This is a genomic window from Streptomyces albiflavescens, from assembly GCF_014645835.1.
Classification (GTDB): Bacteria; Actinomycetota; Actinomycetes; order Streptomycetales; family Streptomycetaceae; genus Streptomyces; species Streptomyces albiflavescens.
In genome coordinates this window covers 303,733-415,091 of the sequence record NZ_BMMM01000005.1, presented here as the reverse complement: position 1 = coordinate 415,091, position 111,359 = coordinate 303,733, and the positions used below count along the sequence as shown (strand labels likewise).

The window sequence follows — 111,359 nt, the reverse complement described above, 5'->3', positions numbered from 1 at the left end:
CGATCTCCGCCTTCGCCCCCGTCTCCCCCCAGGCGACAGGGCGCCACGGCAGGAACGCGATCCCTGCCGCTTCGCAGGCCGCGAGCACGGGCTCGTGCTCGCGGTCGAGCAGGTTGTATCGGTTCTGCACGCTCGCGACGTCGACAATCTCCCGTGCCTGATTGAGTTCGTCGACGGTGACCTCGGACAGCCCGATCCGGCCGATCTTGCCCTCGGTCCGCAGGTCCCGCAGCGTGCCCACCTGGTCGGCGAGCGGCGTCTCGCGGTCGATGCGGTGCAGCTGAAGCAGCTCGATCCGCTCGACGCGCAGTCGGCGCAGGGCCTGCTCGACCTGAGCGCGCAGGACAGGCGGCCGTCCATCGAGCTTCCACTCGCCGGAGGCGCCCGATCGGGCAACGCCAACCTTGGTAGTGATCAGCAGTCCATCCGGGTAGGGGTGCAAGGCCTCGGCCAGGAGTTCCTCGTTGGCTCCCCAGCCATACATATAGGCGGTGTCGATCAGCGTGACGCCCAGCTCGACGGCCCGCCGGGCGACCGCGAGAGAGGCCTCGTGGGCCGGCCCCGGTTCCGTCGGCAAGCGCATGGCCCCGAACCCCAGCCGCCGTACTTCCAGATCTCCGCCGATACAATACGCAGCCGATGTCACGTGTCTGTCTTCTCCCCCTCGCTCAAGGGCCAACGCTAACAGTGCAGTTGGCCAGACAACCGTCCACCGGCAAGAATCGGGCACCAACCAGGACAACAGCTATCTGATCGAAGAGACAAGTCCTAAGGCCAGTCCGAGGGAACCTGATGGGACCTGGTCCGGTGACGGCTACGGAAGTCGGCCAGCAACTCGTCGGTCGCCTCGGCCCCGGCGCTCACGGCGGCGTGGACGTCGCGGAAGTAGTTTTCGTAGCCGGCGGGGGTGTAGAGGCACAGGGCGCGTGCGGGGAGCGGGCCCGCATTGCGGAATCCGTGCGGGGTGCCGCGAGTGGCGGCGAGCAGATGTCCGGGGCCCGCCGTCACCTCGCCGTCTCCCGTGTGGAGGGTCAACTCGCCCTCAAGAACGTAGAAGTACTCGTCGTGTCCGTCGTGCACGTGTGGTCTGGCACCCATGGTGCCAGGGGCGAGGCTGAACTCCTCGAAGGCGAAGTGCCCGCCTGTGTGCTCGCTGGTGAGCCGGAAAAAGTGCGCGACACCGGCGACGTCTATGAGTTCACCGTCCTGGGGGCGGCGTAGCAACGGTCGGGCGGGAGTGCGGGCCTGCTGATCGGTCATGGAGGCATTGTGGCCCAGAGATGGCCCGGGGGCCTGAGCGGAGCCAGAGGCGTACGGCAGCAACGGTCACGGTGGCGTGGAAGACATGCGCTCGCTTGTCGAAGGGGGTGGCCACAGCCCGAAAGCCCTTGAGGGCGTTGATCGTTCGCTCTACTTCACTACGGTGCTTGTACATCGTGCGGTCGAAGCCTGCGGGCCGGTCACCCGCGCTGCCTCGGCGCTGGCGGTTGGCACGCTGGTCGCTGCGTTCGGGAATGGTGTGTTCGATCTGCTTGCGTCGCAGGTAGCGCCGATTGCGGCCTGGACCGTACGCCTAGAGCCTGTCCGGCCGATCATGTGACATGGGGTCGCAGCGCTCGTTGCTCCTGGTATGGAGCGGGGTGATCTGACAGATGCCGAGTGGGAACGGGTGCGCCCGTTCTTGCCGGTCAGCAATGGACGGTGTGGTCGGTGGCGCGATCACCGGCAGGTGATCGACGGTGTTCTTCACCGGATCCGAACCTGGGTGCACTGGCGCGATCTGCCCGAGCGGTACGGCCCGTGGAAGACGGTCTATGAACGACACCGGCTATGGTCGGCAGACGGCACGTGGGAGTATCTGCTTCAGCAGATCCAGGCCGTCGCCGATGCGGCTGGCCAGATCGACTGGGAGATCTCCGTCGACTCCACGGCCGTGCGTGCACACCAGCACGCTGCCGGTGCTCGCACCATGCCCCCGTCGCCGGTTCTCAAGGGGGACGCATGCAGCGAACTGGCGGGCGAAGCAGCCCGGCTGAGCTTGTGCGACCGTTTGGTGGAGGTGGCGCGCCAGGCGAGGGACTCGGCCGCTCACGGGGCGGGTTCACCACCAAGATCCACCTGAGTGCAGACGGACGCTGCAGACCACTCTCGCTCCTGATCACCCCCGGCCAGCGCGCCGACTGCACGCAACTGCAGGCGGTGCTGGAGAAGATCCGGGTACCGCGCTCCATCGGTCGGCCCCGGCACAAGCCCGACACGGTGGCCGCCGACAAGGCGTACAGCAACAGCCTCATTCGCCGCTACCTGCGGCGGCGACACATCCGCCACGCCATCCCGGAAAAGTCCGACTTTCGCGCCGCCCGCCTGCGCAAAGGAGCACGCGGCGGGCGGCCACCGAGGTTCGACGTCGAACGCTACAAGAAGCGCAACACCGTCGAACGCTGCATCAATCGGCTCAAGCAATTCCGGGCGGTGGCCACCCGGTATGACAGGCGCGGCTACGTCTACCTGGGCACCGCCACCCTGGCAGCCGTCGCCGTCTGGCTGCGCACATGAGGTCTGCGGCGCCTCAGCGCTTGCGCGCGGCCAGGATGGCGAAGGAGAGCAACTCGCCGCCGTCGATGGTGAGCACCTCGATCCGGGCCAGGTACTCGGCCAGGTTCTGCGGCCGGTGTTCCGCCAGGGCCCGCTCCCAGGCCAGCCAGTCACGCCAGCCGTGCTCCTGCAGGCGTGCGCAGGTCACGTCCACCAGTTTCGTGATCTCCCACTGGAAACGCCACCACTGCGGGGTGTGCCACGCCATCGCCTCCCACCCGAACAGCCTCTCGATGTGCGCCGGGATCGCGCCGAGCTCGCGCACCTCCCGGGTCATCCCCGGCGTGGCCACCCCCACCTGTCCGCCGGGGCGCAGGAACCGCAGCAGGTAGGGCAGGTAGGAGTCCGCGGTGCCGAAGTACTCGAACGCGTCAATGCTCACGATCGCGTCGAAGTACTCCTTCGCGAACGGCAGGGCATGCGCCTCGGCGTGTACGGCGGCGACCCGGTCGGCGACACCGGCCTCGGCGAACACCGCCGCGGCGTCCTCTGCCGCGATCCACCAGTCGGCGGCCACCACCTGCACCCCGAACTCCCTGGCCAGGAACACCGAGGTCGCGCCCTTGCCGCACCCGAGGTCCAGCACCCGCATCCCCGGCCTGAGCTCCAGTTCCCGGGCCAGGTCCTCCAGCATCCACAGCGGGTTCGGCCCCATCTCCAGATCGAGCAGCCACACCGGGTCGTACTTGGACGAGAGCGGATACCGCTCCGGGCGCACCAGATCCTCAATCGCCGTCACAACAGACAGACCCAAGCGGACCGCGGGCCTTCCCGCAACCGAATTACGAGGCACACCCACGGACCAGCACCCGGCCCAGCTGACGCCAAGATCGACCGGACAGGCTCTAGTAGTACTTCGTTACTTTGGGTGATCTCGGTTGATCGTGGGCAGCTTCCCGGAGTGAGGTTGGGGGAAGTGGAACGGCTCCGGGGCGAGTTGGCGGAGTTCGTTGCCGATGTATTCGGGTCGTTTCCGCGGCGGGATCAGCGGCGGTGGGGCGAGTGTTATCTGCGGGGGCTGATGCTCGACGGCCGGCGCAAGTCGATCCAGCCGATGGCCGAGCGTCTGCCGGACGGAAACATGCAGGCCCTGCAGCAGTTCGTGAACCAGTCGCCGTGGGATCCGCTTCCGGTCAGGCAGCGGATCGCCGAGCGGCTGTCCGCAGTTGTCAGGCCCGAGGTGTGGGTGATCGATGACGTGTCGTTCCCCAAGTGCGGGAAGGCGTCGGTCGGGGTGGCCCGCCAGTACTGCGGGGCGGTCGGCAAACGGGCGAACTGCCAGGTCGCGGTCAGTGTCCATGGCGCCACCGACACCGCCTCGTGCCCGCTGGAGTGGCAGTTGTATCTGCCGCGTGAGTGGACGGACGAGCCGGACCGATGCCGCAGGGCAGGAGTGCCCGACGACGTCGTCCACCGGGAGAAGTGGCGTCTCGCGCTCGGCCTCCTGGACACACTCGCCCAGTGGCAGTTGAAGGCGCCGGTCGTGGTCGCTGACGCCGGCTACGGCGTCAGCACCCCGTTCCGGCTCGGTCTCGAGGAACGGGGACTGTCCTATGTCCTGGCCCTGAACGGGAAGGAAGTCGCCCACCCCGAGGATGCCCAGCCGCACCAGCCTGCTTACGGCGGGCTCGGACCGCCTACCCTTCCCCGCTACCGCACGCCACCGCGAGCCGTCTGCGTCCTCGCAGCCCAGGCGGGTGCGGAGCGGTTCACCGAGGTGACCTGGAGGCAGGGCAGCAAAGGCGCGATGACCTCGCGGTTCGCGGTGCTGACAGTGCGGCCCGCGGGCAAGCAGTCCCTGGCCGCAGCTCAGGAGGCGGGCGGCGGCCGCAACCGGTGGGACGGCGTCCTGCCCCTCCAGACACTCCTCGTCGAATGGCCGGAGGGCCAGGACACTCCGACGGACTACTGGATATCGAACCTGCCCGCCACCACACCGGCCGCTGACCTGGTGCGGTGGGCCAAGATGCGCTGGCGGATCGAGCACGATTACCGCGAGCTCAAGCATGGCCTCGGACTGGACCACTTCGAGGGCCGCACCTGGCGCGGCTGGCACCACCACGTCACCCTCGTCACCGCCGCCCATGCATTCCTCGCCCTCAGGCGGCTCGACCCAAAAGTCCGCACACCGGCCTGACCCTCTACCAGGTCCTCGACGCCCTTCAGGACCTGCTGAGGTGCTGGACCGGTACCTGCACCACCTGCGGACGCCCCGGCCCAGCCCCCGAAGCAGCCACAGACAGCCCAGAACCTAACGAAGCACTACTAGTCGCCGCCCGGATGATCGGGCCGCGTGACGGGGTGGCCGCCTCGCCCGATCGAGCCCTTGGCCGAACAGGGCGTGGCTGTGGTGGGGTGTGTCTTTGGTGAAAGGGCTGGGGATTCTCAGGAATACGGCGTTACGGTCGCGGTCGGTGGAGGCCGCGCGAACGAGGGGACGGCAGGGAATGCTGGCTGAGGCGTTGACGGCACTGGCTGCGGCAGGGGGTACCGCTGTGGTGCAAGCAGCGGGAACCAGTACATGGCAGGGGCTCCAGCAGGCGGTGGCCCGGTGGTTCGGCCGTGACGACGCGAATGAGATGCGCATGGTGCTGAACCGGCTGGACCGCAGCGCGGATGCGCTTGCGGCTGCCGGCGACGGCGAGATCGATCTCGTCCGGCTCCGCGAACAGGCGGTATGGCAGGAGCGCTTCGGGGCGGTACTGGAGGGCCTGCGTGATCACGATCGGGAGCGCGCCGCCGAGGCGCTTCGTGCCCTGCTCGATGCCCACCCCGTCACCGGCACAGTGGCGACGCGAGATGGTGGACAGGCCATCGGCGGGAACGTGGAGATCCGAGCCGACCGTGGTTCTGTTGCTGCCTGGCAGGTAGGGGATGTGACGCTGGGAACCCCTCCGCCGCCGGGTTCGCAGCAGGGCTGAGCGAACCCGGCGCCGCGCAAGCCCTGCCCACCACCGCCCATACGGTCATTGCCGCTTTCGACGGAGGGTTGGCGGTAGGCCACGCCGACCAGGTCACCTATTACGCCGCGCCGACGGCCGCCGCTCCTGATGATCGTGCCTTCGCCCCCGACGCCCGGCTGGGTTCCTATCTGCAAGCTGCTGTGCGCGCCGCCGATCACCATCCCTACCCCGGCCTCACCGATGCCGCTTCCTCGCCACCACTGACCGAGCTCTACGTACACCAACAGGCCCAGGCCTGTCCCCAACGCGCCATCGCCACCGCCGATTTGGAGTCCGATGCCCACTCGTCGGCCCAGTACGGCTGGTCAACGCAACCGGTGCCCGCTGAGAGCATCTTCGCGGGCGACAGCCGGGTCCGGGTACTACTGGCCGGCGCAGGCGGCGGCAAATCGACCCTACTGCGGCGCCATCTGGCCGACTCGGCCAACCAATGGCTGCGCGACGAGGGAAGCGACCGAGGAAGCAACACAGGAAGCGGCCAAGGAAGCGAGGAGCAACGCGACCAACGCCGCCCGGCAGTTCCTGTTCTGATCCGCGCCACCTCCCTTGTCGGCACCGCCCTCCTGGCCCAGGCCCTGGCAACTGCCGTGACGGAAGAACTCGGCCCCTTCGGGCTCCGCGAAGCGCTGCCGGAGGACTTCTTCCGCCGCTGCCCCTCTCCACTGGCGCCCTGGCTGGTGATGGTCGACGGCCTCGACGAGGTCCCCAACCTCGCCACCCGTGTCGCCCTGCTGGAACGACTGGCCCGAGAGGCCGAAACCGAGCCCCTGCTGTATCGGTTCATCGTGGCGACCCGACCACTGCCGGGCAGGGAACTCGACCGGCTGGGTCCCTCCGTCTCCCGTCTTGAGCTGCGTCCCTTCAGCCCTCCCGAACTGCACGAGTACGCCACGAAATGCTTCCGCGATCTGCCCGGCGCGGACCAGCACACCTCGGCATTCACGAGCGAACTCAAACGCTCCTGCCTCGATGACTTGGCCCGCACCCCTCTGATCGCCTCCATGCTGTGCCAGCTCTACGCGGCCGACCCCTCCAAACCCCTCCCCGAGGGTCGCACCGGTGCCTACCGGTCGTTCGTGGAGCTGCTCTACGAGCAGAACACCCACAAGAGCATCGCGAAGACTCATACGGAGGTGATCCTTGCCCTGAAGGACCGTCACCAGATCCCCCGGGACAGCCAGGCCGCCGAGCACGCCGCTCAACTGGTCCGCAATCAGCTGGCTGAGCTGATCGACCACCTGGCCCACGAGAGGATCAACGGGAACACGGCCCCGACCGTCGAGATCCTGGCCAGCCACCTGTCCGTCCGGCGCCCGGACAAGATCAAGGGACCGCTGTGGAACGCCTTCCTGAGCGATCTCCTGCGTCCCACCGGGCTGTTGGCCGAACGCGCGGGTGACTTCGACTTCTTCCACCAGACCCTCCTCGAGTACCACGCCGCCCGCCATGCCACCCGCGACGAAGACGCGCGCACCCAGCTGCTCCATCGCCTGTTCCCCCGTCTTCACGCGCCCGAGAGCGGTTACTGGGTGCCACCGGGCCTGGACCCGTCCTACCTCGGCTTCCTGCTCGACGGACTCCTCACGCCCGACGACCACGTGAGGGCCGACACGATCCGAGCCCTGGAGCACCTCTCACGTCGCGGACGGGAACCCGCCTACTCGTTCCTCCTGAAGCAGATACAGCTGAGGACCGTGCTTCCTCCGGAGGACACCGCACGTCAGCTCGCGCGATTCGCCGACGGTGACACCCTGCTCGACCCCAACGCCCGCGCGGGGGCCGCTCGGACTCTGGCCGGGATGTACGGCCACCGGGAGCAGGGGGTGGAGCTCCTTGCCCGTCTCGCGGGCGACACCACTCTGCGGGACGCGCTGATGGACCATCCCCAGCGCCTGCACGGCTACCAGCACCGCTGGGACGTGGGCATCGCCCGTGTGAGGGCGGCCTTCGCTCTGGCCAAGCTTGGCGACGAACGTGCGGCAGGACTACTCGCCGACCTCGCCCACGACGGCACTGTGCGCGATGCCCGCCTGCAAGCCGCTCTCGCCCTCGCCACGATGAACGGTCATCGGAAGGAAGGCACTGACCTGCTGGCCCGCTTCGTCACTGACACCTCTTGGGAGAGCAAGCAGCGAGTCACGGCGGCAAGGGCCCTGGCCGCTCTCGGTGACGGACGCGCGGTCAGACTGCTTGCCCTCCTCGCAGTCAGCACCACCGTGAATCCCTTCCAGCGCGCGACGGCCGCCCTGCGCCTGGCCGGAATGGACGGTCACCAGGAGGAGGGGACCGCACTCCTCGCCCGCCTCGCCTCCGCCGGGCGTGGCATCGAGCGCGTGAGTGCCGCCTGGGCTCGGGCGAAGCTGGGTGACGAGCGTGCGGCCGGGCTGCTGGCGGATCTTGCTGCGAACGCCTCTCTCGGCGGAGTACGCCGGGACGCAGCCCTGGCCCTGGCCCTTCTCGGAGACGAACGTGCCGCCGGGCTGCTGGCCCACTTCCACGACGCGGAGACGGCCAGGGCCTTGGCGCGGATGGACGGTCACCGGGAGGAGGGGGTCGCACTCCTCGCCCGCCTCGCCTCCACCGGAGGGAGCTTCGACCGCCTGACTGCCGCCATTTACCTGGCCAACCTCGATCACGGACGCGCCGCCGAAGTGCTCACTCGCTTCACCGCCAACACCCGTATGGAACCCTTCCATCGCGTGAAAGCCGCTTGGATCCTGTACCGACTGGCCGGGCACGCCGAAGAGGGAGCCGCCCTGCTCGCTGCCCTCGCCGCCGACCCCACAATGGGCGGTATTCGCGAGCACGCCACCGAGGCCCTGACCCACATCGGGGGGATTAGCGACGCCTTCCCGGACCGGCGAACTCAGTAGCTCTTTTGATCCCTGGCAGTGATGTGGGTACCGGCTGGTCACCGTCGCCGCGGTGACGAGCAGGCCGTACTTCGTGTGAAACAGGTGGCCCCGGGGAGAGCCCGCGCCTGCCGAGTGGCGCGCCGAGAGTCGTACCTGAGGGCTGCTGTCGCACGGAACCCGGCCGTGCACCGCAGCGTCCGACATACGCACCACAAGAGATCCGACTCTCAGTACGCGCCGAGCCCGTGGACGGCCCCTGCTGGACAACTGCACTGGTGGGCCCGGTGCCGCCGTTCCTAGACTTGGAGCGGAAGCCCGGCCTCTGGCGGTGTGCCCGGTGCGGGAAGGCGGTGGCACTCCATGCCGTACGTCGTTGTGAGTGCGCTCAGCCATCCCGGGCTGCGCCGCGAACGGAACGAGGACAGTCTCGTCATCGGGCCGTGGATTCTGTGCGCCGCCGTGACTGCGAATCCGCAGACCCTGGTCTTCCCGCTCGGGACGCCTCTCGTCGTCGCCGTCGCCGACGGTCTCGGCGGGCAGCCCGGCGGGGACGTGGCCAGCGCCCTGGTCGTGCGCCGGATCGCGTCGATCGGTCCCGCCCTGAGTAGCGAGGAGGCCGTCCGTGACGCCTTGAGTGCCTGCAACCGTGCCGTGTACGAGGCTGCCGGCGGCGACGAGGGAAACGGGCCCGTCACCATGGGGACGACGGTCGCCGGCGTCGTCGTACAGCCCGGCTCGCTGCTGGTGTTCAACGTGGGCGACAGCCGGGTCTTCGCGGCCCCCCGCGACGGGCTGCGTCAGGTGAGCGTCGACGACAGCCCTCGGCTCGAACCCGGGCAGCGCACCACGTTCCTCGTGACCCAGTGCCTGGGCGGTACCTCCGGCTACCGTGCCATCCACCCCCATGTGAGCGCAGCGTCCCTCTCGTCGGGCGACCGCTACCTCATCTGCACCGATGGTCTGACCGACCCGGTGACAACGGATGTGCTCGATGAGGTGATGCGCGAGCACGACGACGGCATGGCGGTCTTCGAGCTGGGGAAGGCCGCCATCGCGGCGGGCGGCCCCGACAACATCACGCTGGCGGTCGTACGCGTCGCGGACGAGTAGGATGGGCCCCTGCCGCTTCTTTCGTCCTGGATGCCGGCGTGCCGGTCGACGGGATGGGGGAGTCATGTGTCGGCATCCTTGCTTGGCCGGCCGTCCCGGGCCCGGGTTGCTGGCGCATCCGGAGTACACAGGGGTGCGGGCGGTGCTCATGCGAGGCGACGTGAGCGGGGAGGACCGGCCGAAGACCCTACGTCCTCGTGCACCTGCCGATCATGGGTACGGACCCCGACGGCGGCCACTCAGTCACGCCGGCCCAGACCCTCGCCCTGGTCGACGGCCTTCCCCCGTCGCGAGCTGCCCCGCGATTCGTCGCCGACCCGGCGCCATGCCTCAGGTGTTGTCTGTTCTGTCCCCAGGGCACGGAGACCTTCCGTAGTCATCGGCACTTCCGCACGAGCGGCGTGCTGAGCAACGGGCCGACGCGGACCGGCTGACAACTGCTGACGGAATCGGATGGTTTGTCTTCAGCGGCCACGACCGGGGCCCCGTACATGGGTCAATGATCGGTCACGAGTAGCCGGTAACCAACGTCGATGGTTTCCAGCGCAAGCAACTCGGCGTGACGGGTATGCCAGCGGTTGGTCCGCAGGTCGTCCGCGAGTTGAGTCAGGCCGGGTGTGATGGTGTCCTCGCTGGTCTGGGCCAGCATGGAAATCCCCGCGCGTACCTGCGGGTCGAGGTAGGCGTGGGGGCGACGCCAGTATGCGGCGCCGAATCCGTCCGTGCAGTCGTGGGGGACCCAGACCGGTTCCTGGCGCCCCCCGCCGAGCAGGTCAAGCAGGTGGTCGGTCGGGATGGCGCGGGCGTCGTCGAACGCGGCTGCCTCCGGAAGGTAGTCGCGTACGAGCCAGAACCGTTCGCGGAAGATGTGCTGGTCCCAGGTCAGGATGACGATGCGGGAGCGGGCAACCCTGCGCAGTTCGCTGATTCCGGCTGTCAGGTCGGTCCAGTGGTGGACGGTCAGCAGTGCCATGACGGCGTCGGCGGCGTTGTCCCGCAGTGGGAGGTTTTCTGCGACCGCCTGCACGGCGGGCGCGGATCTCTGGGGACGCTGGGCGATCATGACCTGGCTGGGCTCGATCGCGAGGACCGTCCGCGGTGGTTCGTACGAACCGGTGCCCGCTCCGACGTTGATCACGTCCGTGACGTTCCCGAGTGCAGCATGGATTTGCGCGGCGATCCGCGAATCAGGCTGTCGTGTCCGGGCATACGTTGTGCCGAGCGCGTCATAGGTGGCCATGCCAGTCAGTATGCAAAGAGGGCATGATCCCGGGCTCGCCTTTGCGCGAAGCCGCGCGGCCGCTGTGGAAGTTCGGAGTCGGCCGTGCAAGGAGTGCGCCGGTTGCCGTGAGGCCGACTCTCATTGACGCGGCTCAAGCATCGTGTTGGTGCTTATGACCAGCGCCTGGAGCCGAGTGCCTGCTCCCTGGTCCGGGCGGAGTGCTGGGGCCGCGGTGGCGGGTGCGTTTGTGCCCGAAGCTGCGTTGGCGGTGGTGAGGGCGGCGATGGTGTGCGGGAAGACGGGCCGAGGACGCGGCGGGGCGGTCCCGCCGCGTCACCAGGTCAGCGGCGCAGCGCCGCCACGCCCGCGGCGGCGAACTTCTCGTCCAGTTCGCCGGAGGGCGCGCCTGCGACGCCGATTCCGGCGACCGGGGCGCCCTTGTCGGTGACGGGCGCACCGCCCGCGAGGAACAGCGTGCCGGGGATGTCCTTCAGGTTCGGCGTCTGCTCCAGGCGCTTGGCGAGCTCGGAGGTGGGTGCGTTCCAAGAGACGGCCGTGTACGCCTTGCGCTGCGCGGACTCGTACGACTGCGGGCCCGCGCCGTCGCCGCGGAGGGTGACGATGGTGTTGCCGTTGCGGTCGACGACCGCGACGGTGACCTTCTGGTGCTCCTTCTCGGCGGCGTCCAGCGCCGCCTGGGCGGCGTCGACGGCGGCGTCGACCGTCAGGTGGGTGGACGTGGTGGTGCTGCTGCTCGTCACGTTCGCCACGGCAGCGGCCGCGGTGGGAGCGGACGACGAGGCGTTGGCGGACACCGTGCCGAACGTGGCCGCGGTGACGGCGGCGATCACGGCACCGCCGGTGGCGATGCGGGCGCGGCGGGACAGCTTCTTCATGAGGTCGACTCCTGGTAGGGGAGGGCGGTCGCTTCTTCCGCTCTCAAGCCTGAGCCCGCATGCGGCCCGGTCCGGTCGGCGTTCCGGCTTGTGACTGACTGCCGACCGGCCGACCATCGGGTCATCCGATCGGTTGACCCAGGGGCGCTCGTGACTGGCGACAATGGGAGTGTTTGGCCAGACCGGAGCGGTGGAGGAGGTGCACGACATGCACGCGGGCGCGGAACGGGCGTACGACAGGGGTGCGGGCACGGACCGGGCGTACGACGCGGACAGCCGTTGGCTCGGCGCCGTGATGCATGTGGCGTTCTTCCTTCTGCTCGGCGGCGCCCTCGCCCGCTTCCTGCTGCGCCACCCCGGAGAGGCCCGCACGCCGTGGATCATCGCGCTCTCCGTCGTCCTGGCGCTGCTCTACGTCATCCCGTCCTCGGGCGCCGCTGGTGCGATGGGGCGCTGGGCGGCGCCGTTTGACCGGGAAGCCACGCCGGACGGCCCTACGGGGGGACCCACCGCGCTGGGACTCGGCAGGCTGGCCCTCGTCGTCGTGGTGTGGATGGTCCTCGTGGTGCTCGCGCCCAGCTTCGCCTGGTGCGCGGTACCGCTCTTCTACACGGGTCTGCGCATGCTGCCGACCCGTGCCGCCCTCGTGCTGGTGATGGTCCTGACGCTCTTCGTGGTCGCCGCGCAGCTCCGCCTCGCAGGCCGCTTCGACCCGAATCTGCTGCTCGCCCCGCCGGCTGTCACCGCGATCGCCACCGCCGTCTTCCTTCAGATGGAACGGCAGACCGCACGTCAGCGCGCCCTCATCGACGACCTGATCCGCACCCGCCGTGAGCTGGCCGCCTCAGAACGCCGCGAGGGGACGCTCGCCGAGCGACAGCGCCTGTCGATGGAGATCCACGACACGCTTGCCCAGGGACTGTCGAGCCAGCAGATGCTGCTCCAGGCCGCCGACCGGATGTGGGACTCCGACCCGGCCAAGGCACGTGCGCATGTGCGCACGGCCGAGTCCGTCACCGAGCACAACCTCACCGAGGCACGCCGTTTTGTCCATGACCTGGCGCCGGCCGACCTCGCCCGCGGCAGTACTCTCGACGATGCGCTGCGCGCCCTGGCCGCCCGTGAGTCCGGTGACCGGCTCACCGTCCGCGTCCACGTCGACGGCCGCGCGCCCCGGCTGCCGGAGCGGGTCCGGTCCGCCCTGCTGCGCATCGCCCAGGGCGCCCTGGCCAACGTACGGGAGCATTCCGGTGCGCGTACGGCCACGCTCACCCTCACGCTCCTCGAGGACCAGGTCGTCCTGGACATCGCCGACGACGGCTGCGGCTTCACCCCGGCGGACCTGCCCACGTCCGCGTTCGGTGTCCGCGGCCACGGGGTGCCCGCGATGCGCGCCCGGGCGAGCCAGCTCGGCGGCACCCTGACCATCGAGTCCGTCCCCGGCGAGGGGGCCGTCCTGTCCGCCGCGATCCCCCTGGAGCCGCCCCGATGACCGGCGCGACCGACGAGTCCCGTCCCGTCCGCATCCTGCTGTGCGACGACCACGCCGTCGTACGTGCGGGACTCCTTGCCCTGCTCGACAGCGCCCCGGGTATCGAGGTTGTCGGCGAGGCGGGCACCGGGGAGGAGGCCCTCGCCCTGACCTCGAAGCTCGACCCGGACGTGGTGCTGATGGACCTCCAGCTCGGTGACGGCATCGACGGCGTGGAGACCACCCGCCGTCTCACCTCTGTCACCGGCGACGCTCCGCACGTTCTCGTCCTCACGACGTACGACACCGACGCCGATATCACGCGCGCCATCGAGGCGGGCGCGACCGGTTACCTGCTGAAGGCCGAGCGACCGGAGGAACTGTTCGCCGCGATCCATGCCGCCGCACAGGGCCGCACGACGCTCTCGGCCCCGGTCGCCAGCCGCGTGATGGCCAACCTGCGCAGCCCACGTCCCACTCTCACCGACCGCGAGCGCGACATCCTCGCGCAGCTCGCGCAGGGCCTCGGCAACCGCGAGATCGCGAAAGCCCTGTTCATCAGTGAGGCGACGGTGAAGACCCATCTCGGACGGATCTACGACAAGCTCGGCGTCGACACGCGGGCGGGCGCGGTGGCGGTGGCGAAGGAAAAGCGCCTGCTGCCGTGAGACGGCCCGGCCCCACCGGCCGATAGCGCTGCCGCCCGCGCTTTCGGTGTCGGCTCGGGGTGGGGCCGCGGATGGGCTCGCGTACTGCTCAGCTGCGGTGACCCGGCGATGGTCACCGCCCATGGCACAGAGCAGATCGGGTACATCGTTGAGCCCGGGGGCGAGCGTGCGCCGGCCTTGCCGCTCGGTCCAACCCCGCCCGAGCGGGGTTCCGGCTGCTGTCACGGATGACCAAGGCCCCTTCGAGGGCAGGGGAGTTGCCATGGACGCTCTGAGGCCTTGCTTCAGGGAGCCGAGCGGGTGTCGAGAAGACCGTCACTGCGCTCAAGCGCAGCTCCTCTCAAGTGGCGTACGCCGCCGATCCCTTCGCCGCGGCTCCGGTGGTGTGGACGGTTCCACCGCCTATGCGTCTGTTGCATACAAGGCGCGCGCGACCGCTTTGAGCCGGGGGACCAGGAACGCCCCGCTGGATACGGTGAACAAGAGCCCTACCGGCGGGCTGCGCGTCGAGGCTCACCTTTGTGATCGCCCTGGCAGCCTTGCCCGTTGTCGGCATCCTCGTGCTGACGAACGGGGCTTGGCGGCGCAACGCGCTGTCCATCCCGGCCAGCGCGTTGCGGGGCTCCGCCGTCAGTGACCGCCCGTGGAGGCCAGGTCAGCCGTGATAGGTGATGTAGCCGTTGCCGTCAGGGTCGTTGCCCGATTTGGTGTACGAGTGGACGTCGGCGCGGGCACCGGAGGACTTGTAGAGGTAGATGGTGTCCTTGTCGTTGTTCCAGATGAAGTTGCAGTTCTGGCGGTAGACGACGTTGTGGGCGTCGGAGTCGGTGCCGCGGCCGCCGCGGAGCTTGATGTAGTCGCCGGGCTGGAGGTAGTGGTTCGCGGGGAAGGTGAACTTGTTCCCGGCGGCGTCCTTGACGACGTAGCCCTTCAAGTTGACGGTTGTGCCGGCCGAGTAGTTCTTGATCGTCAGGTACTCGTCCTTGGTGTTGCCGGTGGAGCAGTTGTTGGAGTCCCGGCCGGGCGCGTCGTACTGGACGCCCTTGATCTTCAGCGCGGAAGAGTACTCGGTGGCCTGCGCCGGGGCAGCGGCAATGACAGCGAGCGTCCCGGCAGCGGCTGCGGTAGCCAGGGCAGTGCGTATACGCATGAGGATCCCCCCTCAGTGGTGCGAATGAAGCTCCAGGAGCATACCGGTCGCGTGTCTGTCAGGTGACAGAAATGTGTGGGAACAGTGAACATGGGGGTGGAGTCGGGCCGCTGCCTCAGAGTGTGCCCGCGCGGCAAAGCTGCCGATCAACCCGGCGAGGTCGTAGGCGACTGGCGATGCCGGCCGCTCGACCGGCTCCCCAACAAGGCTGTTCATCCCGAACGTTCAGTGCCTCACAGCCTGGCCTCCGGAGCACGACGGCGTTGGAGGAGCCAGTGCGGGAAGTAACTGCCCTGCCGCAGCTTGGGGATGGCCGGCTCGACCGTCCAGGCCCGCGTGTCCCACTCGCGCGAGCGGTAGCCGTTGTGGTGGTTGGCTCTCTTCGCTGACCTGCCCGTATTCGGCGCCGCTGAGGGCGTCGGCCTCAGCGGACATGAGTGCGTCGGCGAACGTCTTGACCCTGGCGCGCAGCAGATCGGGACTCGCCGAAGCGAGGTTCTCCTCCGTGAGGGCACGGGGCAGACAAGGGTGCTGATCCGCGACCGCCGGTGCTCCCAGAACACCCCCCCGATGATCGAAGCGGCTTGACAAACGCCATGGGAAAGCCCGCCACGCCCAGAACGCTGCAGGTGAGCGGAGAGTGGGAAACGGCAATTGGCCATTTCGAGCAGTGTCAGTTGGCCAACGTGGCCGCGTTGCCTCGTTCGGCCGACAGCGGTGGCTGGCGGTCATCAGTCGAGGTGTCATGACATCGCGACCCGCTCTCGAGAGCGGATACGCGGCGGGCTGCGCACTCCAGGCAGGCGAGCCCGAGTCAACCTCGAAAGGTGGAGACAGCAATGCAGTACAACCAGGGAGATCGCGTGCAGTACCAGGGGCAGGACAACAAGAAGCACACGGGCCAGATCCAGGGCATCCGGGGTCAGGAACCCAAGGTGAAGTACACCGTCCGCGACGAGCAGACGCAGGTGGAAGAGCAGATCGAGGAGAAGCAGATCGACCGGACGCTGTAACAGCATGGTGATGAGTCGTCCGCCTGCGAGGTGGGCGACTCATCGGTGTGGGGGCTGGCTGATCACCTGAGCTGGGCCCATCTATCGCTGCGTCACACACGTGCGGCGCGCCCGAACGGCATGCTTGAACACCGTCCCAAAATTCTGGGCTGTGGTGGATACCCAAAGAGACACGGGTCAGGCTGAGGTACGCGAGGGACGGGAGGTGGTGGCGCTGGACTCACTCATCTCCATGTGGCCTCCGGCTACTCGGCCCGCTACGGCGCTTCCCTGCCCGACGCCCTTGTCCAGCGCCCGGTGGAGCGCGGGATGAAGATGCTGACGTTGACGTCGCCGGGACACGTCGTCAGCGCATGAGTGCGCCGCGCAGCGTAAGGCCGTAGTTGCCTTGTCGGGGTGAGCGACGAGCGCGGTGCTGGATGCGGCAGCCATGGCTCTGTTCCTCTGGGACCGATATCTCTCCGCCCGCTTGTCGTACGGGCAGGCCCGTGCGCTGTTGGACGAGCACACGGCCGTGCGTGGGCCCGGGACGGGCTGGGACCTGCACGAGTACCGCCATCCCTCCCTGACCCACCTCGGAGAGCAGGGCGCGTCCCTGTTGATGCTGATGGCGAAGTCCGGGCACAAAAAGCCGGAGAACGTCCGCCGCTACTTCAAGCCGTCCCCAGAGGCGATCGCAGAGGTCACCAGCCTGCTCGCCCCCGGCGACAGCAGGCGTTGGCCGACAACCTCAGCTGGTGCCTGACTCCGGGCAACACATTCGAGTCAGGCGCGCACATGCAGTCCGAAACCCGTGCGGCCCGCGGGCTCCAGTCCCTCCTTCAGGTGCAGCGAGGGGATCTCGTAGTCGCCGAAGTTCTGCCGCCGGAACGCGATCGGCTCGGTCGACTCCAGGGTGAGCAGGCGCTGCTCCCAGGCCTTGGCGACGTCCGGGTAGTCCCCGCCGGTCATCCGGTCGGTGCCATACAGCACGAACGGCGGCAGCACCTCGATGCCCGGGTAGTAGAGGATGCCGTGGTGGATCGGGAACAGCAGATCGTCGATGGGGCCGTTGATCCCGCGAGCGGCGTAATGCGACTCGGGGCCGCCGGCGGTCACCGACAGCAGAGCCTTCCTGCCCGCGAGGGTGCCTTCGCCGAAGCGCTCGCCGTACCTGGTGTCGCTGTGCTCACCGACGCCGTACGCGAAGTGGTAGGTGAACACCCGGTCCACCCAGCCTTTGAGGATCGCGGGCATCGTGTACCACCACAGCGGGAACTGGAAGATGATCGTGTCGGCCCACATCAGCTTCTCCTGCTCGGCGAGGACGTCCGGGGTGAGCGTCCCGGCGTCGAAGGCCCGGCCCGAGTCCAGGGCGACCTTCAACGGACTTGAGGCGTCGGGGCCGTAGTCCGCGGCGTCCACGACCGCCTTCCAGTTCATCGCGTACAGATCGCTCACCCGTACCTCGTGCCCGGCGGTCTCCAATGTGGACACTGCGAGGTCCTTCAGCGAGCTGTTGAGCGACTTCGGCTCCGGGTGGGCGTAGACGATCAGCGTCTTCATGGGGACTCCTTCGGATCGGAGGCCTTCGATTCTGGGCGCCGCGGCGCCCGGCGTTCAGGGGCGCCTCTTCCATCGGACGGGACTTCCTGGTAACGGCAGGACCACCTTCACGGGCACCACCGCGGCCATACTGGGGGCATGGACGATCTTGCGGGCTTCCTACGGACCCGGCGTTCCCGGGTCGACCCGGCGGCCGTCGGCATCCCCACCGACAGCCGCCGCCGGGTCGAAGGGCTGCGCCGTGAAGAGGTCGCGCACCTGTCCGGAGTCAGCGTCGACTACTACGTACGGCTGGAGCAGGGCCGCGCGACCCAGCCCTCCGAGCAGGTCCTCGACGCGCTCGCCCGCGTCCTCGGCCTCGACGCGACCGAACGCGGGCACCTCTACAGGCTCGCGCGGCAGCGCCGCCGCCGCGCGAAGGCGCCGGGCGGGCGGGTCCGGCCGGAGCTGCTGCGCGTCCTCGACCTGGTCGCCGAAGCACCCGCGCTGATCATGGACCACCGCCTGGACGTGCTCGCCGGGAATCGCCTCGCCGGGCTCCTCTACGGCCGGCCGATGCCGGGCCTGAACACCGCCCGGCACATCTTCCTTGAGGAGGCCGAGCGCGGCTTTTACGCGGACTGGGAGAAATGCACCCTCGACGTGGTCGGGCATCTGCGCCTGGCCGTCGGCAAATACCCCGAGGACCCCCGCCTAGCCTCGCTCATCGGCGAGTTGGCGATGGGCAGCGAGCGCTTCCGCCGCCTCTGGGCCCGCGCGGACGTGCGCGCCCGCACACATGGACGCAAGGCGTACCAGCACCCGCTGGTCGGACTGCTGGAACTGCACCAGGAGAACTTCGCACTACCGGATGAATCAGGCATGGAGCTGCTGGTGCTGTCCGCGGCCACCGGCAGCCCCTCCGAGGACGGGCTGCGCCTGCTCGCGGGCCTGGGCGCGGACAGCGGTGACGCGCATCCCACAGTGAACGCTCAGGTCCGCGGGTAACTCAACGACGCCCAACCACCGCCGGGAACGCCTGCTGTGCCGGACTGCTGCGCAGATGCGCAGGCGTCCTTGTCGTGTGCAGGGGCCCAGTCGGCAACACTGCCCGATCTGGCGTCTGTTCGTCTCTGGTGACAGGCGGAGTCGCCGTGTAGCGTTATTGGCAGATGTCGTGGTTCGCAGTACCTGCCCGCGCTCCAGCGCGGGCGTTTTGCTGTGCAGTGCCAGAGGACCAGGACGATCACCTCCGGGTCCACGCCGTGTGGGCCTGATAGCGACTGAGAGGCACAGGCATGGCCAGCGGAACCGTCAAGTGGTTCAACGCGGAAAAGGGCTTCGGCTTTATCGCGCAGGACGGAGGCGGCCCCGACGTCTTCGCGCACTACTCCAACATCAACGCCAGCGGCTTCCGTGAGCTCCAGGAAGGCCAGGCGGTCACCTTCGACATCACCCAGGGCCAGAAGGGCCCGCAGGCGGAGAACATCACTCCCGCCTGACGGGCGGCAAGGCCGACACCGTGCCTCCGCAGCGCTCGCTGCGGAGGCACGGCGCATCGGGGCCATTAGCTCTCAACCTGACGGCGCCGGGGATCTCAAGAGTTCGGCCACCGCGACCCGTTCGGCCTGTGGCAGGCCGCCGGAGGTGGTCGGCCGCCGGGGCGCCACTGCCGCGCGTCTTTGCGGGTTGGGCATGAGGTGAATGCGCCGCTCCAGGACGCGTCGTCTCGATCGCTTCCGGGGCAGCACGACCGGGATATCCGAGTGCTCATTGCCGATCACGGCGGCCTGCACCAGCCTCGTATTCCTCGCCATCGCGGTGGCCTCCTTGCGTCCCGCTGCCTGGCTTCTCTGCGGCCGGATTGGTCATCGGGCGGTCTTGTTCCCCGGCGGCTCCATCGCCGGAGCCCTGCAGCACCGCCACCAGTGCATCCAGATGTTCGAGGGCTACGCCGGCACCAGCGACTCCGGCTTCCGCGACGAAGTCGAAGCCGAACAAGCCCTCACCCGCGGCCAGGTCCTCGCCGACATGGCCGCCGACCCCGACCGGCCACGGCTCACCGGCACGGCCGGCGCCGAAGCCTGGCTCGCCGAACTCGCCCGCCATGCCGTCCTCAGCGGCCAAGTCGACACCGACGAATCCCGCCTGCGCCGCATCCTCGCCCGGCACGACCCCCACCTATATCCGGGCACCTTCCTCGTCTACAACCTTGACCGCGCCCTGTGCCGTGCCCCGACCAGCCCAGGCGATCAGCCGGTCATGGCCGACTGCCGGCCCCTGGCCTGTCGCAACACAGCCCTCACTTGCGGCACTCGTCTCGCCCTGCGAGACCACCTCAACCAGCTGGAGGCCGCCCTGAGCGACAGCGATCGTCTCGCTCCTTACATCCCTCACCGTCTTGAGGAAAAGCACCGAGACACTGCCGCGTTCCTTGCTCGCCACGCTCCGGAGTCCGCCTCATGAAACGCGACCTGCCCACCGCCGACGCCGTCAAAGCCGCTATCGACACCGTGATCGAAGAGGCCGCCGGCCGCGGGCGACGGCTCACCACCACCGCGGTCGCGCGCCGCCTCGGCATCCCGCACGCCACCTTCCACCGCCACTACCCCGACCTCATCGACGGCTACTTCCGGCCCCGGATGCCCGCACCCCGCCAACTCCCCGTCCCCGCACCGCCCACCGGGCAGGAGCCGGACAAGGAGACCAACCTCAGCAGGCTGCGCCGGGAGAACGCCTACCTACGTCGCACCCTTGGCCTGTATGAAGAGGCCATCCACCAACTCACCCTCGAAAACGACTCCCTGCGCAAGAGCGCCGTCATCGTCGCGCTTCCCACCCGCTCGGTCGCGACCTGCACCTGCCATCCGCAGCAACCCGCGTTCTGGTTGAGCGGTCCTTGGCGACCGCGTTCTGGTTGAGCGGTTTCGTCTGTGGGGGCCTCAGCCTGTTCCGAGCCCGGCTCGCAGGAAAGCGGTGGCCTGGCCGATGGCGGCTCGCGTGGCTCGGGTCTCGCTGAGCGCATTGAGCAGCATGAAGTCGTGGATGGTGCCGTTGTAGCGCACGGTTGTCACGGGGACGCCCGCGGAACGGAGCTTGGCGGCGTAGGCTTCTCCCTCATCGCGCAGCACATCGGCCTCGTCAACGCACACATACGTGGGCGGCAGCCCAGTGACCTGCTCGGTGCTGGCCTGATTCGGCGATGCCGTGATCTCGGCGCGCTGTGCCGGATCGGTCGTATAGGCGTCCCAGAACCACTCCATCGCCTTGCGGGTGAGGTAGTAGCCGGTGGCGAACTGCTCGTATGACGCGGTGTTCATCGCCGCGTCGGTGACCGGGTAATACATCGACTGCTGCAGGAAGGTGACGTCGCCGCGTTCCTTGGCCATCAGCGCAAGCGCGGCCGTCATATTGCCGCCCACCGATTCGCCGGCCACCGCCATGCGGCTGGCGTCCAGGCCCTTGGACGCCCCGTCTCGGGTGATCCACTGGGCGGTGGCGTATCCCTGCTCGATCGCGGTCGGGTAGCGGGCTTCCGGCGAGTTCGGGTACTCCACGAACGCGAGCGCCGCGCCGGCGCCGACGGCGAGCTCGCGCACGAGCCGGTCGTGGGTTCCGGCGTTGCCGAGGATCCAGCCTCCACCGTGCATGTACACAATGACCGGCAGCATGCCAGTAGTGCCCTGCGCCTTGATGATGCGTACCCGGACGTCCCCCACTTGGGCGGGAACCGTGATCCACTCTTCGTAGACCGGGAGCTTGCTGACCGGGGCGGACTGCGCGTCTTCGAGGATCTTCCGGGCTTCGGCCGGCGCCATCTCGTACAAGAACGGCGGTTTCGAGAACCCCTCAGCAACATCGTGTGCCGCAGGCTCAAGGACGACCGGGTTGGCAGCAGTCATGACAGCGCTCCTCGCGCGAAGGTTCAGACATGGACTTAGCCAAGAGCACGCGACGCCTCGTCGGCACCAGCTCGTCACGTACCGGATCTTCCCGTTACCCAGGCAATCGCGGCCTGGTGGCTGCCCGCCGTTGCGGCACGTCTCCACGTTCGTGACGCTTTCTATCTAACACCCGCAAAAGGCGCAGTTCCAGTCCGGGTCGATCGCCGCCGGCTGCGTGGCCGGCGTCTCCGCGCGCGGGGTCTCCTTGCCGAGCCCGCCCTTACGGCGGAGGTTGGCCGGGCGCTGGCCCACCGGTACGAGCTCCTCGCCCTCGCCCCAGGCGCGTCCTGCCGCGGGGCGAGGTGTCCGGTGGCCCACCGGTAGGACCGCAGCGCAGCGAGCTTGTTCTCCCACCCTTCGGCCGCGCGCTCGCTGTCCCGCTGCACGGCAAGAGCCGGTCCTCGCTGCCCAGTTCGGCGTGCACACGCCGGTCGGTGCGGGCCGGCTCGTACCACCACCAGGCCACACGCGTGCCCTCCGGTGTGGAGCAAGGCCCTGTCACGCCGTCTGCTTCGGCTTCCTCGCCCAGCGGACGGAGTCGGGCCTATTGACGGTGGACAGTGGCCAGTTCGAGAATGACACGTCATTCCGCGTTCCGCTGACGTGAGGGGAACTCCGTGCCCGGAGGTGTGGTCGACAAGCGGGACGCGATCCTGCGCGCCGCGGGAAAGGTATTCGCCGAACGTGGCTACCACGCGACCGGCATCTCCGACATCGCGCGGGAGCTCGGCGCCGGACACGGCACGTTCTACCGATACTTCAAGAACAAGGAGGACATCGCGCGGAGCGTGGTGTCGCGGGCGCTCGGCCGGATAACGGACGCGCTGTCCGACGAAGACCCCGGCTCCTCGGAGACCCTGTCGCAGTACCGGGAGCAGGTAAGGCGGATCGGCCAAAAGTTGTTCGAGCTCGTCGTTGCGGAACCGGAGTTGGGCCGCATTCTGTTCTACGACGCGATAGCCATCGACCGCGCCGAGCCCGACCTCGCGGGCCAGGCCATGGAGGCGGCAGCCGCGTACACCGCCGCGTTCATCCGCAACGGCCAGGACCGTGGTTTTCTGCGTCGCGATCTGGACGCCCATGTGGTCGGGCTCGCGGTGAACGGGATGATCATGACCGGAGCCGTACGCCTGCTGCACGTGCAGGACCCCGCCGGCATGCGTCAGCCGTGGATCCACACGGTGGAAACCCTCATGTTCGACGGCCTCGGCTCCTCCTGAGCCGCAGGCCCGCAAGGACCGTTCATTTCTTCTGCCTTCGAAGCGGAATGACGTGTCATTCCGGAAAGGAGAGCACGATGGTCCAGGTCGACGTCTTCTGGTCGTACGGCATCGGCGCAAGCTTCGCGACCGCCGCCGCGTACCAACTCGCCGACAGGCCCGGTTCGCCCCGCCGCCGCGTCCTTCGGTGGTCGGACCCGTACCTGATGGCCACCGTCCTGTACTGCTCGGTGCTGTTCGCGCCCAGCGGCGTATGGCTGCTCTGGGGCTTCCCGGACTGGGAGACGATGCAGGTGGCGCCTGGGCACGAAGCGCTGCCCGCCTGGCTGGTCGCCCTGTTCGCCGCAACCAACGTGAGCCAGGGCCTGCTCGGATACTGGGTCGCTGCGCGGCTGATCGCGGCCGGCCGCGCGTACGCCGCGTTCCTCCAGGCCGGAGTGGGCTACCTCGGGATGTTCTTCATCCTGGTCCACGGCTGGGACGGGCGCGGGTACCAGCGGTTCTTCTCGGCCGACCGGAAGACCTTCGCGGCCTGGCCGGAGCACCCGGGCTTCGGGCAGGTCCTGTCGCGCGTCGGCGACTGGCTGACTTCGCCGGTCGCGCTGACGCTGTACGGGATGGGAGCCGTCCTCGTACCCGTGATGCTGGCAGCGTTGGTCTCCTGGCTGGGGTCGGGCGAGCGTGAGCCGGGCAGCGGTGCGGCACCCGGGCACGTCCGCATCGTGCTCGCGGTGCTGGGTGCTGTCTTCGGAGTGGCGCTCGGCAGCGCCGTAGCCTCAAGTGTTCTGATCCATCTGCTGGACTGGTGGCTCGGCGTGCCCGCCGCGGCGGCCCTCATCGCCGTAGCCGTCGTCCGGCGTGGGACGGGTGCGGCCCACCGCGCCTTCGGGCTGCTGGCCCTGCCCGACGTGCACCGCGGCCGCCCGCGGCACGTGCCGTCGGCCGGCTGACGGCGTTGGGAGGGCTTGCTGTTCCGCCTGCGACCGAGAGCCGACCGACCCGTCGTGATGCCGGTCGAGGTGCCGGGCCGGCGCCGGTTGAAATGGCGCCGACATTGATCATGGTCGGTAGCAGGACCCGGCCCGAGTCGGGCTCGACCATGCCGTTGATCATGCGCAGCAACGTGGTCTTGCCGCATTCGGAGGAGCCCACCAGGACCGTGATCTCTACTGACCCGGCCTCGAAGCTGAGGTCGTTTCAGAGTCAGGGCCCCGTCGCGGTAGCCCTTGCTCACCGATTCGAAGCGAATCATCGCTCTTCCTCGCGCGGGTTGCAGGCCCGCAGCCTGTGGTCATATCGCCGCGTACACGCCCTCCCGTGGGAGTCGATCGCGCATTACCGATGACCGAGGTCGTCGTGGTGCGCGAACAGCGCCAGCTGGTCTCGGATCCAGAGGTTCAACGCCTGCAGCTGGCCCTGTATCCAGGGGTCGGGGCGGTGCTTGGCGACCTGGCCGCCGTCCAGGCTGATGGTCGTCGTGTCCGCGGTCACGACGACCCGGGCAGGAGTGAGCCCGCCATCGGGAAAAGTGGCCGCCGCCGCGGAGCCGCCGGTGGCGAGGAGCGTGCCTGCGACGAATACCGCGGAAACGCTCGCGGTCGAGATACGCCGCATGAGCTTGTTCATGGTCTTTCCTCCTTGCAGTGTCCGCCGTTCCATGGCTGCGAGGGCGGATCTGCCTTTCGTTACGCACTGCCGAAGCTACGCATCGGCATGTAGTTGAACAATGAATTAGTGTGGTGAAGGAAATCACCTGAATGTTGAGGAATGGGTGGGCGATGTCCTGAAGGGCCCCTGAGTGCGGAATCGTTCGGTTGGCGCGCCTGCGGAAGGGGCGGGGGTGGGCCGTAAATGCCCAGGACTCCCGGATTGCCGGAGCCTTGGGCCCCGCCCGGTCTGTGTGACTTGCCATCGGGTCCCACTCGTCGACCGAAGAAGGCTGCCGGCCACCGGGATGGGGGGATCGCTCCTCACCTGCAGACGGCCGAGTCAACCGGCGGAGGCCAGGACCGCCCCGTATGCCGGCGGGAGCATGCTCAGCCGCGGTAGGTCTCCAGCAGCCGCAGCCAGACTTCGCCGAGGGTGGGGAAGGCGGGGACGGCGTGCCAGAGCCGGTCGAGGGGGACTTCGCCGGCGATGGCGATGGTGGCCGAGTGGACGAGTTCCCCGACGCCGGGGCCGGCGAAGGTGACGCCCACCACGGTGTTGCGGTCGGTGTCGATGAGCATGCGGGCCCGGCCGCGGTAGTCCTCGCCGTACTGGTGGGCGCCGGCGACGTGGGCGAGGTCGTAGTCGACGACCTCGATGCGGCGCCCGCTGTGCTCGGCGTCGCGGCTGGTCAGGCCGACGGAGGCGACCTCGGGGGTGGTGAAGACGACCTGGGGGACGGCCTTGTGGTCGGCGGTGGCGACATGCGCGGGGGGTGTCCTTGTTTCTTGACGTCGGTGGATTACGCCCAATGCGTCACCGGTTCAACAGGTAGTGGTCGCAGCCGGGGCGCCTCGTCGCTCCCCGGCTGCTGCGGCGGACGGCGGTGACGGCCGGGGGGGTGCCTCTATGTCTTTCGTCAAGCGGGGCGTGGGGTTCTGGGTTCGTAGAAGGTGCCGTCGCGGAGCATGGCGAACAGCACGTTGATCCGTTGGCGGGCCAGGCGGAGGAGTGCCTGGGTATGGGTTTTCCCGCGGGCCCGGCATCGGTCGTAGTAGGTGCGGGAGGCGGGATCGTGCAGGGCAGCGAACGCGGACAGGAACATCGCCCGTTTGAGCTGCCGGTTGCCGCCTCTGGGCGCGTGTTCGCCGTGGATGGAGGTGCCCGACGATCTGGTCGTCGGGGCGAGGCCGGCGTAGGAGGCCAGGTGGGCGGCGGTGGGGAAGCTGGTGCCGTCGCCGACGGTGACCAGCAAGGTGGCGGCGGTCCTGACCGCGACCCCCGGAATCGAGGTCAGGACCGGGGAAAGAGGGTGAGCCTCCAGCAGCTGTCCGATCTGCGCTTCCAGAGCTCGTCGCTGTTCGTGGACGGCCGCGAGCGAACGGGCCAGGGACGGGATCACGATGTCGAGGGTGCCGGTGCCCGGGACCACGACGGTCTGCTCGTCGAGCGCGTCGAAGACGTCGTCGATCAGCCGCTGGGCCATGCGCGGGGCCTTGGGCCGGATCACCTCAACCAGCCTGCGGCGTCCGGCTTTCCGCAGAGCCTGCGGGGATCCGTAGCGTTCCAGCAGCCAGGTCACGGCGCTGTGGTCCAGGCGCGGGCCAAGGACGCGCTCCAGGCTGGGGTGGAACTGGGTGAGCAGGCCGCGTATCCGGTTGGAGGTGCGGGTGGCCTCGGCCGCGAGGTCCTGGTCGAAGCCGACGAGCACGGTCAGTTCGGCGGTGATCTCGTCGGTCAGTTCCAAAGAGCGCAGGGTGTGCGGCATCGTCCGTGCGGCGTCCGCGATCACCGCGGCGTCCTTGGCGTCCGTCGTCCTCCTCGTCCAGCTCGGGCGCGTCCGCATCACGCAAGGGCCGCAGCCCCTCGCCCGGCCCTTCGTCGAATTCGCCGAAGAACACGGGGAACTGGGAACGGGTACAAGAGGGGCCTGACCTGGCTCAACGCCGTCAATGACCAGGTGGCCGGGATCGGAGCAATGGTCGTGCGTGGCACCCCGCGCGACAGCCTGTTCACCCTGGACACGCTGCTGAACCTCGACGGCGGAGTCCGCGATGGTTCATGTCCCGCGGAAGCGTGTCCTCGTGGATGTCCTGGCGTCGCTGCCTCGTGATCAACGGGAACATCTGGAACGGAGCGAAACCGGGTTGATCAAGTACCTGGACGACAGTTCCGAGAAGGCGGCACTTCGCCCGATCGCTGACAGTCCAGCCGGTCTCAGTCGACGCCGGCTTCGCCGTCGATCGCGGTGAGGCTGCGGTTCTTGAGCCGGTAGCTGGGGTCGTTGATCGGGACGACCTCACAGTGGTGGAGGAGCCGGTCGAGGATGGCGGTGGCTAGGACCTCGTCGCCGAAGCCCTGCCCGAATTCGCTGAAGCTCTTGTTTGAGGTCAGGATGATGAGCCCTTCTCATACCGCTTCGAGATCAGCTGGAAGACGAGGTTCTGCAGCCACCGATCCGCCTCAAGCACCATCACGGGCCGCCCTCCACCTCGGTCACCCGTCACGCAGCAGCGTCCTCGAAACGGTACGCAGACACACCACGTTCCTCTGCACGTTCACCACTACGTGGCTCTGCACTTCAAGTCGTTGCGCCGACACGCGTTACGCCGACAAGCGCTTCCGCGACCTCGCGGACCAGCGGTTCTGGCGCGCGGCCAGGAGCCGGCCGGAGACTACGGGTCGCTGGCAGCCATCGCCCGCAACCGCGTGAACCTGAAGCGGATCACCACGCACTGGCCGGACACGCTGCGCGTGGCCGGGTCGCTGATCACCAACCAGGTCCGCGCCTACGACCTGCTGCGAATGTTCGGCCACGAGGGACACCCACCCCGCTCGGTGCCGCGTTCGCCGAGTACGGGCGCATCGACGAGACCATGCATCTGGCCGCCCTGGTCGACCCGATGGATGACACCTGCCGCCGCCTGATGAAACGGCAGCTCACGGTCCAGGAATCCCGCCACCGCCTTGCTCACGCCATCTGCCACGGCGGCCGGGGCCAGATCCGGCCGCCCTACCGCGACGGGCAGGAAGATCAGTTGGCCAGCCTGGGACTCGTCCTCAGTGCTGTGGTGCTCTGGAACACCCGCTATCTCGACGCTGCCGTCACCCAGCTCCGCGCCGAGGGCCACGGCCTCAAGGGCGAGGACGTGGCCCGCCTGTCCAAGGTCACCGGCATCGAGCCGCGCGCTCCCCGGGTGCGGACCGCGACCGCTGGGGAGCGGCTGACGAAGGCGGAGGCGCGCTAGCCGATCACGCCCTGGTCGGCTCCTGACGGTCAGTCCTGCCCTCCGTCGTCCTCCTCGTCCAGTTCGGGCGCGTCCGGATCACGCAGGGGCCGCAGCCCCTCGCCCAGCCCACTAGCCGCGAAATTGAACTGGTAGCGGACCATGAAGTTGATGTGCCTGTCCTTCAGCGGAGCCTTGGCGAATTCGGCGTCGATCCGCTCTTGCCGAGCGCGCGGCCGAGTTCACCGGTCCGCGTGCGCGACGATTTCAGCTACGGGCGCGAGGGCGGCGTTCCCCCTCGGCATGGCTGCTCGCCGTGCTGGTCAGGATCGCGCTTGCGACAACGTCGAAGAGGCGATCGGCGCGTGGCGCGAGCGAGTGTTGATCGCCGAGCCAAGCGAGCGCCCCTACCAGCGCGAACAGATCGTCGCCATCAATGTCGGTCCGCGCCATACCCGCGGCCTGGGCACGGGCGAGGAGCCGCGCACCGGCCGCGCGCAGAGTGACGCACGAAGCGTGGAGTGCGGACTCGGGGTCCTCGATGGCGGCTGCCATCAGCACGACCGCGCCCCGATACTCAGTCGTCCACGCGACGCAGTCGCGTAGCCACGAAACGAGAGCATCGTCGGGCGAGCCGGACGTTTCGAGGGCGCCTGCCTGAACGGTCAACTCGTCGAAGCTCGTGTGAAGCAGGGCATCGAGCAGCGCCTCGCGTGTCGGGAAGTGACGCAGCAGCGTCGCGAGTCCGACATCGGCCCTGCGCGCGATATCGCGCAGTGACACCTCGACGCCTTGCTCGGCGATGGCGGTGCCCGCTACTGCGAGCAGGTGGTCGCGGTTCTTCCTGGCGTCGGCCCGCATCTGTCCCCCCTTGACTATCCGGATCAGTGGTCCATATATTCGGATCAGTGGTCCGGTTATGTGGACCGCTGATCCGAATAAGCCTATCCCGCACCGCGGACAGGAGAAAACGATGCCGACACACACGATGAGGGCGGTCCGGCTCCATGAGCACGGCGGCCCCGAAGTTCTGCGTTACGACGAGGTGCCGATTCCCGAGCCGGGGCCGGGTGAGGTGCTCGTTCGCGTGCACGCGGTCGGCATCAACCCCCCCGACTGGTACCTGCGCGACGGGATGTCCAACCTGCCGCCGAAGACGAGGCCGAAGTTCAGCTTGCCCGTGATTCCGGGGACGGACCTGTCGGGCGTCGTCGAGGCCGTCGCCGCGGATGTGGACGGCCTCTCCGTCGGTGATGAAGTCTTCGGTCTCCTTCGCTTCCCCAGCTTCGATGGCAGCACCTATGCCGAGTACGTGGCCGCGCCTGCGTCGGACCTCGCACTCAAGCCGGCCGGCATCGATCACGTGCACGCCGCCGGGGCGCCCATGGCCGGGCTCACCGCGTGGCAGTTCCTGATCGAGCTCGGACACGATCACCCGTCGCCCTTCCAGTCGGCGCAGCATCGTCCGGTGCCACTCGACGCCAACGTGACGGTGCTCATCAACGGCGCCGCTGGCGGCGTGGGGCACTTCGCGCTACAGCTGGCGAAATGGAAGGGTGCACGTGTCATCGCGGTGGCGTCGGGCGCGCATGAATTGTTCCTGAGCGAGCTCGGCGCCGACGAGTTCATCGACTACACCAAGAGCCGTCCCGAGGAACTCGTGCATGACGTCGACCTTGTTCTCGACGCCGTCGGTGGCCCCGACAGCAAGCGCTTCCTGCGCACGCTCAAGCGCGGCGGCTCCCAGTTCCCCGTGTTCTTCGGCGAATTCGACGAAGAAGAGACCGTGAAGCTGGGCGTCACAGTCACGGGCACCCAGGTTCGCTCGAACGGCGCGCAGCTTGCCGAACTGGGACGCCTGCTCGACGCGGGCACGGTCCGCGTCGCGATCGACAGCACGTTTGCGCTCGCGGATGCCCGAGCCGCGCACGAACGCGCCGCCCGAGGGCACATCCAGGGCAAGATCGTGCTCACGGTCGCTTAGCAACGAGCCGTTTCACCGACGCGTCCGGCGCTCGCCCGCGGGGCGCCGGTGGCCATCGAGACGCCGATGAGGAGAGCTTGGCGCGCGTCTGGCGACTGGGCCGGACCGCGGCGGACGAGTCACCCCTCCGGCCGTCACCGCCGTCCGCCGCTGCAGCCGGGGGGAGCGAGGCGCCCCGGCTGCGACCACTACCTGTTGAACCGGTGACGCATTGGGCGTAATCCACCGACGTCAAGAAACAAGCGGCTGTTCATGCAGGCCGTGCCGCCCCTCCCGCTCCCGCAGTAGCCGCAGCACCGGGATGCGACGGTGCAGAGTGACTCAGGTGCACCGGTGCGCATGAAATCCCGGTTGTGCGCGTCACGGAAGTGCCTTCTCGCGATGCAGCAGCCCTGGGTGTTCGAGTTGCATTGGATGACCCCGTCCGCTTCCCGCGGCCGCGCGACGACCTCACCGTGCAGCAGGTCCCGCCCTTCGGCACCTGACCGCGCCCCGGGTGGCGGTCAGGCGGAGGCCGGGGCGCCGAGCTCGGCGAGTAGGCCGCGCACCCGCTGCTCGACGGCGTCACGAATCGGCCGGACGGCCTCGACGCCCTGCCCGGCCGGATCGTCGAGCTGCCAGTCGAGGTACCGCTTGCCGGGGAAGACGGGACAGGCGTCCCCGCAGCCCATGGTGATCACGACGTCCGAGGACTGCACCGCTTGTGTGGTGAGGACCTTCGGGGCCTCGGCGGAGATGTCGATGCCGACCTCCTTCATCGCCTCCACGACCGCCGGGTTGACGGAGTCGGCGGGCGCCGAGCCCGCCGAGCGGACCTCGACGCGGTCACCGGCGAGGTGGGTGAGGAAGGCGGCGCCCACCTGGGAGCGGCCGGCGTTGGGCGCGAAGCGGAGGTGCTCATGACGGATATCCCTCTCGAACGGCGGAACGTGGGGTCAGGAGGAGGCGAGTTCGGGCTCGCCCTGTGCCACGAGCGCCCGCCCGGCCGGGGCCGGGCTGGGGCCGTAGACCGCGGCCACGACGCCGAGTCCGAGCACGGTGCCGAGGAGTTGGGCGGCGATGAACGGGGCGACGGAGGCGGGTGCGATCCCGGCGAAGGTGTTGGTGAAGGCCCGGCCGATGGTCACCGCGGGGTTCGCGAAGGACGTGGAGGAGGTGAACCAGTAGGCGGCCCCGATGTAGGAGGCCACCGCGGCCGGAGCGAGCGCGGCGCGGCCGACCCGCGTGAGGCCGAAGATCAGCAGGATCAACCCCGCCGTGGCGACGACTTCGCTCAGCCAGAGGTGGCCGGCGGAGCGGTCGTGAGTGGAGAACTTGACCAGCGGCTTGGCGAACATCGCGTCGGCCAGGACCACGCCGCCGATCGCGCCGGTGATCTGGGCGGGCACGTACGCGGCGACGTCCCGCAGGGCGAGGCCGCCCGGAGCACGACGGCTGGTGAACCAGGCGGCGAGCGTGACGGCAGGGTTGAAGTGCGCGCCGGAGATGGGCCCGAGCAGGGCGATCAGGACGCCCAGGCCGAAGACAGTGGCGAGGGAGTTGGCGAGCAGCTGCACGCCGATGTCGCGGGTCAGCTCGGTGGCCTGGATGCCGGAGCCGACCACCATCACCACGAGCAGCGCGGTCCCGATCGCCTCGGCGGCGACGCGGCGGCCGAGCGGCGCGCTCACGCGTCGGCCCCGGTGGGCAGCGGGGTGGTCAGGAACGCGGCGAGCTTGTCCAGGACGCCGGGCAACACCCAGTAGTAGACCCAAGTCCCGCGCCGCTCGCAGTCGATGAGCCCGGCCTGCCTCAGCAGCTTGAGGTGGTGCGAGATGGTCGGCTGGGACAGGTCGAAGGCCGGGGTCAGCTCGCACACGCAGACCTCGCCGCCCTCACCGCGCGAGGCGATCATCGACATCAGGCGCAGCCGCACCGGGTCACCCAGGGCCTTGAAGACCTTCGCCAAGTCGGCGGCCTGGTCCTCGTCCAGGGGCGCGGCGGACAGGCCCGGGCAGCAGGCGGCGTCCTGGCCTATCACCTCAAGCTCTTGTTTCGACATGTCTCTATGTTGACGTTTTTCGATTCAAGGCGCAAGGTTGAATCAATGAACGTCAATACAGGCAGTTCCGGGGCCTTGCCGTGCCCCGTCACCTGGGAGTGAGTCATGAGCGAGCAGTCCACCGACCTGCGTGAAACCGTCCGCCGGCGGTACGCGGCGGCGGCCGTGAAGGTCACCGAGGGCGGCACCGCCTGTTGCGGTCCCGAGCCGGTCGAGGTCGACGAGAACTTCGGCTCCACCCTGTACGCCGCCAATGAGCGCGACGCCATGCCCGCGGAGGCCGTCGCCGCCTCCCTCGGCTGCGGCAACCCCACCGCCGTCGCCGAACTGCGCGAGGGCGAACGCGTGCTGGACCTCGGTTCCGGGGGCGGGATCGACGTCCTGCTGTCCGCCCGCCGCGTCGGACCGACCGGCAAGGCGTACGGGCTGGACATGACCGATGAGATGCTCGCCCTCGCCCTGGCCAACGCGGCGAAGGCAGGCGCGACGAACGTGGAGTTCCTCAAGGGCACCATCGAAGCCGTCCCACTGCCCGCAAACACGATCGACGTCGTCATCTCCAACTGCGTGATCAACCTGTCCACCGACAAGCTCGCCGTGTTCGCCGAGACCTTCCGCGTCCTCAAGCCCGGCGGCCGGATCGTCGTCGCCGACGTCGTCGCCGACGACACCCTCACCGCCGACCAGCGCGCCGAGCGCGGCGACTACGTCGGCTGTATCGCCGGCGCCCTGTCCTTCGCCGAGTACCGCCAGGGCCTGGAGGCCGCCGGGTTCACCGACATCGACATCACCCCAACCCACCAGGTCGCCGACGGCATGCACTCCGCAATCGTGCGCGCAACCAAGCCGCCGACCACCGAAAGCGTCCGCCAGGCTGGGGAGTTGACGGACACCCGCTGTGGCGTCGACGCGTGCTGCACGGCGGCAGAGACCTCGGTCGACCCCACCGTCACCGTGGCTGAGGCGAAGACCGAGTCGGTGTGTGGCTGCCAGAACTGACGTCGGCGCCTGGTCTGGGGTCCTCCACGTTGGGGGCCCCAGAATCGTACGCGCCATGGACAACGGACAAGACGAAAGCCCTGTCCATAACTTCTGCTCGAACCGCAGCGGGCCGGGCAGCGCTCCGTCGGGCCCTAGGGCGCGTATCGAGTCGTGATCATCGGGTGGTCCTGGTGAGGTCTTTGATCCAGATCATCGAGGCGTGCAGGTGGAGACTGGCGAGGTAGCTGTTGGGAGTCTTGTCGTATCGGGTGTCTCACCGTCCCAGTTCCGGCCTCCTGGTACGTCACGCTCTGGGGCGGGTGAGGCACGTGGAGCCGACGTGAGCCGACCGGTGCACTGATGTCCGGGCGGGGACTCATGGGACATGGCCCGGCACCCGGCTCAGGTTCCGGGGAGGATACGGCGCGTTTCGTAGGCCCACATCGCGATCTCGACCCGGTTGCGGGCGCCGAGTTTGGCCATCAGGCTGGCCAGATGCGTCTTCACCGTGCTGAGGCTGATGTGCAGTGCATCGGCGATCTCGGTGTTGGTCAGCCCGCGAGCGACGGCGAGGAGCACCTGCTCCTCGCGGGCGGTGACGGGGGAGACCGGCTGGGCCACGGGCCGGCCGGCGGGCAGGTCCGCGAATGCCTGGAGCAGACGGACGGTGACGCTGGGCGCAATGAGCGCCTCACCGCCGGACGCCGACCGTACGGCCTGCGCCAGAAGGTCCGGTCCCGTGTCCTTGAGGAGGAATCCGCGGGCGCCGGCACGCAGCGCGCCGTAGACGTACTCGTCGAGGTCGAACGTGGTGATGACGACCACGGCCAGCGGGTCGGCGACGCCCGGGCCGGCGACCAGCCGGGTGGCCTCGAGCCCGTCGAGTACGGGCATGCGGATGTCGAACAGGCAGACGTCGGGGCGTAGTTCGCGGGCCAGACGTACCGCTTCCCGCCCGTCGGCGGCCTCGCCGACCACCTCGATGCCGAGCTGGGCGTTCAGCATGATCCGCAACCCGGTGCGGATGATCGTCTGGTCGTCAGCGACGAGGACGCGAATGGACACCGCTCTCGCTCCTCGCTCTCGGCAGTTCGGCTTCGACATGCCAGCCCCGGTCGATACCCGGGCCGGCTCGTAGTGTGCCGCCGAGCAGAGTCGCGCGCTCGCGCAGTCCGGTAAGTCCGTATCCGTCGCCGACCCCGACGGCGGCGCAACATGGTCGGGCTCGGAGTGGGCATCGACTACGCGCTGTTCGTGCTCGCCAGGCACCGGGAGTACCTCGCGCGCGGGCTCGATCCCCGCGAGGCGGCGGGGCGAGCGGTGGCCACGGCGGGGAGGCCCGTGGTCTTCGCCGGCGGCACCGTCGTCGTATCGATCCTCGGCCTGGCGGTCGCGAACGTACCGTTCATGACGGTGGGCGGGCTCGCCGTCTCGATCGTCGTTCTGACCATGGTGGTCGCGTCGGTGACGCTGCTGCCGGCCTTCCTCGGCGCCGCCGGCCCACGCCTGGCCCGGGCCGGCCGGATCGGCCGGGCTCTGCAGACCAGGAAGCTGGGCCGACTCGCACGGCGGCGGGACCCGGCGGCAGGCGCCGCCCACGCCGCCGGGTGGCGTCGCTGGATCGGGCACGTCAGCCAGCACCCGGTGCCGTACGCGGTCGGCGCGGCGGGGCTGCTGCTGACCGCGACGCTGCCCGTGCTCGGCCTGCGCGTCGGCCTGCCCGACGACGGCTCACTGCCCCACAGTCGTACCGAGCGCCGGGCCTACGACCTCGTCGCCGAGGGGTTCGGCCCGGGCACCAACGGTCCCCTCGTCATCGCCGCGGACCCCACCGGTGATCCGGGAGTGCTGGACCGACTCGTCGCAACGGTCGCGGCGGATCCGGGCATCGCATCCGTCGCGCCGACGCACATCGATCGGGCCACCGGCATCGCGACCCTCGTGGTGTTCCCGACCACCAGCCCTCAGGACAAGGCCACGGCCGACACCATCGCCCGGCTGCGCACCGACGTGCTGCCCACGGCGATCGGGCACGGCCCGGCCAGGGCCCACGTCGGCGGCGCCGCCGCGAGCCTGTCCGATGTGGGCCAACGCACCAGCCAACGCCTGCCGGTGTTCGTCGCCGCCGTGCTGGCGATGTCGTTCCTGCTGCTGATGCTGGTCTTCCGCTCGATACTCGTACCGCTCAAGGCGGTACTGCTGAATCTGCTGAGCATCGGCGCGGCCTACGGCATCATGGTCGCGGTCTTCCAGTGGGGCTGGGGAGGCGCACTCATCGGGCTGGAAGCGACGGTTCCGATCGTGTCGTTCATCCCGATGTTCCTCTTCGCCATCCTGTTCGGCCTGTCGATGGACTACGAGGTGTTCCTCCTCTCCCGCGTACGCGAGGAGTACCTGCGCACCGGCGACAACGGCACGGCGATCGTTGAGGGCGTCTCGCGCACCGCCCGGATCATCACCTCGGCCGCCCTCATCATGGTGGCGGTCTTCCTGTCCTTCGCCGTCGCCGAGGACCCCTCCACCAAAATGTTCGGGCTCGGCCTGGCCACCGCGATCTTCATCGACGCCACGGTCGCACGCATGGTGCTGGTACCGGCGACCATGACACTCCTCGGCCGGACCAACTGGTGGCTGCCGAAGTGGCTGGACTGGATGCTTCCCCGCGGCCCGGTCGGCACCGACGACACCGACGCTGAATCCACGGGTGAGGCCCCGCGTCCACGGCTGGTTGACCGTTGACTCAACTCCTGCCCGCCCTTGGCGTCCGGCACCTCAGCGCGTCACCTAGGGGCATATCGAGTCGTGATCACTGTCGTATCGGGTGGCGATGCCTCGCCATGCTTTGAGCTTGTTGATCAGGCGTTCGACGGTGTTCCGCTCCTTGTAGAGATCGGCGTCGTGGCTGACGGGTCGGCCACCTCTGGAGCCCTTCTTCTTCCGGTTGGCGGCCTGGTCCTTCTTCTCCGGGATGACCGCCTTGATGCGGCGTTTGCGTAGGTGGGCGCGGTTTCCGCGGGACGAGTACGCCTTGTCCCCGGCGACCGCGTCCGGCCGGATGCGGGGTCGGCCGACGGGCCCGCGTACCCGTACCTTCTGCAGGACGGGGATGAACTGCGGGCTGTCCGCTGCCTGGCCTGTGGTCAGGATGAACGCCAGCGGGCGGCACTTGCGGTCGGCGGCGAGGTGGACCTTGCTGGTCTGCCCGCCTCTGGAACGTCCGAGGAGGGCGGCCTTCAGCCGGAGTTTCCGGCGACGCCGGATGCGTCGTCGTTCTTCCAGCGCGGGATCACTTTCGGTCTCTTGCCCGTTTTGCTCTTCGAGGCCGCCCCCTTTGACCTGGCCTTCTCCTCCTCGGCCGCGGCTTTCTCCAGGGCGGTGACGACGTCCTCGTCGAGGTGCATCCCGGCCGCGTCGTGGTGGGCTCGGGCGGTGGTGGAGTCGATGCTGACCAGGGACAGGTCCACCTCACCCCGCTTCGCGGCTTCCGTGATCAGGCCCTCCAGCAGGGCCTCGAAGACGCCGGCGTCACGCCACTGCCGGAAGCGGTTGTGGACGGTCGACCAGGCGCCGAACTCCGTCGGCATCTCCTGCCACTGCCCGCCCGTCTTGAACCGCCAGATCACGCCCTCGAACTGCTGCCGCAGTCGCTCGGGGTACGGGCCGTACTCGCCGATCGGCAGGTACGGCTCGATGAACTCCCAATCCTGCTCGGTCAGTTGCACTCGCGTCACGTAAGATCGTCTATCGGACCGGACCGTGCCACGAAGGCACATCCCGCAAATTGATCACGACTCGATACGCGCCCTAGTTCCCGCCGGGCTTCGGATGTCCGGTCGGCCAGCCATTCTGGCTGCAGCGGCACAACGGTACGCGTGAGCGTCGGCAGCCCCCAGACTTCTTCCCACGCTGCGCGGATGGGTCGGCCGTGATCGTCGACCTCCACGCCGGCGATCGGATCGCGCCGCGCGATGCCGAGACGTTCGAGCTGAGGGTCGGGCCCCTTCACACATGCCCGCGTGAAGCTCGTTGAGCGCTCACGGAAGTGAGTTGAGTTGCGGCATACTGCAAATCGCCTTGTGAAATCGATCAGTTCTTGCCGCATCGCAACGCATCACGGTGCGGCTTTCGCACGGTCGGAGCGGGGCGTCAAAGGGCGTGAACCGGATCCGGAGCCAGGGGCCTGACAGGCAGGGGGAGCAGCGTGGAACCGGTCATCATCGTCCTGACCATTCTGATGGTGTTGGTCTTCATCACCCTGATCAAGACCCTCCAGGTCGTCCCACAGGCCAGCGCCGCCGTCGTCGAGCGCTTCGGCCGCTACACGCGGACCCTGAACCCGGGCCTGAACATCGTGGTCCCGTTCATCGACTCCATCCGCAACCGCATCGACCTGCGCGAACAAGTCCTGCTGTTCCCGCCCCAGCAGGTGACCACCCGGGACAACCTGGTCGTGAACATCGACATGGTCATCTACTACCAGGTGACGGACGCTCGGGCCGCCACCTACGAGGTCACCAGCTACATCGAGGCAATAGAGCAGCTCACGGTCACCAAGCTCCGCAACATCATCGGCGGTATGGACCTCGAACGCAGCCTCACCTCGCGCGACGAGATCAGCGCGGCCCTGTGCGGCGTCCTCGACGCGGCGACCGGCAAGTGGGGCATCCGCGTCAACCGCGTCGAGCTCAAGGGTATGGAGCCGCCCACCTCCATCCGCGAGTCGGTGGAGCAGCGGATGCGCGCCTATCGCGACAAGCGCGCCCCGGTTCCCGAGGCCGAACGCGTCCGGGAGCCCGAAGCCCTGCCTGCCGAGGCCGAGAAGCGGGCCGCCTTGATCCGAGCAGAGACAGAACGCGAAGTGGCCGCGATCATGTCCGGCGGGAAGGAGGCCGCACGGACCGCGCCGCTGTCGCACCCGCATACGGATTTCCCGCTCGCGCGTCAGCCGTTACGGGAGGGGGACCCTCGCCGTATCGATCGCTACCGGCTGACGGCGAGGCTGGGCCAAGGCGGAATGGGGACGGTCTATCTCGGTCACTCTCCGGGCGAGCGTTTGGTCGCGGTCAAGGTCATCCAGCGGGAGCTGGCCGCCGATCCCACATTCCGTCGGCGTTTCGCCCGTGAGATCAGTGCCGCGCGCAAGGTCGGCGGATTCCACACCGCGTCCGTGGTCGATGCTGATGCGGACGGTAACCCGCCCTGGCTGGTCACCGAGTACATTCCCGGCCCGTCACTGCACGACGTCCTGAGCCGGCACGGTGCCCTGCCCGTCAGGACCATCCAGACGCTGGCCATCGGCATCGCCGAAGCCCTCGAGGGTATCCATCAGTGCGGCATCGTCCACCGTGACCTCAAGCCCGGCAACATCATCCTTTCCGGCACCGGCCCGCGCGTCATTGACTTCGGCATCGCCCGAGCCCTCGACGGCACCGCCATCACCCGTACCGATCATGTCGTTGGTACTCGAGGCTTCCTCGCCCCCGAGCAGCTCACCGGCGCGCCGGTCACCTTCGCCACAGACCTCTACGCCTTCGGCATGGTGCTCTGCCACGCTGCCGGGGCAGTGCCCGCGGACGGCGAGTCCCTCGACTCCGCCCTCGGCCTGTTGCCGTCCCACCTGTACGGCATCGTCACCCGCTGCCTCGACCATGATCCCGCGAGCCGCCCGACGCCCGCTGAGGTCATCGAGCAGCTCGCCGACCGCCGCTCATCGGACGAAGACTGGCTGCCACCTCTCGTGCGCACACTGGTAGATCTGCACGAACAACCCGCGGAATCGGCAGGTTGACAACAAGCCAGGCCCAACCTGACCCGGTCTTCAACAACGTCCCTCGCCGGAAGGGCACGCGGACAGGCCCCGACTGGGTTCGATGTCAACGAGGGGTTGGTCAGTTCGCCTGACGCGGCCTGCGGATTCTGCCGGTGAGTAATGCCGGCCGCAGGCTGCCGCCGCCTCCCTGGCGGCCGCGAAGGGCACGGCCGCCGACGGGCGGTGGACTGCAACGTGGAAGACAGCCCGGCCGGTGTGTAGTCTGTCCGGTCCGCGCAGTGGGCGTATCGACGTCACGCCCCACGTAACCTCTTCCTGTGCCAGTCTCCCGCCAGCATCGCGTCGCCGTCCTTGTGCTCGAGGGTGCGAAGCCGCTCGATGTCGGAATCCCCGCGCAGGTATTCACGACCCGCGCGAGCATGCCGTACGAGGTGCGGGTGTGCGGGGCGACACCCGGTCTCGTGACCGGCGGCGATGGCCTCGCGTACTACGTCGACCACGGCCTCGACGCCCTTGCGTGGGCCGACATTGTCTTCGTCCCCGGCTACCGGTTCCCGGACCGCGACGACCCGCCGCAGGCCGTCGTTGACGCACTGATCGCCGCCCACGACCGGGGCGCGCGGCTCGCCGCCATCTCGACGGGCGCCTTCGCGCTCGCCGCCACGGGCCTGTTGGACGGCAGGCGCGCCACGACGCACTGGCACTACACGCGGGCACTCGTGGCCAGGCACCCGCTCGTCCAGGTCGACGAGAACGTGCTGTTTGTCGATGAGGGCAGCGTGCTCACCTCGGCCGGCGCCGCCTCCGGCATCGACCTGTGCCTGCACATCCTGCGCGGCGACCTCGGAGTGGCCGCGTCCAACCACGCGGCCCGGCGTCTGGTTGCGGCCCCCTACCGCAGCGGCGGCCAGGCCCAGTACGTGCCGCGCAGCGTCCCCGAGCCGCTCGGCGAGCGGTTCGCCACCACCCGCGAGTGGGCGCTGCACCGGCTCGGCGAGCACCTCACCCTCGACATCCTGGCGCGGCAGGCGGGGGTCTCGCCGCGCACGTTCTCCCGGCGCTTCGTCGAGGAGACCGGCTACACGCCGATGCAGTGGGTGATGCGCGCCCGCATCGACCTGGCCCGCGAACTGCTCGAGCGCTCGGAGCGCAGCGTCGAACAGATCGCCGCCGACGTCGGGCTCGGCACCGGCGCGAACCTGCGGCTGCACTTCCAGCGCATCCTCGGCACCACACCGAGCGAGTACCGGCGCACCTTCACCCGGGGTGAGTAACCCGCCCGGCACCGCGTGGCGGGATCCTTTCGAACCGTGGCGATGTCGCCACTGTCAGCGGCGCTGGCCGCAGACGAGCCTGGTGGCGAACGGAAGGGACATCACTCATGACTCGCATCGCCATCAACGGATTCGGCCGCATCGGACGCAATGTGCTGCGCGCACTGCTCGAACGCGACAGCGCCCTCGAGATCGTCGCCGTCAACGATCTGACGGAGCCCGCCACTCTCGCCCGGCTGCTCGCCTACGACAGCACGGCCGGGCGGCTCGGGCGGCCGGTGACCGTCGACGGGGACGCCCTCGTCGTTGACGGCCGTCGGATCACGGTGATGGCCGAGCGCGAACCGGCGCAGCTGCCGTGGGCCGAACTCGGCGTCGACATCATCCTGGAAGCCACCGGCCGCTTCACTTCGGCGAAGGCAGCCCGCGCCCACCTCGACGCGGGCGCGAAGAAGGTACTCGTCAGCGCGCCGTCGGACGGCGCCGACGTCACGCTCGCGTTCGGGGTCAACACCGACGCCTACGACCCGGCCGTGCACACGATCGTCTCGAACGCCTCCTGCACCACCAACGCGCTCGCGCCGCTGGCCGCGGTCCTCGACGAACTCGCCGGTATCGAGCACGGGTTCATGACGACGGTGCACGCCTACACGCAGGAGCAGAACCTGCAGGACGGTCCGCACCGCGACGCCCGTCGTGCCCGGGCCGCCGGCGTCAACATCGTGCCGACCACGACCGGCGCCGCCAAGGCGATCGGCCTGGTGCTGCCGACCCTCGACGGCAAGCTGTCGGGCGACTCGATCCGCGTACCGGTGCCGGTGGGCTCGATCGTCGAACTCAACACGACCGTCGTCCGCGACGTGACGCGCGACGACGTGCTGGCGGCGTACCGCGCCGCAGCGGAGGGGCCGCTCGCCGGCATCCTCGAGTACTCGGAGGACCCGCTCGTGTCGTCCGACATCACGGGCAATCCCGCATCGTCGATCTTTGACTCGGCCCTCACCCGCGTCGACGGCCGCCACGTCAAGGTGGTCGCGTGGTACGACAACGAGTGGGGCTTCTCGAACCGCGTGATCGACACGCTCGAGTTCCTCGCCACCCGCTGACCTGACGCCGGGGTGGTACCCCGCCTCCGGCGACCGCGCCGGCCGGCACTTCCTTTGGGCGCTCTGGTTGACCAGTCGGGCAACCAGAGCGCCCAGTCACAGAAGCGGGTCCGCCCGGCCTCCGGAGGGTGCGGGTGCGCCACGGCCGGTCAAGGGTTCTTCGAGCGTCCCCCTGGTCAAAGCCCACAACCAAGTGGGGACGAAGAGCGGGGCTGGGGATTTTCAAGGCTCTGTCCGCAGTTCCGTGAATCCCCAGGTCAGCGAAGTGAGCGAGGGATCGTTTCGGCAGAGTATGTCCCGGCATGGCGAGCAAGACGGTCGAGGCCGTGCTGTTTCCCGGGATCGATGTGCGAGTGGAGTGCGTCAGCGACTCCTCCGGCGTCTTGGTGGTGGAGCACGCACAGTATGTATCAACGCCGCCTGGATGAAAGGCCGTTGGGACTTCGCCGGGTCATAGTCAGGCTGCGGGTCCGCCGGTACTTCTGTGATCGGAAGAGCTGTTCCCACAAGACGTTTGCGTTCGCCTTCCGCAAGGGCTGCACCTACGGCACGGTGCTCGTCGACGTCGAGGCCGGCCGCGTCGTGGACGTACTGCCCGACCGCACCTCCGAGACGTTCGCGGCCTGGCTGGCCGAGCATCTCGGCGCCGAGATCATCTGCCGGGACCGGGCGAGCGCCTACACCAAGGCGGTCAAGGAGGCTGCCCCGGACGCTTTGGAAGTCGCGGACAGGTGGCATTTGCTTCAGAACCTGTCGGCCGCGGTGGAGAAGACCTGCCACCAGCACCGCGACTGCCTGCGCAAACGTGCCGAGGAGGAGACCGTGACCGAGGTACCCGACGTGGCCCCGATGCTGTTACCGTCCGCGGAACTGCCCCGCACCCAGATCATCGAACGCACCCGCCACCGCTACGAGGACATCCACCACCTGCTGGAGAAACGCTGGACGATCAGCGCCATCGCCCGCCGCCTGAACCTCGACCGCAAGACCGTCCGCCGCTTCCGCGACACCGACCTCGACGAGCTGCTGGCCTCCGCCCGCGACCGCCGCCCCAGCGGCGTCCTGGGGCCGTTCAAGGCATACCTCAACGCCCGCTTCACCGAAGCCCAAGGCCAGGTCAGCGGCACCCGGCTGTCCCTGGAGATCCAGGCTCGCGGCTACCGGGGCAGCCGCCAAGTCGTCCGCAAACACCTCGCCGCCCTGCGGGCGGGCACCGCCGAACCGGTCCGGGCCGACATCCCCAGCCCTCGCAAGATCACCTCCTGGATCGTGCGGCCCCGCGAGACGCTCACCAAGAGGCAGGACGAGCGGCTGCTTCAGGTCAGGCTCGCCTGCCCGGACATCACCTGGGCCTGCGACCTCGCCCGCGCGTTCGCCGATCTGGTCCGCCACCAGCGTGGGCACCTGCTGCTGGAGTGGATCCGCCAGGCCGAGCAGGACGCACCGAAGCCGATGAAGGGCTTCGCCGGCTTCCTCCGCCAGGACCTCGACGCCGTCACCGCCGGCCTCACCCTCCCCTGGAGTTCCGGCGTCGTCGAGGGGCACGTCAACCGGGTGAAAACGCTCAAGAGGGCGATGTACGGCCGAGCCTCGTTCGAACTCCTGCGGACCCGCATTCTCACCCAGCCATGAGCATCACGGAACTGCGTGTCTGCTGTTGCAGCAGTTGGTACGCGCCAGCGGACTGTCTCCCAGCCAGGCACTGAGCGAGATGGACCAGTCGGTCCCGGACAAGTCGTCATTCACCTGCCTGGGTGGCGTCGGGCAGGACGGGCCACCGCAGCGGCACCAGCAGCAGGCCAGAGACGGCGGCCACCGCGGCCAGCGCCTTGCGGGGCCGTCAGGGCCGCCAGCCGACCGGCCAGGCGTCGCTCCGCTCCGGGCCGGGGTCTCCACGCGATAAGGCGGCGTACTTTCAGTGCGCCGCCCCACCGGCCAGGAATTCCAGTATCGCGAGTCCCAGCATGTTGCTACCTGGAATTGGCGTAGATCAGCTCACTACACCACATCCTGATATTTTGTCAGCGGCGTCGACCACCTGAATGTTGCAAACCCGCAGCCTGATGTCCCGCACATCGTTGAACTTTACGCTGTAGTCGCCGAATCCGTTGCTCCACGGCTCCTGCCACGGAATCTGCCGCCAGACGCCTGCGCGGTACTCGTAGCCGGTGTACTGAAGCACCCCGCCATCTATCCAGCCACATGTCGTGTTGAGGCGCACAGCCACCACGCCCGAGGTGTCGTACTTCGGGTAGCCCGCGGCACTACCGTCCCGGGTGTAGTCATAAAACCCATATGCATTGGCGCAGTAGCGGTAGCTACTTCCGTCGACGTCGGCTGCGAAAGCCGATGACGGGAGAAGCGCGAGAGAGGTTCCAGCGAGAACTGTGATGGCTGCATACACAAGCCGTCTCATTTTCTGCATTCCTACTCCTTGTCTCGTTCGGAACCGACGGCAAGGCGCTGCCGTTCGGCCTGAAGGCTGGCCATGAAGATATTTCTCAGCTGCAGCCCTGATCGGCGCTCAGAGAGCTCTACGTGCCGCCTGCGAATAGGCGTTCGAGGTTGCTGAACGCCTCACGCGGGATACGCCCGGCAACCTGCACCACGGCGCCCACACATCGCCGGCCGAAGCCTTTCGAGGGCTCGCAACACCGATTCGCATGGCTTCCTCCCCTTGTCGATGGGGTACGCCGTTCCCGCGCGATGCGCGATGGCGGCACTTGTCTGATCGTCCGTACTGCGCTGCGGGGGGCGGATGGTTGTTCACCCCGCAGCGGTCCCGTCCGGTTTCGCCTGATGGGCCATCACTGAGCGGGCAGCACAAGGCTCGTTGGCGTGGAGACGCCGGGGCAACACCCTGCGGCTGTCCCGGACAGAGCTGAGCTGTCCGGCCTGGTCAGAGCCTTGTCCGGATTCGTGCCGAGCCTTTGTCCGGGGTGGGAGTCGGCCCACGCGGTAGGCGCGCAGATCTCCGCTGTCGGGGATGCCTCACGCGTGAAGGTCGAGACGTTCGCAGACCTGCTCATGCCTGGCTCGCAGGTCGCGGTGCGCCAAATCCGCACGGCGGATGGCATGTCGATGGTCGAGATGTCGAGCTGACGGGCTGCCGTCCCGGATGGGGTGGGGACGCCGGCGAGTCGTTCCCGGAGGCGGTCGAGGGCGGTTTGGCCGTCATCGACGACGGCCTGCTCGTCCTCGGTGAGCGAGATGGCGGCGCGCATCTTCTGCACGTTGGCTTTGTTGAGTTGGTCCAGCCGTTCTCGGTCTGTCCCACTGGCGCGCGGGAACACTGGATCCGCCGTGGCCGGGCGGCACAAGACCTCAATTGCATGCGTGACCTGATCCCGGGCGACCGGTGCTACGGCTACCGCTGAGCGCCGATGAGTCTTCTTGCCTCATTGGGTTCAGCCGTCGCCGGGGTCGCCGGACTCCTCAACGAGGCGAGCCGCGAGGTCGTCGGCCCACGCTACGGCCCAGGCGCACAGAGCGGTCATGATGGTGTCGTCGAATCCGTAGGCGGCGAATGCTTCGTCGTCGGTCCACTCGGCGCCCGCGAGGTTCGCCTGCAGATTCTCTTGTTCGAAGTGGCCCCGGGCATGCCGGCGGCCGAACTCCTTGAGCTCGGCGATGCTCCAGCGTTGAGGGTCTGCGAATTCCTCGATCAGGTCACGGGGCGCGCGTCGGCGCAGCACGGCACGGGATGCCGTCGTCAGCCCAGTGGTATCGACCGATCCGCCAGCGGACGAGATCCGGCATGCAGATCCGGGTGGACCCTGTCGTAGCCCCAATAGGCGTTCGTAGCCTCAATAGGCGTTGTGGATCTGGCAGGTTGGCGGATCTACGGCAGGGGCGGACACGATGTCTGAGACGCATGCAGCGCCATGAGTGCTCCGACAAGAGGGACAGGTCCGCCCCTGTTGTGGTGCTGGCGTGCGTCGTAGGTTGCCGTGGTTGGAGCCGCTCGCAGGGAGCACCCCTTTGATGTGCCGGGAGCCGTTGAGCTCTTCGCGAGAGCGGGGTCCCTGCGGGGTGGGGGCCACGGGCGCAACGCGCTGAAACAGCTCCCACAACTCGTCCGGCACCAGCTGCCCGACTATCCCCATGCCCAAGTCAACGGGCTACCGCCAATCAAGCCACCGTCTTGTCGTGCTGTCGGCGCACCATCTCGGTGATCCAGATGGGCGCGAACGGAGACGTGCAGCCCGGGGAAGTCGGGTAGTCCTTGAGCACCTCCAGGCGCTCACCGATGTCGATGGCACGGGTGCGGTGCTCGGCGTGCTCGATCCCGATCTGAGCCAGGCAGTGGTTCATCGCCCACTGCAGGCGATCCGGGGCGTCTTTCATCTCCGCCTCGATGACGTCGAGCAGTCCTGTGAGGTCGAGGCCCTCGGGCTTCTTCGTCACGCGTTCGGTGGTCAGCGCCCAGCCGGCACTCGCGACCACTGGATCCGGATCGGCGGACCAGGCCAGGCGCAGTTCTTCGGAGTGCGGGTTCTTCTTCACCACGTAGTTCACGAGCCAGTCGTGCACCTTGGGTGTGCGCGCCTCGCGCACCATGGCGTCCAACTCGTCACGGTCGAACGCCTTCGGGCGGCAGATCAGGATCGCCAGCAGCCTCGCCGCGGTGTCATCCGTCTCCCAGAGCCGGCATGCGAGTTCCTGCTGCGTCTTCAGCCGCTTCGCGAGCGCGCGCAGCTTGCTGAGGTTCACACCGTGATCGTCACCGTGTTTCTCGTTCACCTCGCGTGTCTTCGGGTCCTCGAGCTCGGCCAGCTCGGCCATCACCTCGGCCACCGTCGTCTCGGCCACCTCAGCCTCCTGTCCATCACGCGCGAGACTCAGCGTACGACGGAAGTCGGCACCTCTGGTCGTACACGCCTAGCCATCGACCTGCAAAGCGTGGTGTCGTGGAGCCGGCTGAGGCTGAACTCTCTGTCCTGGTCTGTGGCGGGCAGCTGCCGTCCGGGAGGATCGCGACCATCGTGCTGGCCGTACTGCGGCACGACCAGCGCCTGGCCGACATGGCCGGCGGCAACGACGTGTCCGCCACCACCGTGCGGCGCTGGCGCGACGAGCTGCTCGGGCTGCTCGCCGCGAAGGCCCCGCGACTGGACCGCGCCTTGACGAAGATTGCCAGGCGAGGTGGGGAGGTCGTCCTGATCGACGGCACCCTCATCCCCACCCAGCGCCGCACCGGCCACGCGAACCGCCCGAACTGCTCCGGCAAGCATCGCCGCCACGGCCTGCACGTGATTGCCCTGACCGACGAGCGGGGCCGTCTGGTGTGGATGTCGGCCGCCCGGCCCGGCCGCACCCACGACATCACCGCCGCCCGCCGCGACCACATCCTGGCCCACCTGCGTGCTGCTTGCCTCGGCGCCCTGGCCGACCTCGGCTTCCTCGGCCTGGCCGACGACGGGGACGATCCCGTGGTCGTCACCGGCTTCAAGGCCACCCGCGCCCGCAAGCTCGCACCCGCCGAAAAGGAGGCCAACCGGGTCCTGGCCGCCGGACGCGTCCCCGTCGAACGCGGCTTTGCCCACTGAAGAACTGGCGGATCCTCACCAAGCTCCGTACTGACCCCGCCCGCGCCACCCACCTGTTTCGCGCGCTGCTCGTCCTGACGAACATCGAGGCCGCACCGACAATTGATCTCTACTGCAGGTAGCCCACGATCAGCACATGCCCCCGGAACAGCGTCACCGGGCCGGGATCGGCTGAGTGAGGTTCACCGGGTTGCCGTCGGGGTCCTGGATGTGGGCGACGCGCTGTCCCCACGGCATGTCGTTGGGGCCGCTGCGGACCGAGCCGCCCAGCGCCGCCACCCGGCCGAGCGTCTCGTCGACGTCGTCGACACCGATGCTGAGCAGGATCCGCGACGCCGCCCCAGTCCCCGGGTTCGCCTTGGCCACCAGCCCGAGGTCGGTGTCGCCGATGCGCAAGCCGAGGTAGAAGGCCGGGCCTTCCGCCGGTATCCGGAAGATCTCCTCAGCGCCGAACAATTTCGTATAGAAGCCGAGCAGAACGTCCTGGTCGGCAGTCACGATCACTGGCTGGATGGTGGACATGGCACTCCTGTCGAGAACGGTCGTGTCGCTGGGTAGACCGTTCGAGGACGGTGAACTCATCGGTAAAACCACCCGCCGGACGATCCACAACACAGACTGCCGCCCACGACCAGCACGAGCACCCCGAAACGAGGTCACGCCACCTCGCTGACCAGCCACTTCAAGATGGCGGAGCTTCGCTGCGTCAGCTTGCCGAGGATGACGGATGGCCACGTGTCATCGCGCCGGTGCGCCCAACGCTGAAGGCCCGCCACCCCCTGGCGTCTGTTGAGGCGTTCATGAGGTGGACTCGCGAGGACGGTAGGGCGCTCGATCCATGGGTCCGGACGCATCGGCGACTTGGAGCGCGTACTCTCGCGGCGGCTCCCGAATCGCAGACCATGACCGGCACGATCGCCGAGTGGGAGCGGTGGACCGGCATGGTGTTCCCCGAAACGGGCGGCTACGTCATCCCTGAAGGGCTGAGCTTGCTTCGGATCGACCATTCCGCCGATCAGGGCACCTACGTAGAGCCCAATATCTGGATGCAGCACATCTGAGGACGCGACGCGCTTCGGGCCTACTGCCTTCGGTGCGTGGTGTCATCGTGGTCGAGCCGGGATGCGTCCAGTGCCGGTGAGGCAGCCGTCGAGGACATCGCTGCGGTACTGCAGTTGCCGCAGGCCCCGACGGACGGCGCAGCTGAGCTCCGCGGGATTGCTGAAGGCGCGTTGGCACCAAGGTGGTGCGCCGGAGATGGGCCATATTCCTTCGACCGGGTTGGGGTCGGCTGCGTAGGAAGGCAATGTGATGAGGTCGCGGCAATCGGTCCAGGCGAAGCTTCGGGTGGCGATGCCTCCCCAGGCCAGGAGCTTGTTGATCAGGCGCTCGACGGTGTTCCTCTCCTTGTGGAGGTCGGCATCGTGGTTCGGCACTCGCCGCGCAAACATGCAGTCGGCCGATCGGCGCGTAGGTCGGATCAGTTGTGCGTGGTGGCCGGGGGGCCGGCGATGGCGGTGAGCCGGAGCTTGGTCTCGTCCTCGCTGCCGGGCACGGCGGTCATGATGACGATCTTGAGCTCGGAGTCGCCGTCGGTGAGAACATCGCAGTCCACCGTGACCGGGCCCACCGACGGGTGGTCGATCGTCTTGTGGTCCTCGCGGTGCGCGGCCACCTCCCCGGTCGCCCACAGGTCGGCGAACCTCCTGTTCCCCGCGTTCAGATCGCGGATCAGCGCGGCCAAACGGCTGTCCTGGGGGAAGCGCCCGGTGGCGCGGCGCAGGTCGGAGACGACGGCGGCGTCGGTGGCGTCGCGGTCCGCCTCGGTCACCGGCCACAGTGCGAGGTGGGCGGGGCCGGCGTCCACCGGGAACCGGTCGCGGGCGAAGTTGCGCAGCCGCGGCGGCGAGGCGGAGGGGTCGCCCAGCAGGGCGGCCCACCCACGGTTCCACCACACCAGTTGCCAGTCCGCCGCGAACACGGCAACCGCGACGTCCCCGAGGCGGGCGAGCACCCGCTGCACACCGGGCGGAAGATGGTCAGAGATCGCGCCGCCCACCGGCGGTACGAGCTGGGCCAGCCGGTACAGGTGGTCCCGCTCGGCGGTGGACAGCTGTAGGGCGCGTGCCAGGGACGCCACCACCGACGCTGAGGGTGTCGTGGCCCGCCCCTGCTCCAGACGCACAATGTAGTCGACCGATACCCCGGCCAGGTCAGCCAGTTCTTCGCGCCGCAGCCCGGGCGCCCGTCGCCCGCGGGGCACCGGCAGTCCGGCGGCCGACGGGGGCAGCCGGTCCCGCCACGTGCGGATCATCGCGCCCAGTCCGGCTCCGGGTGTCGTCGGCATGATCTCCATCCTCCTGCATCCCCGGTCGTGTGTGTGGGCGCGAGGGTGGTACTGGTCTTCCTACCGTCGAAGCGTCTCTGGTCCGCCTCCTTCGACGGGACCAGTATCGAAGACATGACGATCACCTTCATCACCGGAGCCAACAAGGGTCTCGGCCGCGAGACCGCCCGCCGCCTGATCGAGTGTGGCCACACCGTGCTCGTCGGAGCCCGTAACCCCGAGCAGGGCGAGGAAGCGGCCGCCGCGCTCGGCGCACGCTACGTCCCCATCGACGTGACCGACGACGCGTCCGTGGCCGCCGCGGCCGCGAACGTCGCCGAACACGAGGGCAGGATCGACGTCCTGATCAACAATGCTGGTGTCCATGGCCCCGTCGGCGATCCCAGCGACCTCACCGCCGCCGACGCCCGCGCCGTCCTCGACGTCAACGTCATCGGCGTCGTGCGCACCACCGCCGCGTTCTTGCCGCTGCTGCGCCGCTCGGACGACCCTGTGATCGTCAACGTCAGCAGCGGCATGGGCTCCCTCGCCCTCACCCACGACGCCGGCCGGCCCGAGTCGCACGTCATCGCGCCGCTGTACACCTCCTCGAAGGCGGCGCTGACGATGTTGACCACGCAGTACGCCAAGGGGCTCAAGGGCATCCGCGTCAACGCCGCTGACCCCGGCTACACCGCCACCGACCTCAACGGTCACAGCGGCCCCCAATCCGTCACCGAGGGCACGGACGCGATCGTCGCCCTCGCCACCGAGCAGCCCGGTGCCGGCACTGGACGTTTCGTCTCCCGCCATGGCGAGATCGCTTGGTCCTGAAACGGGCCGTGGCGGATCAGCCGAAGCGTTGGTCGAACGCCTGCGGCGTCGTGCCGTTGCCGCCCCGGTCGAGGGCCGCGTCGTTCACCAGGATGTCCTGCCGGTCGGCTCCGGTGCACTCCCGCAGACCTGCCACGACGTTGTCGACAACGGTGCGAGGTGCCGGGCACTGCCAGCGGATCTCCCATCTTTTCTGTGGAATCAGCGATGTCGAGTGATGGAACTGGAAGAACCGCGTGCGTCGTTCAGCGCGGTGGGCAGTGTGGGTGCTGTCAGTGGGATCGGCTTGGATGTGGCCGTGCCATTCTCTGAGCTGATCCGCCAGTTGCCCGAGATCTCGATCGTTCGGGACCGCTCCCGCGCCCTGGCGATGTTGGATGCCATCCTGAGCCCGGAGTGGGAGTACCGATACTTCTCGTTCGACTCCCAATGGTCGCCGACGGAGGAGATGGCCTCGATGCGCGACGGCTGCGGCAACGAGTACTCGATTGTTTTCTCACGGGCAGGCGCCTATGTCCGCGGTTTCGATCACGAGTCGCCGATGACCCCGTATCGAGTGACGCCTCCGGCCCCGTGGCCCGGCCTGTTCGACGGGGTGCCGGAGGCATTTCGTGCCCAGGTCACGGAGCCCGCCTTCAGCGACCACGGGACGCCGCGAGCGACGGTGTGCTTCTGGCGCGAACAAGCCGACACCGTATGGAAGTCAGGGGCCGTCGCGCCTCTGCCGGAGGGCGTGGAAGACGGCTGCAGCGCCGAGTGGCTGTTCGACGTCCTGTTGGACGGCCGTCCCGAGGCATACCAGCGGTTCGCGGAGGAGTACTACGAGGTGGCGGTGGACGTCACGGCCGTCCGGCACGTCTATGCGTTGCGCCCGCTCACCCAGAGCGTCGTGTCGTTGCTGAACCCGGCGGTGCCCATCCCACGCCTCGCGGAGGACCTCGTCCAGATCGGATACCCGGTCCAGGAATGACGGCCCGTCCGGACGCGGTGCCGCCGCGTCACGGTGACGCCGACCGTGCCTGGCTCACCACCGCGCCGCCCAACAGATCTCCTCAGTGCGTGGGGACGCTGCACCATACGCAGCGCATCCTGCGGCGCGTGATTCCACGTAGCTAATGGGGAGACGGCGGCAATGGGCTTGGACGCCAATCCAAGTCGTTGATCGAGATCCGGCGGAACCCGATCGCTTTCGGATTCTTCACGTCAGGTGAGCGAGGACGGAGGTCCGACGACAAGATCAGCCACGTCCGCCGCCTGATCCACCGGGTCCGCAGCGGGCGTTGGCCAGGTCGGCCCGCAGCGATGCCCTGCTCGCAGCCGCTGCTCTGTTCTGTTCGGCCGGTGTGGCGCTCGCGCCGTGGACGCGTTCGAGCGAATCGCGGTATCGGTAGAGAAAGCCTGGCCGCCGCGAAACATGGCGCGCGTCTTCGACCACTCCTTCCTCGATCAATGGAGGAGCCGGAAGGCCGAATTCGCCGCGGACCCCCAGGCCCGGCAGGACTGTCGCGATGCCGTGGCGCCGGGAGAAGTCCCTCTGCTTCCGGTGTGGGCCGGCGGAAGGCGTCGACCTCATCAACCACCGACCATCCGCCGCCGATCTCGTCGGCGCTCTCGCCGAGGCGGAGCCCGTACAGGCCCGAGCCGCGGCAGGCAACATCCAGAACGGCTTGCCAGGGAACGGCCGCGCGGGACCGATACCACCATGCCCTCGCCCGGCGGTGACGCCACCAACCCGCGGGCGATAGTTGAGGCCACACCCCTAACTGGCCGTACCTGGGGCGATTCCTGGGCTCAGCCGGGAGTGGGCTGAATGACGCCTTCTGGATGTTGATGGGTCTGGGGTCAGGTCAGAGCGGGGTTGCCGCAGCACTTCTTGTATTTGCGGGAGGAGCCGCACCAGCAGGGGCTGTTGCGGGGTGGGGGCCATGTCTGGGCCTGGCCGCGGGCGGCGAGATCGGCGGCGTATCGGGCCCGGGTGTCGCCGTCCTGTGGGGGAGGTCCTCATCGCGGGTGAACGCCTCGAAGTCGGCCATGGTGCCCCGGGCGATGCCCAGATGGGGTTCGCCGTCCCCGGACCGGCGGTGCAGGAGCTCCTCGGTGAGGCGGATGTGCTCGTGGTGTTCGGCGCCGTAGTGGTCCGCCAGTGCGGGCCACCGGGCAAGGAGTTGGGTGAACTCGGTCTCGGGCCAGAACAGTGCGCATGTCATGCGGGGTCGGGACAGGGCTGCTCGACGAGCGGTGACCTCGGCGGTGAGTTTGTCGAACTCGGCTTGCAGGGCGTCCTCGTCGCCGCTTTCGGCGGCCCGTAGGCGGTCCGGATCGTGGAGGTCGTCGAGTGTGCTGGAGCCGCGGAGCAGGCTGGGGCGGTGTTCGTGCAGGTCGTCGGCGAGGGTGTCGAGGGCGTCGTGCGGCTGGGTAAGGCGGCGCCGGACCCGGTGGCGGCCGATGACGAGCATCTCGATGCCGCTGGGGTCAGAGGCGTGTTCGACGGCGCTGGGGGTGAGGGGAGTGGCGGGGCCGAGAAGATGGGTGATGCCGGCGGTGAACCAGTCTGCGGCGTCACGGAGTTCACCAGCGGTCTCGAATGCTTCGGCGACGAAGTTCCAGGCACCTGGATCGGTGGGGTGCTGTCGTCGCAGACGGCCGGCCGCTTCGCGGGCCTGATCGGCGCGTCCGGCGTCCCACAGGGTGCTGATCCGGTATGCCTCGATCAGGTGCGGGTCCTCGCACTTGGTGTCCAGCAGCTGCTGGTAGAGCGCGAGCGCGCGGTCGTATTCCTCGGCGTCATTCCAGCTGCCCGCGGCCTCGACGAGGATCTCCTCGCGATCCTCGGGATACTCCCGGGCCAGCGCCTCCAGCTCTTCGGCCTGCGTGGCGTATGTCCGCTCGGCGGGGGCGGGTTGGTGCGGTGTTCGGCGACGCTTGCGGGACATACGACCACACTAGCGGCGTGAGGCCGCAGGTACGGGCGGACGTGGGAAGGCTCGTCAGAACGGGTGCGGTTCGGCGGGTTACTGGGCTCCGGAACGGCCGGCGAGAGCGTGTGCCCCGGGCACTTGGGGGTGACGAGCCGGTTCGCCTCCTCGCGGCCGCTTTCGTCCCTGGTCAGGGCAGGGTGTTCCACAGGGTGCAGTGGTGGGCGGCGGCGGTCGTATGCGTGGGGCCGGTCTGGTCGGGAGCCAGGGATTGGACGGAACCAGCCGGCCAGGTGGGAGTGTTCGGGGTGTTGGGGTTGCTGGTGCGGGCGAAACCGCTCCAGTAGTCGATCATGGTGTCGGCAAGGCGGTGCTGGGCGGGGGGCATGGTGCGGGGGTGGCCGCCGAGGTCGAAGAGGTAGGTCAGTTCGCTGGCGTGCGGGGCGCCGAGCGGGAACGGAGTGGGGGCGGAGGTGAGCGGCGGGGCGTGTTCGTCGGCGAACTCGTAGCGCCAGACGGGGACATGGGCCGCGAGGAGGGTGCCGGTTTGCAGGGTGGGGCAGGAGTAGTTGGAGTCTCCGATGACCGCGCCGAGGACCGGTCCGCCGTTCGTTTCGGTGACCGGGTAGGTGCGGGCGACGGTGGGGGCCTGGGCGGGGTCGGGGAGGAAGCCGGCCACCGTCTGGGGCCAGTTGGCGGGGGTGATGCGGGTGCCGGCCTGGATGACGGCGGCGGCCCAGCCGTTGCCCTCGTCGTGGTTGGAGCCGATGAGGACGGGCACGTGGTGCACGGCGCCGAGGGTGAGCGCGGTGTTCGGGTCGCGAGGCAGGAGTCCGGTGGCGTAGGCGGGCTGTTGGGGGGTGTCCGGGGCGGCGAGCAGCCGGGCGGTGCTCACTCGCCGCAGGCAGGCCACCACGTGCCGGGCAGCGCCGCAGCCCACCTCCTTCGCCAGCTTCGCCCCGGTGGTGTCCGCCGCCTTGAGGGAGATGGCGGACGGGGCGAAGAAACGGTCGGCGCGGCCGGTGCACGGTCCGCTCTCGATGATGGTGCGGTCGAACAGGCCGACGGCGGTGGGGGAGGCGAGCTGGGCGCAGACGCTGAAGCCGCCCGCGGACTCGCCGGCCAGGGTGACGTTGTGCCGGTCACCGCCGAACGCGCCGATGTTCGCCCGCACCCAGCGCAGCGCCGCCTGCTGGTCGGCGAGCCCGAAGGTGCCGGAGCCCGGCAGACCGCTGTGCGCGAGGAAGCCGAGGGCGCCGAGGCGGTAGTTGAGGGTGACCACAACGACATTGCCGCGCGTGGCGAGGCGGTGGGCGTCGTAGGAGCTGCCCGCGCCGTTGGTGAAGCCGCCGCCGTGCACCCATACGATCACGGGCCTGGGGCGGTCGGGGCGGGCGACGTCGGGGGTGGTCACGTTCAGGTAGAGGCAGTCCTCGGTGGTGCTGCCGCCGGGTACCTCGCCGGCCGGCTGCGGGCAGGGGCTCGCGGACCGGGTGGCGTCCCGCGCCCTCTTCCATGGGCGTGCGGGGTGTGGTGGCGTCCAGCGCAGGGGGCCGACCGGGGGTGCGGCATACGGGATGCCGTCGAAAGTGCGGTAGCCCTCCCCCGCGGTGCCGCGCACGGCACCGGCCTGGGTGTGCACGACGGGTGCGGCGCGGACGACGGGTACGGCGGCCTGTCGAAGCTCGGGTGTCTCCGCCCGGGCCGGCACTGCGGTGGAGGCCAGCACGGCGCACACCAGCGCCGCCGACCATTGCCCTATTTGCCCTGCTCGCCCTGGTTTCATCGGCGTACGCCTTCCTGCTCGGGTCGGGTGCTCGGGGTGCAGGTCAGCTGCCGCCCATGCCGCCCTGCGCGGCGATCATGGTGGTACGGAGGCCGCGCACTGTCGCCTCCAGGCCCGGCGCGAGCTCACCCAGCCGGCCGGTCAGGTCGTCGATCCGCGCACGGTGCCGGCGCCGGTCCTGTCCGGACACCACCGAGCCGATCCGGCCGGCCGCGGCCAGTGCCACCAGGGCGGCATCCTCCAAGGCGACCTCGTGTGCCGAAGTAGCGGCGCGCAGGATCGCGGTCACGTACGCATGCAGCGCCCGTACGGCGTCCGGGTCCGGCACAGTCGCATGCCGCCCGGACAGGACCGGGATCCGGCCCGGCTCGACGATGAGCTGACCGCGCGCCGCGAGCTGGTCTTCCACGGCTTGCAGGGTCTGCGTCCCACGCCGCCGTGTCAGGTGCTTCCAGCCGTGTGTGGATGCGGCCACCTCGTCCAGCACACGGTCCAGGACCGGATCGCCCACCGGGCCGGGCTCGGTCACCCGCACCGCCCCTTCGCGCTCCATCAGGTGGCCACGCAGGGTGAGGTCGACGAGCGCGGCGACGCGGACGAGGAATCCGGTCCGGGCGCGGTCGTAGGGGCCGCGCGCCGACGCGTCGTAGGCCAGCAGGTACATGCGGTAGGGCAGGGCATTCATCACGCTTGCGACGCTACGGCGCCACCGCCCGCCCGTGATCGACCTGGGGTCGCACTTCGGGATGGACCGTGAGGATCACCCGCGCGGCGCCTCCTCCTCAAGGAGGAGGGTCATGAACCGCGCGGCCGAACGAGACCGTGGTCGTAGGCGGCGACCACCGCCTGGACCCGATCCCGCAGCTCCAGCTTGCGCAGCACCGCAGCCACATGCCGCTTGACCGTGGCCTCGGACAGAGAAAGCCGACGGGCGATCTCCGCGTTGGACAGCGCCTGCCCGATCAGGGTCAGCACCTCGATCTCGCGTGCCGACAGGCGTGTCAGCGCGGGCGGCGTCGTGCGCCCGTCCGGCGCGGTGCGCAGGAACCGCTTCAGCAGGCGGCTGGTCAGGCCCGGCGCGAGCAGCGTGTCCCCGCGCACCGTGGCCCGGATCGCCGCCACGAGCTCGGCGGACTCCATCTCCTTGAGCAGGAAACCGCTGGCGCCCGCCCGCAGCGCCGCCAGCACGTGATCGTCCTCGTCGAACGTGGTCAGCATCAGCACCCGGGCCACGCTGCCGGAAGCCACGATCTGCCGGGTGGCCTCGATCCCGTCCATGCCGGGCATCCGGATGTCCATCAGCACCACGTCCGGCCGCGTGCGGCCGATCACCTGCACCGCCTGCCGTCCGTCACCCGCCTCACCCACCACCGCCAGGTCGTCCCAGGAATCGATCACCAGACGGAAGCCGGTGCGCAGCAGTTCTTCGTCGTCGGCCACCACGACCCGGATCGTCATGAACGGCATCCCATCAACAGTGTTCGCCAGAACGGCCCGGCGTCCCCCTCCGTCCATGATGACGTGGTCTGCGTCAGGCAGGTCCCATAGGAACGCCGGTTGAGTTGGAGGAAGAAGACGTCCAAGCGGATCGTGCTGACCAGTACGCCGATCTCCTTGCACCTGGTGCCACTGGCGCAGGCGTTCGAGCATGCGGGACATGAGGTGGCGGTCGCCACCGGCGCCGTCATGGTCGACGAGCTCGACCGGTCAGGGGTACGGCATCTGCCGCTGCGCCAGGCGCTCGGGCCCGACGGTGGTGAACTCGTGTCCCGGCACCAGGGGCCGGCCTCCTTCGCCGTCCCGGGCGCCGATGGCGTGCAGATCGGTGTCGGGTGTTGCGACGATCAGTAGAAGCCAAGATCGGGAGGGGGCTCAGTCGTGGCTGATCAGCTTTTGGTAGCCGTAGCCGGATGCTGTCGTCGCCGCGTCTCCACCGGTCGGGTCTCTCTCCCCAGCCGTGGGTGAGGGCGCGACATGATTTCAGCTTGCGATCAGGATGCAGGCGGCTTGGAGTGGAGTCAGACATATCTGCAGACAGCCAGAGGCACCTGAGCACGCCCGGGCTAGGCGCCATGCTGGAGATCTTATGCCGTCCGGAAGGCGTGAAGAGGGATGGCAATGCGAACGAACATCATCCGCAGCGAGCGCATGGTCATCAGCTACGACGTGGTGAACGGCTGGACCGTTCTCGAGGTCGATGGCGAGATAGACGTCCACACCTCGCCCAGGATCACCGAAGCAGTGATCAAGCTGCTCGATGAGGGGCACCGCCACCTCGTCCTGGACCTGTGCTTTGTACCGTTCCTGGACTCCGTAGGGCTCGGGGCGGTCGTAGCAAGCACGAAGCGCATCCGTGAGCGCGAGGGTTCACTCCGCATCACGAGTTCCTCGGCGCGCTTGCTCAAGGTCTTTGAGATCAGCGGCCTCCATGATGCGTACGAGTTCTACGACTCACCAGAGGAAGCAACGCTTCAGGCTCCATCGGGCAGTGGTCTCGCGCACTGGCCCCATGGCTGAGGTGAGGGTGACGACCGAAGCGCGGCGGTCGGCGAGGGGGCGACCTCGCGTGCGACGAGGCCCGTGCAGCCGTGCAGCCGTGCAGGCGTCCGGCAGTGAGGCCTCTGCCCTCGGATGGATACGTTGCCATCGTGCCTCGTCGACTCCACCGAAGCTGAGAGCTCTCCTCACGGTGGCTGCCGTGCTGGCCGCGGTCGGCGCTCGGGGCGGCCGAGCCACAGGCGCGAGACGAGCCCGTGACGGCCCCTTGGCACCCCGAGCCTCGCGGGCGGGGGAGTCCTGCCCGGGCGGGGCGCCAGAGCCTTCGCTGCTGCGTCACGCCGGACGAGGCGCGCCGGACCCTCGTCGAGGGCGTCCCCGCGTGCATCCACTGCCCTCCGGGCACGGGCCTTGGCCTGCTCGACCAAGCGAAGCCCCGAACGGCAGACTGAGCCGGCTCACCGGCCCGGACGGCCCGTCCGACCACCTCGCGAACGGACGCGCCGGCCGCCCCTGGGGCCACGTCCCACGCACGGCGGCCGACGTCTGAGCGCGACTTGCGGCCCGCAATAGCCCCGAGTCCGCCGAGGGCTGCGTTGCTCAGGTCTCGGCTGCCGCAGCCTGGATGTCCTGGCGAACATGATCCATCAGCTCACCCATGTCGCCGACCTTGGAATCGAGTTGTTCCGCGCGCGGCGCGACCTGGCGGAGCCATGCCACCGTGGCCAGCGCAAGCTCAACAGCCTCATCCTTCCGACCGTCGCCCAGCAGTTCCTCGATCTTGAAGGCGATGCTGCCGAGGGTTTCATCGTCGGTTTCCGGAACCAGGTAACCCCTGAGGCCGGGTGGATAGGGGGTCTGCTCCCGTGATTCGCGCAGGGCGGTGACGACCGCGCGCTCTTCGCTGAATTGATCGAGCAGTCCCTCGAGGACGTACATCCGTGCCACCAGTCGAGGCAGCCCTGCGTGTCGGTCCAGCCAGGCCATCAGCTCACGTTGACCACCGAGGTGGTCGATGACCTGCGTTACCGACTCGGTGGTCTTGTTGGGCAGGACCCAGTGGAACGGCAGGAGCCGCGCCACCTGGTCGGCAAGTGCCGCCTCGCCCTGGGGATCCAGGGTGCCGGCGACGAAGTCGCTGACCAGAGCGGGATCCAAGCCGAAACCGGCAGGCGCCGACCGGTCTTGTGACGTGCGCGACGAGTCGTGGCGTAGACGCAAGAGCTCGCTGACGATCCTGCTCAGCGGTTTGTCGTGCACGAATCCTCCCAGCACCTCAGACGGTGCTCTTCGTTCCGAGGGTGATTGTTCCTGCCGGCATATGCGGTGCGACGGGGGAAGCAGCTTCCCGGAGCTTGCATCAACACTGTGCCGCCCGATGCCTGGGACATGCGCGCCTGTTAGCCCAGGTGGGCTAGGGACGCCGGTGCGTCCACTTGCCGACGACATCGCCCAGATCTTCACCGAGCCGCGTAACGATCTCCGCGTCGGCGACACGGCCCGCCAGGGACTGGAACTCCTGCACACCCTTTTCGGCGCGGCCGCCACACCCGGCACGAACCTTGCCGTCCAGGCCCTCGCCTGCGACGTCCCCGCGGCCCGTATCCGCGCGCCCGCTCCTGGCTTCGTCGCGAACCTCAACCGGCACCTTCCCGGTGTTCCTGGCTGCCGCCGGGGACACCCGGAAGTGCAGGCCGGCATCGCGAAGCGGCTGCGGCCACGGCGCGGATGTGGCACCGTGGGCGGAAGGTCTGGCCCGTCGCCTTCCCCCGTGGCGACGGGCCGGAGCCGTTGTGTGCGTCCTTCGTCGAGAACCTTGGTCGGAACTCGCTGACCGCCACACCATGGCTTGCCCCAGACCAACGTGAGGCGTCTCAAAACCTGGCCGCCCTGGAGGACCTCGTCCGTACCTACGCCAACGAGATCCAGGCGCTCACCCTGGCCAACGAGGAACTCGCCGCAGACAACAGGCGCCTGGGGCAAGCTGTTGAGCGAGCCTCCGAGACCGCCAGCCCCCTCCAGCACACGGCGAAGCGTCGCCGGCTTCACCGATGTCGCCGGTGAAGCCGGGAACTTCGTGGTTCGGGGACAAGAGTTCGACGCGACGCCGATTCGGCGAACGTCCACACCTGGACGCGGGAATCATTCGTCGGATCGGTGCTTCTACGTCGCCGTCAGTGCGGCGACCAACTCATCCAGGTTGTTTGCACTCCAATTGAAGGTGTCGGTCCTCTTCGGAGGATCCCCGACTGGTCGCTGAACGTAGGCGGTTCGCATTCCCATCGCCTGAGCTCCGCGAAGGTCCCAGGCGTGGGCAGCGACCATCAACATCCGCTCTGATGGGCATCCTGCCGCGTCGACCGCGAGCTGATAGACCTCGGGTGCGGGCTTGTAGGCCTGGGCATCTTCGGCGGACAAGGCTTGGTGCCAGCGCAGCCCGGCGTATGCGTTGAGACGCAGCAGAGTCGCGCGACTGGCATTGGAGAGCCCCAGTACAGGAAATCGCCGCGCGAGGCGCGTAAGTCCGGAGAGGGAGTCGTCCCAGGGCTTTAGGCGCTGACCCGCGGTAGCCAGTCGCTCGATTGCGAGCGGGTCGGTGAGCCCGGCACAGTCGGCTACGCGTTGAGCTGCCTCGCGGTCGATGATCTCGGTGTTGGCGTATGCCCGGCTTTCTTTCTCCATGCGTTGCTGCTCGTGCTCGACATGCTTGCGCCACACAGTGAGCAGCTGGTCGACGGACCCGTCGTCGGACGCGGGCACTGCGTCGCGAATGGCCGCTCGAAGTCCGCCTGGCTCGTCGACCATCGTTCCGAGGACGTCGAAGACGACGACCTCGAGGTCGCGTGCCTCGGCCATCCGGTCTCCTCTTGATGATGGTCGGGCGCAACGTGGCCCGGAACATCGCATTGCGCCAACGGTGTTGGTGAAGCGTGCCGGGGCAGAGCGGGTACGTCAACACGGCAACTCGTGCGACCAAGAAGCCAGCCCCACGCGGTCGGCCTCTCCACGTGCCGTGGTCACACGCGGTCACACCCGGGGCCGGGTTCGGTGTAGCGGAGCAGGACGCCCACGCCCTCGTGCAGTCTCACCTGCTGCTCGGGCACGAGGACGAGCTCGGCCCGGGTGCCGACCAGAGCGCGGGTGAGCACCGCGTCGGCACGCTCCTCGCTGACGTCCTGGATGCCGTAGGAGCGCAGTTCCTGTTCGGTGAGGGCGAGGTGGCTGGGTTGCGGGCCGGCCCACAGGCGGAGCGGCGACTCGGGGTGGTTGTTGAGGAAGAGTGCTTTGACCCGACGGCGCTGCAGGGCCGACACGGCTGGGGCCAGGCCTCTGGCCGACGCTCCGTCGTGTGCGAGCTGGGCGAGGAAGGCTGCCAGCAGGGACCGGTCATGCTCGGCCATGCGTTCGCTGAAGAGGCTTTCGAGCCGGTGCTCAAGAAGCGCCCGCCGCGGCCGGGACTCGCCGGCGCCCACGACGGTGATGACCCGTTTGCGCAGGGGGGCAGGGAGCCGGCGCACGAGAATGCCGCGGGCCCACACATCTCCCGCGACGACCACCGCTTCGGCGTCGATGCGCCGTGCGTGGCCCTCCAGCTTCCGGCCTGTGACTGCGGCGGCGTTCAGCCAGTCGGTCACCGGGATCTCCTCGCGGAGGCGGTGCCCCGGCGTGACCTTGGTCAGGGGCCACACGCCGATCTCGGCCTCGATCCGCACGGTTCCCGTGGCGTCCGTGGAGTGACGGCCGCTGTAGTGGACGTGCGCCGCCACGTAAGGAATCTCGGGGGAGTGCTGGACGATCAGCGGCAGGGTGTCCGGCAGCGCTCCGAAGTGCGCGGTGTCCCGTGCGGGTGGGTCGGGCAGCTCGTCCAGCAGGGCCAGTCGGCCATGCGCGGTGAACACCGCCTGCCCGTGGGCGCCAGGGACCTCGGTGTCGCTGCCTACGGCCTCTGCCGCCGCGGCGAGGGAGTCTTGGTCGGCTCCCTCGGACGTCAGTGCGTCCCGCAGGTGCCGCCAGCGCAGTTCTATGGCGGCGACGGGATCCTCGATGGCGCTGTCGCGCGAGGTGTCCAGATAGACCGATGCGAAGGGGCCCGGCTGCTTGTACAAGTGTTCGAGGAAGGAAAGTCTCATGCTCCGCTCCCGAGTGCACTCTCGGCCGGTGTGTCGCTAGAGGTCCCGCTCCGAAGTCGAGAGATGACAGTCTGTGTCTGCTCGCCCGATCCGCTGCTCTGCGGGCCGAGGACGCCGCGAGTTCTTCAGGCGCCGGCCGATCGGTCGAGCACGCAGTCAGGAGAGCAGAGCCGACGGCTCGACTACCTTGCGACGGCATCGCGACGTACCGGACCGGGCGCGACAGGGGTGATTTCGATGTGCCGCAGCTCGGGTGGCCTGGGCCTTGGGCACGGTGACGGTCAGGACGCCGTCGCCGAGGGTCGCGCTGACCTCGTCCGTCGTGACACCGGCGGGCAGGAGGGCCTGGTACTCGAAGTGACCGGTGCGGCGGGTCCTGAGGCGCAGGACGCTTTCATGCCCCCTCGCCTTGCACTTGCCGGTGATGCGCAGCTCCCGCTCGCTCATTTCGATGGCGATGTCGCCTCGCTTGACTCCGGGCAGTTCCGCCTCGATCACGTGGGCGCTGTCGGTCTTACGCATGTCTGCCGTAGACGACCAGGACAACGCGGCAGGAGTGGTGGCGGCACCATCCATCAGCCGGTTCATGTGCACGAACCGCTCGTCGAACTCGGCGGCGACCGGTTCACCCCGTCCGAAGGCGGGGAACGCCCTCTCCGGCAGGCTGCCAGGCCGGTGTCGTACCGGCGGCGTCATCGCGGTTCACCTCCGCGAAAGTGTGGCATCGGGTCGATTTCCATAGTGTGAGTCTGCGCCCGACCTGGCGAATCGGCCCATGCGAACGCCTCCTGTCAGCTCATGTGAGGTCGCGCCGTCGCTGTGGCGTGGCTCCCGCCGCAGGAGCTCTGGCCGGCGATCCAGCACATCCGTTGGGAGCACGATCCGCAGGTACCGGTGGCCGCCGCACGTGAATCTGCTGTTCGGCTTCGTACCGGAGGAGGAGTTTGCGCCGGCTGTGCCGCTGCTCTGCGCGGCCGTGGCGGAGAGCACGGCGTTCACCGCCCGTCTGGCCGGCGTGCGGTACTTCCGGCACCGGCATGATGCGACGGTGTGGCTCGATCCGGCCGCGGCGGGCCTGGTGCCGTGGGACCGTCTCCACAGGACGCTGGGGCTGCGATTCCCGCTGTGCTGCGGGCGCGGCGGCCGCTTCACCCCACATCTGTCCTTCGGCCGCACACAGGACCCGCAGCGTCTGGCCACTGAGTGCGCCGCGCGGCTCGGCGCACTGTCGGCCGTGGTGGAGGAAGTGGTCCTGCTCTCCCGGCGCGGCGAGGAATCCATGCGGCCCCGGGCAGTGATCACGCTGGGCACGGGCGAGGTCCGCCGATTGTCAGAGGACTGAAGTGGTCTCGGGGCGCAAGTTGATCGGGCACGACTTGGCCCGCTTCGGACCGCGGCGACAGTTCACCATCGCCAACTCGAACCACCCCGACCACACCGTCCAGCCCCGTGCCTTGCACGCCTACCTGCGCTGGCGCAACACCACTGCGCGGGGCACCGCGACGTCTTGGCCGCCCAACGCAGGGAACGTGCCCGCATCTGCGGCGGCGGGAGTTGTCGCACAGCTTGTTACTTGAGGCCGCTGAGCATGACACCGCGGATGTAGTACTTCTGCAGCAGCAGGAAGAGGATCAGGACCGGCAGGATGCTCAGGACGAGGCCGGCCATGACGATGGGCATCGTGCGGGTCGGGTCGACGTAGTCCTGCAGGAGCTGGATGCCGACGGGCAGGGTCATCACGTCCGGGTTGGCGGTCGAGACGAGCAGCGCCCAGATGTACTCGTTCCAGGCGTCGACGAAGGTCAGCAGCCCGAGCGTCACCAGGACCGGCTTGGTCTGCGGCACCACGATCCGCCACCACACGGCGAATTCGCCGGCGCCGTCGATGCGCGCGGCCTCAAGGACTTCGTCCGGGATCGAGACCATGAACTGGCGCATCAGGAAGATCCCGAAGCCGTTGACGAGGAACGGCATGGTAAGCGCCACGATGCTGACGGTCAGGCCCGCGCCGCCGCGTCCGAAGAGGTCGTTGCCGCCCGCCAGCGGCCAGTGCACCAGGATCAGGAAGTGCGGGATGAAGAAGAGGAACGGGGGGAACATCATCGTCGACAGCACGAGACGGAAGATGAAGTCCCGGCCGGGGAAGCGGAGTTTGGCGAGCGAGTAGCCGGCGAGTGACGACGTGAGGAGCACCGATCCGGTGATCACGGCGGTGGCGATGACGCTGTTGCGGAAGAGCACCGGCAGATCGAGCTGGTGGATCGCCGCCCGGTAGTTGGACAGGTCGAACGCCTTGGGCAGGAACCGGTACGGCAGCGTGCCGGACTCGCCGGGCCCCTTGAAGGACGTCATCACCATGTCGAGGAACGGCACCACCGTGAGCACGGCGCCGGTCGCGACCAGCAGATACGACAGCCACGGGAAACGGCGACGGTTCATGCGTCCTCCCCCTTGCGCCGGAAGATCCACAACTGCACCAGGGTGACCAGAAGGACCACCACGAACAGCATGAAGGCGGCGGCGCTCGCAGTGCCCCAGTCGCCGTAGCTGAAGGCCTGCCGGTACATCTCCAGCGCGGCCACATTGGTCGCGTCACCCGGCCCGCCCTTGGTCATCACGATGATCAGCGCGAACGACTGCAGGCCGGTGAGGAACTGGGTGATGCACACGAACAGCAGGGACGGCCGCAGCAGCGGCAGCGTGATCTTCCAGAAGACGGTGACAGGCCCGGCGCCGTCCAGCGCCGCGGCCTCGTAGTACGACTCGGGGATGGACTTCAGCCCGGCGGTCAGGATGAGGATCGCCGAGCCGACCGAGGCCCAGGCCTGTACGACCACGACCGAGGGCAGCGCGGTGTCCGGGTCCTGGAGGAACGCCACCGAGCCGAGCCCGAGGGCGTTGAGGACGCCGTTGACAAGCCCGCCCGGCTCGTACATGTACTTCCATACGTTGCCGACGGCGACGACGGTCGTGACGATCGGCAGGAAGTACAGGGTGCGCCACAGACCCTGGAACCGCAGGTTGTTGATGCAGGTGGCGACGACCACGGAGCCCGCCAGCGCCAGGGCCACGGTGCCCAGGGCGAACAGCAGCGTATTGGTGAGGATCGGCGTCAGGAACGTCGATCCGTCCGCGAAGAGGCCGGTGAAGTTGTCCAGGCCGACCGGATCGATGTCGTCGAGGTCGAACCCGGCCCAGCGGGACATCGACAGCAGCAGCGCGAAGCCCAGCGGCAGGATCAGGAAGACCGCGAAGAACAGCAGCGTCGGCGCCAGGAAGAGATAGGCGACGACGGCCTGGTGGCGCCGGGCCCGGCGGCGGCCGTCGACGGCGGGCCCGGCGGACCGCGGGCTGTGCGCCGCCCGCTCGGTCGTCTCCGGCGCCAGAGTGTTCACCATGAGCGCGACACCTCCTGGTCGACCTGACGGCGGGTGGTGCGCAGTGCCTCGTCGACCGACTGCTGACCGGTCCACAACGCCTCGATGTTCTTGCGCAGCAGCGACTTGGCCTGCTGCGCGCCCGGCACATTCGGCTCCGGCACCGCGTAGGCCAGCGCGTCCAGGAACGGGCGCAGGTTCGGATCGCTGCCCTGGCCCAGGAGCGTCCGCATGTCGTCGGCGCGGCCGGTCAGGGAGCCGACCGACACCTGCAGGGAGCTCATCCGGGTCGCTGTCGCACCCTTCCTGGCGCTCTTCACGTCCACCTTCTCGGTGTTGAGCCAGCGCAGGAACTCCCAGGCCTCGCGCGGGTGCTCACTGGCCGTGTTGACCCCCAGCATGAAGCCGGTGGAGAGCGTGGCGGGTGCGTCGTCCGCCTTGGGGACGGGCACGGGTGCGACGCCGACATCGCGGTAGTCCTTGCCCATCTGGGCCTTCAGGCTGCCCGTCCACCAGCCGGCGCTGACCACCATGGCCACCTGCCCGGACTGGAACGCCTTGTAGACGTTGATGCCGGGGGCGCTCGCACCTTTGACGACGAGGCGGTGCTCCAGATCGAACACGGCCCGGCCCGCGGTCGAGTCGATGGCGGTGCCCCTGCCGTCCGCGGAGACGAACGTTCCGCCGGCGGCGTTGAGCAGGGCGAGCGTCTGGCCGACGGTGGTGGAGTCGTCGTAGGTCGACAGCCCGAACCCCTGGACCAGCGTGTTGCCGTACCGGTCCCGCTTGGCGGTGCGGTAGGCCGTCTCCTCCAGCTCTCGCCAGGTGCGCGGAGGGCCGACGATGCCGGCCTCGCGCAGCAGCCGCTTGTTGTAGTAGAGGGCGTACGTCTGCACCTCGGTGGGGTAGCCGTAGACCTTGCCCCCCACCGACGCGGCGCCGACCGCGGCCTTGCCGTAGCCGCGCGTGATCTCCGCGGTGTGCTCGGACGGAGCGGGCCGCAGGACGCCGGCCTGGACGAGCTGGCCGTTCCACAGACAGTACGGCTGGATGATGTCGGCGCCCTGGCCCGCGGCCTGCCGGACCATGAACGTGGTCAGCAGGTCCGTGAACTCGACAGCTTTCGTCCGCACCTTGACCCGGTCGTGCGTGGCATTCCACTCGTCGACCGGGCCCTGCAGGGCCTCCTTGAGCTCCCCGCTGGCGTAGTGGGAGAGCAGGGTGAGGACGATCGGATCCCCGGGACGCCCGGTGCCCTGATGCGGCGCGGCGCATCCGGAGGCGAGCAGCGCCGAGGGGAGCGCGAGCGCGAAGTGACGGCGACTCAGGCCGCCGGTGCGTCGCGACGGCGTCATCGAGCGGCCTCTCGGCGCATCACGCGGAACACCCGGGTCGTGGTGAAACCGGTCTTGCGATACAGGTGGCCCGCCGGGGACTGCTCACCGGTCCACAGGAACCACGCGGAGTGCGCACGGCGTGCCCGCATTCGTTCCAGGACCAGGTGGAGCAGGACCTTGCCGAGTCCGGTGCCGCGCATCTCCTCCAGCACGCCGAACGGACCGAACCGCTCGTCCACCGAATCGAACGTGCCGTGCATCGCCCAGCCGACCAGGCGGCCCGAAGGGTCCCGGGCGACGACAATCCGGTCGAGCGGCGTGCCCGCGGCCAGACAGTCCCGGATCGTGCACACCCAGTCCGGGCCGAAGTGGTTCGCGGCGAGCGCGAACAGGTCCACCAGGTCGTCGTCGCACGGGGTGGCGAACCGGTAGCCCTGCGCCGTCAGTTCGTCCAAGCGGCGCGAGACATCCTCCGGGATGCGGTAGCCGACGAGGCCGCGGTCCATCGCCGCCGCCTCGTACAGAGTGCGAAAGCCCAGGGACTCAAGGAGCCCGGCCGCTTCCGGGTACGCCTCGGCGTCCAGGCCGGGGAGCACGTAGTTCGGGGTGTACGAGGAGAAGTCCACCCGGATGCGGCCGTTGCTGTGCAGCCAGTCGAGGGCGTCGGTCAGCAGCCGGCGGCCGAGGCCGCGCCCGCGGGCGGCCGGGTCGACGAAGAAGAACGGGATCCAGCCCTGCTCCGGCTCCAGGTCGGTGCCGCTCATCGGCGTCAGACGGCGCACCGCGTAGGCGGTGCCGACGACGCGTTCGCCGTCGACGGCGACCCGAAGCCCCTCCGGATCGAAGTTGGCGTCGAGCAGCACCAGGGAGCGGAAGCGGTCCGGGGTGATGGAGTCGGCCGGTGCACTCCGGCGCCACGCCTCCACCAACTGCGGGCCGTCGCCCGCGCGGAAGCCACGAATCTCGGTCCGGGTTTTTGTCGTGCGATCGTTCATCGACGGGGTTGTCCTTCCATACACCGGTCGCGGACGGCGTCGAACGTCGAAGCCCCGGGGCGTGACTCTCGGGGCTTCGACGTGCACTTCGCTTGACCTACTGACTCAAACGACCGGCCGCCGCCGGTGTCACGCCCACTCCACGCACAGCTTCGCGAGTGTGGTCCGCTGCTCCTGGGCGAGCCTGTCCCGGCGTTGCCGCTGGTTGGCGTACCAGGCACCCCGCTTGTGCTCGTGCTCCTGGCCGTCGACGAGGACAGGTCCGACGGGCCCGCCCGCACTGCCTTCTGGGCGCCTTCGCGGGCGATGTCATGGGGCGAGGGCCGCAACGCCTCGCTGGAAGACCGCTGATGCCTTCCCGGCCGCCCTTCGCCGACCTTGGCTGCCGGGGTCGGGGCCCGGAGCGTGCGCTTCATCAACGACCGCGAGCTCGAACGGCTCCCGGTCTGCATATGGAGCCGCTCTCCGCCGGCCGGAGCGGCCTCCAGTGGCCCGCGAACCTTCCCATCGGTACGCCGATGTTCTCGCGGTCCACGTGTTGCCAGGCAGGGGCTCGTCTTGATGCCCGGGGGTCAGCGGCGCTGCGCGGCGACGAGGCCTGAGTACGTCTCCGGCGTAAGGTCCTCTGGCCCGATGCCCAACTCGGCGAGGACGCCGCGGATGTCGTCGAGCGCGGATGTCGCGTCGTCCTCGTCGACGATCGTCTCGATCTCGAGGAACGTCCCATCGATCTCGGGGACACGGACGAGCCTGGCGAGTATATGCCGGCCGCGGGCCTCGAAGTCGTAGTTACGGCACCGCTTTTCGAAGGCCATGGCCGGCACGTAGCCGAGGCCTTGCAGAATGGCATGCGCTTCCTGGGAGTCCTCGACCCTGGTTTCGTGCCGAGGTTTCGAGCCGGAACCTTCGTCGACTGTGGTGTCCTTGAAGGTAAGCAGGGTGCGGAGTCCGTTGGGGCCGTGGATGGTCCGCACCCGCAGTTCCTGATCCCGCTTCTCCAGGCTGCCCGCCGGGTCGTCGTAGTAGATCTCTTGGTAGACCTCGACACGGGCTTCGGCGCGCTCGTCGAGTTGCTGCATGATCGCCTCGGGTGAGTGAACGCGAGCCTTCAACTCCGCCTCGATCACCAGGGTTCCCCTCTCGGTTCTGGCTCGGCGCTGCGCGGCATCCACGAACGCCTTGCGCATGCTGCGGAACCCCGGGTACATGGGCGCGGGGCCGTGTGGTGTACCCATCATTTTGTACGTCGCGCTCTCATGACCTTCCCACTCCGCTCGAAGGCGCTGACGAAGAGGATGGAGTCCGTGCGGACGAGCCGCCCTCTGGGCAGCATGCGGTACCGGTACCGCTGGATGGTGGACGATTCGCCAAGTCCCAGTAGGCGAGCCTCAGCCAGCTGCGGGCCGCGTGCCGCGGGCCGTGGTGAAGGGGATGGGGCTGTGGCTTGGGCCGGCATTCTTCACCAAGCTCCTATGTTTCCTCGACTTGGCGACGGAAGCTCCTGCTGCCCCTCGGACGCTGAGCCTGGGCCAGAGAGTCGCGCGAGTCGTGTGTACCCAGGCCACGCGCGTCGGGTTGGACGTCGGACTGACGTCCGCGGCAGGGGCCGCGGCTTGGACCTCGTCGAACGGCGGCCGGACGCTGCATCGCCATGGCTCGATGTTTGACGGCACACCGCAGGAACGGCTGGTATCGGGACCGGGTTTGGCCAGACAGGGGCTGGGCCAGGCGGAGCCCGGGGACTTTCCCCCCGTAATCCCCGGGTTCCGCCTGGCGGCCGTGGCCGCCCCGTACCACGGTCCGTCTCATGTGGTCGTCAGGCCCTATCCTCGCCGCCCGAGACTCTGCAGGTCATTGATGGCCGACGCAGGAACTGTTGACGTTCCGCGCACGACATACGGGGGTGTGCGCGATCGAACTGTCGGACTCGTCATGGCTGTCCTTGACGCATAAGGCGCTTCCCCAGGCTGTTTACGGTGCAAGACTATTCGTGTGGGACAGGAGCGGTGCCTTGCCGTCTGCCTGGGGCGGCCGCCAAGACGGGTGGGACTAAAGGGTGATGACGCTTTGTAGCCGGGACCTGCCGGCAGCCGAGCGGTACAGCTGGTTCTGCGAACTGGTGGCCCGCGACATGGCACCGCACCAGATCGTCACCGAGCACGTCGCGGACTTTTCCGCCTCGGCGACGCTGTTGTCGCTGGGCGACGGGATCGGTGTCTCCAGCGTCGAGTTCCCGGCTATGCAGTCGATTCGTTCGCGACGCCTCATCCAGCGTTCCGACCCCGAACTGTGGGTACTGGCCCTGGTCGTCAAAGGGGCCATGCAGCGGGAGCAGGGCCGCAACCAGGTAAATCCGCGCCCGGGTGACCTGGTGCTCTACGACACCTCTCAGCCGTACTGGGCATCGATCGCGACCGACGACGTGGCCCAGTCCATCGTGTTGCATCTGCCCCGGCGTATGGTGCCCGTCCCGGAGCAGGCGTTGCGTCGGATGGTGGCTACTGCGCTGCCGTGCCGGACGGGCTTCGGTGCCCTGCTGAGCCAGTTGCTCGGTGGGCTCGTCGAGCAGGGGCCCAGGCTGGAGGCCGGTCAGACCAACCGGCTGGCATCTGCCGTGGTCGACCTGACCACCGCGTTCCTGGCGAGTCTGAGCGACGCTGACGGACCGCAGACGATAGCGGCACGGCGGGCGGCACAGCTGCATCAGATCAAGTCCTTCATTCGGTCCCGGCTCGGCGAGCCGGAGCTCACCCCAACGGCCGTGGCCGCGGCTCACCACATCTCGCTGCGCGCCTTGCACTACCTCTTCCGGGAGGACGGCAGGACGGTCGGCGAATTCATCCGCGAGCAACGGCTGGAGCGCTGCCGGGCCGACCTCGCTGACCCCCGTCTGGCCGGCCGGAGCGTCGCGGCGATCGCGATCCGCGCCGGCTTCTCCGATGCCACCGCCTTCAGCCGGACCTTCAAGGCACGCTACGGAATGCCCCCAGGCGAATACCGCCGAAGCCACGGAGAACCGCAGTCGCGGAACCTCGCCGGGCGTCCCGGCTGAAGTCCCTCCCTGTGCTTCGCCCCGGCGTCCTCCTTTCAACCAGGAAGTACGGTCGACCAGCCGCCGTCGACGACGAGGTTGGCGCCGGTGATGTACGAGGCCTCGTCGGAGGCGACCGGCTGTCGAACCCACGGTGAGGATGCGGCCTCGGCTGCGCATCAGGTGCGGCCAGGCGACGTGCGCCGCCAGCCACACCGAGTCCAGCTCGGCACGCATCGTGAAGGCGAAGTCCTCGTACGGCTGGGTGTCGACGGCGCCGAAGCGGACGGCGCCCGCGTTCGCGTAGAGGTCGTCGATGCCGCCGAAGGCGTCCACCGCCTCCTCGACCCACGACCGCACGGAGTCTTCGTCCGTGACGTCCAGCGGACCGGGCGTGAGGGCCGTGCCGCCCGCCTCTGCCACCAGGCGCTGGGTCTCCAGGGCCGCCTGGTGCAGCAGGTCGCCTCCGACGACAAGCGCGCCCTCGGCCGCGAAGCGCAGCGCCGCCGCCCGGCCCTGGCCGCGGGCCGTCCCCGAGATGAGGGCGACCTTGCCGTCGAGCCGCCTCATGACGCCTCCGTACGCAGCGTGTCCGAGAGGGACTTGACTCCACCGTGGGCGGTCAGACCGCCGTCGACCGGGATCTCGGCGCCCGTGATGAACGACGCCTCGTCGGACAGCAGGAACACCACGAGCGGGACGACTTCGGCCACGCTGCCGGTGCGGCCGAGCGGGGTCTCGCGGACGTTCGCCGTGCGGAACGCCGGGGCCGCCGAGGCGGTCATCTCGGTCTCGATGAAGCCGGGATGGATCGTGTTCACACGGATCCCGCGCGGGCCTAGCTCGGTGGCCGCGGTCCTGGACAGGCCGCGTAGGGCCCATTTGCTGGCGGTGTACGCGACCGGGTAGTGGCCGGTGAGCGCGGCGGACGAGCCGATGTTGACGATCGACGAGCCGGGTGGCATCAGCGGTGCCAGGTGTTGGATGCCCAGCAGGGGGCCGGTGACGTTGACGGCGTGGACGCGGGCGAAGTCCTCGGGCTGTACGTCGCCGAGGCGGACGCGCCAGGTGATGCCCGCGTTGTTGACCAGGCCGTGGATCTGGCCGTACGACTCCCGCAGTTCGGCGGCGAGTTCGGCCCACTCCTGGTCGCTGGTGACGTCGAGGTGGCGGCAGTCGCCGTCGGGCTTCGCGTCGGTGGCGATGACACGGGCGCCCTCGCGGATCAACGCCTTCGCCTCGGCGGCTCCTTGGCCCCGGGCCGCCCCGGTGACGACCACGACCTTTCCCAGCAGCCTCTTGGGGTGCAGGTCGGTCACGGGCGCTCCCGGGTGCGGCGGCGGGCGGCGGGGAGCGGGACGGGCGCGCCCCCTTCGACGACGGTGTTGGAGGTGGTGCCGATACCCTCGACGGTGAGCGTGACGGTGTCGCCGGGCTTCAGCGGCGGCGGTGTCCGTTGCCCTCGCACGCCCCACAGTTCCGCCAGGCAGCCGCCGTTGCCGCAAGTGCCCGAGCCGAGGACGTCGCCGGGGCGGATGTCGGTGCCGCGCGCGGCGTAGGCGACCATCTCCTCGAAGGTCCAGCTCATGTTGGACAGCAGGTCCTTGCCGACGACCTCGCCGTTGATCTCAGCGGTGAGCGCCAGGCGCAGGAATCCGTCCTCGTCGCGGTGCGGCTCCAGCTCGTCGGCGGTGACCAGGTACGGTCCGAGTGTGGTGGCCGTGTCCTTGCCCTTGCACGGGCCGAGGCCGACCTTCATCTCCGCCGACTGGAGGTCGCGTGCGGACCAGTCGTTGAAGACGGTGTAGCCGACGATGTGGTCGCGGGCCTGTGCGGGCGTGAGGTCGCGGCCCTCGCGGCCGATGATGGCGGCGACCTCGAGCTCGAAGTCGAGGACCCGCGATCCCGGTGGGACGGGGACGTCGTCGTACGGGCCGATCGCCGCGTACGGGTTGGTGAAGTAGAAGGTCGGGGCGTCATACCAGGCGTCGGGCACCCCGGCGGTGCCGTCCACGGACCGCCGTACGCCCTCGACGTGTTCCTCGAAGGTGACGAAGTCCCGGACGGTGGGCGGCTGGAGAGGTGGCAGCAGCCGTACCTCGGACACATGGGGTCCCGCCGGGACGTCGAGGGTGGCGGCGCCCGCGTCGAGCAGCGCGTCGAGGCCGTCGAGGGACTGGATCAGCTCGGTGAGCGATCGGGCCCCAGGGACGGGGTAGAGGGTGCCGTTCTCTCCGACGACGGCGACCCGACGCTGTTGTTGGTGTTGATAGGCGGCGAAGCGCATGTGCGGGCTCCCGGCTTCGAAGTTCTGCGGGCTTGCGAGGTGAGGGAACGAAGGGGACCCGGGGTGCGGCGAGGGGAGTCAGGGCAGTTGACAGGGCCGCCGCGCCCCCGGAACTCGGGGGATCAGACCGGCGGGGCGACGAAGACTCCGCGGTCGAGGTCGTTGAACGACTCCTTGGCGACCAGCTCGTTCATGGGGTTGGCGGTGCCCCACTGGTCGGCGACGTCGGGCTGGGAGAAGTCGTACACGTGCGGGTGCCAGGTGTCCTCGTCCAGTGCTTCCAGCTCCGTTGTGTACTCGACGGTGTTGCCGTGCGGGTCGAGGAAGTAGGTGAAGGTGTTGTCGCCGGCCGTGTGCCGGCCCGGGCCCCAGACCTTGCGGGCCCCGGAGCGGATCACCCGACCCGAGCCGCGCATGTACTCGTCCAGGCCGCGCATCTCGAAGGAGACGTGGTGCAGGGCGGTGTGCGGGCCCTGGGCGATGGCCATGGAGTGGTGCTGGTTGCTGATGCGCATGAAGTGCATCACCTCGCCCATGTGCGGTGAGCTGAGCGTGTCGGAGAGGCGGAAGCCGAGGTGGCGCTCGTACCACTCCCGGGTGCGGTTCAGGTCGGGGGAGTTGAGGACGACGTGCGACAGCTTGACCGGGATCGACTCCTTCTCCTCGATCCTGCGGTGCTGCCGTACCTCGACGTCGGCGGAGACCTCGATGGTGCGGCCGTCGACGTCGAAGAAGCGGAAGCCGTGGCCGCCGCCGGGGGTGTCGACCTTGCCCGGCTGGGAGATCAACTGCACGCCGTCCGAGAGGAGTTGCTCGGCGAGTGTGTCGACGTCCGCCGCGCTCGCGGCCCCGTACGAGACGAGGTCCAGACGCTTCTCGTCGGCCCGGCGCAGCCGTACGACGTACTGCTCGGGCGAGCCCTCGGCGGCCAGGAAAGAGATGCCGGAGTCCTCGGCGACCTTGGTCAGGCCCCAGACGCCGGCGTAGAAGTCGAGCTGCTTGTCGTAGTCGGGCACGGCCAGGTCGACGTGCCGCAGGTGGGTGAGCAGACGCATGGTGTCACTCCTTGGGGAGGAGGGCGGCGGCGTTGCCGCCTTGTACGGCGTGGAAGTCGGCGTCGGACAGGCGTGCGGCGCGCAGCGCGCCGAGCGGGTCCTCGGTGCCCATGTCGAAGGGGAAGTCGGAGCCGAGCAGGACACGGTCGGCGCCGACGGCGCGGATCAACTCCCGCAGGACGTACGGGTCGTGGACGAGGGAGTCGAAGTACAGCCGCTTGAGGTAGCTGCTGGGCAGATGGGCGCACCCGGCGCCGACGTCGGCCCGGGCGGACCAGGCGTGGTCGGAGCGGCCGATGTGGGTGGGGAGGTAGCCGCCGCCGTGAGCTGCGATCAGCCTCAGTTCCGGATGCCGGTCCAGGACGCCGGAGAAGATGAGGTGCGAGAGCGCGACGGCGTTCTCGGTGGGCTGGCCGACGACGTTGGACAGGTACCACTGGTCCAGCCGCTCGTCGAGCGTGCAGCCGAAGGGGTGCAGGAAGAGGATCGCGCCGGTCTCCTCGGCCCGTCTCCACAAGGCCGCGTACGCCGGATCGGACAGCTCGCGCCCCGGTGCGTGACTGGAGATCTCGACACCCAACAGGCCCTGGTCCAGGGCGTGTTCAAGGGCGTGCGTAGCCTGGTCCGGGTGCTGGAGCGGGACGAGTCCGAGCCCGTGCAGCCGACGGGGTTCCTGGGCGCAGTGCGCGGCCGTGGCCTCGTTGGCGAGCCGGTACAGCTTCTCGGCCGTCTCCTCGTCCGCCCAGGCGTGGTAGTGCGACGGGGACGGGCTGACCAGCTGCACGTCCACGCCCTGCGCGTCCATCGCGGCCAGCCGCACGGCGACATCGGTCAGCCGGGGGATCCGCTCGCGGACCATGGGGCCGTTGACGGCGAGGGCTGCGGGGCCGTTGCGGCGGGCGTCGAGCGCCTGGGCCCCGGCCAGTCCGGGGTGGCCGGCCACCAGGGCGTCGACCTCGGGGAGCAGGACGTGGGCGTGCACGTCGACGGTGGGGGTCACGGCCGTTCCTTGAGGAGGCTCATGGTGCGGCCGATCAGTCCGGGGACGTCGGCGTCGCGCACGCCGTCCAGCTGCCACTGGCCGAGCTGTACGGACGCCTCGACGACGGCCTGGACCCGCGGGATACGGCGCTCGTAGTACTCCTGGAACAGCTCGTCGTCCCAGGGGCGGCCGCTGATGAGCAGCTCGGACAGGACGGAGGCGTCCTCCAGGGACATGGCCGCGCCCTGGGCGAGGGTGGGCGGGCAGCAGTGCGCGGCGTCGCCGATCAGCACGATACGGCCGCGGTGCCAGGAACCCTCGACCAGCAGCTGGTCGAACCAGGTGTAGTTGACCTTGGCCGGGTCGGTGATGTGCTCGGTGATCTCCGGCCAGAAGCCGCCGTAGCCCTGCGCGAGCCGACGCATCTCGTCCGCGTACGTGGCCGGGTCGATGGAGGCGCGGTCGCGGCAGGCCTCGACCACGTAGGCGTAGATGGTGTTCTCGCTGGTCGGGCAGTAGCCGGCGATATAGGCCTGGCCGCCGTAGCTCAGGTCGGTGCGGGTCACGCCCTCGGGGCGTGGGGCGGGGGTACGCCAGATGGCCATGCCGGTGGGTTCGGGTTTCTCGGTGATGCCGATCGCGGCGCGGGTGGCGGAGTTGATGCCGTCGGCGGCGATCACGAGGTCGTAGCGATTTTCGGTACCGTCGCTGAACCGGACGAAGACGCCGTCGGAGCCCTGTTCCAGGGCCGCGGCGGTGGTGCCCAGACGCACCGTGGCGCCGGAGGCGCGGACGGCGTCGATGAGGATCTGCTGCAGCCGGGGGCGCTGCATGCCCACCGTGGCGGGCAAGTCGTCACCACCGGTCCGGATGTCGTCGCTGACGAACAGCGCGGTGCCGTCGGGGGCGGTCACGCCCAGCGACCCGAAGGGGAAGCCGTCGGCGTTCACCTGCTCCCAGACGTCGAGTTCGCGCAGGACGCGAAGGGCGTTGCCCTGGAGGGTGATGCCGGAGCCGGTGGTGGCGTTCCAGTCGGGCTGGGCCTCGATCAGGTCCACGGCGATGCCCGCGCGGCGCAGCAGGATGGTGACGGCGTTGCCGGAGGCGCCGCCGCCCACGACGAGGACGCTACGGGGGTTGGTCATGGGGAACTCCCTTGTTCCGCCGGTTACTTGACGGCGATCGGATTGACCGGGGAGCCGACGGCTCCGGTGATGGGCAGGGGTGCGGCGGTCAGCCAGAACTCGTACACGCCGTCGGCCGCGCAGTCGGCGGCGAGCGCCTCCAGGTCCCACATCTCGCCGATGAGGAGGCCGATGTGGGGGATGGCGACCTGGTGCAGCGGCTGGAAGGCGTGGTCGAACTCGTTGGGCCGGACTTCGAAGCCCCAGGTGTCGGTGGCGATTGCGGCGATCTCGGTGCCGTGCAGCCAGCCGGCTGTGGTGAAGGACAGGCCGGGCGAGGCGCCGCCCGCGTAGTCGCCCCAGCCCTCGCGGCGGGCCCGGGCCAGCCGCCCGGTGCGTACGACGACGATGTCCCCGCGGCCGACGGTCACCCCGTGGGCCTCGGCGGTCGTGGTCAGGTGCTCCGCGGTGACGGCGAAGCCGTCGGGCAACTCACCGTCATCGCCGATGACATGACCTACGTCGAGGAGTACGCCCCGCCCGGCGACGTACGGCGCCATGTGCTCGATGCCGGTGACCAGGTCGCCGTCGGAGGTGACGACCTTCTCGGCCGCCCGTCCGTTCCAGGCAAGGCCGTGGTCGAAGATGTGCCCGAGCCCGTCCCACTGCGTCGAGCACTGCAACGGCATCGCGATCACGTCGTCGGCGCCGCCGATGCCGTGCGGGAAGCCCTGGTTGCCGAGGGCCGCGTCGGTGCCGGTGTCGAGCATGGTGTGCACGGGGTTGGTACGCCGACGCCAGCCTTTCTGCGGGCCGTTCATGTCGAAGCTCTGCGAGAGGGAGAAGCTCACACCCCGCCGGACGAGAGTCGCGCCCTCCCGCCGTTTGCCCTCGTCGAGGAAATTGAGGGTGCCGAGGACATCGTCCTCGCCCCAACGGCCCCAGTTGGAGGAGGCTTTGGCGGCCTCGGCGATCGCGCCCTCGGGGTCGTGCCGGTCCAGGCTCATTGCGTCTCCTCCGCGATACAGCGGGTGCGCTGGGCGCCGAGGGCGGTGATAGTGCCGTCCATGACGTCGCCGTCGCGCAGCAGCCGCCCCCAGTGCATGCCGTTGCCGGCCGGGGATCCCGTCAACACCAGGTCACCCGGCAGGAGCCGGGCCGTCTGCGAGGCGTACGAAACGATCCGGGCGATGCCGAAGATCATGTCCTTGGTGGACTCGTCCTGCATGGTCTCGCCGTTCAGCTTCAGCGTGACCCGCAGGTCGTCCGGATCCGCGATCGACCTGGCGGGCACGATCCACGGGCCGAGCGGGGTGAAGCCGGGCGCGTTCTTGCTGCGCAGCCAGTCCGTGCCGATGGCCCTCATGTCCCGGCGGAAGACGGTGGCCCGGTCGGTGAGGTCGTTGGAGATCGTGTACCCGGCGACGTACTCCAGGGCCTCCTCGACGGACACCTGATACGCCGGCCTCCCGATTACGGCCGCCAACTCCAGCTCCCAGTCAGGCTGTTGGGCCCAGGAGGGGAGTACGACATCGTCGTACGGGCCCGTGATCGCGCTCGGCAGGCCGATGAAGACGTACGGCAGGTCCTCGGCCGCCCGGCGGTCCATGATCTCGGCGATCTCCGCGCGCGCCTCTTCGACCGTGCGGGGGTCGTCGGGGGAGCGGTGGGCGACCTCCAGGTCGATCACGTGCTGCCGGTAGTTGGCACCCGACTGGAAGATCTGCCGGGGCTCGACCGGGGCGTGTACGCACAGGCCGTCCAGCGGCTGCCACTCACCGGTGGCGTCAGCCGCGAGCGCGTGCAGGCGCGGGAGTCGCTCGCGCCAGCGCTCCAGGAGCTCGCGGATCGTCAGGGTCGGGGCGTCGAGGGCTGTCCTCAGGTCGAGCGCGTGGCCGTCCGGCCTGACAAGCGCGGGAAAGGGGGCCTCGCCGGGGGCGGAGAGGGTGCCGAGGGCGAAGGGCCCGGCGAAGGGGGCCGACGTGGCTGCGGGTTTCACGAACGTGTCCTCCTGATGGCGATGGGACTAATCTGGCCCCGCATCTCGCAATCTGGGAAATCGATTCCTTGGATACCGATCATCTGCGCCGTTTATGACGCAGCATTCGCAGCATTCGCAGCACTCGTGAGCAGGAGCGCACCGTGAACCTGGCCAGCCTCGACCTGAACCTCGTCGTCGCCCTGCGCGCGCTCCTGGAGGAACTCAACGTCACCCGCGCAGGCAAGCGCATCGGCCTCAGTCAGCCCGCGATGAGCGCAGCCCTGGCCCGGCTGCGCCGCCACTTCGACGACGACCTGCTCTCCCGCGTTGGCGGCCACTACGAACTCACCGCCCTCGGCCAGGTTCTCCTGGACCGCACATCGACCGCCTGTGACCTGCTGGAACGCCTCTTCACGAGCCAGGCTGACTTCGACCCGGCCGTCGAGGACCACGAATTCACCCTGGTGGCCTCCGACTACGCGGTGGCCGTGTTCGGCGCCGAACTCGCCCGTGTCCTCCACCGCGAGGCACCGGGGATCCGCCTGCGCTTCATCCAGACCCCGCCCGGCATCGCGGAGCAGACCGGCACCTTGCTCAGCACCACCGACGGCCTGCTCATGCCGCACGGCATCATCAGCGACTTCCCCGCCACCGAGCTCTACCAGGACCAGTGGGTCTTCCTCGTGGCCGAGGACAACACCGAGGTCGGCGAACACCTCACCCGGGATCACCTGGCACGGCTGCCGTGGGTGACGTACCAGCGCACGTACGACGCCCCACCGGTGCGCCAGCTCGGCATGCTCGGCATCGAACCGAGGGCCGAGGTGTCCGTCGACAGCTTCCAGTCGCTGCCCTTCCTGGTCGCCGGCACCCGACGGATCGCCCTGATTCAGGAGCTTCTTGCACACCGCCTTCGCGGCGTTGCGCCGGTACGGATCATGCCGGCGCCCTACGAGGCCGTCCCCCTTCGCGAAGCCCTCTGGTGGCACCCCGTCCACACCCACGACGCCGCGCACATCTGGCTCCGCGAGACCGCCGCACGGGTGGCAGCATCGGTGTCCCAGCCGGAGACAACGCCGGAGCATCCACTGGGTGGATGAAGGGATCCGGCACTTCGATCGCGGGGGGACTAGGCACCGGAGAGGGGCGGCCCCATAGTCGGGGCAGTTCCTGACGCCCGCTGTCCCGGGCGCAGTCCCCTCGGGTGCACCGGCGCCCCGCGACGTGGCACGGCCACGACAGCGGTACGGCTCCGCACCCTCCCGCCGCTCGTGGAGTCCCGCATGCCCGGATCCGCTTCCCTGCCCAAAACCACCGACAGCGCTGCCCCGGACGCCGCCGAGAACGCGGGTCCGCTGCGGGCAGCGCTGCTCATGGCCGGCAGCTGTCTGCCCGTCCTCGGTGCCATCCTGATCGCCCCGGTGCTGCCGACGATGCAGGAGCACTTCGCGTCCGTGCCCGCCGCGAAGACCCTCGTCCCCGTCGTCCTGACCGTGCCTGCGCTCGCACTCGCCCTGCTGGCCCCGTTCGCAGGCGTCATCGTCGACCGCCTGGGCCGCACACGCCTGTTGGTCGTCGCGACCGTGCTGTACGCGCTGTTCGGCACGGCTCCGCTGTGGCTGGACTCCCTCGGTGCGATCGTTGCCAGCCGCGTCCTGGTCGGCATCGCCGAAGCCGCCATCATGACCTGCTGCACCACGCTGATCGGCGACTACTACACGGGCCGCGTGCGGGATCGCTACCTCGCCCTGCAGACCATGTGCGCGTCCGTCTCCGCAACCGCGTTCTTTGTGATCGGTGGCGCGGTCGGCTCGGCAGGCTGGCGCGCCCCCTTCTGGCTCTACGCCATCGGTCTGCTGCTCGCTCCCGCCATGGCCGCGGCCCTGTCCAAGCACCGGTCGGCCGGAGCCAGTGCTGATGAACCGGCAGGGGAGACGCGCCCGTTCCCCGTACGCCGCCTCGCGGGCATCTGCGCGCTGACGGTGTTCGGGGCCATGGTCTTCTACACCGTGCCCGTCGAAATGGCGTACCTGCTCGACGGCCAAGGAGTGAAGTCCACCGGGGTCATCGGTCTGGCGACCGCGCTCACCAGCGCGGCCACCGTTGCGGGTTCGATCGCCTTCACCAAGCTGCCGGGCAACCCAGAAGGCAGACTGCCTGCGGTCTTCGCGCTGTGCGCCGTCGGATTCGCCATGATCGGCTTGTCCGGCTCCCCGGCACTCCTGATCACCGGTGGGGTGGTCAACTGCCTAGGCACCGGCGTCCTGCTTCCCTCACTGCTCACGGCGGCGATGTCCAGGCTCGACTACGCCGACCGTGGCCGCGGCACCGGCCTGTGGACGGCCGCGTTCTTCGCCGGCGAATTCGTCTGCCCGCTCGTGCTGATCGGTCTGGAATCGGCCGTTGGAAGCCTGGCTGCCGCTGTCGGCCTGCTCGGCCTGGCTTCAGCGATCACCGTAGCCGGGCTCCTGCTCGGCGCCCGTCGTCGAGTGGCGGCGACGGAGCGGAGTCCCCTGCCGCAGTGATTCCGACGCCCTTCTGCGGAGAAGGGCCGCGGCCGGACCAGTTCGAGGCAGTTGGGCACCCGCAGGCATGGGGCGCCACCGTTCGTGCTCTCGGATGGTGACGATCGAAGACTTGACCCGCGCGGCAGGGAGCGCCGGGGGAGAGCCCCGACGGTTGCCTGGCCGACTCTCGGACGAGCTGAGCAGGGATCTCCGTACTTGGGCAGCTTCCTGCCGAGCACAGCCGCTTGCCCCAGGAGCGCCGGCAACGGCCGCCTCCCAGAGGTCGCTGTTCAGACGGTGGGTTAGGGTCGAGGCATCGCGTTGATCTTCGGTCAGGTCGGGGGAGAGTGCCGGTGTCGGTGACGGGCTTCGATAAGAGTGAGCGGCTGATGTGGGCCGGCCGGGGTGCTGCTTATGCCGGAAGCTTCGCCAAGTTGTGCGCTTACCCGGTGCCGCAGTTGCTCGACGCCGCTGAGGTTGGACCGGGCGTGCGGATGCTGGATGTGGGGACTGGGCCGGGCACGGTCGCTGCTGCAGGGTGTGCCCGGGGCGCGACGGTGACGGCCGTGGATTCGGAGCCCAGCATGGTCGATCTGGCCAGGTTGTCCGTGCCCGGGGCTGATGTGCGTGTCGCCGTCCTGCCCGAGCTTCCCTTCGATGACGGAGAGTTCGATGCCGTGGTGGGCAACTTTGTGCTGAACCACGTGGGCCAACCCAAGGGTGCCCTGACCGAACTGCGCCGTGTTGTGAGGCCGGACGGGCGGATTGCGCTGACGATATGGGCGGCACCGCCGGCACCGGGACACGCCCTGCTCGGCCGCGCGATCCAAGCGGCCGGTGCCGTGCGCCCACCACACCTGCCCGCGGGCCTCGCCCGAGAAGAGGACTTTCCCCGTGACGAGAGTGGCCTGACGGGCCTGATGGAGTCAGCGGGGCTGCGTGAGGCGGCCTGCGAGACGCTGCGTTGGGGCCACCGCGCCACCGCCGAGGAATGGTGGAGCGGTCCTGCGGCCGGTGTGGCATTTGGCGGACAGATGGTGCAGAGCCAGACCCCTCAGGTACGCGCCGAAATCAAGCGCCACTTTGATCTGCTCAGCACGGAGTTTGCCGGTCCGGACGGTGTGCTCACGCTGCCGCATGCGGCCTTGCTGGCCCGTGCACGTCATTGACCCGGTCGCCTGGATTGGCCCGGCATGTAGCCTGTGCGATCCGCTGAGGGGGGGCGCGGTTGAAGGCGCTGAAGATCTCTTCGCCCGCCACTGCTGGTTTCCGGCCCGAGTTCCCTTTCCCGGGCCGCCCCTCGATCGTGTGCAGCCGCCGCTGACACTGCCGACGGTCACGGCGCCGCCGCTGGTGGTGTCGTCGATCGGGACCCGGTTCTTCGCCGGGTCCGCCACCGCGGCCTCCCCTTTCTCTGCCATAGCACCAGGGGCACCGCTTGCTTAAAATTCGAGTAAGTGTGTTCGCTATTGCACTCATATGAGAGGTTATGCCATGGACGGTATTGCCGATATGGGGGGCACCCCGGGTTGGGGCCCCATGCACCCGCCGAGAAGGGACGAACCGGTCTTCGAGGAGCCCTGGCAGGGCCGGGCATTCGCGCTCGCGATTCTCTCCAGCCGCGTTGCGTTCGGCGGCGTCAACCTGGACGCCTTCCGGCACGCACTGGAGCGCCTCGACCGCGCCGCCTACCTGGACGACGGCTATTTCGGCCGCTGGATCAACGGCGCGGAACTGATGCTCACCGAAAGCGCCATCCTGGCGCCGTCCGCGATCGACGCCCGCGCCCGCAACCTGCGTGGCGAAGATGTTGAGGAACCACCGATCCCGGAGCCCGCCCGGCCCGACTACATGCGGACCGCCGAGGGCTCGCTGCGCACCGTGGACTCCGCGCCGGCCTTCACCGTCGGTAAGCCTGTCCGCGCCAAGGACATGTCGCCGCCCGGGCACACCAGGCTGCCAGGCTATGTGCGGGGACATACCGGAGTTGTCGAGCGCATCCAGCCCGCCGCCGTGCTGCCGGACACCAACGCCCACTTCCAGGGCGAGAACCCGCAGCACGTCTACACGGTGCGGTTCGACTCCCGCGAAGTGTGGGGCTCCGACTCCGAACCCTTCGCACTCACCGCAGAGCTGTACGAGAGCTACCTGGAGACAATCTCATGACCACCACCGGCGGGCCGGACGAGACCCTTTCCGTGGCCTTGCGCACCGAGGCGCTTGAGCAGCTACTCACCGAACGGGGCCTGATCGACCCGAAGGTGATGAACGGGATCATCACCGAATACGAGACCAACGTGGGCCCGCTCAACGGCGCCAAGGTCGTCGCCAAGGCATGGACCGACCCGGACTACCGGCAGCGGCTGCTCGACGACGGCACCGCTGCCATCAAGGAGTTGGGCTTCTCGGGGGCGCAAGGCGAGCACATCGTGGTCGTCGAGAACACCGCGACCACCCACAACGTCGTGGTGTGCACGCTGTGCTCCTGCTACCCGTGGCCGGTGCTCGGCCTGCCGCCGAGCTGGTACAAGGACCCCGCCTACCGCTCGCGAATCGTCAAGGAGCCGCGCACGGTGCTGTCAGAGATGGGACTCGACCTCGCCGACGACGTGCAGATCACCGTCCGCGACTCCACCAGCGAGGTCCGCTGGCTGGTCCTGCCCGAGCGTCCGGCCGGCACTGAGCACCTGACCGAGGAAGAGCTCGTGCCGCTGGTGAGCCGGGACGCGATGGTCGGCGTGGCGAAGGTCGGCGCACCATGACCGCGCCCCTGGACATCGAGGGCCCGGCCGCACCGCCCCGCTCCAATGGCGAGTTGGTGTTCGCCGAGCCGTGGGAGAGCCGCGCCTTCGGCATGGCCGTCTGCCTCTACGAGGCGGGCGCCTTCACCTGGCCGGAATTCCAGGCCGCGCTGATCGCCCGGATCGCCGCCTGGGAAGCCGGAGCGGACCAGGACCAGCCCTACAACTACTACCGGCTCTGGCTGGCCGCCCTCGAAGACGTACTCGTCGGCCTGCGCGCCGTGTCCACGGACGAGGTCACCACACGCACCCACGCCCTGGCACAGCGCCCCCAAGGCCACGACCACCGTGACCACCCCGACGACCACGACCACCCACATTGACCCGCAGCGCCCTCTCGACGTTCTCCCCTGCGAATCACCGTCTTCTGACGCTTCCGACGACCCCGACCATCCGGTGACTTGAAGCTGGTCCGTACGGCGACCGTCGGAAGGACGGGCCGTCTGCCTCTACGAGGCGGGCTGAGGTCCTCCCGGTTCGGCGTGCCGTTGACGAGCGTTCCCTGGCCCGCCGCAGCGTCCTCAATCTCCTGATGACCTGTCAGCGCAAGGAGTCCCAGGCGATGTCGAACCTGCCGTCAGGGTCGAACAGCATCGCCAGTGCCGCTGCGTCGCGGCGGTTGACCGCCCGGGCATAGCGGGCCGGCACCTGCTGTATCTGGTGTTCGTCGCCCATGTGAAAGCTCCCGTGTCGTGTGCGCATGGACGGTGTGGGCCGGAACGCCTGCCCTTGGGTGCGGCGTTCCGGCTCCGGGGATCAGGTGAAGTTGGCCCCGCCGTCGACGAGGAACGACTGACCATTGACGTAGGCGCCGTCGTCGGAGAACAGGAACGCCACGGTTCCGGCGAGATCCTCCGGCACGCCCAGTCGCGGCGACCGTACGGTCGCCAGGATCTCCTCGCGGAACTTCTCATCGGTCGACGCGAGGGCGGCGCCGGTGAGGATCACGCCGGGGGAGACCAGATTGGCACGGACACCATGCTTGCCGCCGACCGTCGCAGTGTGCCGGGTGAGCCCTACCAGGCCGCTCTTGGCGGCCTGGTAAGCGACACGTACGTCCTCGCCCATCCACACCGCGCTGGACATGGTGTTCACGATGGATCCGGTGCCCTGCTTCATCATGATCGGCAGGGCGTGGCGGATGCCGTACATGTAGCCGGTCAGGGTGACGTCGATGGTGTGGTGCCAGACGTCCAGCGGGACGGAGGTGACGTCGGCGTCCCTGCCGAGGGTTCGCGGGGAGAGGTCGGCGGCCACGTTGTACAGGCCGTGCAGGCCGCCGAAGCGCTCCACCGTGAAGCTGATCAGCTCCTTGTACGACGACTCGTCCGTGATGTCGAACGCCTTGGCCACCGCGGTTCCACCGGCGGCGGTGATTGTGTCTGCGACGGCCTTGGCGTTGGCTTCGTTGAGGTCGGCCGCCACAACCCTCATGCCTTCTTCCGCCAGGCGTATCGCGGTCGCGCCGCCGATGTTCCCTGCCGCGGCTCCCGCGACGATGGCCACCTTGTCTTGCAGTCCTCGCATGGTTCTCTCTCTTTCTTGCGGTGTATTCGGTCCGGCCGTGCTGTAGGCGCTGCCGGGCCGAAAGTGTGTGATGTGCCGGTGAGCTGACGGTCGCCGTGCCGGGGCGAGCTCAGCCCTCCAGGAAGGGGTAGTCCGTGTAGCCGGTGGCGCCGCCGTAGAAGGTGGCCGGGTCCGGCTCGTTGTGGGGCCGGCCTGCGCGATGCGTCGCGGTAGGTCGGGTTTGGCCAGGAAGGTTGAGGCGAACGCGACGACATCGGCGAGGCCGGAGTCCAGGGCGTCCTGGGCCTCCTCGCGCGGCGGGCGGGGTGCCTCCGCCGCGTGCGGATTGACGACGAGCTTGCCGGGCCACAGCGCCCGCAGCTCCCGGGTCAGAGCCCGCCGCCCCGGCCACTCGCGCAGGTCGATGAAGGCCGGTCACGATCAGGCCGGCGGACGCCCGCTGACGGTGGTACTCGGCCATCTGCGGGGTGGCGGTCCCTTCTGCCGCCCCACGGTTGCGGGGGGTCAGGGCGAAACGGTTGGCAGGCGTCGCGCTGCCCAGTTCGATCGGGCTGAAGGCATCGACCATGGCTGTTCGGCTCTCCGGGTGTCTGGCGACTGGGCGCCGGGCCCGACGGGTCCGCCGTACCGGGCGGCACTCCGATCGGAGCCTCTTTTGGTTGTTACGTCAAGCAACCTTGCCTCGTATTAATTCCTTCGTCAAGGAAGTAATATGGGTGACGTGAACGACTCCACAGACAAGCGCCCCCAGCCGCTCAGTGCCGCCGAAGAAGCCGTCGTCCGCGCGCTGAGCAGGGTGATGTATGCCCTCCCGCGCGCCATCGACCTGGACATGCGACGGGAACTTCAGATGCCACTCATCGACTACACCGCGCTCATGCACCTGTCCGAGGCCCGGGACCGACGGCTGCGCATGAGCGAACTCGCGACTGCCTGTGAGCTGTCCCTGAGCGGGATGTCCCGACTCGCCGGTCACCTGGAGAGCCAAGGTCTCGTCCGACGCGTCAAAAGCGACAAGGACGCCAGGATCGCGTACGCCGTCCTCACCGACGCGGGCTTCGCGCAGCTGGAAGAGGCCTGGCCGATCAACCTCGCGAGCGTGCGCCGCAACTTCGTCGACCATCTGAACGGCATCGACCTGGCCATGCTGGCCAAGGCCTTCCAGAAAACAGCCACCCCGGGCGACGCGCTTTCGGAGGGCCAGACCGGCCAGACGCCGTCCTAGATGCAGCCGGCCACCGACCCCGCGATCGCATGCGGGCACCAGTGGGTGGCCTCGGCACAGCCCGCTGCCGCGTCACTCGATTCCCCCAGTCGCCTACTAGGTGCGTGAGGTCGGCGGGGGACGGTCACCCCTCGGGCTCTGTATTGATCCAGCAACGTGGATCAGCAGCTCTGTCCACCCTGCCGTGGCGCTGTGATTTCGCTGGCTCGTGTGGCGATTTGTCCGAACGCAAGGCATGCCGATGTCCAGAGCGGTCAATCGCCGTGCTGCCTCGGGTGCCCAGTTGCTTGTGCTTCTCCTGGGCGCCGGCGAGGCTGAGGCGGATTCCTTCGAATTCGCCGATCCTGCCTTCCCGTTCGGCGTCGGCGATCCGGGCGATCAGGTTGTCTTGTCGCGGATCTCGGCGAGGCGGTAGCGCCGGGTCGGATCGGCCGGCGCATGGGGCAGACGACCGGGCAACGCAAAGCCGTACGATTCCAGGCATGACGACACCCAGTTGCTACACGTGCGGTCAGGAAGAGAAGCTCGCCGATCTGCCGCTACGCGAGCGCATTGTCGTGGATCAGCATTGGCGGATAGCCCATGCTTTCGATACGGCGCTGCCGGGGTGGCTGGTGCTGCTGCCCCGCCGCCATGTCACCGCCATCCACGAACTCACGGACATGGAGGCCGAGACGCTGGGAATGTGGCAGGTGAGGTTGTCTCGGGCTCTCCGTGACGTGACTGGATGCGTCAAGACCTACGTTGCGCAGTTCGCCGAGGTCGAAGGGTTCGCCCACGTGCACTTCCACATCATGCCGCGCATGCTCGACCTTCCCCAGCAACTGCGAGGCCCTCGTGTCTTCGGTTTGCTCAGGCAGCCTGAACAACAACAGGTGCCCGCTGCGGTTGTAGATGAGATCGTGCACTCTCTTCGCACCCACCTACTTCCTGAGCCTTTTGCCCCGTAACGGACCGGACAAGGTGAGCCCGAGCCACAACTCACGCACATAGCCACACGGAGGCGGCGGACATCGCTCGCAGCGCCGTGCGCTGTGACGGGCATCGCAGTTGGATCGCCCGAGGTGTCGCCGGGGTGTTCATGCTTCTATGCGCAGCCAGGTGTTGCCCGTGCGGAGCCAGAGGGAACCGTCGCGGCCTTGGCCGCAGCGCATGACGACTCGACCGGGTACCCGCAGCCGACGGCGGCTGGTTACTGCCCACGTGGTGCCGTTGAACTCGGCACGTATGAGCTCAACGGACCGCTTGTTGTGGTCTCGGCGGGTGAGTACTGCCCTGTTGCCGCGGACCGCGAATCCGTCTGGGCCGGGGACGGGGCTGGGATAGCTGGCAACGTCGCCGGTGGACGGAGTGATCCGTGTCAGGAAGGTGCCGCCTCTACCGTTGCCGGAGTACCAGACGAGCCATACCTGTTCGTTCTCAGTCGCGGCGGTGCAGCCTTCCAGTGGGTGGTCGGGCAGCCGACCCTGGGGAGCCCAGGAGGTCTGGCCCTGGGTGTTCCACCCCGCGAGGCCTGCTCCTGACTCGGGGTGGCCGCCGTAGATGCCCTCATCGCCGTAAGCCGTCCAGATGCCTCCGTGGACGTCGGTGACCAGGGCGGGAATGTCATCACCGACGCAGAACTCGGCCTCAGGTGTACCTGATGGGGAGAACACCACAGCGTTGGGTGCCCAGGGGCCCTCGGTCTCGTTCCGGAACGTACGGCCGCTCACCAGCAGGAATCGGGAATCCGGGAGCAGGGCCAAGTGACTGGGCCGAATCCGAATGTCCTTCACCAGGATGCGCCGCTCCTCCTGTCCTGTGACGGTGACCAGCTCACCCGGGAACGGGACTTCCGGCCCCCACCCGATCCACCCCTTGACGTAGCGGTTGTGATCAAGGTACCGCCGGTGGACCAACAGGACCGCAAGCTCCCCAGCGGGCCCGACGCTCCACCAAAGGGCTCGGTGCCCCCGCACGGCATCCGCAGCGGGAAGCCGCCATACGTGGTGTATCGCGGCATCGGAACCAGCAGTCTTGGGGCGGAGATTCATGGGCAGTCGTCTCTAGGACTCCGGGAGCCAAGCAGCCCGAAGATCACTACTCTACCGGCCCTTGTCCAGTCCAACTCCAGTGGCAATTCGTCCAGCGGCCGTGTCACACGGGACATCCGGTGTCGAAATGTGCCTCGAACCAAGGGCTGTCCCGCAATGATCGCGGAGCCCGGGACAGAACACCGGTGTGCCGCTCATCGAGGTGTCCGGGCTCACCGCGACCTCCAGCAGCGAGTGCGGCACGGCCATGGGCAGCATCACGCTCACCTGAAGGTCGCAGGAGTTCCGGTTACTGTGTCGGGTGATCCGAATACAGAGATCCCGCTCGCCGGAGGTGGCCGTCTCGTGGTGAACGAACAACTGCCCTCGACCGGCGCCGATACCGGCCTCAAGGCCAACGGCGTCCACCTCGTCCTTCCCGCCGACAGCGGTGAGGTCATCCTGGCCTCCACGGACACTGCGATCCACAACTGCGGTGACTGACGATCACGCCGCCTGGGGCGGGCTGGAGGAATACGCGGACGTATTCCTGCAGCCCGCCCTGCGGGCTGTTCAGGATCTGTGCGAACGACGGGGCGGCAAACTCGAATCGCTCACCTGCGATGCCGTGCCCGGCGCCACCGGCGACGTGGTCGTCGCCGCCACCGCGGTGGTGCTGTTCCGTGGTCGCCGCTGCGTTTTCCGCCGCGGGATCTGGCCGCCCAGCCATCCCGCCGCCACCCGAGCCGCCATCTTCGCGTCGGTCCTGGAGGAACGACTGCTGACGCAGGTGCACCTCTTGCTCGGCGACGACACCTCGCCGGTCGCCCTCTGAGGGGGGCGCAGGCATGAACACGGTTGGGCACTCAGGGGGCGTCACCGTCGAGGACCCGGACGGCTGCCGGCTCGTGCTGTCTGGCGTTCCCGGTCCGGCCAGGCGTGACCAGTCGCCTGCTCCGAGCCGGCCGACGGAGATGATGCGGCGCGCCCGGTGCGCGCGGTCACCGCCATCACGGCGAGGCCGAGCGCCACCACTGTGGCGCCCACGTAGAGCGGCGCGGTGTAGCCCAGGCCGGCACTGATCGCGAGGCCGCCGAGCCAGGCGCCCAGGGCGTTGCCGACGTTGGAGGCCGAGACGTTGGCGCTGGCGGCGAGCGGTGCGCCGCCGGCGGCGTCCGTGACACGGGTGATCATGCCGGGGACGCCGGCGAATCCGAAGACGCCCATCAGGAAGACCAGGATCACCGACGTGACGCGCCCGTCGGCCAGCAGTCCGAACGCCGTGAGCGTGGCGGCGAGTCCCGCCAGCGATGCGATCAGCGTGCGGTCGCGGTTGCGGTCGGCCGCCCGGCCGCCGGCGATGTTGCCGATCACCAGGCCGCTGCCGTAGACGACGAGCAGCCAGGCGACGTCGGAGCTGGAGAAGCCGGTGACCTCGGTGAAGGTGTAGGCGATGTAGCTGAACGCTCCGAACATGCCGCCGTAGCTGAGGGCGGTGGCGGTGAGGGTCAGCCAGACCTGCCGGGAGCGGAAGGCGCGTAGCTGGGGGCGCAGGCCGGCCGCCCGGTGGGCCCCGTCCACGGCGCCCGCCCAGGCCGGGACGCACATGGCGATGGCGGCCAGGGCCAGCACCCCGATCCCGGTGATCGCCCAGAACGTGGCGCGCCAGCCCCAGCGTTCGCCGATCAGGGCGCCGAACGGCACGCCCAGCACGTTGGCGACTGTCAGCCCGGCGAACATCACGGCGACCGCTCGCGAGGCCCGCTCCGGCGGGACCATGCGGCGGGCGACGAGCGAGCCGATGCCGAAGAAGGAGCCGTGGCACAGGGCGGCGACGACGCGGCCGAGCAGCGCCACGGCGTAGGTGGGTGCGACGGCGGACAGCAGGTTGCCGAGGACGAACAATGCCACCAACCCGACGAGGACGGCCTTGCGGTGGATGCGGGTGGTGGCGGCGGTCAGCAGGATCGCGCCGATGGCGACGCTGAGGGCGTATCCCGAGATGAGCCAGCCGGCCGCGGCCTCGGATACGCCCAGGTCGCGGCTCACCTGGGGTAACAGGCCGGCGATCACGAACTCGGTCAGGCCGATCCCGAAGCTGCCGAGCCCGAGGGCGACCAACCCGGCGGGTATCCGCGGCGCGTTCCCGTCCGATCGGATGTTCACGCAAACATCATGGGGTTCAGTCGCCGGACTCGACAAGGCCCTCCTCGTCGACCCCTGAGGAGACCAGATCGTGGTCACCGACCTCGACGGGCTCGGCCGCTCCCCGGAGAACCTCGTCGACTCGCCAAGGCCCTTCAGAGGGGCGGCGTCGACCTGGTCGTTCTCGACCAGGGCATCGACGCCTCCACCGCAGCCGGCGGATGCTCCTCCAAATCCTTGGCCCCGTCGTCGAGTTCGAACAGGTTTTGAATCTCGAACGCACCGTGGACGGCCTGGCCGCCTCCCGCGCCCGCACCGGCGGGCGATCGGGTGACCCGGCAGCACGGGGAACCACCACCCCCCACACGTGGAGAAGTCCGGAAATCACGGCACCCGCCACGCTTCTTCAGGTGAGGCAGCCAACGCCTCACAAGTGATGTTCCTGTTGACCCACTTCCGCACGATGAAGTTGGACTGGGCGAAAGTCGCCCGGGAAACCGTCGGACACCTGTGGGCCAATCTGGCCGCCACTGCGAGGACAGCTGGCTGCGTGACCTGGTCGCTCAACTGCGCCAAGCGATGCGGACAAGGCACAGCCAGCGGTGGGCCACGGTCGCGCTGTAAGGACGGCTGCAGGGACGGCTGCAGGGCTGAGCTCTCGGTACGCGGCGGGGCAGGCCGAGGCCGACACGGCGGTGTCCGGACCCGCCGGTCGGGGGCCGATCTCGTGCCGGCACACCGTGCTCTCCTGGTCTTCCCCGTGTTTCCCCGTTGGATCGGGCACGTGAGCGGCACGCAACATGCCCTGGGCGCGAGTACGTCCTACAACTTTTCGTTTCGTTCCAAGATCAGGCTGATCGATCCGTCTTCAAGATTGATGCCGCCCTCAAGATGCTCGTGGTACCCGTCCCGGAGTTCGGGATCAGCCAGACCGATGAGTCGCTCTGCAAGGTCCCTCAGTCCGGCCGCGTTGGCGGCAACGGTGATTTCGGTGGCTGAGCCGTACACCTTGATCCGGGGTTCATTCATGTCGTCACGCTACAGCGGCTCTCGGGCGGACTTCGTAGGCTCCCCAGCAACCCACCACGCACCCAGTTCCCGTCCCGTCCGCCTTCGGTCCACACACCGTGGAGCGAGCGTGGTTCAGCGTGTCAAGGTGGAGCGCGCCACTGTACGAACGACCTTGACGCCCTGGGCCGCGACTGCTCGGCTCCGACTGGGGCGCAGGCGGTCGGGATGGGAGCCCACGACACTCCCCACGCTCCGGCCGGCACTCGCGAACGGCGCCCCGTCCATCCCGGAGTGTGAGCGCCCCCCGCCGGAGGCGTGTCTGTGACCCGCGGATGATTTTCTCGCTTCCGACCGCTGCACGTAGCGCGCCGCCTGGCGTGGCCGGCCGCGGCGAATACAGGAGGCAGCCCGCGCTGCGGAGCCCCGGCAGGCGGCCGTTGGGGAACCACGGGCTCAATCGGCCCAGCGTGTCCGGGACTTCCGCATGGCCTTTTCGTCAGCGCCGCCCATCTCGGGCGGGGAGAGCGGGGCGATCCGGAAGGCGTCGGTGCGACGTCGCCCCTGACCGAACGGTGATCTAGGGCAAGCTCGGGGCGCGCTGGGCAAGAGGCCGGTCTCTGCACGCGGTCGCTCTGTGAAGTCCAGTGCCATGGCGCCTCGATCGCGAGATGAGACGCCGGCGGGGTGCCCGGTCGGCGTCTCGTGCGCCTTACTCGCCCGGGTCGTCCGCCCAGCGAATGAAGTAGTAGGGCCCGTAGAGCACGCACAGGACCAAGACGGCGATCCCTGCCGTCAGCACGATGATCGTGATCTTCCCTCTTCGTGACACGTCCACCCCTTCCCACTGAGTGCCTATTGTGTAGCAGCGGCTTCAATCTCTGAAGCAGCAAGTCGCCCTGCTGCCCTCCGGGTTCAGCTAGCAGGCGATGGGGCGATATCCGTCCATTCCGTGTAGGGCACCTGACCTGCGGACGGACGCCACAACGGAAGGGCCACCCGACAGCCGGCCAGGTCCAGGGAAGGGGCGGACAACCTCGCGCCCGTTCTGCTGAAACCGCTGGACAAGGACCCCGCCCAAGGACTGCACGCTGACGAGGCAGCACACCTGCACGGCCAACCACCGTGGCGATGCCCTCTCGAAGTGCGGCAGCAGCGGGAAATCCGCGCCGCGTGATCCGAGCTCGTCGTCGGGTGACGAGATCAAGGATCGCTTGTCGGCCCCCCAGGTGTCCGCCGAGGGCACGTCCGCGCCGAGTTCTTACGCAGTGCTGACGCCTCGGCGAAACGGATCTCACGATGCCGGTGCATGCGCGAGTGTGGGCCCTCCCATCATCGAGCGGCATGACGGCACCATGGGTCAGCCACTTCCCCAAGGACTGCCCTCCGGCCGCCTGGTCAGGCAGGGAGGGCATCGTCGCGGTGTAAGGAAAGCGGCCGCCGCGGCGACGGTGCCCCGGTCACGGGACCGGGGCACCGGACGGTCGCCCAAGGGCTGTCCGGTGAAGGGCAAACTCATTGCCTTGGTCCGGCAAGCGCGGTGGGTCGTGCGCTGCCGGTAGCGGGCATGGGCGGCCAGGGGCCGGCGTGCTGGAATACGCGTGCGGGAGCCTGTGGGACGGATGAGGAGGCACGGTGGGGTCGGGGGAGCGCAAGGCGATAGGGGGCGTGGCATGGCTGCTGATCGCTGCCTTGGCTCTGGTCCTGGGGGTGGCGATGGTCTCCGAGATGCGCGGAGCGTTGGAGCGGGAGCGGGAGTTCCGCGCAGCGGCGGAGTGTGCCTCTGTCCCGGTGAAGGCGTCCGGGTGCCTGTGGAATCAGAAATTCACCGTTCGGAAGGCCGACACGCACCGCGGAGAGCGGAGCGCGTCGCCGGAGGCGGAGTTGCTGCTGCCCTCCGGCAAGCGGTGGGAAGTGACGTTTCGGCAGACTGATCCGGTGGTGTCGGAGTTGAAGCCGGGAGACAAGGTCGTCGGCCTGATCTGGCACGGGCGGGTGATCGAGGTACGGGACGCCGAAGGACGGCGCCAGCAGACGTCTTTCGGTCCCCTGGAGTGGCCCGAGGACCGGCTCGGCGGCGCGCTCGCCTGCATCTCGTTCGGCTTGACCGGCCTGGTCGGCGCGCTGTGGACTCTCTTCGCGCGGGGCAACGGGCGTCACGCGAAAGCAGCGACTGTGGTGCGATGGCACGGCGTCGGCATGGGCGTCGCAGCCATCCTGACACTCTGGGCGCAGGCGGCCAACGGCTGGCCGATGTGGGCGATCCCCGCGATCTGGGGGCCGATCGCGCTGCTCCTCCTGGCCTCCATGGTGGCGTTCGCCATCGCCGCCGTCCGCGGCGACTTGGATGACGACGCCCCGACCACCCCGCGCGTACCCCCGCCACCGCCGCCGGTGGGCGGACCCGGCCGGGCAGCAATGGGGGCCGGATGAGGTCACAACTGGAGCGGCGCGCTCGTTCTGCTGTTCGTCAGCCTCGGCCTGCTGGTGTTCTTCGCCGACCACCTCGTGCACTCCATCCAAGTCGACGCGATCACGAGCGTGGTGGAGCAGAACACCGTCCGGGTGATCCGCGACGGGGTATTCGCCGGCGGCGCGGATGTCCTTGGAGTACCGGAGTGGGCCGTGCCGATCGTCTCCCAGCGGTCCGGGTACGTGCAGACGGTGCGTCCTCACCTGCTGCTGCAGACCGCGGCCGAGCAAGCGGTGTGTCTGCGGCTACGGCACCGGGTCGGCGAACACGTCGTCGCTGGAATGCTGGTGGGGTGGATCTGGCGCGACTCACGGAGCGATCCCGCTCCTGCCCCCGAGACGTTCTCGCGGGTGCTGGACACCGGGGTCCGTTCGGATTCGAGCGCACCCTGGAACAGGACGCCGGGTTCGGAATCCGGCAACTGGTGGACGTCGCGTGCCAGGCGTTGTCTCCGGCGGTCAACGATCCGTACACCGCGGTTCTGGCGATCGATCACCTGTCTGTGATCTTTTGCGCGCTTGCGCGGCGCCCGCTGGGACTTCATGTCGTCCGAGACGACAGCGGGGCCGCTGTGATCATTACCGGGCGACGGTTTCCGGAATACCTCGCCGTGATGTGCGGGCTCATCCGACGCTACGGGGCTCATGAACCAACCGTCGCCCACGCCCTGCTTCGGTTGTTGCACAACTGCGCGGTCGTCGTCGCCCGCGAGGACGAGCGGTGCGCGGCGATCGAAGAACAAGCCGGCATCGTCATCACCGACGCCGAGCGAGAGGTGACCCAGCCGATCGACCTTGCCCTGGTGTACGCAGAGGCGGAAGCCGTGCACCAGCAGGTGGCCAAGAATCGGTGGGCCACTCGCACCTCCGGCAAGCGGCCGGAGGAGCCACCGAACCCCTGAGGGGGAACCGTCAGCAGACCTTGCCAGGTGCGGCCGCTGTAGCCCTGTTCAGGAGGTGCTGTACTCGCTGTAGGTCTTCGCCTGCGCGTACATGTCCGCTGCGCGTTCTTCCTCACCGAAGTCCCTGAGTGCCCCGGCAAACTTGAAGGCGATGTTGTCGGCCTGCGGATCGTTGATGCAACTCCGCACCCAGGACAGCGGGAACTGCGTGGACCCGCCCGCATGGATGGCGAAGACCGTGCGCAGGTTCATGCCCTCTCCGTCGATGACGCGCCGAACATCGTGGCAGGTGTCGGCGAGCAGCTCGGCCAGGTAGACGGAGTAGGCCAGGCACTTGACTACCCGCAGTGACGGTTCCTCGCCTGTGTCCTCGGCCATCGATTCGAGCACACCCTGGACGAACCAGACGCTTTCGTCGGTGCCGTCCAGATCGGCGCCCTGCTCCCGCGCCCAGTCCAGGAACTGGTGCGCCTCAGCCAGCAGTTGGTCACTCATTCACGCAGGCTATAGCCCTGGCGGTACACGGCGCTCGCTGTCCCGACGCATGCGAGCGGGCCATCGCGCCAGGACACCGTTCGTGCTGCTGTGTCTGGTCCCGCACCGCGTGCCGTGGCGACGCTCCTGCTGCAGAGTGACCGGACTTTCGTTGCTCACCACATCTCCCTGGCTCAGCGCGCCCGGAGCCTCGAGGGCTCTCGGTAACCCTTTTCACGCCTCGGTCCAAGAACAAGTGAAAGGCCTTTGGAGAACCCCGGTGAATCTCCGGCAAGGAGCGCCGGGAGCCACCGACGAGAAGGAGACGCCTGCGGATGGCGCGGAACGGATACGGGGTGGGCCCGCCGCGGCGGTACGAGATCTGCAGCCCTTCGAAGAGTTCTGTCGGCGCCACGTGGACGCGGTGATGCGGCACGGAGTCGGAGTCCGCGCTGGACATACGGCAGGTCGCGGCCCGGGTCCGACTGTACCGGGCACGCAAGGCGCTGCGGGAGCAGGCGGACTCCGGGGCCGGGAGACGAATCCCGCGGCCGTACAGGCAAGTTCGGACGGCATCGGAGACACCGGACGCATCGCTGCTGCACGTCGCAAGGGGAGAAGCATGAGCCCAAGGATGACGTTCGAGGACCGACTGCGGGGTGAGCTGAAGAGCGAGATCCGGCTGCGCGAGGCCGGGGCGTGAACAGGGCAACCGTGTGCCCGCCATCCCTATTGAGACCGTCTGGGACGTAACCCTGCGCCGGGGCAACGTGTTGGCCTTCGAGAACACCAGGGGCGGCTCCGCGCCGCGCGCGGTCGAGTTCTATGAGACCAGGTACGACGCCGAGCCCTACGTTCCGCGAAAGGTCGCCCTGCCGGACGATCAGCCGACGGGGACCCCGGAGACCAGCCCGACGAACGCTTCACGACAGAGGACCAGGTAACCCGGACGGTGCGTCGCGATTGGGCTGGCTGGACGCGCTGCGTGGCATCGCGGCACTCGTCGTCGTGTTCGACCACTCGTCGTACACCTTCATGGCAGAGTTCCGGCGGGAGCTGATGCCGGAATTCAGTACCAGCCGGTACGGCATCATGGTCTTCTTCCTGGTGAGCGGCTACATCATCCCTGCGTCGCTGGAACGCCGGGGCTGTGTACGGACGTTCTGGTTCGGACGGATCTTCCGCATCTACCCGCTGTGGCTGGCCGTCGTCACCGTGGCCCTTGGCCTCAATCTGTGGGGCGTCGCGAAGATCGGTGACCTCGGGGGGGGGCAGAGCGCCGCCACGGTGGCGGCTGCCCACGTCACCATGCTTCAAGAGCTGCTGGGGACACCCAATCTCCTGCTCATCCTGTGGACGCTCTCCTACGAGATGGCGTTCTACCTGCTGGTCGTCGCTCTTTTCACGGTCCGCCTTCACCAGCGGTCGGCGGCGGCCGTAACGCTGGCTGCGCTCGCCGCCGTGAGCGCGACGGCAGGGGCCGTACTGCCCGCCTCCGCGCTTTCGGACATGGCCGCCACCGGGCCGCTGGTCGCCATCGCATCGATCGCCATGGTGATTGCCATCTGCTGTGCGAGCCACAGGTCACCCGTACTGCGGGTGTTCGGGGGCGTGTTGGGCGGGGTGCTGGCGCTCGTCCTGGTCCCTCTCAATGGCACGGTCCCCCTGTGGGAGGGCCTGGTGATCCTGGCCGTGATGTTCCTCGGCACCGCCGTCCAACGGGCCGAGAGCGGTCAGAGCACCTGGCGGTACGCGGCGGGCACAGCTGTCGTGGTGGTCGCCTGCGCTGTGGGGAGTGCGTACCAGTACGGCGATGACTCCCATTTCACGCGGCGCGGCTGGATCGTGGCCTTCCTGCTGGCCGTGCTCACCTTCGGCGCCGGATGGGCGTCGCGCCACCGGCGCATCCCGCGCCTGCTGACCGGACTGGGAACGATCAGCTACTCGGTCTACCTGGTGCATCCTGTGCTGCTGGCGGTGATCGACGGCACGACCGGCCGGTGGCGGCACGACCATCTCGTACTCGAAGCAGCGTTCTTCGCCATGCTGCTGCCCCTATGCGTGCTCACCTACCGCTACATCGAGAGGCCGACCCATGCATGGGGCCGTAAGCTCGCGCGCCGCATGCAGCCTCCGTGACAAGGGCCCGTGCCACACCGCTTTTGAGGTGCGACTGCTGACGCGGATGCAGGCTGGCCGGCGGGAGCCGTTCGCTGAAGTGTCACACTCCCGGGAGGACTTCTACGGGTGCAGGACGGCGCGGCGTGCCGAACTGTTCGAGCTCATCGACGCGTTGCTGTGCGTGGATGGACCGGTGAGGACCCCGATGGATCTGACGCTGCCGGCCGAGCACCGTCTGAGCCACGGCGCGGTGCGACGCTCTCAACCATGGCCCTGTCTTCCACCCTGGTGGTCAGGTCGCGGTGGGGATGTATCGCGCTGCGGTGAGTCTGGAAGAAGGAGCAGGGCAACAGCGTCGAAGACGGCCCGCACCATCGCGATGGCCTTCGCCGGGCCGAGGGCAGCGCTTGTCGCGGCGCCCTGCGCCAGCTTGTCGCGCAGCAGTCGGCTGCGGTCGAGTTCGGCGGCGAGTTCGGCCGCGATGAGCCCTGCATCGGCGGCCCGCTCGATCAGTTCCTGGAGTGGTCTGTTGACGGCCAGACGCTCGGTGAGGACATGCTCCAGGGCGATCAGGGAGTGCGTGACGGCGACGGTGGCGAACTCGTACCGGTAGTAGGAGTGCCGGATGAGCTCGCGGGAGGTTTCCAACGCGCTCATGACATGCATGGACGCGTCGCCGGGCAGCACCAGGTCGGCAACCAGGGCGTGCATGCCCGCGTAGTCGGGAACGACGTCGAGGGCGCGCGGGTCCGTCCGCAATGGGCGACATCGCGCTGCCGGCCGTGGTGATCGACCAGCCCATGAAGAACCATCGGAAGGTGGGGGAGCGGAGCGGCTGCCCGGCGGCGGGACGGGTGCTGGGCATGAGCGTCGCGCCGGTTTGCGATGATTCGCGATTCCGGGGTTCAGGGGCATCTGCTTCAGGCACGACGGGCGATGGTTCCAGCGTGTGCAGGCTTCATCAACCGATTTCGAGGGTGGGCCTGGAGTCGGGCGGGACGTGCCGAAGGCGTCATGGAGCCAGTCGGCGGAGACGCTGTCGGGTGCGCGCTCTGCGAGGGCGGGTCCGCTCGGCAACTCGCCTGTCACTCGCTGCGCGGCCTCGGGCTCCAAAGCTCTGCGCGACCGGGAGGGGCGTGCTTACCCTTCCGGCATGGATTTTCGCGAAGAAGTACCCAGCGACAGGGAATCTGTGCGGGACATCCACATGCGGGCGTTCGGTGGCCACGGCCTTGTCGTGGCCGATCTGGTCGACACCCTGCGGGACACCATCACGCCCACAGACGGTCTCTCGCTGGTCGCCGAACACGACGGACAGATCGTCGGGCACGTCATGTTCACCCGCAGTCTGCTCGATGCCCCTCGGCGACTGGTTGAGGTGCAGGTGCTCAGCCCGTTGGCCGTCATGCCCGAGCACCACAAACGGGGAGTCGGCTCGACCCTGGTCCGAAACGGGCTGAAGACCCTCGCCGAGCGTGCCGTCCCTCTCGTTTTCGTGGAGGGCGATCCAGGCTATTACTCCCGTTTCGGCTTTGCGCCCGGTGGCGCCCAGGGCTTCCGAAAGCCATCCCTGCGCATTCCCGATGGTGCCTTCCAGGCAATCGGACTCCCGGAGTACAAGCCGTGGATGACAGGAACGCTTGTATATGCGGAACCATTCTGGCGGCACGACGCAGTCGGCCTCCGCGACCCCGGCGCGTAGCGATGCGGGGTACCGCTGACGTGACGTCCCGTCCGGATGCCGGCCCCGGCGACGTGGTGGCGCCTGGCTGTGCCGGTGGCAGAACGAGTGCGTTGAGCGCGTGATACGCGGGCCAGTCCCGTTGCCTTGCCTCCGTGCGCAGGGACTGCCACTCGGATTCGGTCAGGCGCACGGGATCGTGGTCGGTCACCTCGAAGCGGCCGGCCAGACGCACGAACGGCGCGGCCTGGCGGATGTACTCAATACAGCTTGGAGCGTCGCGACGAGGCTGCCTCGCATCGCGACATCGGGATACAGAACGGCTGGATCAGGGGTGCGTCACCACAACTCCCGATTGTGCCGTAGCCGTCAAAGGGAGGCGTTCCGCCCACCCTTGTTCCGATTCCATTCCTTAACGGTCAATACCGCCCGGCACTGCCGAGCCGGCGTGAGGCCCTGCCCGAGGCGGCATGACGAAGGTCACGGCGGCATGTGGGGGGATCTTGGAATGTGTGGCTTGCTGCCACTGCTGCATTACTTGTGGGGTGCGCCTTGCTCTCCTGACGGGCTTGCCCTGTTCTGGGGTGCGCCGGGCAATGGTGCTCAGCATGACCGGCCACGGGAGCTGGAGAGGACCTCGGGCTCTGCCTGCCTCCTTGTTCCTGGTCCGCTGTCTTTGAAAGGTTCTCCTGCACCATGCCACTGGCTCTGCTGGCGCTGGCCGTCGTCGCGTTCGGCATCGGCACGACCGAGTTCGCCACGATGGGGCTGCTGCCCCAGATCGCCGATGGGATCGGCGTGTCCGTACCGCACGCCGGCAACCTCGTCTCGGCCTACGCGCTGGGTGTCGTCGTCGGTGCGCCGGTGCTGACGGGCATCGGAGCGCGCGTACCCCACAAGCGGCTGCTGCTGCTGTTGTCCGGGCTGTTCGTGGTCGGCAACATCGCGTCCGCGCTTGCTCCCAACTTCGGCCTGCTCTTCGCCGCGCGCTTCCTGGCGGGTCTGCCGCACGGGGCGCTGTTCGGCGTCGGAGCTGTCGTGGCCTCCCGGCTGGTCGCCCCCGAACGGGCTGCACGTGCCGTCTCGAGGATGTTCCTCGGACTCACCGTCGCCAACATCGTCGGCGTCCCCGCCGGCACGGCCCTCGGCCAGCAGCTGGGCTGGCGGTTCGCCTACTGTGCGGTCGCCGTCATCGGCCTCATCGCCCTCGCCTCTCTGGCCTTCTTCGTCCCTGACCAGCCGCGCGGCCGGGAGTCCGGCATCCGGCACGAGCTGCGGGCGATGGGCAACAGGCAGGTCGCGATCGGCCTGGCCACAGCCGTTGTGGGCTTCGGCGGGTTCTTCGCCGTCTACAGCTACCTGGTGCCCATGCTGACGAATCTGACGGGCATCTCCGACGCCTCGACCACCTTGGTTCTCGCGCTGTATGGCGTGGGCATGACGCTCGGCACGCTGATCGCAGGCCCGCTCACGGACCGGGCCCTGCGCCCGACGCTGTATGCGGGGCTTGCTCTGCTTGCCGCGGCACTGGTGACGTTCTACTTCACCGTGCACAGCACCGTCCCCGCTCTGGTGACGGTCACCTTCATCGGTGCGATGGGTTCCTTCATCACCACGCCCGTCCAGATGCTTCTGATGGCCAAGGCCAAGAACGCCCCGACGATGGCGGCTGCCTCCAACCACTCCGCCTTCAATCTGGCCAACGCGGGCGGGGCCTGGCTTGGCGGCCTGGCCATCTCGGCAGGCTGGGGCTGGGCTTCGCCCAACCTGGTCGGCGCCGCTCTTGCGGTAGCGGGCCTCGGCCTCGCCTTCACAGGCGGCTTCATGGACCAGGGCAGCCGACGCTCCGAGGTGTCGGCGAGTGGCAGGGGCACGATGCCGGCGCGGGCCTCGGTCTCAGCCGTAGGTGAGGAGCACGGCGGCTGAGCCGCTGCACATCGGCAGGCCCTATGCGTCCCGTCCCGTGTGATACCGGTTGTGTACGGCGGGATCGTGCCATCCGGCAGGGAAAGCCATGCATACGCCATCGGCCGGCTGGAGTGGCGGTGCCCAGGGGTGCGCGTGCTACGGCGGCGTCTCCTCTGCCGGCCGGCGATCAGTTGTTCAGCGGCCCTGTCAGTGCGGGGTGCGTTCACGGCCGTCTGAACCGGCCCCCTCTCACCCTGTGGACCGACTGCCTTGCCCAGCGAGCTGCGACAGCAGAAGGGTCGGCGCCGCCCGCGATCCTGCCCGGCCCCTTCCCCTGCCCGTCGGCTCAGGAACCCAGCAGCTAGCCTCACCTGGGGAGTTGCGCCCCGCGATGCGGCAGACTACGACGAGGAGAGCGTCCATGACCCCAGCAGAGCATCGATGCGGCGGCCCGAGCAGTGATCCGTTGCTTTGACGAGGTCGCCAAGAACTACGGAGAGAGCGGATATCTCGGCAAGTGGGGCGAGCACTTACCCCGCACCGAGCTCGAAGCCCTCAGGTCTGTCCGGCGCGAGCACCGGAATCAGCCATCGACCATGGCGCCCGCCTCGGCATCGACGTCGAAGTCGTCCAACGCGACTCAGCTGCCAAAGGATTCAAGGTGATTCCCCGACGCTGGGTCGTCGAGTGAGCCCTCGGCCGGCTCATGCACCACCGACGCCTCGCCCGCGACTACGAAAGCCGCCCCCACCGCTCGGAAGCCATAATCCATGTCGCCATGAGCGACCTCATAAGCCGACGACTCACCCGCGAAGCCACCCCCAACTGGCGCGACACTTGAACCCCGAGTGAGTCAGCGGAACAAATGGGACCGCTGGCTCGGACGGGGAGAGTCGAAGCTCAGCCCGTTCTCGTCGAGGGCGTTGAAGACGGTCACTCGGCCTGTCTCGAAGGCAAAGCTGACGTCGACGTTTCCCTGAGCGGCATCCCTGCACGTCCACTCGAGGAGTTCGGCACCCTTGAGGACCAGCCCCCGCAGAGCCTCCAGTTCGGAGAGAGGCTCAGAACGCCACTCCAGATCGAAGTCGGGCCACCGGACGGGACGGGTGGGGTCGATCGTGTTCCATGTGAGGGAGAGATCGCCGAGCTTGTGATGGTTGATCTCGACCTGCTCGCCCTCGAAGTCGAACAGTACCGGGCAGTCGCAGAACCACTCATCATCGTGGAGGTCCCAGACCATCCAGACTCTCGTGAGCGTCCTGCCGGCAAGATCACGCAGGCGGTGCCCATGCTCGCGCACCATGTCACTACAGCCGGACAGCCATGCGGGCTGGTAACCCGCGATGCCGAAATCGAACATCGCCTCATCTTGTCAGAGCTGCCTCGCCTCAGCTCGACGGAGTACCAGTCGACTGTGCCGCTGAGCACCGGCTGCTGCTCGTCACGGCCTACTGGCGGACACACTTGACGATGCGTCAGATTGCCCCGCTGTTCGGAGTATCGAAGTCCGCGTGCCCCAAGGTGATGTAAAACGCCCACCTTTGGGCACGTCTTCGGCTCGGACGTTTGCGTTCGAGCCGCGTCCGGCGTGCGCAGTCGAAACAAGGCTGGGGTGGAGATCCGCGCCTATACGGTCGGGTCCGCGTCCCGGGGGCGAGCGTGCCACCCCGCCTCTCGCGCCAACTCGGGTCAGTTAACTGTAAAGAACCTTGACAGATGATTGGTCTAGTCCAAAGATGGTCGTCGTTCGCCTCCGGTCAGGGGGAGTTCGCCGGCGCTCACCGATCCGGCGTATGTCTCTCGCTTCGGTCCTTTCCGCTGTCCTCGCCTGCTCTTTTCACCATGGGAGCGTCAATGAGACGACCTGGTCCTCTTCACGCGTTGCTGTCCTGCATGACCGTCACCACCCTGTCGGCCGGGCTGGTTGCCCTTGGGGGAGGTGGCGCGCTCGCCGCGCCATCAACACCCTCGTACTCTGCGAAGCCCATGCCTGCCCACGTTGCGGCGCCGTACTTCGAGGCATGGACCGGCGAAAGCCCGGCCACGCTCGCCGCCGAGTCGGGCAACAAGTACCTCACGATGGCCTTCCTCCAGACGGCCCAGGCGGGCTCGTGTACCGCCTACTGGAACGGTGAGTCCACGCAGCCGATCTCCAAGGCGACCTTCGGCCGTGACATCGCCACGATCCAGGCCCGCGGCGGCAACGTCATCCCGTCCTTCGGCGGCTACAGCGCCGACACCACCGGAACCGAACTTGCCGACAGCTGCACCAGCGTCGACTCCATCGCCAAGGTGTACGAAAGCCTCGTCACCACCTACGGCGTCACCCGGATCGACCTCGACATCGAGGCCGACTCCATCAATAACGCCGCCGGGATCGACCGCCGCAACAAGGCCATCGCCAAGGTCCAGCGCTGGGCCGAACGCACCGGCCACCAGGTGCAGTTCTCCTACACCCTCCCGACGACCACCACTGGTCTCGCGCCCAGCGGCGTCGCGCTGCTGCAGAACGCCGTCGACAACGGCGCGCGCGTGGACGTCGTCAACATCATGACGTTCGACTACTGGGACGGCGCCACCCACGACATGGCGGCCGACACCGAGGCGGCCGCCTCCGGTCTGCACGATCAACTGGCGGCCCTGTACCCGAAGAAGAACCCGGCGAAGCTCTGGCACATGATCGGCGTCACCGAGATGCCTGGCATCGACGACTACGGCCCCGAAGAGACCTTCACCACCCAGGACGCCGTCAAGGTGGAGAACTGGGCCGTCGCCAAGGGCATCAACACGCTCTCCTTCTGGGCACTCCAGCGCGACAACGGCGGCTGCGTCGGCACTGCCGGCGCCAACGCCTGCTCCGGGATCGCCCAGGACACCTGGCAATTCAGCCACACCTTCGAGCCTTTCGCCCGTGGCGTCGCCATCGGCTAGGGCGTGCATCGAATGTGCTGGTCACAGCCACTCGCTGATGGCCGCTACGAAGACGGTCGCCTCGTAGCGGACGGCAAGTTTGATGCCCCTGTGGATGTCAATACGCCGACGCCGCAGTGCACTTGGGTGGGCTGATCGCCTGATAGATCTCTCGTGCGACGTAGCGTCTGAGGCAGCGGATGGCTTTCACGGCGGGCCTTCTCCTGGGCAACACGACGCTCTACGTGGTCGCGGGTGCGGGTGTCCCGGCGCAAGCGGGCCAGGACGATGGTGTGGAGCGCGGAGTTGGCCCGGCGGTCGCCGCCTCGGTTGAGCCTGCGTCGCTGGGTCTTGTCCGAGGATGCCTCTACCGGGCTGACGCCGCACAGTGCGGCGAGGGGTGCCTCGTCGTCCATCCGGTCTGGGTTGTCGCCGGCCGCTGTCAGCCTCGGACGACGTCCTCCAGGCAGTCCTCGCGCATCAGCCGTTCGACGGTGCAGCGGGCCGTAACGACTCCTTCGCGGCGAAGCCGGCGGTGGATCCTGCGGGCGCCATTGGTCTCGCCGGAGGCGGCGTGCACGGCGCGGATTTTCGTCAGCAACTGCTCGTCGCGCAGGGGCCGGGCGGACTTCGGCCGCCTGCGGTGGGCGTGGTCTGCCGAGACCGAAAGGCCCAGCTCCCGGCAGACCGGCTCGCCCCCGAAGTCGTCGCGAAGGTGGCTAATCACCGCGTCGGCGTCGTGCGGGGCTGGTCGACCTCCTTCGTGAAAAGCACCGAGGCGGCCTTCAGGATCTCATCCGCCCGCCTCAGCTCTGCGTTCTCCTTGCGGAGTTGGGCGAGCTCACTCTTCTCGGCCGTGGTGAGCAGGTGAGGCCGGTCGCCCTGGTCGGCCTCGGCCTGGCGGATCCAGTGCCGCAGAGCTTCCTTGTGGATGCCCAGATCCTGGGCTACATGTGCGACTGGACGGCCCGAGTTCGGGACCTGGCGGACAGCTCGCTCACGCAGCTCGTCGGGGTACTCCGTGGTGCAGGCATCGGACCTGTGTTCTCCCATCTGCCGAGGCGATCACGCCTGGTTTCAGGGCCGCTACAAAAACCAGTTCAGCTCAGTGCGGCAGGGTTCAGCCGGCCGTGGCCCGCCCTGTTCGGTCAGCAACTTTGCCGTGCGGTTCCTGTTCGCTGCGTTCGCCGTCGAGTTGAGCATGCTGGACGAGTCCGTTATCTGTGTGGCCATCACCGAGACCCACGCAACCGACTGGCCGCCGGCCTGTCCGGTCAGGCGGCTGCAGCGGTGCGCAGGTCTGCTGCCGTCAGCAGTGACAGCAGGCGGATGTTCTCGGCTGCGAGGGCATCGGCGCCGCCCTGTTCACGGTCGATCACGCACAGGGCTTCGTGCACCTGGGCTCCCAGGCTACGCAAGTCCGTGGTTGACAGGACGATTTGTCCGCCGCTGGTGACGACGTCCTCGACGACCAGTACCCGGCGGCCCGTGACTTCGGCGCCCTCGGCGAGACGGCAAGTGCCGTACGGTTTGGCCTGCTTGCGCACGAACGCGCAGGGCAGACCCGTGTGTCGGCTGAGTGCGGTCACTACCGGGATGCCGCCCATCTCCAGGCCGGCCAGTACTTCGGTGCCAGTTGGCACCAGCGGGAGCATCCGCTGGGCAATGTCGTCCAGCAGAACGGGGTCGGCCTCGAACCGGTACTTGTCGAAGTATTCGGTGGCAGTGCGTCCAGATCGAAGGGTGAAGTGCCCGGTCAGATGAGAGGCGGCATGAATACGGCGAGCAAGATCGGAATGGGTCACAGGCGCCCAGTCTTCCAGTCGTCCTGTCCGGCCAGGACACCGGCTCCCCACGCGGCACTGGGTCAAGGAGGCCCACCCACCATCCCGGCGTCGTGTCGGAGCGGCGCCGTGAGCGCGAATCCGGCGCTGTGGCTGCGAAGCCGGTGCGGTGAACAAGAAGCGACCCCTGCGGCCTTGGGCCGCAGGGGTCGCTTCACATCCGTGTGTCATCAGCCCCGGTGACGCTGTCGTGTTCTTGCGTCGTGTCGCGTAATGCGGCATGCCGCGCAGCACCGGTGGGGTGTTAGGTGCAGGTGGTGTTGTTTGGGGGGGTGGTGTTGTTGAGGAGGTAGTGGTCGACGAGGTTCGTGAGGCAGGTGTTGTTGCTGGTGTAGCCGCCGTGGCCTTGGCCGGTGAGGGTGATGTGGATGCCGACACCAGTGCCGAGGGCGTGGGCCATGTGGCGGGCGCCTTGGTAGGGGGTGGCGGGGTCGCCGGTGTTGCCGATGACGAGGATGGGGGCGGAGCCGGGGGCGTTGACGTTGGGGGTGTCGGTGGTGGTGGCGGTGGGCCAGCCGGTGCAGGTGGTGAGGCTCCAGGCCATGGCGTCGCCGAAGAGGGGGGAGGCGTCGCGGAATTGGGGGAGGTGGGTGGTGATGTCGGTGTCGGTGTAGCGCTGTTTCTGGTCGGCGCAGTTGATGGCGGTGTTCGCGCTGTTGATGTTGGAGTAGCGGCCTTGGGGGTCACGGCCGTTGTAGGCGTCGGCGAGGGCGAGGAGGGTGTCGCCGCGGCCGTGGTGCTGGGCTTCGTTGAGTGCGGTAGTCAGGGTGGGCCAGGCGCTCTGGGAGTAGAGCGCTGACATGATGCCGGTGAAGGCCAGGTCGGCGGTGAGCTTGCGGCCGTCGCGGGTGGGCAGGGGGTGTTGGTTGAGGGCGGTGAGCAGGGCGACGAGTTTCTGGTTGCCGCCGTCACTGCCTGTGGTGCCGGTGGGGCAGGCGGCGCCGTGGGCGGCGGCGCAGTCCTTCATGTAGTTGTCCAGTGCGAGCTGGAAGCCGGCTGTCTGGGCGAGGGCTTCTTGGAGGGGGGTTTTGGTGGGGTCCATGACGGCGTCCAGGACGAGGTGGCCGACGTGGTGGGGGTAGAGGTGGGCGTAGACGGCGCCGAGTTTGGTGCCGTAGGACATGCCGAAGTAGTGCAGTTTGCGGTCGCCGAGGACGTGGCGCATGAGGTCCATGTCGCGTGCGGCGCTGACGGTGTCGACGTGGCTGAGGATGTTGCCGGAGTTGTTCCGGCAGCTGTTGAGGTAGTGCCGGGCGAAGGTGGCGGGGTCCTGGGGCAGGGCGGTGTCGCCGGGGCTGTTGCCGGTGTAGTAGGCGTCGGTTTCCTTGTCGGTGAGGCAGGTGACGGGGGCGCTTGCGCCGACGCCGCGGGGGTCGAAGCCGACCAGGTCGTAGCGGGTGTTGAGGGTCTGGAACTCGTCGCCGAAGGTGGGGAGTATGGAGACGCCGGAGGCGCCGGGGCCGCCGAAGTTGAACAGCAGTGAGCCGATGCGCCGGTGGGGGTCGGTGGCCTTGGTGCGGATCAGTGCGAGGCTGATGGTCTTTTTGTCGGGGTGGGTGTAGTCCAGGGGGGCTTTTATGGTGGCGCACTGCCAGGCGCGGCCCGGGGCGGGCTGGGTGCCCTGTGCGGGGGTGGGTGGGGCGCAGGTGTGCCAGTTGAGGCTTTGTGCGGTCAGTGAGCTGGGCAGCTGGCCGGAGGTGTCCGCAGGTTGGGGGGAGGCGTGGGCGGTCCATCCGGCGAGGGCGGTGGCGATGACTGCGACGGTGGCGGTCAGCGCGCCGGTGCGCCGGGCAGTGGAGAGGCCGGTGCGGCGGGTCTTGGTGAGGGGGGACATGAGAGGGGGTTTCCGTTCGTTCGTACCGGGTGCGGGGAGGGCTGTGGGGGGCGGGCTCCCCGGCCGGTAGGGGCGGGTTTGGGGCGGGCCGGCGGCAGGGGCCGCAGCCCTGACTGGGGGTTGGTTCCTGTCGTGCGGCTGCGGGCCTGCTGGTCCGCATTTCGAGTAGGGCCCGGGCGGTGCCACCGCGTCACGCTGCGACAACTCGGGGCTTGACGCTGCAGCCGGTGTGGTGCGGGGGCCCGTGAAAGGGCCGCAGGGCCGCCTGGCGGCCGTCCGGGAGCCCGGCTGCTGCACGGCTTGCGCGGCTGGATCACGTGCCGGCGGGCGCAGGCGCCTGCACCGCGGGGGAGGGGAACGGTTCCGGCGTGAGGCGTCAGCGCCGGCCGGGAGCGCGTGAAACGGCGGCGGCCCTGGCGCGTGGGGTGCCACGGGCGCGGCGAAGGTGGATCGGAGGGTTTGCCGGGGCCACGGCCGGGGCTGGCGGGTCCCGGCGGCTCGCGGCCTCGGCGGGAGCGCCGGTGGGGGTGCCGGTGGGGGCGGTCATGCGCGGGCCGGGAGTGCTCTGCCACGCCCGGCCCGCGCCGGCGGCGTGGGTTGGACCGGCGGTGAGGGCGGGTCGGGTGAGAGTGTGGCGGCGGCATGGCAGGACAGGGGCGGGCTGTGGCGGTGACCGGGGCTGCGGCAGAGGGCCGGAAACTCTCGGCCGGGTGGGGGCCGGCCGGGCTCTGTACGGGGCGCGCGGACGTGTCTGGGGAGCCCACTGCGCTCACGGGCCGTGCCGGCGGCGCAGGTGTGTGTGGGTCGGCCGCAGATCGCCGGGAGGGCAGGTGTGACTGGCGGGATCTGGCGGGGATCTGGCGCGTGGCCGCCGGTGCGGGGGCATGGTGGGCGGGGGCATCGCCGGGCCGGCGTCGAGGGCGCTGACATTGCCGGCCGACCTGCCTTGGGACAGGCGCGGAACCCGCCCCGGGACAGGCCCGGAACCTGATGCGCCAGGGGTCGAGGGGCTTGCCCCTGCGGTGTCGGGCGTGGCGGGTTCGTGCGGGCCTGTGCGCCGGACAGTGCCGGTGCGAAGGGCGCGCCGGTTGGTGCGGGAGGGCGCGGCGGCCTGTCATGCCGGGGGCCTTGCCGGGTGCATGACGGGCGGGGTTTTTAACGCGTCTGTGGTGGTGTGTCAAGCCCCGACATTCAGCGTCATGACGGGGTGCGCCTGCCGGGGCTTAATTGAGGCATGGGTTCACGCAGATCAGGTGGCCCGCCCGCACCGCCGAAAACAATCCCGGCGGAGCGTTTTACGGGACAAGAGTCCCGGCCGAAAAGACCCACGAAATTGTGGCAAGGGGTCGTTCGGTAATCACCCCCCTTTTTTCTTCTCAGCTTTTCCCACCGGAGGAATTCTCATGGCCCGCACGTCCTGCACCCGTCGTATCGCGCTGCTCACCGCCTCGACCGCGCTGGCAGCAGGAGGCACGCTGCTGTCCTCCACCGGCGCCTTCGCCGCAACCCCGGCGCACGTCCCCGCCGCCGGTGTCAGCACGATGGCCCACGCCCAGGGCCACCATGACAAGCACGACAACCACAACAAGCACAACAAGCACGGGAAGAACGGGAAGAACGGCAGGGGCGGCAAGGGCGGCCGCGGGGGTGTGGTCGTCATCATCAACAACACCAACACCAACACCAACACCAACACCAACACCAACACCAACACCAACACCAACACGAACACGAATGCCGGCCAGGGTAACGGCAACGGCAACGGCAACGGCAACGGCAATGGCAATGGCAATGGCAATGGCAATGGTGGCGGCAACACCAACACCAACACCAACACCAACACCAACACGAACACGAATGCCGGCCAGGGCGGCGGCAACGGCAACGGCAACGGCAACGGGAACGGCAACGGGAACGGCAATGGCAACGGTGGTGGCAACACCAACACCAACACCAACACCAACACCAACACCAACACGAACTAGCGTCTGACCGTCGTGGACGGTCTTGCGTGAGGTCCGGTCCGGCCGGGTGGCAGAGTCGAGGGACATGCCACCTGGCCGGACCGGCATGTGGGGTCCGGGGGGTGAGTGTGTGTGGCTGTTGTTGTGCGGGTCTGCAAGGGCCGGCGGCGCCGTGAAGTAGGTGAGTCTGTCCGGGTGTTGGGCATACCTGGCTTCCAGATGGGCCAGTGGCGCCGTCCCGGACATGTGATCAACGCCTCCCATCGTCAGGTCCGGGCCCGCATCACTGCATCGCGTGGAGCCTTCCGTGCCCGCGACAAGCGGCGAATGACGGTCTAGTTCGTCCTCACCCCGCCACGGTCGTGCCCATAAGACCATCCTGCGGAACCGACGAATTGGGTTCAGTGAGGTGCCGGAACGCCCGTCGCGGGTTCAGTGGGCCGGGCGGCCCGCGTGAGTCCAGTGTCCTTTCGCGCCGAAGGCTGAGGAGGCTCACTGAAGTTTGGTCGTCAAGAAGAGCCCCACCTGAGGATTGTCACTGCAGCTCCACCCGCAACCGACACCCCCAGCGCACGCGTCGCGTAACACATGGAACGCGAATGGCTCTTCTCCCTCATCCCCCTGACGATCGGCACGATCTTCCTCAGTTTCGGCGTGTACGGCCTCCGCCGCGCGAGCGCGCTCCGCCGTATTGGTGTCACTGCCGAGGCTCGGATCGTCCGCCACGATGCGAGGCGGGACGACGAAGGCGCCACGTTTTACCACCCGGTCGCGGCCTGGACGGCCCGGGACGGGCGCACGTGCGAGTACTCATCCAGGTTCGGCCGCGGAGTGGTCGGAAACAACTTCGGCGTGGGGGCGTACGTGATAGTCCAATACGATCCGGAAGCCCCACACCGGTTTGCGATCGAGGGCTGGGACATGAGGACGGTTGACCTGCTGTTCACCGTGCTGGGGTCGATGTTCACAGTGGGCACGGTGACGGTGTTGCTCGTCCGGCTGCTCACCCTCTGACCGTGGCCAACCTTCAGCTGCCCGACCGTCGCGACACGTTCGTGCAAACCCGATCAGGGCCACCTCCGGTGCGCAAACACCAGCCCGCCCGATCACCGTCCTGGCAAGATAGCGGCATGGAACGTGTGCTTGGAATCGGTGGATACTTCATGCGGGCCGCCGACCCGGCGGCCCTGAGCGCGTGGTATCGCGATTGCCTAGGCCTGGACGCCGATGAGAACGGCCTGTGGCGTCAGGAAACCGGGCTGACGGTGTTCGCGACGTTCGAGTCCGAGACCGACTACTTCGGGTCCCGCGCCCAGCAAAGCATGCTCAACTTCCGGGTCCGCGACCTGGATGCGATGCTCGCGCAATTGCGCGCCAAGGGAGCGGACGTGGCTGAAGAGACGCAGGACATGGAGGGTGTCGGCCGATTCGGCTGGGTCACCGATCCTGAGGGCAATCGGGTCGAGCTGTGGCAGCCCGCCTGACCTCGTCTTCACGCAGGCGGTGACACGCTGGTGGCCCACTAGTCGGTCGAGGCGTGATCCTTGGTCAGGCCCGCGCCTCCATGTCCCCAGTTCTGGCCGAGCTCGCGTAGGCGGAAGCCTTGCTGGACCGGCGGGTCGTCGCGATCACGGAGCTGTCGTCGCGATCACGGAACTGACAGAGGCCCTGGCCATGGGGGCTGTGCCTGAAACGCCGGTGCGGAGATCCTCCGCGCCGCCCGCAGCGGGGTCGCCTGGCAGGCCTTCGGTGTGATGATCGGCGCCTACGAGCCGGCTCTCCACTACGCCACGGAAGTCCGGCAGTTCGGCCGTCCGATCGCACGGTTCCAGATGGTGCAGGACCTGCTGGTCAAGCAGGACGCCGGCGTCTTCCGTGACGAGCACTCCTCGCCGGCGACGGCGTACGTCACCTCGCGGATGCGCGAGGTCGTGCGCGGTGCGGGGAGATCTTCGGGGGACAACGGCACGTACTCGACCACGGCATCGCCCGGTTCTCTTTGCCGACGCCGAGGTCATCTACTCACTCGAAGGCACCCGCGAGGTGAACACCCTCATCGTCGGCAAGGCGGTCACCGGTGAGAGCGCCTTCGTCCGACCCGGTCCCGCAACGACCCCGCCGGCCCCGAGTAGGGAACCGCGCAGTGTTGCGCCGCCGCACACTTGCCTGCTCTTGCCGAGGTCGTCAGCACGCTCGCTCGTCCATCCGGCTTCCCCGACCACATCGAGGGCATCGTCACCACGTTTCCCGCTCGGTGAGCTCAAGAAGTCCTCGGTCGTCGCGCGCTACGTACGACTGGTGAAAGCCGGGGAACCGTCTGGTGGGCTGACCGGCGTAGTGCTTGTTACTCACTTTCGGGTGAGCGCCTGGTGCCGGTCGGGGTGGCGAGAGTCGACGGACGGTCGCCGCAGGTCGGTGTTTCCAGGGGGCAGAACGGTCTATATGGTGCCAAAACGGTTCATTCAACTCGTAAATGGTCATTGCATGTGAGAGTTACAGGAATCTCTTGATTCTGTAATGCCCTTCGCGCGTCTGTCACAGGGTTGGCGTGTGGGTTGCAGGGTGTGGGTGTGCGGCCGACCGGCCGTCACCTGCACAACACACCCCGCTGGTCGGCGGTCTCCGATGCCGTTCCGTGCCGGCGGGTGTGCGCACCCTTGCGAAGGGGGACCCGCGTGTCCGTTTTTGCTTCCGTCCGCCGTCTGACCGTCGCCACAGCCTTGGCCGCTGCTGTCGTGGGCGCGGCGGCGCTCCCGGCCATGGCCGCCGACCACCACCCGAGCCGCCCGCAGCACAGCGCGGTGCTCATCAGAGGTGTGGAGCACGACTCCCCGCAACGGGACGACCACTCCTGGGGTCGCGACCACCGTCGTGACGGTGACCACCGCTACGACCACCGCTACGACCACCGCCGAGACGGTGACCACCGCTACGACCACCGCTACGACCACCGCTATGACCACCGCCGTGACGGCGACCACCGCTACGACCACCACCGAGACGGCGACGGTTGGCGCGACCGGGGCGGCTGGCACAGGAGCGTTGGCTGGCGCGGTGGCGACCACGACCGTGACGACCGCGGCGGACGCTGGCACTGACCTGCTGACCCCCGGCTCATGACGCCGGTGCCCACACCCCGATGACCGGTGGCGCGCCAC

General features: G+C 68.7%; 103 protein-coding genes and 20 pseudogenes (1 of these 123 running past the window's edge). 60 read left to right on the top strand and 63 right to left on the bottom strand.

Annotated features, from left to right (window positions below; genetic code table 11):
* From IEY95_RS17060 to IEY95_RS17050, 3 genes and pseudogenes are all read right to left on the bottom strand, one after another.
* Window positions 1–646, bottom strand: the 5' portion of a protein-coding gene (locus IEY95_RS17060) for an aldo/keto reductase (RefSeq protein ID WP_189186862.1). 194 nt of this gene lie to the left of the window's left edge; 646 of the gene's 840 nt are visible here — the first part of the coding sequence; it begins with the start codon at window positions 644–646; the stop codon falls past the left edge of the window.
* A gap of 122 nt (window positions 647–768) precedes the next feature.
* Window positions 769–1,260, bottom strand: coding sequence for a cupin domain-containing protein (locus IEY95_RS17055; RefSeq protein ID WP_189186861.1), 492 nt, complete (start codon window positions 1,258–1,260; stop codon window positions 769–771).
* Between the two features lie 37 nt (window positions 1,261–1,297).
* A pseudogene (locus IEY95_RS17050) lies at window positions 1,298–1,573 on the bottom strand (transposase); the annotation flags it as partial.
* A gap of 57 nt (window positions 1,574–1,630) precedes the next feature.
* Between IEY95_RS17050 and IEY95_RS17045 the strand changes: the two are divergent.
* Window positions 1,631–2,556 (top strand): IS5 family transposase gene (locus tag IEY95_RS17045; RefSeq protein ID WP_373294477.1). Its coding sequence is split into 2 segments (ribosomal slippage): window positions 1,631–1,967 and window positions 1,967–2,556, totalling 927 coding nucleotides; the frame shifts between segments, so codons are not numbered across the junction.
* Between the two features lie 13 nt (window positions 2,557–2,569).
* Here the strand turns inward: IEY95_RS17045 and IEY95_RS17040 are convergent.
* Window positions 2,570–3,334, bottom strand: coding sequence for an SAM-dependent methyltransferase (locus IEY95_RS17040; RefSeq protein ID WP_229703042.1), 765 nt, complete (start codon window positions 3,332–3,334; stop codon window positions 2,570–2,572).
* 162 nt (window positions 3,335–3,496) lie between these two features.
* Between IEY95_RS17040 and IEY95_RS17035 the strand changes: the two genes are divergently transcribed.
* From IEY95_RS17035 to IEY95_RS17020, 4 genes are all read left to right on the top strand, one after another.
* Window positions 3,497–4,732, top strand: coding sequence for an IS701 family transposase (locus IEY95_RS17035; protein ID WP_189186860.1), 1,236 nt, complete (start codon window positions 3,497–3,499; stop codon window positions 4,730–4,732).
* Between the two features lie 310 nt (window positions 4,733–5,042).
* Window positions 5,043–5,516 carry a hypothetical protein gene (locus IEY95_RS17030; protein WP_189186859.1) on the top strand — a complete coding sequence of 158 codons (474 nt, stop codon included), beginning with the start codon at window positions 5,043–5,045 and terminating at the stop codon, window positions 5,514–5,516.
* A 68-nt stretch (window positions 5,517–5,584) separates the two neighbouring features.
* Complete coding sequence (locus IEY95_RS17025; protein ID WP_189186858.1) at window positions 5,585–8,431, top strand: NACHT domain-containing protein; 2,847 nt, start codon at window positions 5,585–5,587, stop codon at window positions 8,429–8,431.
* A gap of 342 nt (window positions 8,432–8,773) precedes the next feature.
* Window positions 8,774–9,523: a PP2C family protein-serine/threonine phosphatase gene (locus IEY95_RS17020; RefSeq protein WP_189186857.1), complete on the top strand. Its 750-nt coding sequence runs from the start codon at window positions 8,774–8,776 to the stop codon at window positions 9,521–9,523.
* Window positions 9,524–10,019: 496 nt separating this feature from the next.
* On the opposite strand, the gene IEY95_RS17015 is transcribed toward IEY95_RS17020, so the two are convergent.
* Both IEY95_RS17015 and IEY95_RS17010 read right to left on the bottom strand, forming a co-directional pair.
* Window positions 10,020–10,763 carry a class I SAM-dependent methyltransferase gene (locus IEY95_RS17015; RefSeq protein WP_189186856.1) on the bottom strand — a complete coding sequence of 248 codons (744 nt, stop codon included), beginning with the start codon at window positions 10,761–10,763 and terminating at the stop codon, window positions 10,020–10,022.
* A 323-nt stretch (window positions 10,764–11,086) separates the two neighbouring features.
* Entirely contained in the window at window positions 11,087–11,641 is a 555-nt protein-coding gene (locus IEY95_RS17010) for a GlcG/HbpS family heme-binding protein (RefSeq protein ID WP_189186855.1), read from the bottom strand.
* A gap of 208 nt (window positions 11,642–11,849) precedes the next feature.
* Here IEY95_RS17010 and IEY95_RS17005 point away from each other — a divergent pair, with 208 nt between their 5' ends.
* Together IEY95_RS17005 and IEY95_RS17000 are read left to right on the top strand one after the other, a co-directional pair.
* Window positions 11,850–13,133, top strand: a complete 1,284-nt coding sequence (locus IEY95_RS17005; protein WP_189186953.1) for a sensor histidine kinase — start codon at window positions 11,850–11,852, stop codon at window positions 13,131–13,133.
* Window positions 13,130–13,780: a response regulator gene (locus tag IEY95_RS17000; protein ID WP_189186854.1), complete on the top strand. Its 651-nt coding sequence runs from the start codon at window positions 13,130–13,132 to the stop codon at window positions 13,778–13,780. The genes IEY95_RS17005 and IEY95_RS17000 overlap by 4 nt, the downstream gene beginning before the upstream one ends.
* A 655-nt stretch (window positions 13,781–14,435) precedes the next feature.
* Here IEY95_RS17000 and IEY95_RS16995 read toward each other — a convergent pair.
* Window positions 14,436–14,930 (bottom strand): lamin tail domain-containing protein, encoded by a 495-nt coding sequence (locus IEY95_RS16995; protein ID WP_189186853.1) that lies wholly within the window; start codon window positions 14,928–14,930, stop codon window positions 14,436–14,438.
* Window positions 14,931–15,166: 236 nt separating this feature from the next.
* Window positions 15,167–15,452: pseudogene (locus IEY95_RS16990) on the bottom strand (transposase); the annotation flags it as partial.
* Between the two features lie 317 nt (window positions 15,453–15,769).
* Here IEY95_RS16990 and IEY95_RS16985 point away from each other — a divergent pair.
* Window positions 15,770–15,943, top strand: a complete 174-nt coding sequence (locus IEY95_RS16985) for a hypothetical protein (protein WP_189186852.1) — start codon at window positions 15,770–15,772, stop codon at window positions 15,941–15,943.
* Between the two features lie 463 nt (window positions 15,944–16,406).
* Window positions 16,407–16,688 (top strand): annotated as a pseudogene (locus IEY95_RS16980) (site-specific integrase); the annotation flags it as partial.
* A gap of 20 nt (window positions 16,689–16,708) precedes the next feature.
* Here the strand turns inward: IEY95_RS16980 and IEY95_RS16975 are convergent.
* Entirely contained in the window at window positions 16,709–17,488 is a 780-nt protein-coding gene (locus IEY95_RS16975) for an NAD(P)H-dependent oxidoreductase (protein WP_189186851.1), read from the bottom strand.
* A 138-nt stretch (window positions 17,489–17,626) separates the two neighbouring features.
* On the opposite strand from IEY95_RS16975, the gene IEY95_RS16970 reads away from it, so the two are divergent.
* From IEY95_RS16970 to IEY95_RS16955, 4 genes are all read left to right on the top strand, one after another.
* The gene (locus tag IEY95_RS16970; RefSeq protein ID WP_189186850.1) at window positions 17,627–18,475 is read left to right on the top strand and encodes a helix-turn-helix transcriptional regulator; all 849 of its coding nucleotides are present in this window, start codon (window positions 17,627–17,629) and stop codon (window positions 18,473–18,475) included.
* A gap of 290 nt (window positions 18,476–18,765) precedes the next feature.
* Window positions 18,766–18,969, top strand: a complete 204-nt coding sequence (locus IEY95_RS16965; RefSeq protein WP_037751662.1) for a cold-shock protein — start codon at window positions 18,766–18,768, stop codon at window positions 18,967–18,969.
* Between the two features lie 271 nt (window positions 18,970–19,240).
* The gene (locus IEY95_RS16960; RefSeq protein WP_189186849.1) at window positions 19,241–19,933 is read left to right on the top strand and encodes a hypothetical protein; all 693 of its coding nucleotides are present in this window, start codon (window positions 19,241–19,243) and stop codon (window positions 19,931–19,933) included.
* On the top strand, window positions 19,930–20,388 hold the full coding sequence (locus IEY95_RS16955) for a TetR/AcrR family transcriptional regulator (RefSeq protein WP_189186848.1): 459 nt from the start codon (window positions 19,930–19,932) through the stop codon (window positions 20,386–20,388). Before IEY95_RS16960 ends, IEY95_RS16955 begins: the two co-directional genes overlap by 4 nt.
* 21 nt (window positions 20,389–20,409) lie before the next feature.
* On the opposite strand, the gene IEY95_RS16950 is transcribed toward IEY95_RS16955, so the two are convergent.
* Window positions 20,410–21,369 carry an alpha/beta hydrolase gene (locus IEY95_RS16950; RefSeq protein WP_189186847.1) on the bottom strand — a complete coding sequence of 320 codons (960 nt, stop codon included), beginning with the start codon at window positions 21,367–21,369 and terminating at the stop codon, window positions 20,410–20,412.
* Window positions 21,370–21,552: 183 nt separating this feature from the next.
* Window positions 21,553–21,782 (bottom strand): annotated as a pseudogene (locus IEY95_RS16945) (hypothetical protein); the annotation flags it as partial.
* A 246-nt stretch (window positions 21,783–22,028) separates the two neighbouring features.
* Here IEY95_RS16945 and IEY95_RS16940 point away from each other — a divergent pair.
* Both IEY95_RS16940 and IEY95_RS16935 read left to right on the top strand, forming a co-directional pair.
* Window positions 22,029–22,631: a TetR/AcrR family transcriptional regulator gene (locus tag IEY95_RS16940; RefSeq protein WP_189186846.1), complete on the top strand. Its 603-nt coding sequence runs from the start codon at window positions 22,029–22,031 to the stop codon at window positions 22,629–22,631.
* Window positions 22,632–22,708: 77 nt separating this feature from the next.
* Window positions 22,709–23,581: a hypothetical protein gene (locus IEY95_RS16935; protein WP_189186845.1), complete on the top strand. Its 873-nt coding sequence runs from the start codon at window positions 22,709–22,711 to the stop codon at window positions 23,579–23,581.
* On the opposite strand, the gene IEY95_RS50700 is transcribed toward IEY95_RS16935, so the two are convergent.
* From IEY95_RS50700 to IEY95_RS16915, 4 genes and pseudogenes are all read right to left on the bottom strand, one after another.
* Window positions 23,466–23,783, bottom strand: coding sequence for an ATP-binding cassette domain-containing protein (locus IEY95_RS50700; protein WP_189186844.1), 318 nt, complete (start codon window positions 23,781–23,783; stop codon window positions 23,466–23,468). The two genes, IEY95_RS16935 and IEY95_RS50700, sit on opposite strands and share 116 nt — an antisense overlap.
* Window positions 23,784–23,966: 183 nt before the next feature.
* Window positions 23,967–24,257: a hypothetical protein gene (locus IEY95_RS16925; protein WP_189186843.1), complete on the bottom strand. Its 291-nt coding sequence runs from the start codon at window positions 24,255–24,257 to the stop codon at window positions 23,967–23,969.
* A 410-nt stretch (window positions 24,258–24,667) separates the two neighbouring features.
* Window positions 24,668–25,048 (bottom strand): annotated as a pseudogene (locus IEY95_RS16920) (oxidoreductase dimerization domain-containing protein); the annotation flags it as partial.
* A gap of 149 nt (window positions 25,049–25,197) precedes the next feature.
* Window positions 25,198–26,091: pseudogene (locus IEY95_RS16915) on the bottom strand (IS110 family RNA-guided transposase); the annotation flags it as partial.
* A 102-nt stretch (window positions 26,092–26,193) separates the two neighbouring features.
* Between IEY95_RS16915 and IEY95_RS51060 the strand changes: the two are divergent.
* A pseudogene (locus tag IEY95_RS51060) lies at window positions 26,194–26,325 on the top strand (Tn3 family transposase); the annotation flags it as partial.
* 170 nt (window positions 26,326–26,495) lie between these two features.
* Here the strand turns inward: IEY95_RS51060 and IEY95_RS16905 are convergent.
* Window positions 26,496–26,722: pseudogene (locus tag IEY95_RS16905) on the bottom strand (ATP-binding protein); the annotation flags it as partial.
* Window positions 26,723–26,895: 173 nt separating this feature from the next.
* On the opposite strand from IEY95_RS16905, the pseudogene IEY95_RS16900 reads away from it, so the two are divergent.
* A pseudogene (locus IEY95_RS16900) lies at window positions 26,896–27,442 on the top strand (Tn3 family transposase); the annotation flags it as partial.
* Between the two features lie 330 nt (window positions 27,443–27,772).
* Here the strand turns inward: IEY95_RS16900 and IEY95_RS16895 are convergent.
* Window positions 27,773–28,366 carry a TetR/AcrR family transcriptional regulator gene (locus IEY95_RS16895; protein WP_189186841.1) on the bottom strand — a complete coding sequence of 198 codons (594 nt, stop codon included), beginning with the start codon at window positions 28,364–28,366 and terminating at the stop codon, window positions 27,773–27,775.
* Between the two features lie 112 nt (window positions 28,367–28,478).
* Here IEY95_RS16895 and IEY95_RS16890 point away from each other — a divergent pair, with 112 nt between their 5' ends.
* Window positions 28,479–29,489: an NADP-dependent oxidoreductase gene (locus IEY95_RS16890; protein WP_189186840.1), complete on the top strand. Its 1,011-nt coding sequence runs from the start codon at window positions 28,479–28,481 to the stop codon at window positions 29,487–29,489.
* Window positions 29,490–29,992: 503 nt separating this feature from the next.
* Here IEY95_RS16890 and IEY95_RS16885 read toward each other — a convergent pair.
* Genes IEY95_RS16885 through IEY95_RS16875 form a run of 3 tightly spaced genes read right to left on the bottom strand, consistent with a single transcriptional unit; the run spans window position 29,993 to window position 31,530 of the window.
* Window positions 29,993–30,397 carry an arsenate reductase ArsC gene (locus IEY95_RS16885; protein ID WP_189186952.1) on the bottom strand — a complete coding sequence of 135 codons (405 nt, stop codon included), beginning with the start codon at window positions 30,395–30,397 and terminating at the stop codon, window positions 29,993–29,995.
* 27 nt (window positions 30,398–30,424) lie between these two features.
* On the bottom strand, window positions 30,425–31,159 hold the full coding sequence (locus IEY95_RS16880) for an aquaporin (protein WP_189186839.1): 735 nt from the start codon (window positions 31,157–31,159) through the stop codon (window positions 30,425–30,427).
* Window positions 31,156–31,530, bottom strand: a complete 375-nt coding sequence (locus IEY95_RS16875; protein ID WP_189186838.1) for an ArsR/SmtB family transcription factor — start codon at window positions 31,528–31,530, stop codon at window positions 31,156–31,158. Before IEY95_RS16875 ends, IEY95_RS16880 begins: the two co-directional genes overlap by 4 nt.
* Before the next feature lie 105 nt (window positions 31,531–31,635).
* Here IEY95_RS16875 and arsM point away from each other — a divergent pair, with 105 nt between their 5' ends.
* Window positions 31,636–32,529, top strand: a complete 894-nt coding sequence (arsM, locus tag IEY95_RS16870) for an arsenite methyltransferase (RefSeq protein WP_189186837.1) — start codon at window positions 31,636–31,638, stop codon at window positions 32,527–32,529.
* Window positions 32,530–32,913: 384 nt separating this feature from the next.
* On the opposite strand, the gene IEY95_RS16865 is transcribed toward arsM, so the two are convergent.
* On the bottom strand, window positions 32,914–33,576 hold the full coding sequence (locus tag IEY95_RS16865; protein WP_189186836.1) for a response regulator: 663 nt from the start codon (window positions 33,574–33,576) through the stop codon (window positions 32,914–32,916).
* Between the two features lie 150 nt (window positions 33,577–33,726).
* On the opposite strand from IEY95_RS16865, the gene IEY95_RS16860 reads away from it, so the two are divergent.
* Window positions 33,727–35,250 (top strand): MMPL family transporter, encoded by a 1,524-nt coding sequence (locus IEY95_RS16860; RefSeq protein ID WP_229703036.1) that lies wholly within the window; start codon window positions 33,727–33,729, stop codon window positions 35,248–35,250.
* A 45-nt stretch (window positions 35,251–35,295) separates the two neighbouring features.
* Here IEY95_RS16860 and IEY95_RS16855 read toward each other — a convergent pair.
* Window positions 35,296–36,242, bottom strand: a pseudogene (locus IEY95_RS16855) (IS5 family transposase).
* 470 nt (window positions 36,243–36,712) lie between these two features.
* Between IEY95_RS16855 and IEY95_RS50695 the strand changes: the two are divergent.
* The 4 genes from IEY95_RS50695 to IEY95_RS16835 all read left to right on the top strand — a co-directional run bounded on the left by IEY95_RS50695 (window position 36,713) and on the right by IEY95_RS16835 (window position 42,293).
* Window positions 36,713–38,299, top strand: coding sequence for a protein kinase domain-containing protein (locus tag IEY95_RS50695; protein ID WP_189186835.1), 1,587 nt, complete (start codon window positions 36,713–36,715; stop codon window positions 38,297–38,299).
* Window positions 38,300–38,598: 299 nt separating this feature from the next.
* Window positions 38,599–39,555 carry a GlxA family transcriptional regulator gene (locus IEY95_RS16845; protein ID WP_189186834.1) on the top strand — a complete coding sequence of 319 codons (957 nt, stop codon included), beginning with the start codon at window positions 38,599–38,601 and terminating at the stop codon, window positions 39,553–39,555.
* A 107-nt stretch (window positions 39,556–39,662) separates the two neighbouring features.
* Window positions 39,663–40,661, top strand: coding sequence for a type I glyceraldehyde-3-phosphate dehydrogenase (gap, locus tag IEY95_RS16840; RefSeq protein ID WP_189186833.1), 999 nt, complete (start codon window positions 39,663–39,665; stop codon window positions 40,659–40,661).
* Window positions 40,662–41,096: 435 nt separating this feature from the next.
* On the top strand, window positions 41,097–42,293 hold the full coding sequence (locus IEY95_RS16835; protein WP_189186832.1) for an ISL3 family transposase: 1,197 nt from the start codon (window positions 41,097–41,099) through the stop codon (window positions 42,291–42,293).
* A gap of 358 nt (window positions 42,294–42,651) precedes the next feature.
* Here the strand turns inward: IEY95_RS16835 and IEY95_RS16830 are convergent, their stop codons facing one another.
* The gene (locus tag IEY95_RS16830; protein WP_189186831.1) at window positions 42,652–43,086 is read right to left on the bottom strand and encodes a hypothetical protein; all 435 of its coding nucleotides are present in this window, start codon (window positions 43,084–43,086) and stop codon (window positions 42,652–42,654) included.
* Between the two features lie 742 nt (window positions 43,087–43,828).
* On the opposite strand from IEY95_RS16830, the gene IEY95_RS16825 reads away from it, so the two are divergent.
* The gene (locus tag IEY95_RS16825; RefSeq protein ID WP_189186830.1) at window positions 43,829–44,038 is read left to right on the top strand and encodes a hypothetical protein; all 210 of its coding nucleotides are present in this window, start codon (window positions 43,829–43,831) and stop codon (window positions 44,036–44,038) included.
* Between the two features lie 30 nt (window positions 44,039–44,068).
* On the opposite strand, the gene IEY95_RS16820 is transcribed toward IEY95_RS16825, so the two are convergent.
* A complete protein-coding gene (locus IEY95_RS16820) occupies window positions 44,069–44,356 on the bottom strand; it encodes a hypothetical protein (protein ID WP_229703034.1) in 288 nt (95 codons plus the stop codon).
* A gap of 436 nt (window positions 44,357–44,792) precedes the next feature.
* The gene (locus IEY95_RS16810; RefSeq protein ID WP_189186951.1) at window positions 44,793–45,446 is read right to left on the bottom strand and encodes a DNA alkylation repair protein; all 654 of its coding nucleotides are present in this window, start codon (window positions 45,444–45,446) and stop codon (window positions 44,793–44,795) included.
* Between the two features lie 125 nt (window positions 45,447–45,571).
* Here IEY95_RS16810 and IEY95_RS16805 point away from each other — a divergent pair, with 125 nt between their 5' ends.
* Entirely contained in the window at window positions 45,572–46,210 is a 639-nt protein-coding gene (locus IEY95_RS16805) for a transposase family protein (protein WP_229703031.1), read from the top strand.
* 153 nt (window positions 46,211–46,363) lie between these two features.
* Here the strand turns inward: IEY95_RS16805 and IEY95_RS16800 are convergent, their stop codons facing one another.
* Window positions 46,364–46,732: a VOC family protein gene (locus IEY95_RS16800; protein WP_189186829.1), complete on the bottom strand. Its 369-nt coding sequence runs from the start codon at window positions 46,730–46,732 to the stop codon at window positions 46,364–46,366.
* Between the two features lie 380 nt (window positions 46,733–47,112).
* On the opposite strand from IEY95_RS16800, the gene IEY95_RS16795 reads away from it, so the two are divergent.
* Window positions 47,113–47,271: a hypothetical protein gene (locus tag IEY95_RS16795; RefSeq protein ID WP_189186828.1), complete on the top strand. Its 159-nt coding sequence runs from the start codon at window positions 47,113–47,115 to the stop codon at window positions 47,269–47,271.
* A 419-nt stretch (window positions 47,272–47,690) separates the two neighbouring features.
* On the opposite strand, the gene IEY95_RS16790 is transcribed toward IEY95_RS16795, so the two are convergent.
* A complete protein-coding gene (locus tag IEY95_RS16790; RefSeq protein WP_189186827.1) occupies window positions 47,691–48,566 on the bottom strand; it encodes a helix-turn-helix transcriptional regulator in 876 nt (291 codons plus the stop codon).
* Window positions 48,567–48,671: 105 nt separating this feature from the next.
* Here IEY95_RS16790 and IEY95_RS16785 point away from each other — a divergent pair, with 105 nt between their 5' ends.
* Entirely contained in the window at window positions 48,672–49,370 is a 699-nt protein-coding gene (locus tag IEY95_RS16785) for an SDR family NAD(P)-dependent oxidoreductase (RefSeq protein WP_189186826.1), read from the top strand.
* A gap of 298 nt (window positions 49,371–49,668) precedes the next feature.
* Complete coding sequence (locus IEY95_RS16780) at window positions 49,669–50,340, top strand: hypothetical protein (RefSeq protein ID WP_189186825.1); 672 nt, start codon at window positions 49,669–49,671, stop codon at window positions 50,338–50,340.
* Window positions 50,341–51,212: 872 nt separating this feature from the next.
* Here the strand turns inward: IEY95_RS16780 and IEY95_RS50690 are convergent.
* The 5 genes and pseudogenes from IEY95_RS50690 to IEY95_RS16760 all read right to left on the bottom strand — a co-directional run.
* Window positions 51,213–51,260 (bottom strand): annotated as a pseudogene (locus tag IEY95_RS50690) (hypothetical protein); the annotation flags it as partial.
* Window positions 51,261–51,919: 659 nt separating this feature from the next.
* Window positions 51,920–52,303: pseudogene (locus IEY95_RS50685) on the bottom strand (tetratricopeptide repeat protein); the annotation flags it as partial.
* A 172-nt stretch (window positions 52,304–52,475) separates the two neighbouring features.
* Window positions 52,476–54,071, bottom strand: a complete 1,596-nt coding sequence (locus tag IEY95_RS16770; protein ID WP_189186824.1) for a carboxylesterase/lipase family protein — start codon at window positions 54,069–54,071, stop codon at window positions 52,476–52,478.
* A gap of 43 nt (window positions 54,072–54,114) precedes the next feature.
* A complete protein-coding gene (locus IEY95_RS16765; protein ID WP_308429318.1) occupies window positions 54,115–54,756 on the bottom strand; it encodes a GOLPH3/VPS74 family protein in 642 nt (213 codons plus the stop codon).
* 110 nt (window positions 54,757–54,866) lie between these two features.
* Complete coding sequence (locus tag IEY95_RS16760; protein WP_189186950.1) at window positions 54,867–55,529, bottom strand: response regulator; 663 nt, start codon at window positions 55,527–55,529, stop codon at window positions 54,867–54,869.
* A gap of 99 nt (window positions 55,530–55,628) precedes the next feature.
* Here IEY95_RS16760 and IEY95_RS16755 point away from each other — a divergent pair, with 99 nt between their 5' ends.
* Both IEY95_RS16755 and IEY95_RS16750 read left to right on the top strand, forming a co-directional pair.
* Window positions 55,629–55,922 carry a hypothetical protein gene (locus IEY95_RS16755; protein ID WP_189186967.1) on the top strand — a complete coding sequence of 98 codons (294 nt, stop codon included), beginning with the start codon at window positions 55,629–55,631 and terminating at the stop codon, window positions 55,920–55,922.
* A gap of 267 nt (window positions 55,923–56,189) precedes the next feature.
* Window positions 56,190–56,588 (top strand): STAS domain-containing protein, encoded by a 399-nt coding sequence (locus IEY95_RS16750; protein WP_189186822.1) that lies wholly within the window; start codon window positions 56,190–56,192, stop codon window positions 56,586–56,588.
* A gap of 579 nt (window positions 56,589–57,167) precedes the next feature.
* Here the strand turns inward: IEY95_RS16750 and IEY95_RS16745 are convergent.
* From IEY95_RS16745 to IEY95_RS16725, 5 genes are all read right to left on the bottom strand, one after another.
* Window positions 57,168–57,827, bottom strand: coding sequence for a hypothetical protein (locus tag IEY95_RS16745; protein WP_189186821.1), 660 nt, complete (start codon window positions 57,825–57,827; stop codon window positions 57,168–57,170).
* 154 nt (window positions 57,828–57,981) lie between these two features.
* Window positions 57,982–58,215 (bottom strand): hypothetical protein, encoded by a 234-nt coding sequence (locus IEY95_RS16740; RefSeq protein WP_189186820.1) that lies wholly within the window; start codon window positions 58,213–58,215, stop codon window positions 57,982–57,984.
* 515 nt (window positions 58,216–58,730) lie between these two features.
* A complete protein-coding gene (locus IEY95_RS16735; RefSeq protein ID WP_189186819.1) occupies window positions 58,731–59,423 on the bottom strand; it encodes a haloacid dehalogenase type II in 693 nt (230 codons plus the stop codon).
* A gap of 161 nt (window positions 59,424–59,584) precedes the next feature.
* Entirely contained in the window at window positions 59,585–60,697 is a 1,113-nt protein-coding gene (locus IEY95_RS16730) for a baeRF2 domain-containing protein (protein WP_189186818.1), read from the bottom strand.
* 156 nt (window positions 60,698–60,853) lie between these two features.
* Window positions 60,854–61,393 carry an Hsp20/alpha crystallin family protein gene (locus tag IEY95_RS16725; protein ID WP_189186817.1) on the bottom strand — a complete coding sequence of 180 codons (540 nt, stop codon included), beginning with the start codon at window positions 61,391–61,393 and terminating at the stop codon, window positions 60,854–60,856.
* 211 nt (window positions 61,394–61,604) lie between these two features.
* Between IEY95_RS16725 and IEY95_RS16720 the strand changes: the two genes are divergently transcribed.
* Window positions 61,605–62,039: a 2'-5' RNA ligase family protein gene (locus IEY95_RS16720; protein ID WP_229703025.1), complete on the top strand. Its 435-nt coding sequence runs from the start codon at window positions 61,605–61,607 to the stop codon at window positions 62,037–62,039.
* 37 nt (window positions 62,040–62,076) lie between these two features.
* Window positions 62,077–62,303 (top strand): annotated as a pseudogene (locus IEY95_RS49035) (hypothetical protein); the annotation flags it as partial.
* Here the strand turns inward: IEY95_RS49035 and IEY95_RS16715 are convergent.
* From IEY95_RS16715 to cyaB, 5 genes are all read right to left on the bottom strand, one after another.
* Window positions 62,267–63,136: a carbohydrate ABC transporter permease gene (locus tag IEY95_RS16715; protein ID WP_189186816.1), complete on the bottom strand. Its 870-nt coding sequence runs from the start codon at window positions 63,134–63,136 to the stop codon at window positions 62,267–62,269. The pseudogene IEY95_RS49035 and the gene IEY95_RS16715 sit on opposite strands and share 37 nt — an antisense overlap.
* Window positions 63,133–64,095 (bottom strand): carbohydrate ABC transporter permease, encoded by a 963-nt coding sequence (locus IEY95_RS16710; protein ID WP_189186815.1) that lies wholly within the window; start codon window positions 64,093–64,095, stop codon window positions 63,133–63,135. Before IEY95_RS16710 ends, IEY95_RS16715 begins: the two co-directional genes overlap by 4 nt.
* Window positions 64,089–65,429: an ABC transporter substrate-binding protein gene (locus tag IEY95_RS16705; RefSeq protein WP_189186814.1), complete on the bottom strand. Its 1,341-nt coding sequence runs from the start codon at window positions 65,427–65,429 to the stop codon at window positions 64,089–64,091. The genes IEY95_RS16710 and IEY95_RS16705 overlap by 7 nt, the downstream gene beginning before the upstream one ends.
* Entirely contained in the window at window positions 65,426–66,406 is a 981-nt protein-coding gene (locus tag IEY95_RS16700) for a GNAT family N-acetyltransferase (protein WP_189186813.1), read from the bottom strand. The genes IEY95_RS16705 and IEY95_RS16700 overlap by 4 nt, the downstream gene beginning before the upstream one ends.
* 572 nt (window positions 66,407–66,978) lie before the next feature.
* Window positions 66,979–67,533, bottom strand: coding sequence for a class IV adenylate cyclase (cyaB, locus tag IEY95_RS16695; RefSeq protein ID WP_189186949.1), 555 nt, complete (start codon window positions 67,531–67,533; stop codon window positions 66,979–66,981).
* A gap of 304 nt (window positions 67,534–67,837) precedes the next feature.
* Between cyaB and IEY95_RS50680 the strand changes: the two genes are divergently transcribed.
* Together IEY95_RS50680 and IEY95_RS16690 are read left to right on the top strand one after the other, a co-directional pair.
* Complete coding sequence (locus IEY95_RS50680; protein ID WP_373294476.1) at window positions 67,838–68,359, top strand: 8-oxoguanine DNA glycosylase OGG fold protein; 522 nt, start codon at window positions 67,838–67,840, stop codon at window positions 68,357–68,359.
* A gap of 106 nt (window positions 68,360–68,465) precedes the next feature.
* Window positions 68,466–69,458 (top strand): helix-turn-helix domain-containing protein, encoded by a 993-nt coding sequence (locus IEY95_RS16690; protein ID WP_189186812.1) that lies wholly within the window; start codon window positions 68,466–68,468, stop codon window positions 69,456–69,458.
* Window positions 69,459–69,578: 120 nt separating this feature from the next.
* Here IEY95_RS16690 and IEY95_RS50675 read toward each other — a convergent pair.
* The 8 genes and pseudogenes from IEY95_RS50675 to IEY95_RS16650 all read right to left on the bottom strand — a co-directional run.
* Window positions 69,579–70,007 (bottom strand): annotated as a pseudogene (locus IEY95_RS50675) (SDR family NAD(P)-dependent oxidoreductase); the annotation flags it as partial.
* Window positions 70,004–70,756: an SDR family NAD(P)-dependent oxidoreductase gene (locus IEY95_RS16680; protein ID WP_189186811.1), complete on the bottom strand. Its 753-nt coding sequence runs from the start codon at window positions 70,754–70,756 to the stop codon at window positions 70,004–70,006. The gene IEY95_RS16680 and the pseudogene IEY95_RS50675, both read right to left, overlap by 4 nt.
* Complete coding sequence (locus tag IEY95_RS16675; protein ID WP_189186810.1) at window positions 70,753–71,724, bottom strand: fumarylacetoacetate hydrolase family protein; 972 nt, start codon at window positions 71,722–71,724, stop codon at window positions 70,753–70,755. Before IEY95_RS16675 ends, IEY95_RS16680 begins: the two co-directional genes overlap by 4 nt.
* A gap of 122 nt (window positions 71,725–71,846) precedes the next feature.
* Window positions 71,847–72,779 carry a VOC family protein gene (locus IEY95_RS16670; protein ID WP_189186809.1) on the bottom strand — a complete coding sequence of 311 codons (933 nt, stop codon included), beginning with the start codon at window positions 72,777–72,779 and terminating at the stop codon, window positions 71,847–71,849.
* A 4-nt stretch (window positions 72,780–72,783) separates the two neighbouring features.
* Entirely contained in the window at window positions 72,784–73,779 is a 996-nt protein-coding gene (locus IEY95_RS16665; protein ID WP_189186808.1) for an amidohydrolase family protein, read from the bottom strand.
* Window positions 73,776–74,906 carry an FAD-dependent oxidoreductase gene (locus tag IEY95_RS16660; RefSeq protein WP_189186807.1) on the bottom strand — a complete coding sequence of 377 codons (1,131 nt, stop codon included), beginning with the start codon at window positions 74,904–74,906 and terminating at the stop codon, window positions 73,776–73,778. Before IEY95_RS16660 ends, IEY95_RS16665 begins: the two co-directional genes overlap by 4 nt.
* A 23-nt stretch (window positions 74,907–74,929) precedes the next feature.
* Window positions 74,930–75,892 (bottom strand): cyclase family protein, encoded by a 963-nt coding sequence (locus IEY95_RS16655; protein ID WP_189186806.1) that lies wholly within the window; start codon window positions 75,890–75,892, stop codon window positions 74,930–74,932.
* On the bottom strand, window positions 75,889–76,884 hold the full coding sequence (locus IEY95_RS16650; RefSeq protein WP_189186805.1) for a fumarylacetoacetate hydrolase family protein: 996 nt from the start codon (window positions 76,882–76,884) through the stop codon (window positions 75,889–75,891). The genes IEY95_RS16655 and IEY95_RS16650 overlap by 4 nt, the downstream gene beginning before the upstream one ends.
* A 143-nt stretch (window positions 76,885–77,027) precedes the next feature.
* Here IEY95_RS16650 and IEY95_RS16645 point away from each other — a divergent pair, with 143 nt between their 5' ends.
* The 6 genes from IEY95_RS16645 to IEY95_RS16620 all read left to right on the top strand — a co-directional run bounded on the left by IEY95_RS16645 (window position 77,028) and on the right by IEY95_RS16620 (window position 82,497).
* A complete protein-coding gene (locus IEY95_RS16645; RefSeq protein ID WP_189186804.1) occupies window positions 77,028–77,966 on the top strand; it encodes a LysR family transcriptional regulator in 939 nt (312 codons plus the stop codon).
* Window positions 77,967–78,149: 183 nt separating this feature from the next.
* Window positions 78,150–79,391, top strand: a complete 1,242-nt coding sequence (locus tag IEY95_RS16640; RefSeq protein WP_189186803.1) for an MFS transporter — start codon at window positions 78,150–78,152, stop codon at window positions 79,389–79,391.
* A gap of 341 nt (window positions 79,392–79,732) precedes the next feature.
* On the top strand, window positions 79,733–80,542 hold the full coding sequence (locus IEY95_RS16635; protein ID WP_189186948.1) for a class I SAM-dependent methyltransferase: 810 nt from the start codon (window positions 79,733–79,735) through the stop codon (window positions 80,540–80,542).
* A gap of 310 nt (window positions 80,543–80,852) precedes the next feature.
* Window positions 80,853–81,539 (top strand): nitrile hydratase subunit beta, encoded by a 687-nt coding sequence (gene nthB / locus IEY95_RS16630; protein WP_308429313.1) that lies wholly within the window; start codon window positions 80,853–80,855, stop codon window positions 81,537–81,539.
* Entirely contained in the window at window positions 81,536–82,135 is a 600-nt protein-coding gene (gene nthA, locus IEY95_RS16625) for a nitrile hydratase subunit alpha (protein ID WP_189186801.1), read from the top strand. The genes nthB and nthA overlap by 4 nt, the downstream gene beginning before the upstream one ends.
* Window positions 82,132–82,497: a nitrile hydratase accessory protein gene (locus IEY95_RS16620; RefSeq protein ID WP_189186800.1), complete on the top strand. Its 366-nt coding sequence runs from the start codon at window positions 82,132–82,134 to the stop codon at window positions 82,495–82,497. The genes nthA and IEY95_RS16620 overlap by 4 nt, the downstream gene beginning before the upstream one ends.
* A gap of 217 nt (window positions 82,498–82,714) precedes the next feature.
* Here IEY95_RS16620 and IEY95_RS16615 read toward each other — a convergent pair whose 3' ends face one another.
* Both IEY95_RS16615 and IEY95_RS16610 read right to left on the bottom strand, forming a co-directional pair.
* A complete protein-coding gene (locus IEY95_RS16615) occupies window positions 82,715–82,849 on the bottom strand; it encodes a nuclear transport factor 2 family protein (protein ID WP_189186799.1) in 135 nt (44 codons plus the stop codon).
* An 81-nt stretch (window positions 82,850–82,930) separates the two neighbouring features.
* The gene (locus IEY95_RS16610; RefSeq protein WP_189186798.1) at window positions 82,931–83,701 is read right to left on the bottom strand and encodes an SDR family NAD(P)-dependent oxidoreductase; all 771 of its coding nucleotides are present in this window, start codon (window positions 83,699–83,701) and stop codon (window positions 82,931–82,933) included.
* Between the two features lie 721 nt (window positions 83,702–84,422).
* Here IEY95_RS16610 and IEY95_RS16605 point away from each other — a divergent pair.
* Window positions 84,423–84,926 carry a MarR family winged helix-turn-helix transcriptional regulator gene (locus tag IEY95_RS16605; protein WP_229703021.1) on the top strand — a complete coding sequence of 168 codons (504 nt, stop codon included), beginning with the start codon at window positions 84,423–84,425 and terminating at the stop codon, window positions 84,924–84,926.
* Window positions 84,927–85,408: 482 nt separating this feature from the next.
* Window positions 85,409–85,876, top strand: a complete 468-nt coding sequence (locus IEY95_RS16600) for an HIT family protein (protein ID WP_189186796.1) — start codon at window positions 85,409–85,411, stop codon at window positions 85,874–85,876.
* Between the two features lie 129 nt (window positions 85,877–86,005).
* Here IEY95_RS16600 and IEY95_RS16595 read toward each other — a convergent pair whose 3' ends face one another.
* A complete protein-coding gene (locus IEY95_RS16595) occupies window positions 86,006–86,824 on the bottom strand; it encodes a hypothetical protein (protein ID WP_229703018.1) in 819 nt (272 codons plus the stop codon).
* Window positions 86,825–87,115: 291 nt separating this feature from the next.
* Between IEY95_RS16595 and IEY95_RS50395 the strand changes: the two genes are divergently transcribed.
* A complete protein-coding gene (locus IEY95_RS50395; protein WP_308429312.1) occupies window positions 87,116–87,442 on the top strand; it encodes a choice-of-anchor P family protein in 327 nt (108 codons plus the stop codon).
* Entirely contained in the window at window positions 87,435–87,773 is a 339-nt protein-coding gene (locus IEY95_RS16585) for a hypothetical protein (RefSeq protein WP_189186794.1), read from the top strand. The genes IEY95_RS50395 and IEY95_RS16585 overlap by 8 nt, the downstream gene beginning before the upstream one ends.
* A 41-nt stretch (window positions 87,774–87,814) precedes the next feature.
* Here IEY95_RS16585 and IEY95_RS16580 read toward each other — a convergent pair whose 3' ends face one another.
* Window positions 87,815–89,071 (bottom strand): MFS transporter, encoded by a 1,257-nt coding sequence (locus tag IEY95_RS16580; RefSeq protein WP_189186946.1) that lies wholly within the window; start codon window positions 89,069–89,071, stop codon window positions 87,815–87,817.
* Window positions 89,072–89,905: 834 nt separating this feature from the next.
* On the bottom strand, window positions 89,906–90,112 hold the full coding sequence (locus IEY95_RS16575) for an Imm32 family immunity protein (protein ID WP_189186793.1): 207 nt from the start codon (window positions 90,110–90,112) through the stop codon (window positions 89,906–89,908).
* 1,614 nt (window positions 90,113–91,726) lie between these two features.
* Between IEY95_RS16575 and IEY95_RS16570 the strand changes: the two genes are divergently transcribed.
* The 3 genes and pseudogenes from IEY95_RS16570 (at window position 91,727) to IEY95_RS16565 (ending at window position 93,465) form a co-directional block, all read left to right on the top strand.
* Window positions 91,727–92,524 (top strand): hypothetical protein, encoded by a 798-nt coding sequence (locus IEY95_RS16570; protein ID WP_229703016.1) that lies wholly within the window; start codon window positions 91,727–91,729, stop codon window positions 92,522–92,524.
* A gap of 54 nt (window positions 92,525–92,578) precedes the next feature.
* Window positions 92,579–92,851 (top strand): annotated as a pseudogene (locus tag IEY95_RS50670) (DUF2254 family protein); the annotation flags it as partial.
* A gap of 5 nt (window positions 92,852–92,856) precedes the next feature.
* A complete protein-coding gene (locus IEY95_RS16565) occupies window positions 92,857–93,465 on the top strand; it encodes a DUF2254 family protein (RefSeq protein WP_189186792.1) in 609 nt (202 codons plus the stop codon).
* 48 nt (window positions 93,466–93,513) lie between these two features.
* Here the strand turns inward: IEY95_RS16565 and IEY95_RS16560 are convergent, their stop codons facing one another.
* Window positions 93,514–93,960: a hypothetical protein gene (locus IEY95_RS16560; RefSeq protein WP_189186791.1), complete on the bottom strand. Its 447-nt coding sequence runs from the start codon at window positions 93,958–93,960 to the stop codon at window positions 93,514–93,516.
* A 942-nt stretch (window positions 93,961–94,902) separates the two neighbouring features.
* On the opposite strand from IEY95_RS16560, the gene IEY95_RS16555 reads away from it, so the two are divergent.
* A complete protein-coding gene (locus IEY95_RS16555; RefSeq protein WP_229703014.1) occupies window positions 94,903–96,078 on the top strand; it encodes an acyltransferase family protein in 1,176 nt (391 codons plus the stop codon).
* 46 nt (window positions 96,079–96,124) lie between these two features.
* Window positions 96,125–96,313: pseudogene (locus IEY95_RS49030) on the top strand (NF041680 family putative transposase); the annotation flags it as partial.
* 8 nt (window positions 96,314–96,321) lie between these two features.
* Here the strand turns inward: IEY95_RS49030 and IEY95_RS16550 are convergent.
* Complete coding sequence (locus tag IEY95_RS16550) at window positions 96,322–96,819, bottom strand: hypothetical protein (protein WP_229703091.1); 498 nt, start codon at window positions 96,817–96,819, stop codon at window positions 96,322–96,324.
* Window positions 96,820–97,213: 394 nt separating this feature from the next.
* Here IEY95_RS16550 and IEY95_RS16545 point away from each other — a divergent pair, with 394 nt between their 5' ends.
* The 3 genes and pseudogenes from IEY95_RS16545 to IEY95_RS49025 form a co-directional block, all read left to right on the top strand.
* Window positions 97,214–97,762 carry a GNAT family N-acetyltransferase gene (locus IEY95_RS16545; RefSeq protein WP_189186789.1) on the top strand — a complete coding sequence of 183 codons (549 nt, stop codon included), beginning with the start codon at window positions 97,214–97,216 and terminating at the stop codon, window positions 97,760–97,762.
* A gap of 675 nt (window positions 97,763–98,437) precedes the next feature.
* Window positions 98,438–99,667 carry an MFS transporter gene (locus IEY95_RS16540; RefSeq protein ID WP_189186788.1) on the top strand — a complete coding sequence of 410 codons (1,230 nt, stop codon included), beginning with the start codon at window positions 98,438–98,440 and terminating at the stop codon, window positions 99,665–99,667.
* A gap of 571 nt (window positions 99,668–100,238) precedes the next feature.
* Window positions 100,239–100,490 (top strand): annotated as a pseudogene (locus tag IEY95_RS49025) (IS5 family transposase); the annotation flags it as partial.
* 12 nt (window positions 100,491–100,502) lie between these two features.
* Here IEY95_RS49025 and IEY95_RS16535 read toward each other — a convergent pair.
* Entirely contained in the window at window positions 100,503–101,009 is a 507-nt protein-coding gene (locus tag IEY95_RS16535) for a hypothetical protein (protein ID WP_189186787.1), read from the bottom strand.
* Between the two features lie 38 nt (window positions 101,010–101,047).
* On the opposite strand from IEY95_RS16535, the pseudogene IEY95_RS16530 reads away from it, so the two are divergent.
* Window positions 101,048–101,176: pseudogene (locus IEY95_RS16530) on the top strand (transposase family protein); the annotation flags it as partial.
* Between the two features lie 459 nt (window positions 101,177–101,635).
* Complete coding sequence (locus tag IEY95_RS16525; protein ID WP_229703012.1) at window positions 101,636–102,580, top strand: chitinase; 945 nt, start codon at window positions 101,636–101,638, stop codon at window positions 102,578–102,580.
* Window positions 102,581–102,677: 97 nt separating this feature from the next.
* Here IEY95_RS16525 and IEY95_RS16520 read toward each other — a convergent pair.
* The 5 genes and pseudogenes from IEY95_RS16520 to IEY95_RS16500 form a co-directional block, all read right to left on the bottom strand.
* Window positions 102,678–103,005, bottom strand: a pseudogene (locus IEY95_RS16520) (transposase); the annotation flags it as partial.
* A complete protein-coding gene (locus IEY95_RS50665; RefSeq protein ID WP_373294484.1) occupies window positions 103,002–103,139 on the bottom strand; it encodes an IS3 family transposase in 138 nt (45 codons plus the stop codon). The pseudogene IEY95_RS16520 and the gene IEY95_RS50665, both read right to left, overlap by 4 nt.
* Window positions 103,140–103,282: 143 nt before the next feature.
* Entirely contained in the window at window positions 103,283–103,612 is a 330-nt protein-coding gene (locus tag IEY95_RS16510; RefSeq protein ID WP_189186784.1) for a transposase, read from the bottom strand.
* 221 nt (window positions 103,613–103,833) lie between these two features.
* Window positions 103,834–104,364 carry an orotate phosphoribosyltransferase gene (pyrE, locus tag IEY95_RS16505; protein WP_189186783.1) on the bottom strand — a complete coding sequence of 177 codons (531 nt, stop codon included), beginning with the start codon at window positions 104,362–104,364 and terminating at the stop codon, window positions 103,834–103,836.
* A 283-nt stretch (window positions 104,365–104,647) separates the two neighbouring features.
* Window positions 104,648–106,237, bottom strand: coding sequence for an alpha/beta hydrolase (locus tag IEY95_RS16500; RefSeq protein WP_189186782.1), 1,590 nt, complete (start codon window positions 106,235–106,237; stop codon window positions 104,648–104,650).
* Window positions 106,238–107,640: 1,403 nt separating this feature from the next.
* Here IEY95_RS16500 and IEY95_RS16495 point away from each other — a divergent pair.
* The 5 genes and pseudogenes from IEY95_RS16495 (at window position 107,641) to IEY95_RS16475 (ending at window position 111,299) form a co-directional block, all read left to right on the top strand.
* Window positions 107,641–108,222 (top strand): hypothetical protein, encoded by a 582-nt coding sequence (locus IEY95_RS16495; protein WP_189186781.1) that lies wholly within the window; start codon window positions 107,641–107,643, stop codon window positions 108,220–108,222.
* A 567-nt stretch (window positions 108,223–108,789) separates the two neighbouring features.
* Entirely contained in the window at window positions 108,790–109,215 is a 426-nt protein-coding gene (locus IEY95_RS16490; protein ID WP_189186780.1) for a DUF3592 domain-containing protein, read from the top strand.
* A gap of 116 nt (window positions 109,216–109,331) precedes the next feature.
* Window positions 109,332–109,685, top strand: a complete 354-nt coding sequence (locus IEY95_RS16485) for a VOC family protein (protein ID WP_189186779.1) — start codon at window positions 109,332–109,334, stop codon at window positions 109,683–109,685.
* A gap of 216 nt (window positions 109,686–109,901) precedes the next feature.
* Window positions 109,902–110,295: pseudogene (locus tag IEY95_RS16480) on the top strand (acyl-CoA dehydrogenase family protein); the annotation flags it as partial.
* 581 nt (window positions 110,296–110,876) lie between these two features.
* Complete coding sequence (locus tag IEY95_RS16475) at window positions 110,877–111,299, top strand: hypothetical protein (protein ID WP_189186778.1); 423 nt, start codon at window positions 110,877–110,879, stop codon at window positions 111,297–111,299.
* Window positions 111,300–111,359 lie beyond the last annotated feature (60 nt).

Bases quoted from the DNA above. Each gene is read 5' to 3' on its own strand.
- IEY95_RS17055 (WP_189186861.1), bottom strand. From the start codon at position 1,260: ATGACCGATCAGCAGGCCCGCACTCCCGCCCGACCGTTGCTACGCCGC.
- IEY95_RS17030 (WP_189186859.1), top strand. From the start codon at position 5,043: ATGCTGGCTGAGGCGTTGACGGCACTGGCTGCGGCAGGGGGTACCGCT.
- IEY95_RS17020 (WP_189186857.1), top strand. From the start codon at position 8,774: ATGCCGTACGTCGTTGTGAGTGCGCTCAGCCATCCCGGGCTGCGCCGC.
- IEY95_RS17015 (WP_189186856.1), bottom strand. From the start codon at position 10,763: ATGGCCACCTATGACGCGCTCGGCACAACGTATGCCCGGACACGACAG.
- IEY95_RS17010 (WP_189186855.1), bottom strand. From the start codon at position 11,641: ATGAAGAAGCTGTCCCGCCGCGCCCGCATCGCCACCGGCGGTGCCGTG.
- IEY95_RS17005 (WP_189186953.1), top strand. From the start codon at position 11,850: ATGCACGCGGGCGCGGAACGGGCGTACGACAGGGGTGCGGGCACGGAC.
- IEY95_RS17000 (WP_189186854.1), top strand. From the start codon at position 13,130: ATGACCGGCGCGACCGACGAGTCCCGTCCCGTCCGCATCCTGCTGTGC.
- IEY95_RS16995 (WP_189186853.1), bottom strand. From the start codon at position 14,930: ATGCGTATACGCACTGCCCTGGCTACCGCAGCCGCTGCCGGGACGCTC.
- IEY95_RS16985 (WP_189186852.1), top strand. From the start codon at position 15,770: ATGCAGTACAACCAGGGAGATCGCGTGCAGTACCAGGGGCAGGACAAC.
- IEY95_RS16975 (WP_189186851.1), bottom strand. From the start codon at position 17,488: ATGAAGACGCTGATCGTCTACGCCCACCCGGAGCCGAAGTCGCTCAAC.
- IEY95_RS16970 (WP_189186850.1), top strand. From the start codon at position 17,627: ATGGACGATCTTGCGGGCTTCCTACGGACCCGGCGTTCCCGGGTCGAC.
- IEY95_RS16965 (WP_037751662.1), top strand. From the start codon at position 18,766: ATGGCCAGCGGAACCGTCAAGTGGTTCAACGCGGAAAAGGGCTTCGGC.
- IEY95_RS16955 (WP_189186848.1), top strand. From the start codon at position 19,930: ATGAAACGCGACCTGCCCACCGCCGACGCCGTCAAAGCCGCTATCGAC.
- IEY95_RS16950 (WP_189186847.1), bottom strand. From the start codon at position 21,369: ATGACTGCTGCCAACCCGGTCGTCCTTGAGCCTGCGGCACACGATGTT.
- IEY95_RS16935 (WP_189186845.1), top strand. From the start codon at position 22,709: ATGGTCCAGGTCGACGTCTTCTGGTCGTACGGCATCGGCGCAAGCTTC.
- IEY95_RS16925 (WP_189186843.1), bottom strand. From the start codon at position 24,257: ATGAACAAGCTCATGCGGCGTATCTCGACCGCGAGCGTTTCCGCGGTA.
- IEY95_RS16895 (WP_189186841.1), bottom strand. From the start codon at position 28,366: ATGCGGGCCGACGCCAGGAAGAACCGCGACCACCTGCTCGCAGTAGCG.
- IEY95_RS16890 (WP_189186840.1), top strand. From the start codon at position 28,479: ATGCCGACACACACGATGAGGGCGGTCCGGCTCCATGAGCACGGCGGC.
- IEY95_RS16875 (WP_189186838.1), bottom strand. From the start codon at position 31,530: ATGTCGAAACAAGAGCTTGAGGTGATAGGCCAGGACGCCGCCTGCTGC.
- arsM (WP_189186837.1), top strand. From the start codon at position 31,636: ATGAGCGAGCAGTCCACCGACCTGCGTGAAACCGTCCGCCGGCGGTAC.
- IEY95_RS16860 (WP_229703036.1), top strand. From the start codon at position 33,727: ATGGTCGGGCTCGGAGTGGGCATCGACTACGCGCTGTTCGTGCTCGCC.
- gap (WP_189186833.1), top strand. From the start codon at position 39,663: ATGACTCGCATCGCCATCAACGGATTCGGCCGCATCGGACGCAATGTG.
- IEY95_RS16830 (WP_189186831.1), bottom strand. From the start codon at position 43,086: ATGCAGAAAATGAGACGGCTTGTGTATGCAGCCATCACAGTTCTCGCT.
- IEY95_RS16810 (WP_189186951.1), bottom strand. From the start codon at position 45,446: ATGGCCGAGCTGGCCGAGCTCGAGGACCCGAAGACACGCGAGGTGAAC.
- IEY95_RS16800 (WP_189186829.1), bottom strand. From the start codon at position 46,732: ATGTCCACCATCCAGCCAGTGATCGTGACTGCCGACCAGGACGTTCTG.
- IEY95_RS16795 (WP_189186828.1), top strand. From the start codon at position 47,113: ATGACCGGCACGATCGCCGAGTGGGAGCGGTGGACCGGCATGGTGTTC.
- IEY95_RS16790 (WP_189186827.1), bottom strand. From the start codon at position 48,566: ATGGAGATCATGCCGACGACACCCGGAGCCGGACTGGGCGCGATGATC.
- IEY95_RS16785 (WP_189186826.1), top strand. From the start codon at position 48,672: ATGACGATCACCTTCATCACCGGAGCCAACAAGGGTCTCGGCCGCGAG.
- IEY95_RS16770 (WP_189186824.1), bottom strand. From the start codon at position 54,071: ATGAAACCAGGGCGAGCAGGGCAAATAGGGCAATGGTCGGCGGCGCTG.
- IEY95_RS16765 (WP_308429318.1), bottom strand. From the start codon at position 54,756: ATGAATGCCCTGCCCTACCGCATGTACCTGCTGGCCTACGACGCGTCG.
- IEY95_RS16760 (WP_189186950.1), bottom strand. From the start codon at position 55,529: ATGACGATCCGGGTCGTGGTGGCCGACGACGAAGAACTGCTGCGCACC.
- IEY95_RS16750 (WP_189186822.1), top strand. From the start codon at position 56,190: ATGCGAACGAACATCATCCGCAGCGAGCGCATGGTCATCAGCTACGAC.
- IEY95_RS16735 (WP_189186819.1), bottom strand. From the start codon at position 59,423: ATGGCCGAGGCACGCGACCTCGAGGTCGTCGTCTTCGACGTCCTCGGA.
- IEY95_RS16730 (WP_189186818.1), bottom strand. From the start codon at position 60,697: ATGAGACTTTCCTTCCTCGAACACTTGTACAAGCAGCCGGGCCCCTTC.
- IEY95_RS16725 (WP_189186817.1), bottom strand. From the start codon at position 61,393: ATGACGCCGCCGGTACGACACCGGCCTGGCAGCCTGCCGGAGAGGGCG.
- IEY95_RS16715 (WP_189186816.1), bottom strand. From the start codon at position 63,136: ATGAACCGTCGCCGTTTCCCGTGGCTGTCGTATCTGCTGGTCGCGACC.
- IEY95_RS16710 (WP_189186815.1), bottom strand. From the start codon at position 64,095: ATGGTGAACACTCTGGCGCCGGAGACGACCGAGCGGGCGGCGCACAGC.
- IEY95_RS16705 (WP_189186814.1), bottom strand. From the start codon at position 65,429: ATGACGCCGTCGCGACGCACCGGCGGCCTGAGTCGCCGTCACTTCGCG.
- IEY95_RS16700 (WP_189186813.1), bottom strand. From the start codon at position 66,406: ATGAACGATCGCACGACAAAAACCCGGACCGAGATTCGTGGCTTCCGC.
- IEY95_RS50680 (WP_373294476.1), top strand. From the start codon at position 67,838: ATGGGGCTGTGGCTTGGGCCGGCATTCTTCACCAAGCTCCTATGTTTC.
- IEY95_RS16690 (WP_189186812.1), top strand. From the start codon at position 68,466: ATGACGCTTTGTAGCCGGGACCTGCCGGCAGCCGAGCGGTACAGCTGG.
- IEY95_RS16675 (WP_189186810.1), bottom strand. From the start codon at position 71,724: ATGCGCTTCGCCGCCTATCAACACCAACAACAGCGTCGGGTCGCCGTC.
- IEY95_RS16670 (WP_189186809.1), bottom strand. From the start codon at position 72,779: ATGCGTCTGCTCACCCACCTGCGGCACGTCGACCTGGCCGTGCCCGAC.
- IEY95_RS16660 (WP_189186807.1), bottom strand. From the start codon at position 74,906: ATGACCAACCCCCGTAGCGTCCTCGTCGTGGGCGGCGGCGCCTCCGGC.
- IEY95_RS16655 (WP_189186806.1), bottom strand. From the start codon at position 75,892: ATGAGCCTGGACCGGCACGACCCCGAGGGCGCGATCGCCGAGGCCGCC.
- IEY95_RS16640 (WP_189186803.1), top strand. From the start codon at position 78,150: ATGCCCGGATCCGCTTCCCTGCCCAAAACCACCGACAGCGCTGCCCCG.
- nthB (WP_308429313.1), top strand. From the start codon at position 80,853: ATGAGAGGTTATGCCATGGACGGTATTGCCGATATGGGGGGCACCCCG.
- nthA (WP_189186801.1), top strand. From the start codon at position 81,536: ATGACCACCACCGGCGGGCCGGACGAGACCCTTTCCGTGGCCTTGCGC.
- IEY95_RS16620 (WP_189186800.1), top strand. From the start codon at position 82,132: ATGACCGCGCCCCTGGACATCGAGGGCCCGGCCGCACCGCCCCGCTCC.
- IEY95_RS16615 (WP_189186799.1), bottom strand. From the start codon at position 82,849: ATGGGCGACGAACACCAGATACAGCAGGTGCCGGCCCGCTATGCCCGG.
- IEY95_RS16610 (WP_189186798.1), bottom strand. From the start codon at position 83,701: ATGCGAGGACTGCAAGACAAGGTGGCCATCGTCGCGGGAGCCGCGGCA.
- IEY95_RS16600 (WP_189186796.1), top strand. From the start codon at position 85,409: ATGACGACACCCAGTTGCTACACGTGCGGTCAGGAAGAGAAGCTCGCC.
- IEY95_RS50395 (WP_308429312.1), top strand. From the start codon at position 87,116: ATGATCGCGGAGCCCGGGACAGAACACCGGTGTGCCGCTCATCGAGGT.
- IEY95_RS16575 (WP_189186793.1), bottom strand. From the start codon at position 90,112: ATGAATGAACCCCGGATCAAGGTGTACGGCTCAGCCACCGAAATCACC.
- IEY95_RS16560 (WP_189186791.1), bottom strand. From the start codon at position 93,960: ATGAGTGACCAACTGCTGGCTGAGGCGCACCAGTTCCTGGACTGGGCG.
- IEY95_RS16545 (WP_189186789.1), top strand. From the start codon at position 97,214: ATGGATTTTCGCGAAGAAGTACCCAGCGACAGGGAATCTGTGCGGGAC.
- IEY95_RS16540 (WP_189186788.1), top strand. From the start codon at position 98,438: ATGCCACTGGCTCTGCTGGCGCTGGCCGTCGTCGCGTTCGGCATCGGC.
- IEY95_RS16535 (WP_189186787.1), bottom strand. From the start codon at position 101,009: ATGTTCGATTTCGGCATCGCGGGTTACCAGCCCGCATGGCTGTCCGGC.
- IEY95_RS16525 (WP_229703012.1), top strand. From the start codon at position 101,636: ATGCCTGCCCACGTTGCGGCGCCGTACTTCGAGGCATGGACCGGCGAA.
- IEY95_RS16510 (WP_189186784.1), bottom strand. From the start codon at position 103,612: ATGGGAGAACACAGGTCCGATGCCTGCACCACGGAGTACCCCGACGAG.
- IEY95_RS16500 (WP_189186782.1), bottom strand. From the start codon at position 106,237: ATGTCCCCCCTCACCAAGACCCGCCGCACCGGCCTCTCCACTGCCCGG.
- IEY95_RS16495 (WP_189186781.1), top strand. From the start codon at position 107,641: ATGGCCCGCACGTCCTGCACCCGTCGTATCGCGCTGCTCACCGCCTCG.
- IEY95_RS16490 (WP_189186780.1), top strand. From the start codon at position 108,790: ATGGAACGCGAATGGCTCTTCTCCCTCATCCCCCTGACGATCGGCACG.
- IEY95_RS16485 (WP_189186779.1), top strand. From the start codon at position 109,332: ATGGAACGTGTGCTTGGAATCGGTGGATACTTCATGCGGGCCGCCGAC.